We start from the raw sequence: 115,343 nt of genomic DNA on the forward strand, positions 1-115,343 counted from the left end.
TCTTTGATCAGATCTCTTTCCCAGATCTCGGAACCCGAAGAAGAAGTTTTAATGGATGCTATGAGCCATCCGTCTCTCTCCAAATTTCGGTCCTCTCCCAACATCTGTTTTTCGGCGGCGGTTTGGGTCTGGGTGAATGTGATTGGAGGAGCCTTGATCGGGCAATACACCAGCAACGGAAAGATTGCAAAAAGAATAATATAGAATTTTAGAATATTCTTCATAAGTTCTACTGATTGAAAGTTTCGATCTCGTTTTGGGCACGTTTGAGAAAGTTTGCCAGAGGCATTCTTTGTTGGGAAACCTGATTGTTTTCCAATTGGATGATTGTCCCTAAAATGGAACGTTTGAATAGGATCACTGCATATACCAAACCCTTAGATAATTCCAATTCTATCTTATCCACTGCATAACTTCCGTAAATAAAATCGGTGAGTATATTGGAAGGCGCAAAAATATTGATCGCACTTTTTCCAAAATCGTTCCCGATCTGATAGATACTAAAAAACAAGTTCAAGTTCGGGACCGGATCGCCCAGATTCCTTCCCCATAGGTTCAGATCGGCTTTTACCTTTCCATCGTCTATCTTGCCTTTAGTCTTTGCAGGAAGTAATTGTTTTAGATCTATATCCTTGACTCTCAGGGAAACCGAGTATTCCATTTTTTCAGGATCGCCGGAGCCTACGTTAACGAGCATATCCTTTCCCCAAATCTCCCCATCCAAAGTATATACTTTGAGATAATCCATTCGTAAATAATTTTCCGAGTATTCCATGTTGGCGGAAAGTCCGGGAGAATCCGCCTTAGGTCTGCTGTATTCGAATGGAGTACCTTTCAAGGAAGGATGGTTTCCGATGATCTGCTTGATCGTAAAATTGGGGGCAGGAGTCCGTCCATAGTTCATCACGAATTTTCTTTTGTTCCCTTCGATCAGGTTCTTGGTCTCTTTTACGGAAAGGTCGTGGGCAAAAGGAACATCCGCATTCCATCCGTCTATTCTATACAATTTACAATCGTATCCCGGGCAAACCCCGCCTTGCACGAGTATATTAGAATTTTTAGATATTAAATTTCCTTGGATAAGACTTCCATACCAACCGAACTTGATTCCGGCTTCTCCTTGAAAGAATAGCCCCTTGATCAATCCGCTTTCTTTGGGAGATAAAAGTTTTAATTCTCCGTTTAAGCTTGGAATAAATTCTCCCACGGAAGGAGGAGGTCCGCTTTTGGATGCCTTGACTAATTCTCCTCCTAAGCCTAAGCGTAATTTTTGGGAGAAAGCGCTTAACTCTAATTTATCAATTTTGATCTTAGAGCTTGGACTTCCGATTACCTTTAGATCCAAATGGAGTTTTCCATCCCGAAGATTCATCCCGGGCAAATCTACCCCAAGACTTCCTCGGATATTCTGCTCCCGATTTCCGAGCGAATAATAAAAGTCTCCGTCCAATCCGACCTTTTGTCCTACTTGGTTCCGAACCGGGATCAATGTTTCCCGAAGGGATAAAGGAAGAAGTGGGACAAGATGCTCCAAGTCCAGAGCAAGTCCCGCTTTTTTCAGATCTAATACGAAAGGTTCTCCAAGCCCGATCCTTCCACCTGTATCCAATTTTGCGGCTGAGTTCCCTTCAGGAGAGAAGGCGTGTAGGTTTAGATTGGATACTAATATTTCCTCTAATCCCCAGGCTTTTTTAGGAAAATGGAATATAGCCTTTAACCCTCCTTCTAAAAGTATATTTCCGGAATTTCCTCTGCCTAACGGAAATCTAAAACCTTTGGCTCTTAATTTCAAAACAGTATCTAACTCTGAAAAATCTTTTCCAAAAGCGGAAAGTTCCGCGGAGAATTTTCCTGAAAATCCCGTTAGATAATCGCCTAGCCCGAAATTGTCCAATTTCAGGTTTAAATTCGGTCCTTCTGCCTGGGAGTAATTTAGGTTTCCTTGTAATATAATTTCGTTATATATTACTTTCAAATTTTTGAATGTAAAGGACCTCATCCAAGGAAGCGGGATTCTAGGTCCTGGATATTTTTCGCTCTGGGGATCGATCCGGACATCCCAGTCCAAATTGAATACAGGAATAGAATGCCTCTTCTTCCCGATCCTGAAATCCAGCGAGTTTCCACGGACTTCTCCCAAGACTCTTAGATTGTCCCATCCGCCTTCCGCTAAAATAGGCGCAAGGCTCGCTTCTCCGCTCATGGAGAAGGAGTCGAATCCAAGACTATGTAAAAAATCAGATAGTGGCGCGAGTCTTATCCTGGATTTTTGAATGGCAAGGTTTACTTTTCCCGAATCTGCCGAGAAGTCTGAAATTTTTCCGCTTCCTTCTAACCAGGTATCTTCTCCCACTTTCCATTCTAAATTTCTAAGTAGTAGTTCCTTCTTCTCTGGAGAAACATCTACGTCGTATTTTATTGAAAAACCGAAAGGCGCACTGACTCTGTTCGCAATTCTTATCGGTATTCTTTCGGAACCAAGGTCTAGTTTGGAATGGAACCCGGACTTGGAACCTTCTGCTCTTTCCCAAATCAAAGTACATTTAAACGGATGATCCAGTCCTCCGGAAGCGTCTTGGAATTTAAGCCTTATCTGATTCTCCGGATTCAGTTTCACTTGGAACTGATCTATCAGATCCAAAACTTTTAGATCGAATGGAATTCGAGTAAAACGATTCGTATCTAAAAGAAATCCGAGTTCTAATCCTTCCAGTCCCGCAGAGTAAGACTTGGAACCATTTTCCGAATTCACATGTAGATTAATGTCTTTTAGGTCGAGTTCTAAGAATGCGCTGATCGGAATATAAGTACGGATCTCAGTAACCGGTTCTTTGTTTTCGGTAGGAACTTCTTCTTTTTTGCCAGGAGGAAAAGCGGAGGATATATTCCAAAGTTTTCCCCTTTGTTGGAGGTCCAACTCCAATCCATGGATGGAAATTTTTGTAATTTTCAGTCTTCCGAAAATTACAAATGGAAGATTGTAGGAGATCCCCAGTTCTTTAGCGATCAGTACAGGGTTCTGCCCCCAGTCGGTTGTGGGATATAATTTTACGTCAGTGAGCCTAATTCCGTAAAATGGAGAAAAACTCCTGACCTTCGCCTCGAACTTTCCCGCAAAAACGGAAAAGGCAATTTTGTCTACGAGGAGCTGTCCTGTGATTGAGTTGAAAAGGAGATGATAGAAGAGAAAAATCCCCGCAATGATCCCAAGGCGGAGTTTTTTCTTTTTCAAATACTGTAAGAACTCGGAAGCCAACCGAAATGTTTAGGCTAATACTCGAAGGATTCGATAGCCTCTTCCAGCGTTTTGTAGATCTCGAAAATGCTGGCTAACTTTGTAATCTCCATTAAATTTTCGATATCGTTATTCAAATTGGTGAATACCATGCGACCTTTCAAACCGTCGATATGTTTGTAGATGTTAAGGAACATCCCCAAACCGGCTGAGTTGATGAAAGGAACTTTTTTAAGGTCGATGATAAACTTCGGAACGTCACCTTTCGAGATATACTCCTCGATTTTTTGACCAAGTTCGAATTCATTGCCCGCTTTGATCGGGCCTTCGATCTTGATGATGTGAACGTCGTTTTTAGTGGTGACTTTGATTTTCATAACCCTTTCTTGGATTTTTGTGCTTATATAAGATCTGCATTCCAGCCTCCTTGTAAAGCCCTTTTTTGCAGAATTGACCGGCAGAATCCCTTGAAAGCTCCCAAAAATCAAAGAGAAACAAGGTTTTGACTCTGACAGAAATTACAGGAAATATTGTCGACATTTTGGCCGAATACAAACATCGTACCAAGGTCAGCAATGCCCGCAAAGCCCCCTCTTTTATCCCTAGTCATTCCCGTTTATAACGAGGAAAAAACCATCCCCGAACTTGTAAAAAGACTTCGGGGTTTACTTACTATCCTAAAAGAAAAACATCACTTCGGAAAAGAAGATGCAGAAATTCTTTTTGTAAACGACGGTTCGAGAGACGGCACTTTCGATGTATTAAAAAAATTCTGCGAATCAGAGCCAGGTTTTTTTCTTCTGAACTTATCCAGAAATTACGGACACCAATTGGCAATCACTGCTGGCATCGATACTGCTAGAGGCGAAACGGTTGCAGTAATGGATGGAGATCTTCAAGATCCTCCGGAATTCGTAGCGGATCTTTATGCAAAAATGTCGGAAGGTTACGACGTTGTTTATGCAAGAAGAAAGAAAAGAGAAGGTGAGTCTTTTTTCAAACTGATCACAGCACACGTATTTTATAGGATCCTAAAAAAACTTACCAGGTTCGAGATCCCTATCGATACGGGAGATTTCAGGATCATGAGCAGAAGGGTGACTGATGTTCTTGTTTCTATGAAAGAGCAACATCGTTATATCCGAGGACTCATCGCCTGGATCGGTTTTAGACAAACTGGTTTGGAATACGACCGAGACGAACGTTTTGACGGAGAGACCAAATTTTCCGTTAGCAAGATGCTCAAGTTTGCATTGGACGGGATCACATCCTTCTCCTCTGCCCCGCTTAAACTTTCCTCTTACTTAGGATTTGCTTCCGCGTTTTTTGGCGCTTTGTATACGGTTTATATTCTCTACTTAAAACTGTTTACGGATAATACCATCCAAGGTTGGACCTCGGTCATGATCGTAGTATTGGTATTAGGCGGGATCCAACTCATCGCATTAGGTATGATAGGCGAATATCTAAGCAGAGTACACGATCAATCCAAGAATCGCCCTCTGTATGTGATCGAAAAGATCTACTTTGCTAAGCCGAAAAGTAAAAGATGAATCGTACCTGGGATAAAGTTTTAGGAATTGTATTCGGCGCTATTGCCTTATTTGCCGCCGGAGTTATGATCTCCAAAAATTGGCAGGCTTTTTTAGAGATCTGCCCGATCACAGATCTTTTAACCTGGGATGAAAACATCCGCCTAACTGCGGTATACGACCAATTCCAAGATTATAGAGACGGCAAAATTTGGAGAGCTACACTTCCCTTCTTGGAAGCGGCAACCTGGCCACCTTTACGCCCAATACTCTCCCTTTTACTTTTAGCCAGTCCAGGAGAATGGCCGATCACTTGGAAAGATTCTTTCTTAGGTCTGACTTTTTACGCTCTTTGTTTTCCTTCCATCATCTATATCGTTTATAGGATTTCGGGATCTTTTCTTTTCGGAAGTTTAGTTTCCATTTTTGTATTGGCGTTAAGCCTGCATACTTCCGAAACTCCAGCATATAGTCTTTCTTCTATGCTGGAAACCCAAGGGATGTTCATTCTTCTTTGGGTGTATTGGGGATTATATAAACTTTATGATTCCGTAAAAGACCTGAAACCTGGAGAAAGTTTACCTACAGGTTCTAAGGTAGGTGCATTGGTCTCCGCAGTCTTGATACTTCTATTTTTTACGAAGTATCCTTACGGACTTTTACTATTTATCTCGATCTTTCTATTCGAATTGGTCTCCAGATTTCCGGAATGGATTGGATTTGCGCGATTCTCCGTCAAGGTCCATTACAAAGGGATAAGATTACTGTTCTTGATCTTAGTGGTTCTGCTCGTTCTTTCACTTCCGATATTGAGAGTTGTGACCGACTGGAATCTAGATCAAAGATCCTTTAAAAAAGTATTATATTTCCTTACTGTCTTTCTTTTTCTGGACTTTAATTATTTCTTATATAAGAACAGAAAAGACTTGGGAGAAATTTCTCCTCCTTCCATCAAAATACTTTATCTGTATGCGATTCTTCCTTGTTTTATCTGGTTATTCACTAACCTGGACAGGGTTATGAGCTTGGTAAACGCTCAGATGATCGTGAACAAATTCGTTCGCAGTTTTATCTTAAGCTTATTCGAGTCTCCTGAGAACAAGTTTCCTGCGAGCCATGTGTTTAACGAGCCTTGGATCTTTAGAACCTTCTTCTTATTTTCTTTAGGTGCGATCGGTTACTGGCTCTATCTAAACAGAAAAGAAAAAACTTTTTCTCCGGAAACAAAGGTAGAAGGAAGAATAGACTCACTGCTTGCAAAATTGCAAAGTATCGGTTGGCCCAAATTTTTGAAAGATCCGTTATTTGCGATCACGATGATCGTATTTTTGCAATACATAGTTATCGATGCAAGCACCGGAAATAAACAATTAAGACACGTATTCTATCCTTTACCGGCATTACTTACGATACTGAGTTTATGGTCGTTCAGATTAGTTCAAATTTCTGAAAAGAGCATAAAGTTATTCTTTTCGGGAGTGTTCCTATTCTTCTTACTTTGGGCTTCGAGCCTATTTGTGAGAGAAGGTGGACTATTCAGTCATACTTATCTTTCCAAAAACCAATTCTGTTTAAAAGGGTTTGACACTGCTACATTCGAACCTGCCAGAAAGTTTGCAAAAGAAATAGACCCCCAAGGGAAATACGTCGCATTCAATGCGTTCCACGATGAGGAGAACTTTCAGGCGCCGGGAAGAATTCTTGCTTCCGAATTTGATCTTTTGTTCAGACAAAAAACGATCGAAAATGGTAAATATCGCAACGATAGCAAATACAAATGGAAATCCTGGGACGAATTTGACAAAGCAGTGTATATAGGACCTTCCTGCGATCTACCTTCTAAGGTTCTTTCCAGAGCGGAAAGTTTAGGAGTTACTCTGGAACAGATCAAAGAAATTAAGTACCCAACGGGAGATTATTGTTTCAAAGAATATCGTCTTATTAAAAAATAATCGGACTTAACCGAAACCTGTTTTCGGTAAACGGCTGAAGGCATCGTGACTCATCCTTGGTTATTACCCACCATTATCGCGGCTACGCCTTCCGCCTTTTTTCTATTTTTTATTTACCTGTATTTATATAAAAAAGAAGGACAGAAGGCCTTGCTTGTATGGTCCATCTGCTGGCTATTCCATCTTTTGGGTTATTTCGGAAATATTTTACAAGTTGGAGGAGCGGAATCCTATAAATATTTTCCAGCCTTCTCCATAGACTTTATTAGAGCGTTTTTCCAATTCTTAGGATGTTTTTATTTTTTGAATAAATCATTCTCCAGGCCGTTCCAGGTTTTATTCGTGTTGACCGGCATATGGGCATTGTATTTGGATTTTGAGAAGATTAGAGATCCTTATTTAATCTGGCCTATCTATATTCTAATCGGTGGATCTCAAATTTATGCGGGGGTCATTTTTCTCCGAACAAAAAACCTGATCCAGAGTTTAGGTAAAAGTATCGCCGGTTGGATCTTCATTCTTTGGGGAATCCATGTACTTAACTATCCGTTTGTCCGATTTCATCCCGAATTCGGATTTATCGGCTTTTTCCTTGCCGGTCTCTTTAGATTCTCTTCCGCAATCGTAATACTACTCGTATTCTTTGAAGAAACGAAAGCAGCACTTTCCAAAACGGAAGAAAATTACAAAAAGATTGTAGATACTACCTTAGAAGGGATCTGGCTCATAGACAAGGATGCCAAGACTAAATTCGTAAATTCTAAAATGGCCGAATTTTTAGGGATGAGCGAAAAGGATCTTATCGGCAGAAGTTTATTCGATTTTGTAGCAATGGACCAACGGGGTTCAGTGAACCATAGATTGGAAGAAAGAAGGCAAGGACAGGCGGAAGTTCATGATTTCTTTTTCAACCGTCCTGATGGAGAACCTGTCTGGCTTTTGATGTCCACAAATCCTATCTTTGATCCCCAAGGAAATTATGAAGGCGCACTTGCAATGTGCACTGATATTACGTATTATAAAAAAACAGAAACCGCTCTAAAGGAAAGTGAGAGGCAACTTTCTACTTTGATCCGGAATCTTCCGGGTATTGCATATCGTTGTGCTTACGATCCTAATTGGACTATGGAATTTATTAGCGACGGGTGTTTCGAACTTACCGGGTATTCTCCCTCCGATTTCGTTTCTAATCGCACAATTTCTTTCGGAGAGATCATCCATCCTGAAGATGCGGAAAGAGTATTTAACGAAGTTACGGAAGCGGTCAGCAAGAATATTCCATACAGACTAGTCTATCGGATCTACCGGAGAAGTGGAGAAATGCGTTGGGCTTTCGAACAAGGTTCCGCAGTCAGGGGAGAAAGCGGAGAATTGATCGCTCTCGAAGGGTTTATTACGGATTTCACCCAAGTAAAACTTGCGGAAGAAATTATGGCGAATGCTCTCCAGGAAAAAGATATCCTACTAAAAGAAGTCCATCATAGGGTCAAAAATTATCTGCAAGTATTATCCAGCTTACTTTCCATCCAATTGGAACAGGTAGAAGCAAGTAATCCGATCCAGGTATTGACAGAATCCCAAAATAGGATCCTATCAATGGCTTATGTACATGAATCTTTATACGGAAAACATAGGATCAGTGATGAATTCTTTCCGGAATTTGTAAGTAGGCTTGTAGATAGTCTGCTCAAATCATTCGGTCACCAAAAGGAAGAGATCAAGATTTTCTTAAATTGCGAATCTCTTCCGATCAAACAGAATTCCGCAATCCCCATCGGTTTGATCCTGAATGAGTTAGTCACCAACGTATTAAAACATGCATTCTCTTTCAAAAAACATTCGGAAGAGAAGATCATCAAGATCTCGTTTTACAAGGACGGAAACTGGATCCATTTGGATGTTACGGATAACGGGAAGGGAAAATCCTCGAATTCTAAACCGGAAGATTCCATGGGCCTGGAACTTGTCGATCTTCTAACCAAACAATTAAAAGGATCCGTAATGGATCTTTCTTCCGAGCAAGGGACCGTTACTAGGATACGATTCCCCGCATCTTATTAGATATAGTTATCGGGAATCCATTTGTAGGAGTTCCCACACCGGCTGAAGGGCGCCCCCACCCTGAGCTTTGGGTGGGGGGAGTGGCTCGTGGGAGACCCTTTGCGCATATCATGAAATTACAATCTTAGCAATCAAATTTTGTAACTCTTTCATGTTGGAATTCCAACATGAATTTAGATTTAAAAGTCAAATCCCCTGAACCTTTGCCTCTACGAAATCCGAATCCCCCAAGACCTCAGGCTCCCGATGAGTGACTTCCCTGAAAGTATCAAAATAATTTTCGTGATTTGTTCCCATGATCCTATCCCAAATATTAAAATACAAACCGTAGTTACAATTAAAGTATTTATGGTGCATATTATGGTGGGTTGTAGAATTATGAAGTCTTAATATTCTATTCTCTATAAATCCCTTCGGAAAAAGTTCGAATGAAAGGTGACCTAATACATTTAAAAAATTGCTATAAAAGAAAAATACCACAAGTGCAGTGGTATGCACTGGCAAAAATAGGATCACTAATGGTACGATCCCTGCTTCTACCACTGCTTCGTACGGATGAAAAGAAAAAGCAGCCCATGGAGAAGGGTTTGTCGACTTATGATGCACTAAATGCATTCTTTTGAAAAGAAGAGGATGGTGCATCAACCGATGGGTCCAATAAAAATAAGTATCGTGCAGAAATATTAATGCAATAATGCTGAATAGAAGATAGGGAACCCCGTAATCCTCTACTCTATCATAAATAAAAGTCCAGCCTGCTTTTTTCATCAAGACCACTAAGATCCCGGAAGCAGCAAAAATCAAAAGAGTGATCGCTGAATATTTGAGTTCGTGGGTGATTTTATCTTTTTCAGGAAGTTTTTTCTGTATAATCCTGTGCTTGAGCTTATCTTTAAAGATGACCCAAATAAAAACGTAAGCGATCCCTGCCATTAAAATATAGCGGAACCATAACATTCCTAAGGTCAAAAAATAGTAGGCGGTGTAGCCTATCTGATCCACGATCTCGTTCATCTCTTTCTCTCCGTGTGCGCACAGTTTACACGATAAGACCGAGATAAGCCTACCCGAATTTTAAAAACCCCTAGCTGATTTCAAAATCGGCGGTATTTTTTAGGGATTCGTCCCTGCCACGGTTACGGCGAAACTCGGTTGGAGTGACTCCAGTAAGTTCTTTAAATGCACGATTAAAAGGTCCCAAGGATTGGTAACCTAGATCCATAGCGACTCGAATGATGGGAATCTCGTCCTTGCCGGAATCTAAAAGGATCTCACATGCTTCTTGGATCCTATAACGATTTAAGAAGTCGGGAAAATTCCGAAAACCCATGGCCTGGTTGATCAGCCTTCTGAGTTTGTATTCTTGTACTTCTAAATCCTCTGCTAGCTGCCCGATTGTCAGTCCATCTTTTCTATAAAGTTTGGTTTCTTCGAATGCGGAGACTAATTTTTTCTTTAAGGCGGGATCCGCATATACTGCCTTCTCTTCTTTGTCCTCCAACTCTTCCGGTCTCGGGTCTACAAGACCTTCTTTCAATTCGAAGACTAAATACATGAATGCAAGTATAAGTCCCCAAGCTAAGATCACGTTTGCTAAATCTAAAATTTCAGATAAGACCTTACCTCTCAAGATTAGATGAGAAAACATATTAAAAGTGATTACGCTTCCGGTCATCAGTATATGGACTTCACGTAATCTTCTTCTAGTTTCTACAAGATCATCCTTTCTTCCGGAATAGATCCGAATGATTGCGGCCACAACGAAACCCAAGGATAGAAGTGTTGGAATAATGATATGAGCAAGAACCGTTTCCGAAACGATAGGTCCTCTCATATTGATCAGGTCGAGGACTGGATAGACGGACCAAGCGGAGACTCCAACCTTACTCAAAAGTAAAAGCCAATACCAATATTTGATCTCGAAATGATCCTCGAAGATGGCGAGACTTATCATCCAAAAGAAAAAAGGTAAACTGATAAGACCCGCAAATAAAAATATGCGGATAGAATAAGGGATCTTTAGATCAGGATCCAAGGATAAAATGATATAACATACGATCCCGAAAGAAAAACCTCCCGCGATACGTATCCTAAGATCGTAAAAGTATCTCCATCCTAAAAGACCGATGATGAAGATTAAATTCGAAAGACAGAATAAATGTAATATGTCCGTGATCTGCGAGATCAAATGAGTTCTTCCAGTTTTTCCAATTCTCCCCAAAAGTCTTTTGTTTGTAAACCAGGAAGAAATTTCCGGATCAGGCTACTGTCTATAAAACTGTCCTCTCTATCCATTTTTTCTTCGGGAAGAACCTGGATCTTACCGTGATCCTCTAAAAATCGGAATATCTCCAGCCAGGTATGCCATTGCCCATCGGATAAAATTAGCTCGGAAGGCAGATCATTTCCGGGATACGACAAAAGCAAACGTATCGCTTCCGAAATATCGTCGCCATGAATAAGATTTAATTGTCGTTTAGTCTTTTTAACGGAACCCTTTCTTGCCCAGTTTGCCGGATTTCTATCCGGTCCATATATCCCGGAAAGACGAAGGATCTTACCTCCCTTCTGCAAAAATTGTATCTCCGTTTTATAACGATCATGTTCAGGATCTAACGGAGTTTTCTCGGTAATATCAGGCGTGATCCTTTGGTAGATACTAGTAGATCCTAACAGCCAGACCGTTTCCGAAATGGAAAATAAAGAATCAAAAACCTGTTCTTTATTTCCGAGTTTTTGAGCGGGGAATGTGATAAGGCTCGCGTCAAACTTTGAGCCTTCATTTTCTTTGCGGAATTTCTCCAAAGCCGCCGCATCGGAAAGGTCAAGTAAAATAGATCCTTCCGTCTGTGTAGCCCGAGATATACCCACAACAGTATTCTCTTTTTTTAATGTATTTAGAATACGTAGGCCGGTATATCCCAGACCGAAAATCGCGAACTTGGACATTACTCCAGACCGAGTCTTTTATATATCAATCCCACCTTATCTAGATAAGGAGAAATCTGGAAAATAGAATCCAAATCGCCTGGTTTCAGGACCTTTTGTACTTTTGGATCTTCGGCAAGTCTTGTTTTTAGGTTTTGAGAAACATCCGCCCAAACTGCCATCGCATGCCCTTGCACGATCGCATAAGCATCTTCTCTGCTAATCCCACCTTTTTCAATCAAGTGAAGAAGGACTTTTTGCGAGAAGATCAGACCCCTCGTCGTCCCCAAAGTCCTTTCGATCGCATCCGGGTATACATGCAGATTTTTAACTACGAATAACATTTTATCCAAAATATATTCCAAAGCGATTGTGGAATCCGGTACAACTATCCTTTCGGCAGAAGAATGGGAGATATCCCTCTCATGCCATAAGGCTACGTTCTGAAGAGCGGTGGAAACATTAGAACGGATCACTCTAGAAATACCGGAGATCCTTTCGCAGATCACAGGATTTCTTTTATGAGGCATCGCAGAAGATCCCTTTTGCCCCGGAGAAAAAGGTTCTTCAACTTCTCTACCTTCCGTTTTTTGAAGAAGACGAACCTCGGTAGCAAAACGATCCAAACTCGCTGCAGTAACGCCTAACGCGGACATATAAGCTGCATGTCTATCTCTGGAAACAACTTGAGTGGCGATCGGATCAGGCTTGAGCCCTAATTTCTCGCAGACATATTCTTCGATATCCGGTTCTATATTTGAATAAGTTCCGACTGCTCCGGACAATTTCCCAACAGCCACTTCCTCTTTTGCAAGTGCCATGCGGACCCTGTTTCTCTTCATCTCTTCGTAGAATAATGCGAATTTCAGACCTAAAGTCATAGGTTCTGCATGGATCCCATGAGATCTACCTATACAAGGAAGGTCTCTGTATTGGATTGCTTTCTCTTTGATCGCTTCAATTAGCTGATCCGTTTTTTTTAGGATGAGATCCATTGCCTGGACCATCTGCACGCAAAGTGCTGTGTCCCCAATATCGGAAGAAGTGAGGCCATAATGCACATGACGACCTGCAGGCCCGATATAGGAATTCATATTAGTTAAGAATGCGATAACGTCATGGTGGACCTTGGATTCAATCTCTAGAATTTCATCCACATTGAATCTGGCTTTGGAACGAATCTCTTCGAAGTCTTCCTTAGGGACCTCTCCTTTTTTCATCCGGGCTTCGGTAGCCAATATTTCGATTTCTTTCCAAATATCGAATTTGTTCTCCAGTTCCCAAATTTTAGAAATTTCCGGATTCGAATACCGATCAATCATTCCTGTTTCCTCGGGGAAACATCCCCATTGATAGGATTTTTACACTGCTCCGATCCGTAAACGGTTTTTGGGAAGCAGAGACGCAAAGGAAACAAAGATGCACTTAAATCCCACGCAGAGACGCGAAGACGCAGAGGGTTTAAAGGTTTCCACACTCGCCAGCCTGCAGGAGTTCCAACAAACCCAAATCCTCTCTGCGACTCTGTGTCTCTGCGTGCCCATCAACGCTGCGCCTCTTAGCCCAATTCAAAAGAACTCACAAACTCTTTGATCAGATTGATATGATCCACTTCCGGAGATGGGTTTTCCTTGCTAGGTTCGTACAGATGTTCATCGAAAACATGATAGTCAAAAATTTTCAGTTCGAAGTCAGGGATTGTGATGATGATATTTTCGGAATGAATATCGAAGATCAGCTTTTCTTCGGACGCAAGATAACGAGTCACTTCTATTACTCTATGGAAATCCAAAGCGATCTTTTTAAGCTTAGATTTGCTGATGATCCCGAAGCGATGGGTGTCAAAGTTCAATTTCCATTTCGGAAAAAGTGCGTCTTGGATCGGGTTTTGTTTCACCTTCTCATTCAATCTAATGAATTCTTTTAAATGTTTTCCCGGCAGGAGATTTTGGTTATCGCAAGGAGTAAGTGTAACTACCGGAACGCCGAATGGGCTTCTTCTAAAACGTAAACCCATAAAAAACCGAGTAGGTAGCACTAGATCCGGGATCAGGCTTTTTAATTTCCAATAATGCAGCCTTTCCAATCCTAAACGAGCGAACTTAAAACGGATTTCGTCTCTCTTGGATTCTCCCCATGCAGATCTCTGCAAATGATGCATTAGCCCTATTTCTTCCGTTTTCAAATAACGTTCCAGGTTATTCTGCACTTCCTTATACAATGAACCGAAAATTGGATCAGATGGAAGTTTGGATTTTCCTATTTTGACTACTTGATTCCATGGAAGTGTATAAACGAATTTATAGGAGCCTCTCCCAATATAATTCTCCGAGGCAAGAGGCATAAAATTATCCAAAAACTCTCGGCCGTATCTATGCGTTATCCGAAACACATGGGAAACCGGAAAAAGTCTCTCATAAAATTTTCGGGCAAAACCGGACTGCCTAAGACGAAAGTCGATAGGCAGATCCTCTTTTGGGATTTGAGAATCGGCCCTGTCCGGATCGAAAAATAATTCTTTATCTAGACCCTTTTCCAGGATCTCAATAAAGCTAGGGATGCCGGGAGAGTTCCAAAAATTCCGGATCGCCTCTCCGAATTCGCTGAATCTTCCCTTTTTAGCCATTAAAATCCCAAACCTTATTTGGAATGGTAGTACAAATCCCTTTTGTACGCAGGGAGAGCAGTCTTATTTTTTTTAGCAATCTCCAAAGCTTTGTCCTTCTCTTCGTCGATCCACCATAAGGACTTGGCAGCGCCTTCTCCTGAGTATCTGGCAAGAGGGTTTTCCGGAGTTCCGAACCTATTCCAATAAAGGACTCTTGTGGATTTAATTCCCCAAAGTAGAACATATGGAACTTCTTTCGTTAAGATCTTATCTATTTTCTTTAGGATTTCCGTTCTTTTCTTAATATCGAATTCCGTTTTTTGTTGAGCAATGAGTTTGTCCACTTCCGGATTTTTGAAACCGTTGTAGTTATTCTGTCCGTTCTCGTTTGCATATTTGGAATCCCAATGGTGTTCCGGATCCGGGAAAGAACTTCCTGCTCCCCAAGCTGCCCAGGTAACATCAAAATCGTATTTGTCCATTCTTTCGGACCAATTAGCAAGATCGGTGCTCTCGATAGTTACTTGGATGCCGAGCTCCTTCACTCTTTCCATAAATAATGTAAAATATTTTTCTACACTTCTATCTCTTTCTAAAATATGGATCACGAATTGTTGTCCGTCTTTTTCCAGGAATCCTTTTGCATTCGGTTTCCATCCCGCTTCCGCAAAAAGTTTTTTAGCAGCCTCCGGATCGTAATCGATCGGAGGATTGGGTAATTGCCCGCCTTCCCATACCGAATCGTAATAAGAATCGGTAAGTTGGTATTCTCCGAAAGCAAGTTTATCTACCATAAGTTTTCTGTTTACCAAATGAGCGATCGCCTTTCTGATGCGAACATCGTCGAAAGGTTTTCTTCTCATATTGAACGCCCAACCTTGAAAGCCTGACTTTTTATCATTATAGATCTTTTGTTTTATGATATAATTTTTATCAAAAGGCTCACCTGTCGTCTCCTGGACCCAAGTTGCCGCCTTATACACGGGATATAGGTCTATATCACCTTTTTTGAATGCTTGGAAAGCGACTGCATCGTCGTTAAACACCTTAAAGATAAGAGTATTGAAATTATCCGTCCCCTTGTAAAAAGGGTAAGCTCTCATCCAATAATCGTTCCTACGTTTCATTTTTACGTAGATCCCTTTTTTGGCGGACTGTAATTCGTAAGGACCCGAGGTCACCGGGAACTCAAAATTTTCCTTATTAAAATCTTTCCCCGCATAATAATGTTCCGGAAGGATAAAGAAGTCGTACGCGATAAATTCGAAGTTCTTCCAGTGGATCTCTTTTTGAGTGAATTCCACCTCGTATTCGTTCACTAATTTTGGAGCTTCAAAACGAGAAAGATCGATCCTATGAAGTGCGGTATTATTCTTCTTATTCATGATGGTTTCATAAGTGAATAAAACGTCTTTTGCAGTAATAGGCTTGCCGTCGCTCCATCTTGCGTTTTTATCCAAATGGAACGTAAAAGTCTTTTTATCGGAAGAGATCTTCCAATAAGAAGCAAGCTTAGGGAGAGGCTCCAGAGTAATAGGATGTCTTTCCAAAAGTGGTTCGAACATCTGGCCAAAGATCTCGGCAGTTGTGGAAAAATTTTCCAAATACCAATTTAAAGATTTAGGATATTGATGGCTATATATCCTAAAGATCCCTCCTCTTTTTGCGTTAGGAGAAACGGAAGGATTCGGCTTTCTCAATACTTCCGGGATACTATTAGGATCTCCTTCCCAAGGAAGATCTTCAGTTGCGACTGAAATTTGAACTTCTTCCTTATCTTTACATCCGTTCGAAGAGAAGGAGATTACGGATAATAAAAGTATAAAATAGCAAATGTTTAGGAATTTGGAATTTTTTAGAGCAAGGTTCAAAGCACACCTCTTAGGAATGTTCGTGTTCGAAAGCTTCCGGGAAAACCCGATTTCAGGCAAACTTAAATGTAAAATTTTCGATGAAAAGATAGAATGATAAAAGCCTTACAGCTGATCTTTATTTGACCCTATGAGCAAAAACCACATCCGGAATTCGCTTTAAGTTGCCTAAGATCTCCTTTAATTGGTCCAAATGTTCCACTTCTATCATGAAGCGAGCCATCAAAGTATCCTTTTGTACGGTAGAAGCTCCGGCCTCCAGAATATTTGTCTGGGTACCTGAGATACTTTTTACCATCTCCAAGTAAATACCCTGACGATCCTTCGCTTTCACTTCCACTCGAACAGGTACCGGCTCCGTCTGGCCATAGTCCCAATCCACAGTGATCTGCCTGAGTTGTTCTTCTTCTCTTTGTTTTAATGCAACACTACAATTCTTTTTATGAACGGAAACACCACGTCCTCTAGTTACGAAGCCGATGATCTGGTCTCCGGGAAGAGGAGAACAACAACCCGAAAGACGGACCGGAATATCTCGAAGACCTGCTACCAAAATTTTTCCGCCAGCAACTTGGCCTTGGTGTGTGGCTTGTTTGGAAACCTTTTCGTTTGGTTTACGTTTGAGTTCTTCTAATACTTCCGCATTCAGAGTGAGTTCCGCCGCACTCTCTGCTCCTTGTTCCAGATCCTTGCTCGTTTCTTCTCTGAGTTTTCTAAAATAAGCGCGTAACTTTTGTCTGGCAGAAGGAGTTTTAACGATACGAAGCCAGATAGGAGAAGGTTTGGATCTTTTATCCACTACAACTTCTACCTGGTCACCGCTACGCAGTTCAGTACGAAGTGGGATCATTCTACCGTTGATCTTAGCACCTTTGCAATGCAACCCTACGTCAGTATGTATCCTAAATGCGAAATCAAGAACGGTTGCACCTTTAGGAAGTTGTATAATTTCTCCCTTTGGAGTGAAAACGAATACTTCATCCTCATGAAGATCGTATTTTAATTCTTCTAAAAATTCCTTAGGATCTAAAGAAGAATCCTGCCATGTTTGTAGGACTTCCAACCACTTAACCGTTAGATGTCTTTCATTAGCGTGAGTTTTGCCTTCTTTATAAACCCAGTGAGCGGCGATCCCGAACTCGGCAATCGCATTCATCTCAGCGGTTCGGATCTGCACTTCTAAAGGTTTTCCGTCGGGACCGATCACAGTCGTATGAAGTGATTGGTACATATTCGTTTTAGGGGTTGCGATATAATCCTTAAATCTTCCCGGAACGGGAGACCAAAGTGTATGCACAATCCCTAATACTCCGTAACAATCCTTGATCTCGTCGGTAACGATACGGATGGCTCTTAGATCGAAAATTTCGTCGAAGGTCTTTTCCTTCGTTTTCATCTTACGATAGATAGAAAAGAAATGTTTTGCTCTCCCTTCCACATTTGCGTTGATTTGGATCTCTGCAAGTCTCTGCTTTAGGATCAGCTGTAATTTTTCGATATAATCTTCTCTTTCCGATTTCTTAGCACTGATCCTCTTCTTAATGTCCTGGTATTCTTCGGGAAAGATGACTTGGAATGCGAGATCTTCCAGTTCGGATTTGACGGAATAGATACCTAATCTTCCCGCGATCGGTGCGTATAATGAAAGTGTTTCATTTGCGATCCTTCTTTGCTTTTCGGGAGGTTGGAAAGAAAGAGTCCTCATATTATGGGTCTTATCCGCAAGTTTGATCAGGATGACCCTAATATCTTGGATAGTAGCAATAATGATCTTTCGAATATTCTCAGCCGCCTCAGTCTCTTTGGACTGGCTTTTGATCTGAGAAATTTTAGTCACACCTTCCACAAGTTGGGTAATCTCGGTACCGAAATCACGGACCATATCTTCTTTTGTGTATTTTGTGTCCTCGATCACATCATGAAGGATTCCTGCAGAGATTACCTTCTCATCCAGACCCAACTCGTATAAAATAAAACCGACTTGAAGAGGGTGAACTATATAAGGTTCGCCGGAAAGACGGAATTGTCCTTGGTGGGAATCTTCCGAAACCTTATAAGCCTTTTCGATAAGCTCTAAGGCCTCCGGTCCCATGGTTTCGCGGACCCCTTCGAGCAACATTTCTTTGGTGGCAGGAGCCTTAACAAATCCCATACTTTTAGGTCCTTATATCCAAACCAAGATCCAAAAATCTGGTAGTATGAGTTAGGTATCCCATACTCACTCCTACGCCGGGGAATTCGGACAATGCTTCCAGTTTTTCCGGGGTAATCCCGCCGGAACATTCTATTAGGATTTTAGTATTTTTCTCTTTTACCCTTTGGAACGCTTTACGTGTATCAGGTATATTAAAATTATCTAACATTAAAACGTCCGGTTCCGCTTCGAGAGCATCTTCCAGTTGGTCCAGGGAATCTATTTCCAATTCCACCATTCTTCCAGGAAAATTGGATCTGATCTTTCCTACCGGGATTTTCGCAGACCCGAATAAAGCCAGATGATTGTCCTTGATCATCGCCATTTCCGAAAGATCCAATCTATGATTGGAGCCTCCTCCGCAATAAACCGCATACTTGGCAAGTTTTCTATAACCTGGCAGGGTCTTCCTGGTATCCAAGATCATTATACCCTTAGACCCGTATTGATCCACGACCTTTCTAGTCGAAGTAGAAATACCTGAAAGATATTGTAAGAAGTTTAGAAGAATTCTTTCTACACGCAACATGGAGAGAAGACTGCCTTGTATCTCGGCGATCTTGTCTCCTTTGACGAATTTTTCTCCATCTTTAAAGAAGAAGTTAAACTGCAAATCTCCGTCCGAAAGTTTGGAGAGCACTTGAGAGACACCGCTTCCGCAAAGAATGCCCTCTTCCCTAGCGTTTAAGTATGCAATCGCCCTTTGGTCAGGAGAGAATAAGGAAACAGACGTAATATCTTGGTCAGGACAATCCTCGTCCCACGCCATTTTAGCCAGAGGAAAATAATCCGCTGCGCTCGTCTCTGATATAGGCTTAGTATAAGCCCTCTTCACTTGGAATTCACCGCTAAGTAAAACTGTTTCGAATAATAAATGAGGATCAAGCGGAATTCGAAATTTTCAAACTCTACAAAAAAGAAAGGCCCGGAAAAATCCGAGCCTGCTATTTACGTGAGTTGCTAAAATATTAGACTTAAATCAACGAGCTTCTTCGTCGCTTTCCTGTTCACCAGAATCGGAAGGTTGCTCATTTTCTGTAGAAGGTGCTGGAGCCGCAGGCGGCTCCCCCTCCGATTCATTTGTGGATGGAGGAGGAGTTGTCGGATCTTCTTCTTCCGGTTCTTGCTCAGAAGTAGAGGCTGGAGGAGCTGTAGTCTCTTCCTTTTTCTCCGGAGTAGAAGCCTCTACTTTGTCGCTTCCAGTCTGCTTTTTAGGAGCTTTTTTAGGATCAAACTTAGTGGATCCTTTTGCTGGAGGAATTAGTAAGACTTGTTTAGGATAGATCAAGTTTGGATTTTTGATCTTACCACGGTTCGCATCATAGATACGTTTCCAAAGCTTAGAAGTTCCGTAATGTTGTTTGTAAGCGGAAATTCTCCAGAGACAATCTGCAGGAATTTTCTTACGAACTACATATTTTTTCCAGCCTTCCGGAAGTTCTCCGGAGGAAGCAGTAGAAGAATCTTCTCCTTTTTTGGTGGAAGAAGTGGAATCTCCTGCATCACCTTTACGGCCTGCAACGGAAGATCCAGTGCGTAATCTTTCTGCGATATCGTCGGACTGATCTACAACAATGCGGGAAAGTCTGATCGCTTCTTCGGATCTACCAATAGAATCTTCGTATTTTTCGGAGGAGTATAACTCTTCCGCGGAAACCAAAGACTCATCTGCCGCTTTTAAGTTCTCGTCAGCTCTTTGGTAAGAAGTTTGAAGATCTTTGCTGGATTTCAGTTTGGATTGGTCTATCGTAGATAACTTATCTTTAGCTTTTCCGATAGAATCTTTTGCTTCTGCCTTCTTCTTGAGTGCGTAAGCTTGGATATTTTTTGCTACAAGTTCGGCCGATTTTTGGCGGATCGCATCAACTTCGGAATAGCCTTCTTTGATCTTTCCTTCGTCAATTTTTGCCTTAGCAGCATTCAAACGTTCTCTGGTCTGAGCTACTTCAGGATCTTGGCCGCCGGCATATCTGTCCGCATCATCCAGATTTTTTTCGATATCTGCGAGAGAATCGATCAACTGTTGTTTTTGGGAAAGAGCCAAAGATTTGGCATCGCTTGCCGCCTTTTTGGACTCCAGATATTTTTTATTACTTTGTTCGTACTGATCGAAAGCTGCAAGACGGGTCTTAAGTTTTGCCTCGTCTCCGGATTCCTTAGGATAGGATTCCAAAGTGCGATCTGCATTGTCTCTTAAAGTGTCCCCTTCTTTCTTAAGTTCTACTGCATTATTATAGGGTTCTGCAGCAAGTTGGGAAGCATAAGCCTCATCCGCTTCGTTAATAGCGGTATTAGCTCCAGCCTTGGACTCTTCGGTCAATTGAGGATAAGATTTTTCTAATGCATCGTACGCTTTACTTTTTGCGTATTCAGCGCTTTTTTTAGTCTCGCCCAAGTCTTCGTTAGAAGCTTTTTCATGAGCGATCAAAAGACTTTTGCGAGCTTCCTCAAATTCTCCGGAAGAGTATCTTTCTGCGCCTGCATCTTTAGCGCGAGTGATAGCGGTTTTTGCTTCCGCCAATTCTTTTACGGGTAATTCCGAACCACAAGCAACCAGGAATCCTAAAACTCCCAGTACCAATGATGGGAACGATATAGCTCGAAAAGTTTTCATTTGTTTTGCACCAGCCAGAGGATCGTTAAAAAGCGCCTTATACTTATTTGAAGGCGGCAACTGCATCAGCTTCGTTATCAAAGATCTCGAAGAATGAAGTTAATTTAGTTAATTCAAATACCTTTCTTACGGAACCCGCAACGTTGATAATTTTAAGTCCGCCCTGGTATTTTTTTAAGTTAGAGAGGCTGGAAATCAAAGCACCGATTCCGGATGAGTCGATATAAGAGACCTTTTCCAGATTGATAATCGTATAGTATTTCTGCTCTTCAATGAGCTTTGCGATCACATCCTTAATCTCAGGGGCATTGTATAAATCGATCTCCCCATTGATGTCCAGAATTACGATGTTACCGCTTTCCCTTCTGGTGATTTCCATAAAAAATCAGCAACTCCTTTCTTTATCTGTTTGAACCATCCTACAATAGGGGGGGTCATTCTCTATATAGTCAACGAGAAATTTCCGGTCTTTCGTACAAATTTTTCCATTTAACGAAAAACTCGCTGAAATTTCCAACTTCGATGGAATGTCGAAGTTCTTTCATGAACTTTTTCATAAAATACAGATTGTGGTACGTGCTCAAGGAAAATGCACTTAGCTCTTTCACGTGATGTAAGTGTCTAATATACCCAATACTGTATCTTTTACACACTTTGCATTCGCATTCCGGGTCCATCGGCTCGTCTGAGAGCTTCCATTTTTCATTTCTGAGATTCACTTTTCCGCGAGAAGTAAATACTTGGCCGTTTCTAGCATTGCGAGTCGGAAGAACGCAGTCAAACATGTCGACTCCATTGCGAACTCCTTCCAAAATATCCGGAACAGTTCCAACTCCCATCAGATATAATGGTCTAGTTCTGTCGGTGAAAGAGGAAATTCCTTCCATAGTTCGGATAAAATCAGGTCTGGGTTCTCCCACTGAAAGACCTCCGATCGCAATTCCGGAGAATGGAAGTGATCGGATCTTCTCCAAACTCTCCAATCTAAGATCTAAATTAGTTCCACCTTGGAAAATCCCGAAGAGAAATTGATTACGTTTGTCTTTCTCCCAATAATTTACAGCTTCTTCTGCCCAACGATGCGTTCTGTCCAAAGCATCTTTGATCCGAGAAACAGTTCCGTCTCCTGGAGGACAATCATCCAGGACCATCATGATGTCCGAGCCGATCGCTCTTTGGATATCGATCACTTTTTGGGGAGTGAAAAAATGAGGGCTTCCGTCGATATGAGAACGGAACTCCACTCCTTCTTGTTTGAATTTTACGAGAGAATTCAGACTGAAAACTTGAAAACCGCCACTGTCAGTAAGCAGAGCCTTTTTGTAAGAAACGAAGTTTTTGAGTCCGCCGAATTTTTCCAGGACCTCTGTGCCTGGCCGAAGATAAAGATGATAGGTATTTCCTAAGATCAGTTCGTATCCTAATTCATCTATATCGTCTGAGTCCAGGGACTTGACGGCACCTCTTGTGCCTACAGGCATGAATACAGGTGTTGGAATTTCTATTCCGTTAAGAGATAAGGTTCCGGTTCGAGCGAAAGAATGTGGATCTGAAACCCTGGATCTATAGATCATTTTTTGTTCGGACAATTCGGATCCAAACAAGTGCCGTAAATATTCAAGCTATGACCTGTGATCTTGAAACCGTTACTTGCAGCAGCCTGCTCTTGCAACTGTTCGATCCTTTCGTCCATGAATTCTACGATCCTACCGCAATCTCCGCAGATGATATGATCGTGATGAGTATGACCTATAATGTGTTCGTAATACTTATAATCTTGGCCGAAATTATGCTCCTGCAATAATTTCGCTTCCACCATGATGGAGAGGATCCTGTAAATGGTGGCCTTGGAAATTTTATCCCTTTGGTCCTTGAATTCTTCCAAGAGGCTTTCCGCGGTGAAGTGATTGTGCAGGGAGAAAATACGTTCTGCGACTAACATCCTTTGGTTGGTGATCTTTAGTCCCTTTTTCTGTAAGTAATCAGAAAAAGTTTTCATCTCCATCCGGATGGAATCGTCTACGGTTTTCAGAATTTCAGTTTCTCGGTCTTTGTTCATTTTTTAGGAGGAATGAGCTCTCTTACAGAATTTTCCTTTCGAAGCAAGGAATCTGGGTGTTCACATTCTTTTTCCACAATTTAAGATCCAGTGATGAGAATTATCAAGTGGAATTTCATTTTTAGGAAATGAAATACTTACTCTTCCTCGCCTTCGATCTTGCCTGCGATAGAATAGTACCAGGCTCTTTCCATTTCTTCCGCGATACGGACTGCAAGGATTTTGAGTAATCTGGTCTGGGCCTGACCCTCTGTTTCTATAAAACCAACTTGGTCGGAGTAAATGATCCGAGCGGGGATCTCTGTTCTTTCTAGAGGAATTTTTTCTCCACCTGCTTTCTGGAGCTCCACTTTGCAGACTACGAACATCTCTTTACTCAACTGTTGACCGCCCTGATCTAAAAGAGCTCCCACTTGTTGGTAATGACTGATCTCTCCGTAAATACGATATGCGGCTTGGGACTTCTCCCTGGTCTGGATAAATCTTCCCCGATAATTGATCTCTTGTTTTACTAGATCGGAGAGAGTGGTATGCATCGCAATCCCGTAGGAATTGTTCCGAAAATTCTGCACATACACGGTGCGTTTGGAATCAGGAATGGGAATGCCGTCGATTTTAGGAGGATTGCCGGGCTCCCGAGTCATATAGGAGCAAGAACTCAGGCAAAATACCAGAAAAATCGGAACTATGAGCCTCATAACATCAGGCTTTTCTCCAAGTACAAGGCGGCAAGAAAATTTCTCTGATTTCAGGCTTTACAATTTAGAGGAACCGGATCTGAATTCGCTAATGGGAAAAAATTTCCTAAAACTTTTTCCACAAATCCCGCTTAGATCCGGACTCGTAATTCTACTAATGCTCTTACTTGCATGGGTAGAAGGTACAGCAGGGGAAACAGGTTCCAAAGTTTCCGCAGTTTCTCCTAATTTGAAAACAAGTCCTGCAATTCCAAAAAATATCTGGGACGATCTCACACCAGAGGTTTTGGCCGATCTGGGAAATTTAGGTTTTCCGATGGAAATGGAAACTCCGATTTCAGGTTCTTATGCAGAATATAGAGTGCACCATCTTCATATGGGCTGCGATTTTAAGACCTTCCATACAAATGGGATCTCTGCAATTTCTCCTTTCCAAGGATATGTGGAATCGATCGGCCAATCCACAAAAGGATACGGCTCCAATATTATTTTAAGATCTTCCGGTTCCAATTTAAAGGCAAAGTTTGCCCACTTACTCGACTTCAAAGGTTTCAGAAAGGATTTAGATCTGCTTAGGGAAGCATTGGCGTTACTCAGTGGCGGAGAATTTCAGGTAAAACTTTCTCCTGGTTCTTACAATCTCCCCAAAGGGGAAAATATTGCAAGGCTCGGAGAGTCCGGAACAGGGGTCAGCCATTTACATTTTGAATTACATTTACCTAATGGGACCTTAAATCCTCTCCCCTATTTACCTTTACGAGGAAAAGACAGATATTTCCCGGAACTTTTACTCTTATACGTAGATTCCGAAGATGGTGTGCAAGCTAGATTACCGTTGGAAAAAAAGGGAGAAGGCAAATTTTCTCTTCCAGGAAATCAAAAACTCAATCTGGCCGGAGGGGTCCGTTTTAGGTTAGCTGCATACGACCAAATGACCTCCCGGAACAAAAATAATTTATTCTTCGCAGGACTGTACAAAGACGAAACTACCTTATACGAAAGATCTTTTAGAGGAATGAGTTATGAAGAAGCAAGAATCCACCATGATATCTTTGACTCCAATCGTTCTTCTTTAAATCCACCTGCTTATGTTTATAATCTTTTCCCTGCAAAAGGCCCTAGTATAGATCTTAGGAATTTCGAGACAGGAAGCGTCGTAAAATTAACACTCAAAGCCTCCGATCATGCGGGAAATCATTCTATTCTTCCCATAGAAATAGAGGTCGGCACGGTAAATTCGAAAAAACCTTCCATTACAAAAACTGAATTCACTTCTTTGGACGGAGTTTTGAGGATCAAAACTCCGAACAAGACTACTTATGGACAAGGCTCTTTGATCTTTAAAAAATTGGAAAAGCCGGAAGAAGATCTGAAACTTCCGGAAGGATTAAAATCCAAAGGTCCTATTTATGAACTGGAATCTTCCGATCTTTCTTGGGTGGGAGAAGCGGAACTCATATGGAGAGGCGCTAACTTAGGCAAAAAAGATGGGATCTATATCTACGATAAACCTTCTAAAAAATGGTCTGCTTTAAAACAAAAAGGCCAGATTGCATTACTCACCAAACTCGGAGCATTGGCGGTTCTAACTGACGACGCAAAACCAGCAGTCAATTATCCTTATCTGATCACAAGACATAGAAGGATCAAGGGCCAAGAAGAAGAAGGAGTCGAAGAAAGATTATATACTGTTTCCGACACAGGCTCCGGCTATGCAGGCGGCGCAGAAGTTTTACTCGAAGGAGAAATTTACCCTAGTGAATTCGATGCGGATCGTAAGATGCTGATTGTCAAATTTCCCAAAACTTTCTCCGCTTGGAAAAAGTATATGTTACTCCAGATACGAATCAAGGATCGTGCAGGAAATTCTTCCGATTGGTTTACTGACCTGGTTAGATTTTAGTTTTAGAGACGCGGAGTTTAAAAAAGCCGCACAGAAATTCTCACGCAGAGGCACAGAGTCGCGGAGAATTGTTAGAATGTAGGAACTCCTACAAACCATCCCATCCTCTCTGCGTCTTCGCGGCTCTGCGTGAATTTATTATTCTCTACGTCTTAGTCCTGGTTTTGTAGAGAGTATCTACTGATCTGCAGAACCTTGAACTTGGTTTCTGTTCCACCAAGATTTAAAGAAGCGTTATCCCCTACTTTTTTACCTAAAAGAGACTTAGCAAGCGGTGACTGGTAAGAAATAATATTTCTTTCCGTATCCGCGTCCCAAGCCCCCAAGATAGAATAAGTTTGGTCTTCTCCGCTGGACTCATTTTTGAGTTTTACGGTAGTTCCGATATTGATACGGTCCGTTTTTACGTTGGAAAGGTCTAGAACGATGGCAGCTTTCAGTTCAGCTTCTAATTTTTTGATCTGAGCTTGGAGCTGGACTTGTTTTTCCATTGCGGCTTTGTATTCCGCGTTTTCTCTTAAGTCCCCTCTTTCTTGAGCCTCTCCGATATCTCTGGAGTTTTCAGGCATCTCAACGTTCACCAAATGATCGAACTCGGCCTTTTTAGCGTTCAGAGCGCGACGAGTAACAAGGACTGCATTTTCCGGAATTCTTGCCAGAACATCCTCGTCCTCTTCTTCATCATCCTCTTCTTCCCAGATCAGGTCCGGTTTCAAAGATCGGATAAGGGACATCAATTTGTCTTTTTCAGTCTCTTCGATATAAGGAACTTCTCTATATAGAGCGTAAACTTTGCGGATATATTCCGAGTCTCCGTTTTGGATAGCCTCGCTGATCACAGCCGCATCATTCCCGAAAAGGATCTCTTGGCAGGTGTTCTTAAGTTTGGTTCCCTTTTCCTCTATTTTGTTTAGAGGTTTTAATAAACGAAGAACTCTCAGGATTAGATCCTGTCTAGACACGTTCATCCATTCTTCTTCCCAAGTTTTGAGAAGGATAGATTTTGCCACCCAGAGGAATACTTCCGGATTTTCTTTGGCACGGCTGGATGCGGTCTCGATAAATAAGTTGAGTTCGGCAAATTTTCCGTCCGCTTCCAGAACGGAAACAACGTATTTGTTATTTTTAACAGGAACTTCAAACAGAAGTCCGACCAAAATATTGACCCAATCTGAATGGGATTTTTTCACTAAGTCAACGAAAGACTTTTTGATATCCAAGTTGCTGATCTTAGAGGAATATTCCAGTACCTCTTCTCTTTTGAGAGACTTAACGATCTTGGAAACATCTTCCAATTTTTGGTATCTTTGGAAATCGTAAGGACTTCCATCTTCTCCTTCCATGGTAGAAGCGACTTCGTCCAAATACAGATAAGCGACGATCTTACGGAAAGAATCGTGAGTCTGCTCTTCTTCGAAATAATGATGAGCGAAAGTATCGATCGCGGATTCGGCTTCTTCTTTGTTCCGAAGAGCTTCGATCGCTATGTCCAAACGTTTGGCAGGATCAGTGTTCGCGTTGAATTTTTCAGTCAATTCTTCGGCGTAAGTGATCGGTTTTTCACGATACCAAAGTTCGTCTTTTTTCTTAGGGTTAAAACCAAGATTATCTTCTTTTTTGATAACATTCTTAGCTTTGTTCCACCATTTAGACCAATCAACCACAGGGATGAATTTTCCTGCGATCTCCGCCTTCATTTCCGAAACCAACATATGGTTCTCGAAAGAAGTTAATAATTCCTTAAAGAAACCAGGAACATCATTCTCGAATAAAGAAACGACGGAAGCTTTGTCCTCATAGAATCTTACCCAGATATGATCTCCTTTCAGAGGTTTCAAGCTGGTGATCGCCATTTGGATGGAAAGTTTATGATTCTTCTTATCTTTGAAATCTACAAAGATAGAATCTCCGTTAGGCGAAATAGAAACGATCTTACCTACTCCCCAGTTCCTATGAAGAACGTAGTTGCCGGTATCGAATACGATATTTCTTTCGAAGTTGGAAATACAAACCTTAACAGGTTTTCTGTTATTTCCTAACTCGGACATTTTTAAGAAATCTTCCAACAAGCTGTGGTTGGCATATTTCAGTTTATAAACTCTGATCAGTTCGTTTCTTGCTTTGTTGGAAACAGGTTCATGATCCAAGATCTTTTTCAGGAGATAGATCACTCTGTCCCAATCTTCGGTAATCTTGAATGGATCAACTAAAGGATAAAGATAACCTGCTAGACGGGTCTTTTCGCGGTGACCCAAAAGGATACGTTCTATCTTTTCTACGAATTGGATATCGTCGTAGCTATTCGCTACAAAAATCGGCCAGATCTCTTCGAACTGTAAGTAATCTTTAGTCTTAGCAAAAGTCTCGATCGCTTGTTTTAGGTAAGCGACCGCCTTTTCTTTATTTTCATCAAGAATTGCTAATGCGTATTTTTTAGCGATTTCCGGGTTCTTACGATCTTGTTTCGCAAGTTTTTCCAGGATAGGCTTTAGCTCTTTATTCTTTTTTAATTTTTCAAGAGCTTCCGCTTTGAAACGAAGAGCGTAACGATCCTCTCCGAATTTTAAAATATTATCGGTGATATGTTCGATGATGACCCATTTACTGGCTTGTTTGAAAGAATCCAGTAGAGTCTTGAAGTAGGAAGCTGCGTCTATACTTCCTTTTTGTAATCCTAATAATCCAAGCATATATCTTGCGGAAATACTTTCTGGGTGATCCGCAAGATGTTCTTCCAATTTCGTTTTGGCAGAATCTATAAGACCGGATGATTGAAAGGATTCTATAAGATCGTCGTAAATTTTAAATTTAGATGCTGGAATGGAATTTGCGTCCGAGCGTACATAAATCTCCTCGTTAAAAAGAGAAGTCAGCTTGTCCAGTTCGCTGGCAGGCTTAGTTTCCGCGGTTGTCGCAGTTTCGTTAGACATAGGAATTACTCCGCCGACGGGGTCGGCATTCAAAAATAGGTTCGGATGGGCGGTTTTTTTGTCTCTTAAGAGCCCTTTCAGATCAATTATAGCAGCTTAGGCTTATCCGTAAACTAGAATTTGGGGAGCAGAGACTCAGAGAGCCCTTACTTGTCACTTAGGGAAGCATTTTGGCATTTATTTTCGTATAGAGACGCAGAGTTTGAAAGAGTCGCAAAAGCTTATGGCACGCAGAGGCGCAATGACGCGGAGGGAAGTTTTTGGATTTGTAGGAATTCCTTCATTCACACTCCTTCGCGGCTCCGCGTCTCTGCGCGAGAAAACCTTATTATCTCTTTTACCTCTGCGTCTCCAAACAAAAAACGCGGGAGAGTTCCCGCGTTTCATTAGCGTCCGACTGTGCGAGAAAGGCTTACTTGCCGTTTCCACCTTCACATTCTTTCTCCGCTTTCACTTTCAGCATCTTATCCAACTTACGTTTAGAGCGGCAATCATCCGCATCGAAGTCGATAGAAGCTCCGTCGAAGTGAACCTCGAATACGTCGGAAAGAACTCTTAGCTCATCAAAGAAGAGGTATACAGTTTCTCCGCTTGTATCGTTACGAGAGCGAATTTTAAATTGTTTGAATACGAGCGTCTTTACTTGAGGGAAAGAGTTTACGTCCTGAGGAACTCCCGGAGGAATTTCAAAAGTAAGCGGTCTCCAACCGATAAAGTCCAGATCTCCGAATTGGAAGATATGAGAATCACCCTTCCAATCTTCTAACCAACCTTCCAAGTTGTATTCATTACCACGACCGCAAACCCATACAGAAACCGCTTTTACGATCCCTGGGAATTCAACTCCGTAGATCTTGAATTCTTTTCTTTTGTTGTTCGCGTCCAGATAAGCCATTTTACGAGTGATCTCGTATTCTGGAGTACGAGGAGGACGGATACTTACGGTATTATCTCCTGGGAAAGTAAATGCAAACTTTACTCCCAAAACTTTTCCGGTTGCAGCGTCTACGTTTTTGATGTCTCCAGGTTTTCCAGGAAGAAGTTTAACTTCTCTCAATGCCTGTGCGTTAGAAGCAGTAGGCTGATATTGAGCCTGTTGTCCTTGAGGAACTAAGGTGTCCTTATCGGTAGCTACTTCCCAACCATAAGGAGCGGAACCTGGAGGATTGTCCCAGGATTCCACAGTAATAGAGCGTAACTCCATTCCACTTACGTCGATACCGGTAGGAGATTCGATCCCACCTTTTTTCTTTTTGATAAATTGCGCGCTCACGGTCCCGAGAAGAAGGATGGAAGAAATACCTACTACTACTGCCGCGGTGATTTTAGTTTTTTTGCTGAGGTTTTTCATACGTGTCCTACCGGAGAGATATCACCAATTGTCCTTAATTTCAGAACCAGGATACTTCGTATCAGATTTATCGGCACGAACTTCTAAATCATCTAAATAAAAGTAGAAGCTTCCACCTACTTCATGAACATCAGAGGTCACGAAAATGGAGACGAATCTTAGGTTCTTGTCCAATAGTGCGAATCTGGTACTTTGAGGAACGAATCCCGGAACAGTTGCAGTTAACTTTCTCCAACCGAAATAATCCAAGCGACCCATTCTGATATTATGGGTTTTTCCTCTGTAGTCTCTCAGTTTAACGAATAGAGTATGACGGAATTTTCTTCCCAGAGCCCAAATTGAGATCTGGCGAGCTTTTCCTTTTACGATATATTCGTGAGGAGGGAAAACTTCTACACGATCGAATCCTCTATCGTTATAATACGTTTTGATCCCGAGGATATGGTTCTTTTCTAATTGGTCTCCACCATTATCCGGAACGGTATTCTCGTCGAACACGTCACGGATCAGACCTCTTTGAACCATCTTAAGAGTTTTAGTCTCTCCCAGGGGAGATGTAGACTTAGCTCTCCAGTCTTCGGACTCCTCGAAGTTTTCGAGTATAATTTTCTCGAGGGGATCCGGTGCTTGGCCGCCCTGGCCGCCTTGGTTCCCTCCCGCAGGCTGCTGACCGGAAGTTCCGGTAATCGCCAAGAAAAAGAGAACGCTAGCTAATAAGTACGTCTTTTTCCCCATGAGAACATCTCCTAAAGATTTAGTGCAATCCAATCTAATTCTGAGAGGGAGGGATGTCCGTAATATCTCCATCCTGAATCAGGCCTTGGAATTTACGTAATACCTCGATCATCTTTCCGACACCTTCTGCCGGAATGAATATGGAAGATTTTTTGCTATTGGACCATTCGGAAACTTTTAAGTAGTATCCGTTCTCGTTCCGTTTTAGATCTACCAGAAACTTTTTGTTCTGGGTGGCGACCTTCTCCGTTAGGATTTCGGGGTCCAAATAGATTTCTCCTTCCCGTCTCTGTGTATAAATATCGGTAGCCTAAGTTCCAAAATTAGCCAAGTAAAAAGTTTTTTGCAATCCGGAAGAAAAAATCGAAAGAATCCCTCTCGCAAACCGAAAAGTAGGCCACGATCCGCGGCAAACTATGAGACATAATCAGGCCCCTTTTTTCATTTTTTCTCACACAGAGACGCTAAGACACAAAGGGTTTTAGATTACTTTATGAAGAATAAACATATTGTAGGAACTCCTTTACCCCAACCTCCGTGGCTCTGTGCCTCTGTGTGCAAAACTCTATGTCTCTCCTCAAACTCCGTGTCTCTAAACTCCGCGTCTCTTATTCCAGACAAGTATCCCTATGATCCAGATATAGTTCAAAGCGAGAAGCCCCGCAAGTCCCAGGACCCCCATATTGAACAAAACTTCTTCCGGATTGGAGATTGGAAGTAGGATCCTTGGGTTTTTGGGCGGATCGAAACCGAACTTTTTAGAAGCTTCCTGGACTGCTTCCGCATAATACGAGTTCAATCCCGCAATATTGGAATGTGAAAGTGACTGCCCTACCCTAGGGTTCTGCTTCTCCCAATCGCATACTTTTTCGGAGAACTGGGGGCAAACTGCCCAGGTTAGGACCTCATCCCCTTCTTTCCAGTCAGAGGAAACCCAGGGCGCCACATGGAAATACAATGTTTTTTTAATAGAGCCTGGTGTAGTCTTGGTGATCTGGTATTTGTATAAAAACTTGGAATCAGTGAATCTATAGATATGCGAATTGGAAACTCCGCTTTCCTTTTGAAAGATCGTTTGTTCCGGAGATTTTAGACCCAAAAAAAATCCGAATGCATGGCTTAAATATAAAGCGGAAACTGGTGCGGAGATAAATCCCAGGAACAAAGCGAAGAATATACTATTTCCGTAAAACTTGGTCAGTCTTAGGGTCATAAAGAACATAGGGAGAAATAAAAAACCGAGGCAAGCGATTGTAGAGATCAAGGTCCCGAAAAGACCGATCGGTAAGAAGAGAGCGGCCATTCCGTTTACGAAAAGTAGGCCCAAACCCAATAACCTCCAAGGAGGCTCCGGTTTTTTAGGCTTTTGGTTTTCCCAGTTTTTGACTAAGGCAAACATCTCCCCTATTCTACGACGATAGAGGAAGAAAATCCACTCCAGATTTTTGTGCCGAGGGCCTCTAATTTGCTGGGATAAGCTAAAGAGAATAGAATGCCTCTCGTACCTCTTAGGTAAAATTTTTCCAAAACGATTATTTGGCTTTTACGGCCATCTTCTCCCACAAAATCGAAACTTGTTCTATATAAATCCCCTTCTTTTTTACGAAGATAATTCCATTCCCTCATAGTCCTGGAATTGATCCCTCTGAGCGAGTCCCATATAAGATAGTAGTTTTGTGCGTTAAAGATAGAAGGATGGAAATGAAGCGTGGTGCCAATCGTGAATACGATCCGATCCGGCCGGAAGAATAATATACCTTCGTTACTCTTTCTATATTCCTTTTCGAAAGGAGAAGGTCCTCCTTCCACAGGAAAGTTTTGGTAGAATCTATGCACTTGCCAAAGATAATCCGAATCTTCTCCGGAAAATTCTCTGTCCTCATCAGGGAATAAATAAGTTAGATCCGGAGGTAGATCGAATGAATATGCAAAGTCTGCACTTCTGATCTTCAAAACTTCAGGTGTCCAACATCCAAATGGATCCGTAAGTCTTTGCAGCTCCTTTTCTTTATGAGAATACTGGTCTAAAAATTTTCCCAAAAGTTTTGCCGTTTTTTCATAACCTTCCGGTACCAGTTTTCCGTATCGCAAACGATAACAGTACATGGAACCTTTTAATAGGCGGATTGCGGAGTATGGATTTGCATGTTTTTGCAAACTTTCCGCCTCGCTATAATGTAGATCCAATTCTTGTCTGTTCGGAAACACTTCTTTGTAATTCCGATCCAGGATCATTTCCACTTTTCCGTCTTTGTAAAAACGATAATTGCGAGATCTGGAGTCGGTTTTCCAAACGAAATGAGAGCTTAGCCTAAACGCAGTTTGCAGCCTGTTGTATAGCAGTTCTTCTTTTTTTTCTTGGTCAGAAAACCAAGGCTGGCGTAGAAGCGGGTCTATTTCTTGCGCAAACACCGGAGCGACGGGTAAAAAAAAGATAAACAAAAAAATAGAATATAATATTTTTATAATATATAGGATGCGAAAAAAGGGTCTTATATTGGAGACGGATCTCACTTGAAGAGCCCCTCTAACTCTCTTAACGCGCTTATCCCTACGATTTCCATTCCGGGGATTTTTTCAAGTTCTGCCAGATTCCCTTTAGGAAGAAATACTGTTTCGATCCCTACGCCTTTCAGTTCTTTCAAACGAAGAGAGACCTGTCCCACGGACCGGACTTCTCCGGATAATCCTACTTCTCCAATCACAGCAAAACCGGATTGGACCGGTCTTTCCGTATAACTGGAAAGTATAGAAGCACAGATCGCAAGATCGAGTGCCGGTTCATCCACCTGCAATCCTCCTGCCAGGTTCCCGAATATATCACATTCCGATAATGTATGTCCTAAGTATTTTTCGATGACTGCAGCAAGCAGGATAAGTCTACGAGTGTCTGGACCTTCCGCCATTCTTCTTGCTTGAGAATAATTGGTCCGACTCACCAAGGCTTGGACTTCTACACTGAGGGCTCTACTTCCCTCTACAACGGAACTGATGACTGAACCGCTTTTTCCTTCCGTAAGAGAACTGATAAATACTCTTTGTCTGTCTTTTACTTCTTTTAATCCGGATTCCAACATTTCAAAAACGGCAAGGTCTCCAACCGCGCCGAATCTGTTCTTTACGGCACGAAGAAGTCTGAAATAATTCAGTTTGTCCCCTTCGAAGTACAATACCGTATCGACTAAATGTTCCAATACCTTAGGACCTGCGATCGCACCATCCTTGGTGATATGTCCCGTCATTACGATCGGGATTCCGGTTCGCTTCGCTGTTTCCAATAGAACTTGCGTACATTCTCTTAATTGTGTGACTGTACCCGCTTGATTTGGAAGAGCTTCTCTCGTAAGAGTTTGGATAGAATCTACGAATACTAGATCGGGGGCCACATCCTCGACCATTGCGGAAATATTTTCCGCATATGTTTCGGAGGAAAGAAGAAGGTTCTCCGATAGAACATTCATCCTTGCAGCTCTTAGTCCCACTTGAGCCGCAGATTCCTCGCCGGAGATGTATAATATTTTTCTTCCTTGAGAGATCATACTTCGGCTGATCTCTAAGATGAGAGTGGACTTACCTACTCCAGGTTCACCGCCCACTAAGATCAAACTTCCCGGAACAAGTCCTCCGCCTAAAACCAAATCCAATTCGGAAAGACCTGAACTCAGACGTTTTGTATCGTCCGAAGGAATGGAATCTATAGGAACAGGTTCTTTATAGACCGCGGATTTTTTATAACTGGGAGAAGAAGAAAAACGATCCCCTCCCGATTCTTCCACAATCGTGTTCCATTTACCGCAGGATTCACATTTACCTGCCCAACGGGAAAATTCCTGTCCGCAGGATTGGCAAAGAAAGACTTTGGAAATTTTCTTTTTCAATGTTCGAATAAATTCTCCATTTGGAGCCAATCGATCTTATTGAATACGGGAAGGCATTGGAAGGCTTCTTGAGCGAGTTCGTATCTTCCTTCTCGGATGAGTATCTGAGTGAGTTTTTGGGAAAGAGAGATCAGGAACAAAACATCTCCCGACGCATATTCGATCTGTTCTTTAGTTAAACTTTTTGCTCCCCAATCGGAGGACTGGTTTTTTTTGTCCAAGGTCTCGTCGAAAAATTCTCTGATGATATCTTTCAGACCATGTCTGTCGGTATATGTGCGAGCAAGTTTGGATCCGATCTTAGTGCAGAAAACTCCCTTGGTCAAGATCCCAAGTCTATATCTCAAGAATAGAGTATCCATACGAGCAAAATGGAATACTTTTATAATATCGGGATTTTCAAATAATTTTTTGAGTAAAGGGGCCTCTTTTTGGTCCGGCAAAATTTGCACCAGGCTCACCCTATTTTTAGAATCGCAGATCTGAACCACGCAAAGACGATCTCTTCTCGGGTTTAAACCCATCATTTCGCAATCTACTGCCAAATGATCTTCTTCTAAGTATTCTTTGAATCTTTCTTCGGAAAGATCCCCCGGAAATAGATCCGGTCTATTGTTCGCGCGGTTAGATGCCATAAAGCCAAAATAATCGAATAGGATCTCCGGTCCGCAAGAAAAGTCCGACCTCTCCACCGGTTTTTTTCCTTTTCTATCTTTCGAATCAGTAAACCATCGTCCCAGAATGAAAGCAGTTTTGCGAACCCGTATCTATGAAGAAGAACAAAAATCTCAATTCGAGTTTCCGGCTGGAAGAGCGGAGACCAAGAGCGATTGCGGGAATTATAAGTTTTCCTTTAAACTAGTCAAATCCCAGGGCAAATCGACATACGCTCCCGTTTTAGAATGGATAGCGGAAAGAAGACCTCCCGCAGGTCTGGAACTTTTGACCCTGGAATGGGAACTTCCTTCTCATGGAATCAAAGAAGGTAGGATCTTTAGACATGGATACCAGTCCTGGAGCCTTTCCGCTTCCGAAAATTTAGAAGACGCGGATATTTCTCCTAAATTAGGATTTTTACAATTCTCCCAAGAAAATATTTATTCAGAACATGAAGGAGAAGAAGGTAACTGGATCTCGGAAGCCTATGTTATCTTATTACCTAAGAACGAAGATCCCAAATTTTTTGCAGGAGCAGTTTCCAAAGGAGAAGAAGGAGTAAAGTTTAAAATACTGACTTCTACTTCTTCCAAAAAAGCAGGAGAGAATTTTTTCAGCGGAGATATTCGAGTGGTATACGATTTTTATCGCTTCGAAGATTTTAAAGGAAATAAACTACCCCTCACACAGATCCGTATTTCCAAGTTCGCGGGAGACGAAGCGATCTTTATCAAAAATTATTTTTCGGAACTTGCAAAAAATCTAAAAGTAAAACTTCCGGAAACTCAAGTGCCTACGGGTTGGTGTTCTTGGTATCATTACTATACTAAAATTTCGGAAAAGATCATTTTACAAAACTTAAAAGAACTTAGATCCAAAAATTTAGGATTAAAAGTTTTCCAAATAGACGACGGTTACCAAGCGGAGATCGGAGACTGGTTAGAAACAAACGATCGTTTTCCAGGCGGAATGGGTCTACTCGCAGAAGCGATCCGTTCCGAAAAATTACTCCCAGGGATATGGCTTGCCCCGTTCTTAGTTCGTAAAAAATCCAAATTTTTCCAAAAATTCCCCGAAGCGGTTTTAAAAGACAGGGATGGGAATCCGGTCCCTGCACTTTGGAATCCGAATTGGGGAGTGGATTATACTTATTGTTTAGATGTAACGCATCCAGCCTCCAAGGAATTTATAGCCACGGTTTTCAAAACCATCGTAAAAGAATACGGATACAAATACCTAAAATTAGACTTCTTGTATTCGGCATTATTGCCTGGCTGGACTTACGATCGTAACCTATCACCTCATACTCGTTATGCGGAAGCCATAAAATTCATTCGAAAAGTGGTCGGAAAAGATATATTCATTCTGGGTTGTGGAGCACCAATGCTTCCTTCTATCGGACTATTCGATGCGATGAGAATTTCCTGCGATGTGGCGCCTTTCTGGTACAGAGAAAAATCCAGGATCTTAGTAAAGGATCGAAACGGACTCTGCACCGAAAGAGCTCTTATCAACGATATTACCAGAGCTTCTATGCACAGAACGCTTTGGCTGAACGATCCGGATTGTCTTTTGGTCCGCAAAAAGAAAAACAGCATGACCGAAGCACAAACTAAGATTATGGCAAGCATCATGTCCGTCTCCGGAGGAATGTTATTCGTTTCGGACGATCTATCTCTGGTTAACGAAGATCGTTTGGAATTATTACAAAAAAGTTTGGCGCTCCAATCCAAGTGTAGGAGTAAAACTCCTCTTCCTGTGGGACTCGGGACTGAGTTTTTCCCGAACGCTCTCTACAATCCTTCCGGCTATTTAGGGATTTGGAATCCAAGCGACGAGAAAAAAGAGATATCTCTTTCCTTATTCTTCCCTTGGGACAAAAAGAATTCCATAGATTATTGGACCGGAAAAAAACCTGAGTCTTTGGAAATAGATTCCCGTAAAAAAATTCTCAAAATTGAAATGGAACCTTGGTCCACGGTGGTCCTACATTCCGGAAAACAAAGTTGACTCTTACTGAATTCAGGAAGAGAATAGGCGCGAACGTGTCAGAAACTTTCTTCCAAGATTCGGAAGAGCAAAGGCGAGGTACATCGATGAAATTTTTTCACAAAATTCTGGGAGCGGGTTTCCTAACATTCGGGATCCTACTCTCCCAAAATTGTTTTATAGATTCCATTTCAAATTCACTTTCTAAATCTTCGGATTCACTACAAAGTATTTCCAATGCTGTGGTATCCGTAGTTTCTTCCGTTTCCTCCTCTTCCAAGGACGAGGCTGCGGAAAAAAAAGGATATAAAAGAGATGTGGAAAATCTTACCGCTTTCTATCTACAGACCGGATCCACTCGTTCTTCCGAATTCGAATCCGATCTCGCGGAACTCGCTTCTAAAAACGGAGTGATCAACTGGAAAAATTCGGAGAGCACTTATGTTTCCATCGGAAGAGGACTCAAAAAAGCCGGAGTTAGCGAAGAAGGTTTTAAAAACTTTGCTGCTAACGTAAATTTCAAACCGCCAATTGTAAAAGCTTTGGAAAGAGGTTATCTTTCCCTTTAATTTGAGATCGAGTATATATAAGCGGCTCTTTTATAAGAGTCGCTTCTTTCTTCTTTTTTTACTTTTTCCCTTTACCACTCTTCATTCCGAAGATCCATATCTCGATTTCATATATGTGGATGCAAATACTGGACAATCCAGTGGAGGACATTCCGCTCTTAGATTCGATGATACAGTTATTCATTTCCAATACTATCCCGACGAAATATTCAGAGTGGTCCGCGAATCTTACGATAGATTTTCCTATTCCTATAATACCTATTCCAATCGAACGAGCAAGATCGCTCGAGTGGCAATCTCCGAAAGAGATCTGGACAAGATCCGAACTGGTTTTGAAAAATTGGCGCTTATTCAATTCAAGCATATTAAAAATTTGGAATCTATTCGGGCGGACGTACAATTCTTAAAAGAAATCCAAAAACCTGAAAAAAATATCAAGATCAGAACATTCGGTTATTTCAAAAAAGGAGAAGGCCCTAAACCTTCCTCTTTAAAGGAAGAATTAGACTCTATCCTCGGTAAAGGTTGGCTCGGAAAAACTCGGACTCGGATCAAACAGGAATTATACTCGGCAGTCATCGAAGGAAAATTTATATTATTCTCCGAGGCTCCTGCTGTCCAAAACGGGATCTATCCATTTTATAAAGAAGGAGTATCTTCTTGGTTTTTACCGAGATTAGAAAAACTTTCCGTTTTAGAGATCCTGGATGCAGGATACTCTTTAGATCCTGAAACGATATTTCTATCTTCAGGAGTTTCTTTAAGCGAAGAAGAAAAAGCAAAACTTATCTCTCTCAGAGAATCGCTGAAACTTTCCATTATAGAACTAATCCAAGAAGAAAATTCAAACTGGGGTCACGGTATACTCGTCAACCTGGCAAGATTTTTAGTTTTAGAGAAAAGTATCCAAGAACAGAGGCCTTATTTTTTAGTCACTTTCCCTGAATCAGTTTCACAGATCACTCCTACCACATGGTCCAAAGACAAAAAAAGTGTAGAGGCAAGTTCGGATTTATTATTAGAGGCTTCTAAAACGTTTAGAGAAGAAAGGCTAAAATCGGAAAATCTCACCGAGGAAAATTATCTCACCTGGGAAGATCTAGAGAATCGAGACTGGGAATTGAGAACTGGATTAAGCAGAGGAATTTCCATACGAAATACTTTTGATCGACTCTCACCGGATCTTTCCGGAAACTTTGTATTCTCATTTCCGACCCCGGGACCCGAGATTATCTCGGAAAACTTACGACTTTCGAAAAAAGAAGAGTCCATATATTATGAGAACCTAAAACGTTTTTATACTTTCAAACTGATCACTAAAAACTGCACTTCTGAGATTTTCGACTCTTTGGAATTTATTCTAAATGAACAAGAATACCAAAACGTTCTGGGAAATAGAATAGATCCTCATTCTTCTCTCACTTTTATCCCATTTATCGCGTACGATTCGATTAAGGAAAAATGGAAGGTCAAAGAGGAAACCTTGGAACTTTCTCATAGAAAGGCATCTTTGGAAAAAATCTACGGATCGGCCCCCAAGTGGAAGTCTTATCTAAAGGAATCCAATGTTTTCAGTTCCAGCATATATAGGCCCAACCCTGATGATTCCAGTTTCATATTTTTTACGGATGATATAGTTCTACTTAGGCCGATCTATGGGATTGTAAATTTGGGCTGGGGGATCGGAAATTTTGCTGCAGGGATTTTTACCAGTCCGTTCGACAAGGGCAAAAGAGTAACGAACGGACTTCAGTCAGCATTCTTCTCCTTGCCTGAATTATTCTTTTTTAATATTCGAAAAGGCACCTTTCCGGGAGCGAAACCGAATCGATCAGAAAAGAAATTAGAGCCTCAGAAGTAGATAGCTGGAATCATCCCTAAATTCTCTAGTAGGCAAACTTACTTTGCTAAAAGTGCGGATTGCTTCTTGGTAATCTTCTATGCTTAGACCTTTTTTGCGGATATCCTCCAGCTCTTTGAATAGAGGGCTGGAAAGACTGTTTAACAAACCGTCGCTGTATAAGAATAAAACGTCTCCTGATTCGTAAGGAATTTCGTGCGACTCGAATTCAAGAGCGTCCATAATCCCAAGTAGCTGTCCTGACTTTTCATTCAGAAGTTTTTGTCCGGCGGCCTGATACAAAACAGGAAAAGGATGACCTCCCCTGGCATAACAGATCGTCTTTTTTCCAAGATCGATCACTGCAACTGCAGCAGTAAGACTATGAGTCCCGATTTCTTGGGCAAGTTCTAAATTCATTCTTTTTAGAACATGAGAAGGATCCTGGTTCTCCTTATACGCTTCTCTAGCGATACTAGTCATAAGGAGTCCGATGAGTCCAGAAGTCACTCCGTGATCCTCGATATCTCCAAGCAGGACCATTACCTTGTTATCAATTTTAGAAAGAACATAAAAGTCTCCGCTCACAAAGGACGCAGGAGTATTGTCCACCGCCACTTCCAGTGGAGAAATTACCGGAACAGAAAGGATCTTTTTTTGGATTTTAGAGGCAAGCCTCAGATCTCGAAGGATATTTTCGTCCCTTGCTTCCTTCTCCTTTAGCAAAGTATAATAATCCAATGCTCTTTGGACTGCGATACGGACAGTCTGGAGCGAGAACGGTTTTAAAAGAAAATCGGAAGCCTTATGAGTAAGGGAGGTTACTACATTATTTATATCCCTTTCTCCGGTCATCATGATCACTTGGGTGCCAGGATTCAAATTTTTGAAATAAGGTAGGACGTCCAACCCGCTGGTCTTCGGCATATGGATGTCTAAGAATACGATCGGATTGGTCTCTTTTTCGAAATATTCCTTACCCTTCTCCACAGAATCGAAAAAAGTAGAATTGTAACCTAATTTCGAGAGAAGAATTTCCAGAGCTTCTCCTACGTCCCGATCGTCGTCTATGATCAGAATTTCGGGCTTAATCGTAATTGATGTCATCTAATCGATCCTAGAAAATTCCCTGGTCTCGGAAATTCTGGCAACCATAGAATCATACTGTTCGTCAAACAAGGATTTTTCGAGATACGGATTAGTCGCGGACACCATTTCTCCGTAACTCCAAGAGTATACTGCAGAGGTCTGACGATCTAAAATTTTTCCGGAATGGATAGCTCCGGAGAGAGATCTCAGATTTTCTTTTTTAAAACATCTGAGTAGTGCCCTAAATTCCCCCTCTTTTTCCGGAGACAAGTATCTGAAATTTTTATGAAATAGAACTGCGTCGTGAAAATATTCCGGAATATTAAAAGCACCCGCTGCTCCGATTTTTCCCGAAAGTAAGCGGATAAAAGAAGTGATCTCGTTCATTATATTCAGGCCCGGATACTCCTGACCTTCGAATAATTTTTTCTTTTCTCCCAATTTTCCGAGCCTTACGTTTTGACTTAATAGCCAATCTATATATATCATGGGAAAAGATTCGTTTATTTTTTTGAAAAGAAAATCGGAGAACTTCAAACGCATATGCACCAAAGTTTCGTTCTCTTCCGTTTTAATGTAGATACGATTATCCACTTCCGAGATCCCATGGATTTCTAATTTAGTTTCTTGGAATCCCCGGAACTTCAACATTTCGAACATCCCGGATTGTTCCAAAAGTTCCTGCACTTCCTTAGCGGAGAATCTATTGAATAAAGTATCTTCTATCCCTAAATGTGTTTTGAATTCCCTGTTTACGTCGATGAGACCTAATGCCTCCGGATCGATATAACTCTGACCCGATGTGGATTTATCTGAACCGGAAAATATACTCATGTAATTAAATTAAAGAAGCGAAAACCCTGATCGTATTAAAATGGATACGTACAGTGTCATGGAAATTTCTTGCGTAACCGCCTGCAGGCATAACTACCACAGGAATATCCAAAGAATCCGCAAAAGTTTTCACCATCTTATCTCTTGCCTTCAACCCATCAAAAGTAAGCTTAAGATCCCCAAGAGAATCATCCTCGAAAGGATCCGCACCAGCGAAATAATAGATCAGATCCGGTTTGAATTCCTTTCGGATCTTCTCTAGTCCTTGTTCCAAACTTGAAAGATAAGTTTTATCATTAGCCCCTTTATCCAAAGGTACATCCAGATTGGACTTCTCTTTTTTAGGATATAAATCTTCTTGGTGCATGGAAAAAGTCCAAACGGAAGGGTCTCCGTGAAAAATTTTAGCGTTCCCATTCCCTTGGTGAAGATCTAGATCGATAAATAAAACCTTTCGTTCCGGATGTTTTTGCAGATATAGTTTCGCAGCGATTGCGGCGTCGTTCAAATAACAAAAACCTTCCGCACGATCCGGCATACTATGGTGAAAACCGCCGCCGATATGGTACACATATTTATAATTTTCGGTCATCTCTGTCGCAAGAATGGTCCCTCCCACTCCTAAACAAAAACTCCTGACCATGGTTTGGTTGAGGGGAAGTTCCGAATACATGGTCCGGTCCGTATATCGCAAATTCATAAAATCGGAAATGAATTCCGGAGTATGGACTAGGCTTAATTCTTCCTCTCCAACCGGGGCCGGCTGAAGGGCAGGCAAAGAAGAAAGTTTAGGATCTTCCTTGACTTGATTGTATATCATTGCGTATTTACGTGCGGGGAATACGTGGGGACCAAGGTCCATATTGTATTCCGGATGATAAACTAGAGCGAGCCGTTCTAACAGTTGGCGCAATTGGGCGTGCCTTTTTTTTCCCAAGCTTACCCTTCCGTTTCGCCCCGTAAAGAACGAAATAGCATTCTTAAATACGTCCAAATTTTCGGAGGTTCCCATTCATGTTTAGCCCGGAAAAAAAAACCAAAATGGTCTGCACCATCGGCCCTTCTTCCTCAGATGAAAATATTATCACTTCACTTCTCCGAGCCGGAATGGACATCGCGAGAATGAATTTCTCTCACGGCACTCACGAAGTTCACAAAAAAGTTTTCGAAACTTTGCGAAAATGTGAATCCGATTCCGGCGTTCCTTTAGGCATCATGGCGGATCTGCAAGGGCCAAAAATCAGGACCGGAAAACTCCGGGTTCCCCAAATCGAATTGGAAAAGGGAAACAAGATCAGACTTTTACCCGACGCGGAATACTTAGGGGACTCCGAGGCGATCGGCACTACCTACCCTGCCATGATAGAAGATCTTCGTTCGGGAGACAAACTATTAGTAGATGACGGTAAACTCGTACTAGAAGTCGAATCCAAATCAAGCAAAGAAGCTCTTTTAAAAGTTATAATCGGGGGAATTCTAAAAAGCAACAAAGGAATTAATTTACCGGGAACTCCTATCTCTGCGCCCGCACTTTCCGAAAAAGATCTGCAAGATCTTAAGTTTGCGTTAAATTTAGGAGTGGATTACGTCGCATTAAGTTTCGTAAGACGAGCTTCCGACCTAGAACTTGCTAGAGAAATGATGAGAGGGACCCAAACCGGGCTCATCGCCAAAATAGAAAGACCGGAAGCGATCCGCAATATTGACGAAATTTTAGAAGCAGCTGACGGGATCATGATCGCAAGAGGAGATTTAGGAGTAGAAGTGGAAACAGAAAGAGTTCCGGTTTTACAAAAAGAACTCATCTATAAGGCGAACAGAGCAGGCAAACCGGTAATCACCGCCACCCAAATGTTGGAATCCATGGTGGATAATCCAAGACCTACTAGAGCGGAAGCAAGCGATGTCGCAAACGCAGTCATGGATGGAACGGACGCCGTCATGTTATCCGGAGAATCCGCGAGCGGAAAATATCCTGTGGAATCCGCAGAAATGATGGCGAAGATCCTAAGAGAAACGGAAAACTTAGATCGGATTTACGAGATCCATTGGAATTTAAAAAAATCCGAATTAGAAATAGAAAGAGCGGCGCTTGGTTCTGCCGCTAGAGAGATCGCTCATAGTATCAACGCGAAAGCGATCGTGAATTTTACGAGAAGCGGATATTCGGCTCTTATTACTTCAGAGATGAGACCTAAGGTCCCTATTCTTTCCTTTACTCCTTATTTGGCGACTGCAAGAAAAATGAAATTATACCGAGGAGTACAACCTTATGTAATGCCGTTTATGGAAACTTTTTTCGACATGATCCGCTATATGGAGACTAAACTTCCGGAAGATGGAATGCTGACCGCGGGAGATATAGTTGTTATTCTTTCCGGTGCGCCGGGCGGAGAAGCTAAGTCCGTGGACTTTTTACAAATTTATAAAATACGATAAAGTCCAAAAACGGACATATATCAATCCGTGAATCACGATTTTTACTTTTTATTCCGGAAGAAGAGGATAAAGAATCGTTCATGAACAAATATATACTGAGTTGGTTCCTACTTCTTTTTGCCGCGCTGTTGAACGCAGCCATCCGAGAATTGGCTTATAAGGATTTTTTCGAAGAACATCTATCTCACCAGATCTCGGTTTTTACGGGACTTTTGCTTATCTCCATACCGATATTGTATATTTCCAAAAAGTGGCCGTTCAAAGACAAGGTCCAAGCCTTTCAAGTGGGACTTATCTGGTGTTTTATGACGGATCTTTTTGAATTTTTAATGTTCCTTCGGGTTTCCGAAAATCCATATAAGGATTTCCTAAAGGTCCATAATATTTTTGCCGGGGAATTTTGGATACTGATCCTGATCTGGCTAATAATCTGCCCTGTATTGTTTTACAGATCTAATTCCAAGTCGATCAAGATCGATTAAAGAATACGGATCCCAGCTTCGGCAAATTCTTTCAGGACTTCTCTGGAGATCCTTGCCTTTTGGTTTCTTTTTTCCTTAATATGGGTCAGATATCGAAGGGAGAATAATACTCCTCCTTCTTCCAAACCGATATAAACGATAGGCGTCGTTTTACCTAAGCGAACCAGGTAATTCTTAGAGAGTTCTCTCACAGAATAATCGATCTTATGTTGGTCTATCACCGATCCGTTCTTCAGGATACCGTTCAAAATTTTTTCCGCTGCTTCCCAATCGGAACCGTGAGGGATTTTAATCCTAAACTCGTCCCAAACAAATCCTAATTTTTCCTTAACTACATATACTTTATGAAGAATGATCGTATGATTCGGAAGATGTACTAAACGATTCGTGGATTGTTCCGATTTAGGATCCTGGCTTAATTCCATGAGAGTGAATCGATTGATACCTATATTAACCACATCCCCTTTCACACCCTCTATCTCGATCCGATCTCCTACTTCAAAACCGTTACTGCCGTGTATCAACAACCAGCCCACATAATTTAAAGTGATATCCTTTAAGGAGATTACGATACCCGCTCCCGCAAGCCCCATCACAGTAGGAAGATAAGATAGTCCGGAAAAAATTACGGGAAGAAGGGACACTGCTCCCACAACCACGAATAAGATCCTAGTCACTCTTCTGCGATTGTATCTGACAGAATTATCCGCTGGAGGACTGATTCTGTCGAAACTCAAAACGAAAGTTTTATAAACGATCACTAAGGTAAGGATAAAATATACGACAAGAACGAACTCTTCCGTGATGGTTCTTTCCTTCGTATCCAGAAGGGAAATCGGATTTAAGAGTCGTAATATTTCTTCCATGATGAGAGGACCGTTTTTCAATCCATTTTCTTCTGTTTTCTAAACGCAGAAGCAATCTCTTCTAACTCTACAGGAATATCCCAAATCGGATTTCCCGGAGACTGAAGAAGAACGAATCGGACCGAATTCCCCACATTCTTCTTATCATGAAGAGTATGTTTTGCAACTTGAGCGGATTTACTCATATCATGATATGGGAGATCGTATGCTTTCAGTATTTTTTTCAAACCTTCCACCCAAGAGGTATCAAGCCCCTGTTTTTCTGTGGAAAGTATAATCGCGGTCAATAAACCGATGGAAACGGCTTCTCCATGCGAATATCTTCTGTAATTGGTAAGAGATTCGATTGCGTGAGCGGTAGTATGCCCCAGGTTCAAGACTTTTCTTAGACCAGTTTCTCTTTCGTCTTGTGAAACTATATTAGCTTTATACAAAATAGATCCTACGATCAATTCTAAAAGTTCGGGAGAAGTATGATCGTAGACGGATTTATCGTTCGAACTGATCTTCTCCAGATATTCTCCTCCTGATAAAAGACCGTGCTTTACGATCTCCGCCATTCCACATCTCCATTCTCTTTTAGGCAAAGTAGACAAAGCGATCAGAGGTAAATACACAAACTCAGGTTGATAGAAGGAGCCGATCATGTTCTTTCCAAGATCTGCGTTTACCGCTACCTTTCCGCCCACGGAAGAATCTACGGAAGCAAGCAAAGTTGTGGGGATTTGAGCAAAACGTATCCCTCTTTGGAATGTGGAAGCGATAAATCCCGCAAAGTCTCCGACAACTCCGCCACCCAATGCGAGGATCAAACTTTTACGGTCGGTACCCAATTCTATTAGTTTGTTATAAACTTCAGCAGTGCGGAGAATATGTTTATTTTTCTCTCCGCCTTTGATATAAATTTCGTGATATGGAATTCCAAGATCGGAAAGTTCCGATTCATAAAACTTGGAAAATAGTCCTGCAAGTTTTCTTTCCGTAAGTATAACAATGGAAGAAACAGGATAAAATTTTTTGATCGTTTCTCCTAAACCTCTAAAGTCAGGATGGATCTGGACCTTGTATTCTTTTGAGAATGCTCTAATCTGTACTTCCCGAATAGGATTCATTTATCATATACCCATTGGCTTCGTATAAAGGGAGCCGGTTTATATTTTCCGGAAGAAAGAAAATCCTTAATATCCGGTCTTATATCCATTTCTAAAACCGCGCCCAAAGGAAAATAGCCGAATCCTGTGATCGCCTTCTCTTTCAGATTCACTTCCGGGTCTTGTTTTTTGACTGTGGCCAAGAATACTAACTGAAGAAGGTGACGATTCCCCTTAGGATCGATGGATTCGTTTAAAAACAGAAAATTTGCACTGGTAATATCCAAAGAAAGTTCTTCTTTTAATTCTCTTCTCAGAGCGTCTTCCGCACTTTCTCCGAACTCAATTCCTCCGCCGGGCAGCAACCAATAATAGGCATCCTTCTTTTTTTGCTGTAGGAGTAATATATCTCCCTTACGATTTCGGATCAAAGCGGCCACTCTGACCCTCAAACCTTTCTTTTTAAAAAAGAATTCCATATTAGATTTCGTTAAACCTTGATCTTTAAGGACTTTAATAATTGTTTCGCAGCATCTTGTTCCGCGAACTTTTTGTTCTTTCCTTTACCTTCTGCGGAGAATTTGTCCCGGATCGATACGCTAACATAAAAGGTCTTTTCGTGATCGGGCCCCACCTCTTTTAGTAATCTATAAGAAGGTAGAAGTTTGAATTTTTTTTGGCAAATTTCCTGGAGGACGGATTTATAATCCGTAGCCTCTCTTACCTTATCGGAATTTTTAATGTAATCTATAAGATGTTCGAGTATAAACTTCTCGGCAGCTTCCATTCCTTGGTCTAAATAAATCGCCCCCACCAAGGATTCGAATAGATTCGCACCCAGTTTTTTTTGGGCGCCTCCCTGACCTTCTCCTTTTCCCAATAAAACATAGGAAGTCAGTCCCAATTTTTCACTGAGTCCGTTTAACATTGCGGTGGAAACCAAGGTTGCCTTCTTTCTGGAAAGCTCACCTTCATTTGCAGAAGGATTTGTTCTGTATAAATATTTCGCGACTACGAGTCCGAGAACAGAGTCTCCTAAAAACTCCAATCTTTCGTTGTCTTCTTTGTAACTTGGATTTTCGTTCCTGAAAGAACTATGTACGAATGCGATCTCTAAGTAGGAAGGTTTATTGAATTTTAAACCGAGCTCGGACGCAAGTAGAGAAGGATCCTTTCTAATTTTAGGATCTTTCTTATTTTGATTCTGAATGTATTTTTTTTTTATCAAAGGATTTTGATAAAATGGGAAGGAAAGAAAGACTTCCGAGTTCCCGTAAGAACCCGGAGGTCTAGTCAATTAGGACTTTAGAGTGTCGATGAACTTAATTACGTCTCCGACGGTTTGGATCTTTTCAGCATCCTCATCGGAAATTTCAACGCCAAACTCTTCTTCAAGAGCCATAACGAGTTCAACTGTGTCAAGAGAGTCTGCACCGAGGTCATCAATGAAGTGTGCTTCAGGAGTCACTTCGGACTCATCCACTCCAAGTTGCTCAACGATAATAGACTTAATCTTTTCGAAATCTGCCATTTGTTTCCTCCGTACCACCGAAGTGGTATGTAAGTTTTAGTTAGGTTTAGAATCGGGGATGAATTCATCCACCGATTTTTAAACATTTTTTTCTCAAATGTTTTGGCAAGCGATAACGGATTGGAGACGGGAAAAAAACAGAATATTATCCAAGTTTCTTTTTTATATTTTTCAAAGAAGATGTTCTACAACTTGCGACGGACCGACTCGATGCATCGATAAATCCAGGCAGGTCCTCATATTCAAATAATCGAAAAGTCACATTCCGAATATTAGATCTTGAGACTGTTCTCGATCATTCGTTCGAACGCCGTTCGGATTTATAATTTTTTAGAACATTACAATAATCTTTCCGAGAAAGGTTTAATTAGTTCTGCAAAAAAACAAAAGCCCGGAAAATTCCGGGCTTTCTGCTGATCTATTTCGGATAAGATCCGAATAATTAGGCTTGGACTCCGGGAAGGAATCCCCCGCCGTTCACTTCGATCAATTGTCCCGTAATGAAAGAGGAAAGATCGGAAGCCAAGAACGCAATTGTATTCGCGATATCATCCGGTTGTCCTGCTCTCTTTAAAGGGATCGCTGCCACCATTGCGGTACGGATCTTTTCAGGGATCGCATCCGTCATTTCAGTAGCGATAAATCCCGGAGCGATCGCGTTACAACGGATCTTACGGCCTGCCATTTCCAAAGCGACTGCTTTAGTCAGACCGATCACCCCTGCTTTAGAAGCGGAGTAGTTGGTTTGTCCGATATTTCCGTTCACTCCTGCTATGGAGGAAAGGTTTATAATGGATCCACCGTTCGGATTTTTAGCCATAAATTTTATAGCGGATTGGATACAGTTGAAAGTTCCAGTCAAGTTTACTGCAATTACAGCATCCCACTGTTCCTGTTTCATTCTGAGCATAAGAGTGTCTTTAGTGATACCGGCGTTGTTCACTAGAATGTCAATTGAACCGAAATTATCCACAACAGCTTGGATACCTGCTTGCGCGGATTCTGCATTTGCTACGTTTACAGCGACTCCGATCGCTTTTACACCTGTAGCTTTTGCGATCTCATCCGCAGTAGCTTTACTTGCCTCTTCGTTTAAGTCGGCTATGACAACGTTTGCGCCTGCTTGCGCGAGTTTAAGAGCGGTTGCTTTACCGATTCCGCGGGCAGCCCCGGTTATAATGGCGTTTTTGCCTTTCAAATCGATCATTGGTTTTTTCCTTACCAGATTCTGCGGTTAGCGTATTTTTCGGGCCTGGGGGGTCAAGTGGATTAGAACTTTGCCTTTTCTATATCTTCTTTGATGCGTTGGTTCACGTCCCTTTCGGCACATTCCACCACCACTCGAATCGCGTTTCGGACTGCGTGTGCATTGGAAGAACCATGACCGATCAAACAGGTCCCGTCTACGCCAAGAAGAAGCGCTCCGCCATATTCCGCGTAATCCAATCTTTTCTTGATCGCGGTGAATGTAGGTTTAAGAAGAAGCGCCCCTGTTTGTGCAAGACTAGACTGAGCGATACTTTCTCTGAGAACACTGAATATGGATTTGGAAAGACCTTCGGTTGCTTTCAGGACTATATTTCCTACGAAGCCGTCGCAGACCACAACATCCACGTCCCTTCCTCCACCGTAAAGGTCTCGTCCTTCTACGTTTCCTACAAAATCGATCGGAAGTTTTTTAATATATTCGAAAGCTTTAATTGTGACCGAGTTTCCTTTCTTATCCTCTTCTCCGTTGGATAAGATCCCAACCTTCGGCTTATGGATATTGAAGATGAGCCTGGAATAAATTTCTCCCATGATCGCAAACTGCGCCAAATACTCAGGCTTACAATCCACGTTTGCACCCGCATCTAAAAGAAGTGTAGGAGCTCCCTTCTCTCTCGGGATCGGAGCAGCAATAGGAGGCCTAAGAACGCCTGGAATTCTTCCAAGATACAATAATGCTGAAGCCATAGTGGCGCCAGTATTTCCGGGAGAGAACATTCCAACACAGGTTTTATCAGCGACTAGCTGGGCTGCTTGCACAACGGAAGAATCCTCCATAGCGCGCACTGCAATGGAAGGAGAATCGTTCATGCCGATGATCTCACTGGCGTGAACAATCCTGATCTTGTTTGTATCGTATTCGTATTTGAGGAGAGTCTCGCTGATATCTTCTTCTTTACCAACGAGTATGACGTTTCTGCCGTCTTGATTTACCGCGTTAACGGCACCTTCTACGATCCTGTCAGGACCGTAGTCGCCGCTCATTGCATCGACGGCGACCCACATATTGATTAGTTCTCTTCGCTAGTCTTCCTGACTTTCGGTTCCACCACTACACGGTCTTTATAAAAACCGCAAACAGGGCAGATTCTATGAGGAGGTCTGAAGGAATTACAGTTCGGGCAAGGGACTAGATTCGGTTTGCCGATCGCATGATGGGCCCGTTTCATTCTCACTTTTGATTTAGATTTTCGTCTCTTAGGAACTGCCATTGTTTTTCTCTATAGATAATGTCGATTTACGACTATGTTTTTTTTAAAGCCGGAATTCACAACTGTTTTTCATTTGCGACTAAAAGCAAAGTTTTATAGCTTCGTCGCCTCTACTGGTATTGATCCCAATTCCGGTGTCCGTTCAAAATTTAACTTCGCTTAGCTCAGTTACCCTATCGGGCTTTTTCGCTCCCAACGGGTCGCTCAAAGGATTCCAGGAACTCCCCAACTTCAGCCCGTTTTGTGTATAAGGCGGAGCGATTAAATACCAATCTCGCTGTGGATTCCATAATAACTTCGATCTCTTCCAGATTATTGGCTCTGAGAGTGCCACCTGTGGAGACCAAATCCACGATACAGTCAGACAAACCCACCAAAGGAGCCAGCTCAATACTTCCGTAAAGTTTGATCACCTCGCAGTTGATCCCTTTTTTCAGGAAGAAGTCCTTGGCAATATTCGGATATTTTGTCGCAACACGGACCTTTCTTTCACCGGAACTAAGACTCCAACCTTTCGGCCCCGCCACTGAAAGTCTGCATTTTCCTATGGCCAAATCCAAGGGAAGAAGAAGGTCATATCCTCCTTCCAATAATACGTCCCATCCCACGATACCGGCATCCGCGGAATTCTGTTCCACGTAAGTTGCCACATCCTGGGAACGGACCAATAAAATCCGGATCTTTCCTTTTGGGTCTTTATAGATAAGTTCTTTGGAATCAGGATCGGGACGGCCGGAAAGCCATCCCCTTTCGAGCATGAGTTCTATGCTCTCTTCGGCAAGCCGTCCTTTCGGAAGGGCCAAAGTTAGCATTTAGTTTCCCTGGCTGCTTTTTAGTAGAAGATAAGTGGCTAGTTCTCTAACCGCTTTAAATTCTTCGGAAGGAGAAGCGATGTCTTGGTCTAAAACTTTTTTAAGTAGATCGACTGCTTCTTCTTTTTTGCCGTTTTGAAGTTTCAAACGACCCGCTTGGTATAGGCTCCAAGCATAAAATCCCGAAACATTTTTACGGCTGCTTAAAAGAGAAACGGAAACTCCGTAATCGGATTCAGCTTCCGCGAGTTGGTTTGCACTTTCTCTATAGTTTCCTGCGATATAAAAATAGTAGGCCTTCACTTCCGGAAGTTCGTCTATTTTTTTACCTGCAAATTCCAACTTCTCTGCCGCTTTTTGATATTCTCCGTTTTTAGCATATAGATCTCCCAAAGTTTTGGAAAGTCTGATATCTAAAGAAGGAGAGCTATACATAGAAGCAATAGCTTCATATTTTTTGATCTTATCGGTAATCTCAGTCATCGGAGAAAGAGCCAATTCCTTCTCCAATTTTTCGATGGCGAGAGTTCCTTTTCGGAATTGTTCCGCTCTATACTCGTTCCAGCTAACAACAGTTAGCACAGTTACGAATAAAACACCGACCCCGAATAATACCTGCTTTTTATTTTCTCCAATCTTGGAGAATAAAATCGCAAAAAATCTTTCTGCCCCGGTAAGACCTGGATATGGATCGATATCCGTAATAGATGCGCCGGCTTTAGGTTCGAATCGTTTCATCCAAAACTCCGAGAATCGTCCTTATTTTAAGGAAGAATTGATAAAGCTGCCTAAACTTTCTCTGGAAGGAGTGTCGGAAGTTTTCAAATACTTCGCCATCTCTTCTCTTTCTAAGGCTTTGTCGAAATCCTTGATAGACAGAGAGATCTTCTTGTTTTTGGAATCGATCTTAACTACTGCACATTTTACGATATCGCCAGGTTTGTAAGACTCAGCCAAATTGGTGTCTTTTCCGCCAGGGATCTCGGAGATATGAACCAATCCTTCGAAACCAGGTTCGATCTCTACGAACATACCGAAGTCAACGATACTCTTGATCTTTCCTTGAACGACGGAACCGATAGGATAACGATTTCTTAATGCTTCGTAAGGATGTTCTTGCAGTTGTTTTAATCCGCAGGAAATTCTTTGAGCGTCAAAGTTGATGTCTAGGATAATGTATTTAACCTCTTCTCCTTTTTTCAATAGAGAAGTTGGGTTCTTTTGTTTTTCATCCCAAGTGATATCGCTGATGTGGATCAGACCTTCGATTCCGTTTTCCACTTCTACGAATGCGCCGTATTTAGTGATACCAGTTACTTTTCCGGTAAGAACATTTCCGACTCTAACTTCAGGACCTAAGGCATCCCAAGGATTCGGTTGAAGTTGTTTTAGACCTAAAGAAAGTCTTCTGCTTTCGAAGTCTATGTCTAGGATAAGAGCTTCTACTTCTTGTCCTTTTTTCAAAAGTTCTTTTGGATGAGGAGGTTTTTTAGCCCAAGTTAATTCGGAAGTATGAATTAAACCTTCTAAACCTTCTTTCAATTCTACGAATGCACCGAAGTTCGTAAGAGAAGTAACGGTTCCACGGATGACCATGTCTTTTTCCAAGGAACGTTTTGCCCAAACCCAAGGATCTTCATACAGTTGTTTGAGTCCTAACGCGAGTTTGTTGTTCTCCTTCTCCATTTCAAGAACTTGAAGTTCAATCTCTTGGCCGATGGTGAAGTATTGTTTGAATGGTGCGAATTTTTTATAAGAGATATCTCTTTGTCTGAGAAGTCCTACAACTCCTTCCAGATCACAGAAAACTCCGAAGCTTGCAATTTTGGAAACGGTCGCTTTAACCTTGTCACCAACCTTGACTTTTTCGGCGAGCGCGTCCCATTTCTCGTTATTCACTTCGTCTAGAAGTTTTTTTCTGGAAACGACTCCGGAGCGGGTGCGTTCGTTGATCTCGATTACTTTGAAATCGAGTTCTACACCTTTGTAATTTTCTCCATCGGAGAATTTATAACTAAGTTGAGAAGCAGGAAGGAAAAGTTCGGAACCTTCTACGTTAACGATGTAACCTTTTCCTTTGATCTCATTTACCAAACGTCCGCTAACTTGGTAATTATTCTTAAATGCGTCCTTAACAACTTCCCAACCTTTTCTTTGGTCGGCTTCTTTTTTGGAAAGGATACATCCCGAGTCAGTAGACTCTTTTCTTTTTACGAGTGCGGTTACTAAAGATCCGAGTTCCGGTTTTTCGTCGAACTCGGAGCGAGGAATTCTACCCTCTTGCTTCAATCCTTCGATTGCCACATAGACGTTATCGTTGTCTACGGATACGACTTTACCTTCGACCACTTGGTCTTTGCGAATTTCGGCTTCGTCGTTTTTCTTTTCTTCCCACTGTTTGAAAACTTCTGCAAAAGTGGACTTGTCTTGTTGGCTACTCATACGGATTGAAATACTCGGTGTTGATTGGGATTAGTGCGAATCGTTATAAATGCCTGGCTCTAGGCACCCAAGGATCTTACTAATTACACTATTTTTTGGCAGGTTATCTGTGTCAATGAGGATTGCGTCCTCCGCTTTCCGGAGAGGGGCGATTTCCCTTTCCGTATCGGATTTGTCACGGACCACGATCTCCTTTTCGATCTCTTCTAAATCGGAACGAATTCCTTGTTCTAATAATTGATTATATCTTCTTTCGGCCCTGACTCTGGAAGAAGCGGTCAAAAAGAATTTGTAACGAGCGTCCGGAAACACATGGGTGCCTATGTCTCTACCGTCCATTACCAAACGATGGGTTTCGGAAAGTTTTCTCAATTGGGAATTTACGAATTCTCTGAATACGGCTTTGTCTGCGATGTATTTGATCTCTCTTGTGATCTCCGGAGTTCTGATCTCTACGGAAACATCTTCTCCGTTTAAGAAAATATGATTCTCCCCTGTTTCTGAAAATTCACAGAAAATTTTTACACCATCGGTTAATGGAAGGAACTCCTTGCCGGACAACCAATCCGAAAAGGAAATGGAGGAATTTTTGGACTTATAGATCTTATAAATATGAAGAGTTAATGCACGGTAGAAAGCTCCTGAATCCAAATATTCGAATCCAAGTTTTTTAGAAAGTTCACGAGCCACTGTGCTCTTGCCTGTTCCGGCCGGGCCATCTAACGCGATCACATTTTCCGTCATTGTACAAAACCTTCCAATAATGATTCGAAGCCTGGGAAAGAGGTCTCGATCCATGAAGTTTCATCCGGATGGATTTCCAAACCGCTCACCGCTTTTAAGATCATAAAACTCATCGCGATCCTATGATCCATCTTGGTGAAAATATTCACAGAGTTTCCGGAGAGCCAGGAAGAAAGTTCGGAAGAATTTACACCGGATCCAATTTCAGGGACCTCATACCCGTCCTGATATTCATGTACCGTAATCCCAAGATTCCGTAAATTTTCAACCATCGCAGAAATTCGATCCGATTCTTTTGCGCGAAGTTCTTCGGCATGACGGATCACAAATCCACCTTTTGCAAAAAGACCAGCGATCGTAAGTATCGGGATCTCATCTATGAGAGAAGGGATCCATTCTTCTTTAATTTCAGAAAAACGTAAATTAGAAGAGACCGCTTCCAGATCTCCGACAGGTTCCCCACATTCTATTCGTTTATTGTGAACAAGAATTTTTGCACCCATTGCTTCGAGCGCATGAAGGATACCTATGCGAGAAGGATTTAGTCCCACATTTTTCACAAGGACAGAACCTTCTTTTAATAGAACTCCGAGTACTAAAAAAAATGCGGCGGAGGAAATATCTCCAGGCACCTTGAACTCTTTTGCTTCGAAAGTATAAGGGGGTTCCATTTTGAAATGAGTTGGAGAAAGATAAGTCAGCTTATTTCCTAAAAACCGAAACATATTCTCGGTATGGTCCCTGGAAAGAATATCCTCTTCGTATTCTAAAGAAGTCTCAGAAGCCATTGCGGCTAACATCAAACAGGATTTTACCTGAGCGGAAGCGATCGGGCTTTTATAATGGAAGTCGGATAACTTTTTCCCAACGATCTCAAGAGGAGCCTTATCGTCCTTCCCAGAGATGGATGCACCCATGGAATTTAAAGGTTTTATAATACGGGACATTGGCCTTTTTTGGAGAGAATGATCTCCGGTTAATGTGGCCTTGATTCCTTGGAGCCCGCAAAGTAATCCTGCAGATAATCTGATCCCAGTTCCAGCATTCCCAAAATCCAAAACTTCCTTAGGGGAATGGAGAGAGTTTTTGCCGGGACTTGTAAAAATGTATTCTCCCTTAGAGATCTTCTCCACCTTCAACCCGAGCCCAGTGAAAGCTTTCATTGTGTTCAAAGGATCTTCCGCTTCCAAAAATCCGGAAACATGGGAAGCTCCTTTGGATAATACGGAGAATAATACGCTTCTGTGAGAAAGAGATTTGTCTCCCGGAACTGTGATCTCTCTGCCGGAAGATTTAAGGATTCTTGGAATCATTTTGTTTCTTTAAAATTGCGTCCCTATCTATACGAGATTTTTCCATGAAGGACTCCCAATGTTTTAGGTCGAGCGGCTTTTCCGGTTTCAACTCCGAAAGAAGTTTATCCAGTCTATCCTTATAGTCCAAAAGCGCTTTATAGATCTCCTCTTGGTTGGAAGAAAAGATCGGTGACCACATTTTGGGATTAGAACCTGCAATCCGGGTCATATCTCTGAATCCCCCGCCTGTCAAAGGTAAAGGAGAATTTTGAGTGAATTCCCTTACGCACTCGTTTTCCCAAACCCAATTTGTCATGAGAGAGGAGATCAAATGAGGTACATGAGAAACATAGGACAGGATCTTATCATGATCATGTGCAGGAATTTCGGTCGTGGACATTCCTAAAAATTTCCAAAAACTTTCTATTTCAGAATATGCTTCGTCGGTCGCACCTTTCGGTCTAGTCAAAATACAAAGTCTGTTTTCGTATAGATCCGCATTTGCGAATTCCAAACCTGATTCTTCGGAGCCGCACATTGGGTGAGAAGAAATATATCTATGTTCTACTTTTAGGACCGACTCCACAGCGTGTACGATCTCTTGTTTGGTCGAACCCATATCCGTCAAAAGACCTTTAAATCCGGAAGGAAGTTTGGAGATCACTTCCACAGTTGTATTGACCGGAACTCCGAAAACGATCAAGTCGTAGGATTCCCAATCAGGAGATTTAGAAAATTCGTCCGAAGTAAAGATCTGATCCGCTGATTTAAGCCGGATTCCCTTCTCCTTACTGGAAGGTGATCCTACCACTCCCACAATCTTTGCAGAAGAGTTCTTTTTTCGTAAGGCTAAGGAAAGGGAGGCGCCCATCATTCCCAGGCCGTAAATCAGGATTCTAGAAAAATCGGTCTTCACGGGTTAGGTGGAGAGATCGGATAAGATCCCAAAATCCTGAGATAGATTGTGTTTTCTTTTAATACGTTCAGGACCTCTTCTATCTGAGGATCCTTTTTATGACCCAAAAAATCTATGAAGAAGTTATACTCCCAAGAAGTCCTGCGAGTAGGTCTGGATTCCACCTTGGTCATATTGATACCTTTATCAAAGATAGGCTTTAAAACTTTATAAAGTGATCCCGGTTTATCCGGAATTGAGAATACGACGGAAGTTTTATCATTCCCAGTAGGAGGACATTGGTTCTTACCGATGATCAAAAATCTGGTAGTATTGTCCGACATATCCTCGATGGATTCTCGAACAAGATCCAGTCCGTAAATTTCAGCAGCTATCGAAGAAGCTACTGCCGCACATGCTTCCTTCTTCTCTGCAACAATACTTGCCGCTCTGGAAGTGGAAGGAGTTTCCGAAACTTCTACATGAGGAAGATTTGCAGCGATCCAATTTCTGCACTGAGAGTTTGCAATTTTAATCCCGTACAAAGTTTTGATCTTAGAAAGATCATGCTCGAATCCTAAAAGATTCAGATGTATCTTAAGGTAAATTTCGGAATAAATATTTAGATCGGAAACTAAGAACTGATCCAAAGTGGAGTTCACGAGTCCTTCGGAGGAATTTTCCACAGGAACAACTCCGTAATCCGCCTTGTCAGTTTCCACCGCACGGAACACTTCCGGAATAGAAGGAAATTCATTTGCCTCTACGGAAGTTCCAAATCTTGCACGGACCGCTTGGTGAGAAAAAGATCCTTCCGGCCCGAGATAACCGATCTTTAAACCCTTTTCCACGGAGAAGGAGCCTGACATGATCTCTCTATAAATTGCAATGAGCACCTTGTCAGGGAGTGGGCCCGCATTCAGTCCAAGGATTTTTTCGTAAACGTCCTTTTCTCTGTCAGGGCGATAGATCGGTTCGTTGTTTTCTCTTTTGATCTCTCCGATCTCGGATGCGATCTCCGCTCTGGCCTGGATAGCCTTTACGATTTCTTTGTCCAGGGAATCGATCTTGTCCCGGAACTCTTTCAGTTTGTCGTTATTCTTGGCCATTCTCTATCAAATCATCCAGGTTTTCGAATTTTAATTCCTTCACTTCCACAGGGGCAGGTAAATCGGTCAGTTTATTTAATCCGAAATGTATCAAAAAGTCCTTAGTGGTCCCGTATAAGGCAGGTCTTCCCGGAACTTCTTTATTACCGACCGGTTTAACCAGTTTTTTGGAAATGAGAGAAGTTACCATAGCGCGAGAAGAAACCCCGCGAATATCGTCAATTTCAGATAAAGTGATCGGCTGTTTATAAGCGATGATCGCTAAAGTATCCAAACTGGAACGGGAAAGTTGTTCTCTCTTCTTCTCTTTGAAGAGCCTTGCTAAAATTTCGGAATATTTTTCGTTCGTAGAAAATTGATAGGCGCCTGCTATCTCTCTAAGAACGAAACCTCCATCCTTCTCTTGGTAATCCAAGATCAACTCGTCCAATATATCACGAGCTTCCTGTTTTTCGCAGTCTATGGATTTTGCGATACTGGCTAGTTTAAGCGGTTCTCCGGAAAGGAAAAGCAGCGCTTCTATCAGTCCTTTTAAGCCGGCTTTGTCGCGTTCCACGGTTCTCCTACCAAGAATATACGAATTTCGCCGAATGTACGATGCTGGCGGATGGATACGATTCTCTGTTTGCAGAGCTCCAACATTGCCAGAAAGACGGCTACTATCTCGGCTTTCTCGGGCTTGACCGTAGAAAACAATTCTTCAAAGGAGATATCCGAACGTTCGACGAGCAGTTCGGAAATGGTACCCATCTTTTCCTCGACAGAATACCGGTGGGGCGCGGTAAGTAAAGCGGGAATCTCGCCTTCGTCTTCCCGTTTTTCCAAGATCTCGTTAAATGCGGAAATCAGATCTAAAAGGCTTAGATCCAGCCAGGATTCTGACTCGTCTATGACCTGATTGGTCTCTCTGGAGAATACTCCTGCTTGGACCTTATCCACATCCCCCATTCTTTGGGCGGTTAATTGGAATTTTTTATGTTCTAAAAGTTTTTCGACCAGTTCGGGTGGAAGAGGAGGATCATAATCTTCTTCTTCGAAACCGGGATCGGGTAATAATGCTTTAGATTTGAGATAAACTAAATTAGCGGCCATAAGAGCGTATTCCGCTCCCATGTCTATATGAATACTTGCAGAAATCTTAATGAAGTTTAGAAAGTCTTGGGTGATTTGAGAAAGGGATACTTCAAATATATCCACCTTATAACTTTCGATAAGAGACCAGAGAAGACTCAAAGGTCCCTCCGTAATACCACCTTCGGAATTGTTCCACTGAACTACGAAGGATTGTGTGGTGTTTTCTCTCTCCATCTCTTTTAGGAATTCAGTGCTTTTTCCGCCGCCTGTTGCAATCTTTCAGGCGAGAAAGGTTTTACTACGAAATCCTTCACTCCCATCTTGATCGCTTTCGCAAGAAGTTCTTCCTGACCAAGAGCAGTTACCATGATGATACGTGCTTTCGGATCTAATTTAAAAATTTCCTGGGCTGCTTCGATCCCGTCTTTTTCTCTCATGGTAATATCCATGGTGACTAGGTCCGGCTTGATCGCTTTGTACTGATCAACAGCGATATTTCCGTTTTCGGCCTCGCCGACGATCTCATGCCCTCCGGCGACGAGTGCGTCCTTCACCATGGTCCTCATGAATTTTGCATCGTCTACTACGAGAATTCTGGCCATAATTTTAGTTTCCCCTTTCTTTAAGAATGGAAAGTATCCTTGATGTTATTGCGCTTACTGGTTCTACGAACTGAACTCCACCCATTTCAATGGCTTGGCGATTCATTCCGAAGATCACGGAGCTGTCCTCGTCTTGGGCAATAGTAGAAGCTCCAGTCTCTCTCATTCTGAGAGTCGCTGCCGCTCCATCCTTACCCATGCCGGTCATAATTACACCGACTAAGGCGCTCCCGTATTCCCGGATTGCGCTGTCGAATAAAACTTCGACTGAGGGCCTGTGTCCATTTACCAGTGCTTCCCTACCTAAGGCAATCCATTTACGTCCTGCCTTAGATTCGATCTTCAAATGTGCATCACCCGGCGCTACGTAACCTGTTCCGGGACGAACTTCTTCTCCGTCCTCGGCTTCCTTTACTGTAATTTTAGAGTGATCGTTTAAACGAGAAGCGAAAGCTTTCGTAAAACCCACAGGCATATGTTGTACGACGAAAATTGGTAGATGAAAATTCTCCGGAAAATCAGAAAAAACTGTCTGTAACGCTTTCGGACCGCCGGTAGACGTTCCGATACAAACTGCTTCCACGGCTTTTTTTTCATCTTTGAAAATTTTACTTTTGACCGTATCTACGATTTTTTTGGGATCAAGCCCCACATGACTTGGTCTTAAGCTATCGAAATAAGCGAGTATTCTATTTTTAAGAACTGTTCCAATTTCTTCCGGATTGAATTGATTACTGGAAGAAGGTTTCGGAACGAAATCAATGGCTCCGTATTCCAATGCTTTGAAAGTTGCATCCGCTCCGTGTTGTGTCAAAACGGAAAGCATCATTACCGGAATACCCAATTTTCGTTTCTGAAGTTCTTGTAGCGCGGAAAGGCCATCCATCACTGGCATCTCCACATCTAAAATGACAATATCAGGCCTAAGTTTTGTAGCGAGTTCAATACAATCCACTCCGGTTTTACCGGTAGCTATAACTTGGATCCTAGTTTCCTTTTGGATTTGGTCCGAAATAATATTTCTCACCAAAAGAGAGTCGTCTATGATCACGACCCGAATCGACCCGTTCGCGGGAGTTCCTACCACGACAAAATCCTAGTGTCTAAAATTTCGGAAGTAAATCCATGAGTTCATCGAAATCCGGAAGGAATAAAAGTACTCCTAACAGGTTGTTTCCCTCATGATTAAATTCAGTGAGCATACTTAAGAACTTAGTTCTTTCCGGCTTAACTACATCCAAAACTTCCAGGAAGGTTCCTTCCACAAGTTCCGGAACATCCGGCATTACACCCACTTTTGCTTTATTGGAAATAGAGTTTAAAACGGAGGCACAAACTATGTTTGCGATCTCTGATAAAACACTCTTAGTATCGTCGTCCAGAGTATCACCGCTTGGATTAGAATCCAAAAGTTCTCTGGCCAAATTTTTGGCATTCTCCCTAGAGAACATCATTAACATGTTCCCATTCAGATCTCCGGTCATTCTGACCTTCATTCCGTAGAATTTATCGTCGGAGAAACGAATCTCGGAAGCTAAACCTTCCTTATCATTCATGATAATTTCAGGAATAAACAGATCCACATTCCGATTCAAGATCTGAGAAAGTACCATACCGGCATTCATCATACCGGTGTTAACTACAGATTCGATCTTCTTGATCTGTTCTTTGCTAAGGTTTCCGGTAAATTCCTTGGAGTGAGAAACAGCCATCATTCTCTGTTTTTTCTGTTCCAAGAAACCTTCGATGATATGGTCCGCTCTTTTTCTTTCTTCGTCGGAAACCGGAGAATCGGAGATCAATTCGTTGATATGAGATCTGTATGCTTCTTCCATTCCCTCTTTTTTAGCCGCTGGCCTTTCCAAAACCGCAGTGTTGGAAGAAAGTTCGGAAGGACTTTCCGTAGAGGTAATCAATTTATCCTCGGAAGAACGGATCTCCATTGTCGTCTTGATCGGAGCGGAAGAAATTTCTCTTTCCAATTCTTCTTTCGCTACGATTACCTTTTTAGATTCTTCCGATTTTTTACGTTCGCTCTTCTTGCGACGTTCTCTTTCCCTAGTAGTGATCTCATGTAGTTTGTGATTATAAACGTTAGTAGGGTTGGAAGTTTTTTGGATATACATCTCTTCTTCCGTTTCGATGGTACGAATCGTGCTGATACGTTTCATCGTTTCCAAATGATAGTTTACGTATCTTGCATTCTCTTCCAACTCTGCGGCAAATTCCACAAGTCCGGCAATATCTAAAACCATGATAATGGTTCCGTCCCCCATGATGGAGGCTCCGGTTAGTCCCTTGATATTTTTGAAATTTTTCTCCAAGGATTTGATGACTGTTTCGTGTTTTCCTACGAGTTCGTCGACCATGAAGCCTAACTTACGGCCCTTGTATTGAACGATAACGACTGGGAATTCCTCTCTATCGGTTTTATCCTGAAGTCCCAAAATACGATTCAATCTGTAGATCGGAAGAACCTCTCCTCTCAAATTGATGATCTCGTTCCCTTCTAGAGTAGTGATCTGTTCGTTGTTTACCTTTATAGTCTCGTTCACTTCCGAAAGTGGGAAAGCGTAAACTTCTTCTTCCATTACGATCAAGATAGAAGGAATAATAGCTAGTGCTTGAGGGAATGATAAAACGAAGGAAGTTCCCGATCCTTTCTGAGACTGGATCAGGATTTTACCTTTGAATTCCTGGATGAGGCTGTTCACCACACTCATCCCCACCCCGCGACCGGATATATCGGTGATTTTGTCAGCAGTGGAAAAGCCGGGTGCGAAAATGAACTGATAAATATCACTTTCTTCTAAAGCAAGAGCGTCCGTTTCGGTAACGAGTCCTTTCTCTATCGCTTTTTTACGTATCTTCTCCAAATCCAATCCGCGACCATCGTCACGGATCTCCACCATAATATTACTACCACCTTGGTAAGCATTCAGTTCTACGATCCCTGTTTCAGGTTTGCCGAACCTTTTTCTTTCTTCAGGAGATTCGATACCGTGATCCACTGAATTTCGTATCAAGTGGAGAAGCGGTTCTCCTAACGCATCGATCACTTTTTTGTCCAACTCGGTGGACTCTCCATTCAATACCAGATCCACAGTTTTTCCGGTTTCCAAAGAAAGGTCTCGGACCAAACGAGAGAATCGGCGGAAGACGGTAGAAATAGGGACCATCCGGATATTCATGATACCGGACTGGAGTTCCTTAGAGATACGATTGATAAGATCGATACGACCTTTAAGTTCGTTGAATAACTGATCGTCTCCGAATGTACGGAGAAGGTCGTCGTAAATTTTCTGGAAGCCTGAGTTAGTAATCACAAGCTCGCCCACGTTGTTCATGAGCTGATCCAATTTGTCGGAGGAAACTTTAATACTTTTTAAAGTAACTTTCGCCTCGCTACCTCTCTCTTCCTCGTCTAGTTGATAGGAAGAAGAAACTCCGGATTCTAAATATCCGCTAAGTTTATATTCTTGGATCATGAGGTTTTCTACCATATCTACGTTAGCAGCTTTGGTAAGTTCCTCTTGAGATTCAGAGCTTACGATCAGTATGGAAAGATACGGAGCTTCTGTTCCGTTCTCCAATTCTTCCGCGCTTGGCTGAGTACGGAAAACCTGTCCTAAGTTTTTCAGATTTTGAACAATCAGAGTATAACGTAGGCCTTTCATCGGAGAATCTTTTTTGAGTCCTACTTTTAGGAGCCAAGATTTTCCGGAACCGTTACGAAGGATCTCTTCTAATTCTTTTTGGTCATCCGCATCCAGATCGACTCCGTTGCCGGGAAGTTCTTCTTGTTTAACAACCTGCGCAGAGGATTGTGAAATGGATTTACCTCCGGCGTTTGGAGCAGGAGCTACATCCGGATTTTTTTCGTATGCTTCCAGTCTTTGGATCATATCCGTATAAGGGGTATCCACTTTTTTTCCGGCAGCAACGTTCACGATCACGTTTTTGATCAGATCGAAACATTGGAATAGTAAATTTACAAGGGATAGATTAACTGCAAGTTTTCCATCTCGGATACTTTGGAGAAGGTTCTCCATCTTATGAGCAAGATCGGAAAGATTGTACAAACCGACGAAAGCGGCGGAACTTTTTAAAGAGTGAGCCGCACGAAAAATATCATTGATAGTTTGAGGATTAGATTGGTCCTTTTCCAGTTTTAGAAGGTTCGCATTTAGCTCTTCTATCTGGTCCTCGGACTCTTCCAAAAAGAGTTCTGTGTATTCGCCAAGTACTCCTGCCATTTACGCTTCCTCCCCGGCGTAATCCATCACCTTGGTAAGATTCAAGTTCAGGATCAGAGAGTCTTCGAATTGGCTGACTGATTCTATTAGTTCGCTATAATTTACGCTCAGGTCTTCGTCCGCTTGGCTGACCTTGTCTTTGCGGATCTTGACCACTTGTTTTACTGAGTCAACTAAGACCCCTGCCCTTTTTTCTCCGTTAACAACAACGATAATCCGAGTGGAAGGAAGAATATCACAAAAACCTAAACCGAATAGTTCCTTCAGATCCATGATAGGAATGATCTCGCCTCTCAAGTTGATTACCCCTAATATAAAACCTTCTACATTAGGGATTCTTGTGATAGGCACCGGCTTAAGTATCTCGTGGATGTATAGAATATCGATCCCGAAAATTTCCTTATCTACTTCGAACGTGAGAAATTCCTGGATAGATTCTAGATCTTTCTCTTCTTGGTTTAGTTCCGCGTGGTTGTTTTTATCGATGGTTTTCACCGGTTCTCCGCCACTTACTCTTTCAGAACGGAAACTTTGGGCATAAGTTTCCGGCTTAGTACATTGTCGACACGGAGCCCCCCGAAAAAGAAACTCCCTATCGAATTATCCGACTGATTTTTCTCCCTTTTTCCCGGGAAAGCAATGGTTTTTTTTCTCAGTAATCACCGTACCTGCTTTCAGATCATGGGGTTCTGCGGAAAAATCGCAAGGGTATAGGTTCTCAAAAGAAAGGCCAATCATTTTTTCGGAAACTATATCCTTTAGAGAACGATCATAAAAACCTTTTCCTCTTCCGAGCCTTGCCCCTTCCTCATTCCAGCCCAGGGCGGGAATTAATATCCAATCCGCATCTTCCGGTTGGACGAGTCTTTGTCCTGTCGGTTCTAAAATCCCGAACGCTCCAGGGGAAAACCCGGAGCCCAACCTAAATTCCAATCCTGAGTCTGTTACTTTTGGAAAAAATATGTCCAAAATGAAATTTCCTATCTGTAAAGAGGAGCCTAACGGTAGAAAAGGAGAAATTTCAAAATCATCAGCAACATAGGAGATGATTTTTAATTGGGTAGAAGATGAGCTATGTCTCAGAAACTCCAGAAGATTAGAGCGGATCTGTTCTTCTTTTTCTTTCCTGGAAGGAACTCCCAAGATAAGAGATTTACTATTCTTTCTGGCTTCCGATTTAGAAACCAAATCAAAGATCTCCTATCAAACCTTCTTCCAAGAGAGTGATCAACTTTTTGGTCTTTTCTTCCGCCTCGGGAGAAGAAGGTCCGGATTCTCCGGTTTGGTTTTTGGATTGCTCCAACTCGTCTGCGAAGTTTAAAGCAGCAAGCACCGCAAGTTTCAATTTTGGTGCGTTAGGCATTCCCAATTGTAACTCACGTATTTTTCGGTCCACCAATTCGGCGAGCCTATGGATATACTCCGGATCGGTATCGCCTACTATGGTATAGTCGTCGCCCAGTATACGAGCTTTGACTCTTTCACTCATAAAATTACTTAGGATCGTCTTCGATGACTAAGAAGTCGTCGTCTTCGTCCGCATCGAATACGCTAATCGCATCATCATCGTCTTCGATAATAATGTCATCATCGTCGGCAGAAACAGGACTGAAGTCGTCGATAGGTTCGTCTGTAATGATGATCTCGTCGTCTCCGCCGGAAGAATCGGAAGATTCAGTTAGAACGGAAATATCATCGTCTTCGTCGTCTAGAAGAATGATCTCATCATCTTCGTTAAAGTCTTCTTCGGAAGAGTCTCTAACTACGGACGGAGCAGCAGAAGCTGCCGCCGCTCCAGCAACTGCACCCGCAGCAGCGCCAGTAGCAAAAGAAGAACTTGAACTAGGCTTAGGTGAAGAAGAAGCGGAGGAGGATCCGCTGCCGGAAGCAGGAAGGCCATCCAAACGTCCCAGAAGTTGATTGATCTTACCTTCGAGAGCTCTTTCTCTTTCCTTAATATCTTCTAACTCCTTGTTCGCTTTTTGGAGTTGCTCACGTAAAGAAGAAAGTTCTTTTTCTTTCTCTTCCATCGCCAGTTTCATCTGGTCGTTTTCAGCACGAAGAGATTCGTTTTCTGTTTCCAGGCGACCGTTTTCCGCCCGAAGGTCGCCAATGAGTTCGAGCGCTTTTAGGACTTTACTCTCGAGCTCCTCAATTGTCTCCATAGTTAACATAGTGCGAACCTCGTTCTCCTTAATAGGAGTGGTTTTTTTATAAAATTACACTTAGGGCGAAATTCCGCCTAAATATTTGAGACCTGCCTATTCGGCAAAATCCATCCCATTTTTCATCATTCTCAAAAAGAGAAAAACCTTTTTTTCTAAAAACAAAGAAAGCCCGTAGAATTACGGGCTTTTTCAGGCAGAAAGATCCGAAAAACCGGAGCTTCCTAAGGGCGAATATTGATTACGCCGCTACCTTGATTTTTTCAACTAAGGCGTTGAAAGTTTCTTTGTCGCTAAATGCGAGTTCTGCCAGGGCTTTTCTATCCAAAGAAATATTGGCTTTTTTCAATCCGTACATGAATTGAGAATAAGAAAGTCCAGCTTCGCGAGCTGCAGCATTGATACGGATGATCCACAGTTTGCGGAAATCACGTTTTTTTGCTCTTCTGTCTCTGTAAGCCCATTGGCCAGCTTTCATTACCGCGGATTTCGCTGTTCTGTAAAGCTTGGATCTCGCTCCTCTAAAACCTTTTGCGGTTTTTAGGATTTTTTTACGACGATTCTTGTGTATGGTTCCGTTTGTTGCGCGTGGCATTATCGAACTCCGTAAGGCATGAGTCTAACGATTGCTTTCCAATCCGCATCCACTACCAAGGTCATTCCTCTGAGACGACGACGTCTTTTAGGTCCTTTTTTGGTAAGAATGTGACGGGTGTTCATACTCTTCCGTTTTATTTTATTATTTTTGGAAAACTTGAACCGTTTTGCTGCGGCTCTATTTGTTTTAAGCTTAGGCATTTCCCCTACCTCGATAATTCCTGGATCTTTATACTCTATTGCTTTGCAGCAAGAGGTGTGATAACTACAACGATTTGGCGGCCGTCTAACACTGGTTCTCTTTCCGGAGTACCGACCGATTTCAAATCTTCTACCATTCGATTGACTACGTTCATTCCGAGTTCGGAGTGCATCATTTCACGACCGCGAAAGCGAAGGCTGACTTTAACTTTGTCCCCTTTTTGAAGAAACTCCACTGCGTGGCGCTTTTTAATTTCGTAATCATGTTGTTCGATCCTTGGACGGATCTTTACTTCTTTTACGTTGATTACGTGTTGTTTCTTCTTAGCTTCCTTACTCTTTTTAAGTAGTTCGAACTTATATTTACCGTAATCGATGATCTTGCAGACATGAATTTCTTGGTCGCCGGATACTTCTACCAGGTCCAAGTTTTCTTCTTTAGCGCGCCGTAAAGCCTCGTCAAAAGAAACGATCATTACTCCGTCATCCGACACCAATCTTACCTGGGATACCCCTGTAATTTTCTCATTAATTCTATGAGTAAATAGTTTATCGGTGGGTTTCGGTTGAGGCCTCTTCTGCATTCAATCTCCGGTTTTTTCCAATTTTTTGGCTAGTAGGCTAGCTTTCAAGCGATTTTCTCTACAGATAGCCTAATACATCAAGTAGAATTTAGTCCGGGAGACACAGAATGGGAAAGACGCAGTGTTTTTTTCTCACGCAGAGACGCGGAGCCGCAGAGGGGTTAAATGTATGAAATTAAACCCAAAAACTCTCTGCGTCTTGGCGGCTCTGCGTGCAAATAAACCTCTGTGGCTTTTTACGCTCTGCGTTTTACAAACCCTCTGCGACTTCTTTTTCGAGGAGGGCCTTAAACTCGGAATAAGACATAGAAATTGTTTCTTCCGAGCCTCGTTTTCGGACCGCAACTGTGCCTGAATCCTTCTCCTTTTGGCCCAAAACCAGAAGGTAATTTGCCTTTTTTAAGATGGAGTCTCGGATTTTAGCGCCGATCTTCTCATTTCGAAAATCACCTTCTGCTCTAAAACCGGATTCAATCAGATTTTTTAGGATCTCGGATCCATAATCCTGCACATTTTCAGTTACAGTCAGAACGCGTATTTGGTTAGGAGAAATCCAAAGCGGGAACTTTCCTTCGAAATGTTCTATTAATATCCCTATAAATCTTTCCAAAGATCCATAGATTGCCCTATGGATCATGACAGGTCTTTTTTTCGCTCCGTCTGAATCGGTATAATCCAATTCGAAACGATCCGGCATGGAGAAGTCTATCTGGACAGTTCCACATTGCCACATCCTTCCGATAGAATCCTTGATATTAAATTCTATTTTAGGTCCGTAGAATGCGCCTTCTCCTTCTTTAATGGAGAATGGAATATTTCTTTTTTCCAAGGCTTGCTTGAGAGCGTTGGTTGCAAATTCCCAATCCTCGTCCTTACCTTGGGACTTTTCTGGACGAGTAGCGATATAAGTTTTAAATTCTTGGAATCCGAACTTCTTATACACATTAAAAGTGAAGTCTATGATATCCAATACTTCTGCTTCCAGATATTCCAAAGGTGCATAGATATGAGCGTCATCCTGAGTGAATGCTCTTACTCTGAAAAGTCCATGAAGAACTCCATGCAACTCATGACGATGTACACTTCCTAATTCTGCGAATCGAAGAGGAAGTTCTCTGTAAGAATGAAGATGGTGTTTGTAAATCAAACTACAACCCGGACAGTTCATCGGTTTGATCGCGAATTCTTCTTCGTCGATATCAACAAAATACATGTTTTCGTTGAAGTTGTCCCAGTGACCGCTTCTTCTCCACAACTCAGAAGAAAGTACGGCAGGAGTTTTAATTTCTTGGTATCCACGTTTAGCACATTCTTTACGAATATAATCTGCTAACGCATTCCAAAGAGTAGTTCCCTTAGGATGCCAGAAAGGAAAACCAGGTGCTTCCGGTTGGAAAGAGAATAGATCCATTTCTTTTCCGATCTTTCTATGATCTCTTTTCTTAGCTTCTTCCATTTGGAAGATATACTCATCCAATTCCTTCTTACTAGGAAATGCGATCCCGTAAATTCGAGTGAGCATACGATTGTTTTTGTCCGCTTTCCAGTAAGCTCCAGAAAGTGCGGTCAATTTGAACGCTTTCAAAAATCCGGAACGAGGGATATGAGGTCCTCTACAAAGATCGAACCATTCTCCCATCCCGTAGATAGAAACTTTTTCGTCTGGAATTTGGCCAACGATCTCTATCTTGTAGTTCTCTCCCATTTTTTCAAAAACGGAGATCGCTTCTTTTTTGTCCCAGACCTTGCGAAAAACTTCGTGATCCGCATCTACGATCTTCTTCATTTCCGCTTCTATCTTAGGAAAATCTTCCGGAGTGATCACAGTCTCTGTGAAATCTATATCATAATAGAAGAAGCCGGGGCCATTTTCGATCACAGGACCAACGGTTAGTTTTGCATCTTTATATAAATTCTGGACCGCCATTCCGAGTAAGTGAGCTGCGGAATGTTGGAAGGTTTCCCAACCCTCTTTGTCTTGGAAGGTCAAAACTTCTAACTTAGGCGTGGTGTTCGGGGTGGTTGTGGAATCGATGGTCCGGCTTAAATCCAAAACGTTTGTGCCATCCAAGCGGACTGCTAACGCCTTGTTCTTTAAGAACGGAAGTTGAGACTCTATAAAATCCTTATAGGAAGAACCGGCGGACACCTCTTTAGAGCTTCCATCCGGTAAGATAAATTTGACTGACTGATTTTGAACTGCCACAGCTACCCCTGCTTCCATTCCGTCGATACACGGTTTTTTTCGCAAGCCTGTTGGGAAAAAGGTGCAGAGTTTATGAGAGGCTCAAGAGGGCTTTGTCACGCAGAGACGCAAAGACTCAGAAGGAAAAAATTAACATTTCAAAATTCCTCCGCGGCTTTGCGCCTCTGCGTGCGAAGAAACCGCGGCAGCGATGCGTAGATCTTTAGTCCGGGCTTTGCCCGGATGAGCGCGAATGCGCGAAATCGAAGCAGCGCGACCCGAGCGACAGCGAGTGGAGCCGCCCAAATCCTTTGTTGGAGTTCCTACAAAATTCTGGGTGTTTCCACTTGACCCTTACCTTCGGTGCGAAAGCCTGTCCTTAATGAAAGCGTTCTTGGTTTTAGAAAACGGGGACGTATACGAAGGTGAATCCTTCGGCTACGAAGCCCAATCCGTCGGGGAAATCGTCTTTAATACTTCCATGGCGGGTTACCAGGAAATCCTGACTGACCCATCCTACGCCAACCAAATCGTAACTCTCACCTACCCGATGATTGGGAACTATGGGATCCATCCAGACAACATGGAATCCGGAAAGATCCAAGCGGCGGGAATGATCGTGAAAGAATATGTGGATCGCCCTTCCAACTTCAAAGCCCAAAAGACATTATCTCAATTTTTAAAAGATTATAAAATTCCAGGAATCCAAGGGATCGATACCCGAAAGTTAACTCGCTTCATTCGCACGAATGGGGCTCCTAACGGCGGGATCTTCGTTGCGAACGAATACTCGGATTCCTTTTTAGCGGAAGTGAAAAAATTTCCGGGGATCGCAGATGCTGACCTCGCGAAAGTTGTCACCACAGATAAAAAATACGAGTTCGGGTCTGCCGCCGGAAAAAAATATAAACTCGCTGTTTACGATTACGGAGTGAAGACTAATATCCTTAGGCTTCTGGACGCTGCCGGTTTTGCGGTCTCCGTTTATCCGGCCCAAACTCCTGCTTCGGAAATTATGAAAGATGGAGTGGATGCATTCTTTCTTTCGAATGGTCCTGGCGATCCAGCTGCTTGCACTTACGCGATCGATTCCACAAAAGCTATATTAGAAAAAAATTATCCTCTTTTCGGGATCTGTTTGGGTCATCAGATCATCGGCCTGACCTTGGGCAAAAAAACAGAAAAAATGAAATTCGGGCATAGAGGCGGGAACCAACCCGTAAAAAGCCTGGAAACCGGCAAGGTGGAGATTACCTCCCAGAATCATGGCTTTGCTGTGGTTGCAGAATCCTCCGAAAAGGAGCCGATCTCTTTTATCAACCTGAACGATGATACTGTAGAAGGTATTCTAAAATCAGGTTATCCTCTTCTCTCCGTTCAATACCATCCGGAAAGTTCTCCTGGTCCGAATGACAGTAGATATTTGTTCCAGAAATTTTATGATTTAGTGGATTCTTCTAAGAAGAAGTAGTTTGGTGTGCGAGTCCATGTTGGAATTCCGACATGGATTTGCAGGTGTGGATGCGGTTGACGAAATGAGGGATTTGTGGTAGGCGTGTAAGCGCTCTCCCACGAGCCACTCCCCCCTCCCGAATCTGGGTGGGGGCGGTCTTAATCCCATTGTAGGAGTTCCTACAATTTAACTCTTAGCTCCGATTTACTTTTTCGACTTCAGCAAAGTCTCCAGTTTATCGAAAGAACTATTCCAACCCACTGTCATGATCTGCCTCATTCCCAAGAAAGTTTGACGTTCCGTCTCAGTGGCTTCACCAAAAACTTCCCATTTAACTGTTACTTTCGTTTTTTTCTTTCCATCTTCTTCGAAAGTCACTGTGGTTAAAAGCATATCAGGATAAGTAGAAGAGAAAGGAGGTTTAGATAAATTTCCTTCTTTATCGCAAAAGTTCTGCGTATAGATCAGTAAGCTAGGAGGACCTATCTTTTTATAATTCAATTTCCCATATTTAGTAACTCCATCAGAAGTTGTCATGGCCCATTGAGAAGTTCCGCCTTCTTTCAGACCGACATTGATGAAGGTCATAGAAGCGCCAGCCGGTCCCAACCATTTCGCAAATCGATCAGGCTTAATCCACATTTCAAACATCGTTTTGATATCCGCATCGAACGAATGACTAATAAGAAATGTATCTTTCCCAGATGTTTCATCGTCGGGAGAAGTTTTAGTAACGTTCAAGGTTGCGCAGCCAAATAGAAGTGCGAAACTGATCACGATTACAAAGTGCGAAATCATTTTTGGTTTCATCATAAGATTTTTCTCTGAACTAAACATCGTTGCCCGATTATTTCAATTTTTCCAAATACTTAGCAAGGTTGCCGATATGCTGCTTAGCACCTTCGATGGCTCCATATTTTTCATTCACTCTTTCAAGTTCCTCTTTGTTCGGGAAGACCTGCTCCATTGTTAGGTTCGTTCCTTCTCCAGCCTCTTCGAATATGATCTTAGATTCAAAATGCACGTCCTGATGGCCTTCCCCATCACCAAGATGCTTGTAGAGAATGTGATGAGGCTTTTTGATATCAGTGAATTGGATCTTGTTTTTATAATCATGTCCGTCGGGTCCATGCATAGTAAAATCCCAAATCCCTCCATTGGTAAAATCCATATGCTTTGTAGTTAATGTAAATCCATCCGGTCCCCACCATTCTGATAGATGTTCAGGCGTTGACCATACTTCGAAGATAAGTTCTGCCGGAACGTCAAAGTATCTTTTGTAAATGACTTTGTTACCTTCGATAATTGTTTCTACGTTATTTTTTATCACGAGCTCTCTCCTTTTTGATCTTTAAAACATACCGATCCAGTTTATCTAAACGTTTATTCCATAAATCGATTATATCGAGTAACCAATCTTCCATTTCATTAATGCTAGATCCGTTAAGGCTATAGATACGCTTTTGCGCTTCCTTTTTCATATTAAGGACTTTAGCGCTCTTTAATACCTTTAAGTGATGTGAAATGGCAGGCGGACTTATTTTAAAATTTTGTCCGATCTCAGTTGAAGTGAGTTCGCCATTTTTGGCCACCAGTCTCACGATTTCCCTTCTTGTATCGTCAGCAAGCGCGGCAAATGCATTCATAATCCATTATTTAAATATATATTTAAATAAGTCAATATTTAATTAAATATATATTTAAATAATGAAGCCGGCTAAAGAATGGAAGATTTAAGAATCTCTTTTGGGAGCAAGGGTCGGAATTTCAAAAAGGTTTCAGCTTTATGATTTCGAGGAAGTTTTTGAGAAATAAGCGATGTTGGAATTCCAACATCAGATGGAATAGAAGTATGTTATTGACGAAGTAAGGGATTTATGGTAGGCGAGAACGAGCTCTCCCACGGGCCACTCCCCCCCACCCAATGCAGGGTGGGGGCAATCTTAAACTCATGTAGGAACTCCTACAATGACATCTCGCAAATAAAATCAGGATTCTTCTATGAGTTCCAACATTCTTTCTTTCTCTCTGGTATCCGCAGGATAACAAAGAGTTTGGTTGGCTGTAGAAGTCTGAAAATCTTTGTTCTTTCTGTCCAATTCTACAATTCTATTTCGTATCTTACGAACTACGATCTGGGTTTCTTCCCTATCTTTTCCGTCCAGAACGACTACATATTTCCCTTGGCCGACTCTATAACAATAGTCCGTTTCTCCTAAATTTTCCTGGATAGACGTCCTTAGCTCCTCACAATAATGAGCGAAAAATCCCGCACCCTTAATGCGGACCATTCTGGTTGCATTTTGAACTTTGAAAACTGTAAGACTGAAAGGTGTTCCTATCTTGGAAGCTCTCGAGATCGCTTCGTCTATTCTTGATTCAACAGGACTGAAAGGATCTCTGAATACTGCGTCTCTTTCTTCCAACATTAATAAGTTGGAGAGCACTGGAGAGGCAATTTCGGAAATCCCAACCGCGGTCTCTCGATCCGTATCCGTCCAAGGTCTTTCCGTTTCGTGAATGAATAACATTCCCACAAGCCAGTTTAAGTTTAAAAAGGGAAGAATGTCGAAATCATGCATGAGCCCGATCTCATCGTTTGATAACTGCGATAATAGTTCCGGATTTTTTCTAAAATTAGCGATTCGGAATACTCCTGGAACGTTAGCGACTATCCCGACTAAGTTAGAATCCAGTCCCAGTCTGAATTTTCCGGAAGTATCCGGAGTGAGTAAATTTGTTCCGAAAACTTTGTATTCTTTTCTGGTGCTTCTATCTAAGAGTAAGAAACTCCAACGCCTAAGCCCGAGTTCTTTTTTCAATACTTCCACCAAATAGTCATATGCCTCGTCCATATCTCGGACTCCGGCAAGGTCTCTTGCAGTAGAAAGTATTCTTTCGTTACTTTTGACTACTTGGTTCAGGCGATCGTTCTCTTGGTGAAGCGCTTCCAGATCCATGATCCTTCTTAAGACGGAACCGGCCATTTCCCCTACGATCTTTAAGAACTCGAGATCCTCGATCGTATAATCTTCGCCCTCTATAGTTTTACTTAATATAATAATTCCATAAAATTCGTCGTAGCTACGAATAGGAATTAGCATCTCTGCTTCCGTTTTTTCGAGGATCTCTTTCTCCTTTTTAGGTGGAGAATGTTTTAAGATCTCTTTTGCATACACTACCGACGGAGTTTTTAAAGCTGCTTGATAACTTTCATCCCCAACTTCTAAGACCCAATCAGGATCGGCGCCTATTCCTTGAGCTTCCACGACTCTAAGGACATCATATTCTCCATTTGTAGAAGAGAATATTACTATGGATTCTGCCCCGATCTGCCCCTGGATGGAAAAACTTAAGTTCTCGAAAAAATTGGTAAAATCTTTAGATGCGGAAATCTCTTTAGAAATTTCGAAAGCAGATAAATAGTTCTCTAATTTTTTACGGGACGCTATCTGTAGGTCGATAGGCATCGTAGAATAATCGGAATCATCGTCGAATAAGAACTGCGCATTCTCAGTATCGTTTTGTTCTTTGCTGAAAGGGCGACCTGCTTCTTGGCTTGCCTGGTTTTCAGCATCCTTGACCCAATCGTCAAACGGATCTTTAATTGTATCCGGCTTGGAGAGTCCAGACGGAATTTCTTCCTCTTCTTTTACTTCTTCCGCTTTTGACAATAAACCTTTCGCTGGAGTTTCTTCCGAAAGATCTCCGAAATCTGCACCTAGATCCGAATCCCCTAATCCCAATCCAAGATCAGGATCTACTTCAAAATCAGATTCTTCTTCTGCAGCAGAACCGAAGTCCGTGGAAGACAGATCGAAATCAGTGTTTACGTTTTCTCCAAAACTTTCCGAACCGAAATCGATATCTCCGAAATCCGCAGATGGGGAATCGAAACTAAAATCTTCTTCGGAGGAAGTAGAAGCAGTTGCCGGCTCAAAGTTAGTAGGATCTTCATAAACGGAAGGCGCTTTCTCCTTTCGCCCGCCGAAGTCCATAGCCTTTTCCAAAAGTCCTTTGGCACGTACTGCCATGGATTTTTTTAAAAGAGAAGGTTTTTCTACTCCGGAAACCGCAACCGAAGATGTTTTAGCTCCGGATTCCAAATTCCCGGAACGAATAAGACGAGTGACCTTGTCTAACAAACCCATCGTCAAACGCCGATTTGTTTCATTAATTTCTTATAAAGTTCGAAATAGTCGGAACGTGAGAAGTCACGGATCATTTCATCAGGAAGATTACCGAGTAGCTCATCCAGATAGAGAAGAATTCGTTTCATCTCATCTTGAGTCGGAATTGCCTCGCTCGTTTCGGGTTCTTCCGTTGCAGCACCTGCTTGGCGAATCTCTTCTAAAGGAGAAAGTTCATCCTCGTCCGCATACTCGTCCAAAATAAAGTTCAGTTCCGGTTCCGGAGCCAATCTTTCTATAGTTGGAACAATCTTCTCTCCACCTATATTCTCTTCTAAATCCAAACCTGAAATCTGGATATCGTCTTCTAAAGAGCCTAACGCGTTTAAGTCGTTTGCTTCGGGTGGAGAAGATAATAATGCGTCTAAATCTTCGGAATCCACTCCTTCTGGAGCTTCGTCTGAGAGTAAGTTCCCTAATTCGTCATTGGATAATGTAATCGGTTCATCCGCGTCGTCTCCCAGATCCCAGTCAGAAGGAGCTGATACTGCATTCTCCTCCCCTGCTCCAAGATCGTTCAGATTCGCAACAGGTCCGTCCCAATCTATATCATAATCCGATGATACATCAGGCGTTCCAATGTCCTCCAACTCGTTGATAGGAAGAGAGATCGGTTCGTCCGAATCTTCCATCAGATCGGAGGAGGCGGTTTCCACTTCCGGCTCTTCTTCCAATAAATGCCCTAACTCATCTTCAGAGAGTGCAATAGGTTCATCTGCGTCAGTATCTAAGCTGAAATCTCCGAATTCTACCGGTGCGGCATCATCATGTTCTATAGGTGGAGCGTCCGCAAATATGTCCGCATCAGAATCTTCTTCTCCGGAAGATAGTAAGTCACCTAATTCGTCGTCAGAGAGTGCGATCGGCTCGTCCGCCTCTTCCGAATCGAAAGTGGATACGGATCCGTCTTCTCCTGCGAGTAAATTCCCAAGTTCATCATCGGAAAGTGCAATCGGCTCGTCATCTTCCAAGTCTGCGGAAAGATCTAAGGAAGTTCCGGCATGTTCTTCTTCCTCTTCCGTTCCGGAGGATAATAAATTTCCAAGCTCGTCGTCTGAAAGTGCGATAGGTTCATCTGGATCAGAAGGTTCAGAGAAAAAATCTTGCTCAGAAGTTTCTACAGGCGAGAAGTCTATATCCGCAGAACTTCCCAAAATATCTTCGTCGCTTGCAGAAGTGAAGTCTCCCAAGGATTCTTCGAACGCTTTCTCTTCCGACCTGGCATTATCTTCGAAATCTCCCAGATCTAATCCCGTATCTAAAGGATTTTCTTCTTCGTTCATTCCGAAGCTGTCAAAATCGGAAACAGGAAGAGAGATGGACTCTTCTTCTCCGCCGAATTCGTCTTTTGCTCCTTCAGGCTCCGAATCAAAATTAAAATCGCTTAGGTCTAATTCGGAAGAAGAGTCGTCCCCTTCTTCCATTCCAAACTCAGACTCTGCTGTAGGAGCTCCTACAGAATCAAGATCATCCATTTGGATGTTTCCGATCTCGTCCTCATCACCGGAGGATAATAAATTGCCCAACTCGTCGTCTGAAAGTGCGATAGGCTCGTTTGCCTCTTCTTCCATATCCAAGTCGGAAGAAGTATGTTCTTCGGATACGGAACCAAGATCCAGATCGCCGAAATCTCCCAATTCATCGAAAGAAGTTTTGCTCTCGGAAGAATCGCCATCTCCTCCTAACAAATGATCCAGTTCGTCTGTGGAAAGTGCGATATCCTTCTCTTCTTCCCCTTCGAAGTTAATATCCTCTGTTAATTCGGAAGAAGGTGTGGAAATATCTTCTCCGCCCAGATCTCCGAATCCTTCTTCTTCCATATTAGGACTAAAGTCCTCAGCCATTATATCGTCTAACTCATGTTCGGAGAGAGAGATCGGGCCTTCGTCGTCCGAAATTATTTCGTCTTCGAATGTTTTGGAACCGGATTCTTCCGGAGCGGAAACTTCTTCCTCGTCCATAGAGAAGTCCGCAAGATTGGAACCTATATCAATATTATGTAATTCGTCATCTGAAAGTGAAATCGGAGTTTCGTCGTCCAGATCCGTGTCGGAGAGTCCTACTACTTCGTCTTGGTCGGAAGAATCCCCTCCCCAATCGAATGGTTGATCGTCTGAATGGAATGCGGAAGAAGGGACTTCTCCTGGTTGAGAGAAATCTCCCAAGTCCAAAGAACCCAAATCTCCGAACGCTTCCTCTTGATTTTCAGAAGAAGAAGGAGAAGATTCTTTCCACGAAGGAGCGGAGGAAGAAGATGTTGGAGGAGAATTCAGATCGTCGTCAATATCTAGGAGCCTATCGATCTCCGCGTCGATCATTGGATCTGTCAGTTCGAAATCAAAGTCCTCGTCCAGATGGACAGATTCGTCCAGTTGGCTTAAGTCTGAACCGAAATCAGTTTCTTCCGGTTCGAAACTAGGAAGATCCTCCGGATAATCATCTCCAGAGGAAGCGAGTAATTCTTCAAAACCTTCGCTATCTAGAGAATCTCCCGGAACGGAATCGAAATTAAAATCGGAGGAATCGCTGTCACTAGCTAAGAGAGAATCTATTTCATCCAAGCTCATTTCACTCGGATCAAAATCCTCTCCACTTCCAGCCGGAAACCCCTCTCCCTCGTCTATCGTAAAATCGTCCGCCATGCTTCCTACAGTATGCTAAAAATCCGTCTGTCTAATTCGGAGGATCTCCTAAGTTGCAGGAAATACAATCCGAAAAAATTTCGAGAGGTCCCCTTATATTAGAGGGCCTCATCTTTTATATTGGGAAACTTCTTCGGACTTAACCGATAGAAGGTTCCCTTAATAATTTTCGGAATTTGGAACCCCTAAATATTAGCGGGAAGCCGCTAAAATTCGGGTTTTTGCTTTTAGGACGAGAGTATTTTTCTCGTTGGAGGCAGGAAGAGCTTCCGCTTCTTCTAGGGCTTTTTGAGCGGCGGCCAGGTCGATATCTTCTTTCAGGCTACCGTGATCCGTCAAAATCGTAACTTTATTGTCTCTTACTTCGAAAAACCCGCCTTCGATCGCGGCGATTTTGGTTTTATTTCCTTGTCGGACTTCCAATACGCCGATTCCAAGCAAGGAAACGAGAGAAGTATGGCCCGGATACACTCCGAAAAACCCTTCGCTTCCTGGCACGACGATGCTGTCCGCATCGCCATGGAAGAGTAGTTTTTCTGGAGAGATTACCGATACGTCTAGCTTGGCTGCCATCGATTATGCTCTCAGGTTTTTGGACTTCTCGATCGCGTCTTCTATGGTTCCTACCATGTAGAAGGCTTGCTCTGGAAGGTGGTCACAATTTCCGGCAATTAACTCTTTGAACGAGCGAACTGTATCGGAAAGTTTTACGTATTTTCCAGGAGATCCAGTGAATACTTCAGCTACGTGGAAAGGCTGAGAGAGGAACTTCTCGATCTTTCTTGCACGCGCCACCAGGACTTTATCGTCCTCAGAAAGTTCGTCCATACCAAGGATCGCGATAATATCCTGAAGATCTTTATAACGCTGAAGTATCCTTTGAACTTCACGAGCAACACCGTAGTGTTCCGCACCCAGAACTTCTGCGTTCATCACGCGGGAAGTAGAATCGAGCGGGTCAACCGCTGGATAAATCCCTTTGTCGGAGATCGCACGAGAAAGAACCGTAGTCGCATCCAAGTGAGCAAACGCGTTTGCAGGAGCAGGGTCAGTCAAGTCGTCCGCAGGAACGTAAATCGCCTGAACGGAAGTGATGGATCCCTTACGAGTGGAAGTAATACGCTCTTGAAGAGCACCCATCTCTGTGGAAAGAGTAGGTTGGTATCCAACCGCAGAAGGCATACGTCCGAGTAGAGCGGATACTTCAGATCCTGCTTGGGAGAAACGGAAGATATTATCTACGAAGAGTAATACGTCTGTTCCGATGGAATCGCGGAAATGTTCCGCCATAGTAAGTGCGGAAAGTGCTACACGGAGACGAGCACCAGGCGGTTCATTCATCTGACCATAACAAAGTACGGTCTTGTTGATAACTCCGGATTCTTTCATCTCTCTCCAGAGGTCGTTTCCTTCTCTGGTTCTTTCGCCAACACCAGCGAATACTGAGAATCCACCGTGTTGTTTCGCGATATTGTTGATCAACTCTTGGATAAGAACTGTCTTACCTACTCCGGCTCCTCCGAAGAGTCCTGTCTTTCCACCTTTGATATAAGGAGCGAGAAGGTCGATAACCTTGATCCCTGTTTCGAATACTTCCGTTTTAGGAGAAAGATCTTCGTAACTAGGAGCGGCTCTATGAATAGGCTTACGCTCTTTCACTTGGATAGGAGCGCCTTCGTCGACTGGTTCTCCCAGAACGTTAAAGATCCTTCCGAGGGTTGCGTCCCCAACCGGAACAGAAATAGGAGCTCCGGTATCGGAAACTTCCTGTCCTCTTACAAGTCCGTCAGTGGAAGAAAGAGCGATCGCTCTTACTGCGCTACCACCGATATGCTGCTGCACTTCGGCGATAATTTTTTCCTTTTTGCCTTCTACGACCGCGTCGATTTCAAGCGCGTTAAAAATTTCGGGCAGATGTCCGGACTCGAATTCGATATCCAAAACGGATCCGATGATTTGTTTTACTTTACCTTTGCTCATCCAAGTACTCCAATACCAGAACTAGTTTAGCGAGTCCGCACCCGCTACGATCTCCGAGATCTCCTGAGTGATTTTTGCCTGACGTATACGGTTGTAACCGCGGGTCAGGAGTTTGATCATCTCGGAGGCCGCGTCCGTTGCGGATTTCATGGCCACGCGCTTTGCGATCTGCTCGGAACAATTCGCTTCCAAGATCGCTTTTAAAAATGCAGTTTTTACGACTAAAGGAAGAAGCGATTCCAAAATATCAGCCGGGCTCGGCTCATATAGGACGTTAGAACCAACGTTAGCTTCTCCTTGTGCTTCGAACGGAAGAACCTTAGTAACCTCAGGCTCTTGGTTTGCGGAAGAATGATAAACTGTGGAGATAATTTCCACGGAATCCACTTCTTCACTTGCAAACAAACCTAAGAAGAAGTCCGCGAACTCTTCCGCTTCCTTGTAACCGGACTTGTCGTCGATATGTGTGTAGGATTTTTCTATTTTCTCTTTTGCGAATTGGAAATAGGAAATTCCCTTTTTACCTACGACAAAAAGTCGAACATTCACGCCCTGATCTTTCAATTCTTGGATGCGAGTTCTCGCTAAACGGATGGTCTTGGAGTTGTATCCTCCGCAAAGACCTCTGTTAGCAGTGATCACAAGAAGAGCGATCGAACGGATCGTATTCGGTTTTCTTAAATAAGGACTCTTTACTACGGAAGCAAGGGATGCAAGCGCTCCCACCAACTCTTTAATTTTGTTAGAGAATGGATGGGACGCGTTCACCCGATCACTCAACTTTTTGGATTTAGCCGTAGCGACCATTTCCATAGTTCGAGTGATCTTCCGAGTGTTTTTAACGGAACTGATCCGTTTCTTTATTTCCCTGGGTGTAGCCAAGATTTTTCTCCGCTTACTTCAGGTTCCTAACAAAGTCGGCTGCGATAGAGGCAATTACCTCTCCCAGTTTTCCTTCGTCCGAAATTTTCTTTTCGGTGCGAATTGCGTTCAATACCTCAGGTTGTTGAGTGCGAAGAACGTTTAGTAAATGTGCTCCGAACTCTCTTACCTTAGGAACTGGGACCTTGTCCATATGCCCTCTGGTTACCGCAAAAATTTCGACCACTTGCTCTTCTACAGGATAAGGGCTGGAAACAGGCTGCTTCAACATCTCAACGATACGATATCCTCTGTCCAACTGCGCTTGAGTTACCGGGTCTAAGTCGGTTCCGAGCTGAGCAAACGCTTCCAACTCCCTGAACTGAGCTAATTCCAGTTTCATCTTTCCTGCGACTTGTTTCATCGCTTTGATCTGAGCGGCGGAACCAACACGAGATACGGAGATACCCACATCCACTGCAGGACGAACTCCGGATGCGAACAAGTTGGATTGCAGATAGATCTGACCATCGGTGATCGAAATCACGTTAGTCGGGATATAAGCGGAAACCTCGCCCTCTTGGGTCTCGATGATAGGAAGCGCGGTCAAAGAACCTGCTCCGTATTTTTCGTCCAATTTAGCGGCTCTCTCTAATAAGCGAGAGTGAAGATAGAATACGTCTCCAGGATAAGCTTCGCGGCCCGGAGGTCTACGAAGTAGAAGACACATTTGGCGATAAGCAACCGCTTGTTTCGATAAGTCATCGTAAACAACCAGGGTAGCTTTTTTCTCATTATACATGAAGTATTCTGCGAAAGAACAGCCCGAATACGGTGCAATGTATTGCAAAGGAGCAGGATCTGCAGCAGTTGCGGAAACGACGATGGTGTAATCCAGTGCTCCGACCGCTTTTAGTTTTTCCACGATAGTCGCCACAGTGGAAGCTTTTTGTCCGATCGCTACGTAAACGCAGATAACTCCGGAACCTTTTTGGTTGATGATCGTATCCAGAGCGATGGAAGTTTTACCAGTTCCACGGTCTCCGATGATCAACTCCCTTTGGCCACGGCCTATCGGGATCATTGCGTCGATACTTTTGATACCGGTTTGAAGAGGTTCTTCTACCGGCTGTCTTTTAGAAATACCAGGAGCAGGACTTTCTACCGCACGAGTATGTTTGGTATTGATCGGCCCTTTTCCATCCAGAGGCTCACCGAGTGGGTTTACCACACGTCCGAGCATTTCAGGTCCTACCGGAACCTCTAGGATCTTTCCGAGTCTTTTTACGGAGAATCCTTCACGGATATTTTTGTATTCTCCGTAAATGATCACACCCACGGAATTGTCTTCCAAGTTGAATGCCTGACCGCGAACCCCGTTTTGGAATTCCACAAGTTCTCCGGCCATCACGTTTCTGAGACCGAAAACTCGAGCGATACCGTCCCCTACTTCCAGAACAGTTCCGACTTCTTCGACACCCAGATCTTTTTTATAATTTAAAATTTCCTGTTTGAGGACCGACGTAATTTCGTCTGTTTTAATTTTCATACACCACTCCGACCGGTAATTTGCTTTCCAGCAAGGTTTGCCTTACTTTCTTAAGTTGGCTTTTCATGGAAGAGTCGATCGCCAAGTCTTGGAATCTGACCACGAAACCTCCGAGAAGGCTCGGATCTTCACTTGCTTCCAAGATGAATTCCGATTTGAATCTTTCTTTTAATACGTCCCGAAGTTTGGAGAGAGAAGCCTCGTCCATAGCGGGATAACTTTTAACTTTCGCGCGAACTCTTCCTGCTTTACGATCCAATTCTTCTTTTAAAGCTTCGTGAATTTCGGAAAGAAATGAGAATCTTCCCCTGCGAAGAAGCACCTGTAAAAAATTCAGAGTGATTTCCGAAATTTTCCCCTGAAAGGTCTTTAATAGGACCGCTTCTTTATCTTCCCTTTTAACGGAAGGGGTATCGAAAAAATCGCGAAACTGAGGTTCTATTTTGAAAATACTTACAATAGAATCCAGTTCCTGTTCGGCTTCTTCCGGAGAAGAACTAGCGTCCGCAAATGCGGCCGCGTATGTTTTTGGGATCGCAGAATAGCTCATGTTACGCGCTCAGTTTCTTGATCTTGCCTAACTCGTTCTCGATAAAGGACTTATAATCGTCTGCTTTTAACTGTTTTTCCAGAACCAGGGCCGCGACTTGAACGGTCATGTCCACGATCTGTCCTTGGAGTTCTGCCAATGCTTTGGATTTTGCGAGTTCGATATCTTTCAGTGCGGTATCTTTGAGAGCCTTCACTTCTTTCGCAGCATCATCCAACATTTTGTTTTTCAGGTTAGTAGCGTCCGATTTAGCTTCCGCTACGATTCCGTTAGCTTGGTCTTTTGCTTGAGCGATTCTTGTTTCATAATCTTTCAGCAGAGATTCCGCCTCGGAACGTACGTCAGCAGCCTTACGAATATCGTTTTGGATGGTCTCAGCTCTTTCATCCAGAGCTTTGAGGATCACATCCCAAGCGAAAACTTTAAGGATAATAACGACTATCGTGAAGGTAATCAGGGTCCAAATGATCAGACCCGGATTAACGTCTAATAGTGCGCCTAATCCCCTGTCAGCTGCCAAGAGAAACAAGATTATTTACCTTCAGCCGGTGCGGAAACTTCAGTTTTAGCAGCAGATGCTTTGCTAACTGCTGTATTCAGAGTTCCACCTGCGAGGAACGCAATAACGATTGCGAACAGAGCCGCACCTTCGATAAGGGCTGCAGAGATAATCATTGCAGTTTGGATTTTTCCAGCTGCATCAGGTTGACGGCTGATTCCTTCAGCAGCAGAGCCACCGATTCTTCCGATTCCGAGTCCTGCGCCTAAAATAGCGAGTCCAGCTGCGATTCCTACTCCAATGTAACCTAGTCCGAATTCCATTTTATTACTTTCTCCTATTTGAAATCAAAACGCTTATAATTAAAATTAGTGCCTATGCATGCTCGAGCCCACGAAGAGCGAGGTTAGAAGTGCGAAAACGTAAGCCTGAAGGAAGGCTACGAACAATTCCAAGAAGTAGATCGCGGTAGCTCCGAAAACGGAGATTGGTGCCACTCCCCAAGATTGGAATTGGAAGATAAAGCCGAGTAATGCTAAAATAATTACGTGTCCAGCGGTCATATTCGCCAAAAGACGCACTGTGAGCGCGAACGCTTTCGCGAGCGGAGAAATAATAAACTCCAATGGCCACATCAGGATATACAGAGGAGCAGGAACTCCGTTAGGCACGGAATGAAGAATGAACTTCGGTCCTTGGTAAACGAATCCTGTTCCGTAGATCAGAAGTAATGTGATAAGTGCAAGAGTTACGGTAACAGAAACATCTCCCGTTACTGTAATACCATTCCAAACTTTTGCGATCCAGATAGGTTCGTGATGGCCAGATGCGGCATGTGCTGCTGCTGAAACTTCTTCTCCTGCATTAACAGATTCTATCCCGAGTTGGATCACTTCTCCCACCGGAGGAATGAGCCCCATCAAGTTACAGAATAGAATGAAGAAGAATAACGTGAAAATATAATGATAATAAGAATGTCCGTGACCGTCTGTATTTGCGTCCACTACATCCTTTTTTAAGAAACTGATGAAAGCCTCGACCGCGTTAGCAAATCTGCTTTGTATCTTTAATGGATTTTTTGCGATCAGACGAGCCGCAGGAATAAACACAATGAGAAGAAGGAAGGAAACGATCCACATCATCGTAACACGACGAGTGATGTGAAGATCGATGCCGCCTACAAAATGAAATCTATGACCTGTGGAATGATCTACGAAGATGTTTTCTGCATGAGGATCAAAACCTTCATGACCTTCGAATACTTTTTTTCCGCCCACGTTAAAAGGAAACTCTGCATGGTCCATCAAGTGGTGAACCAAAACCTCGTTCAGGTCGAAAGGTTTAGAAGCTTCTCCCTCGGAAGCGAACAATGGAAGTGAGAACAATAATAATGCGGTTGCGAAGATTTGTTTCAACATACTTGTAAAGGATCCTCTCGTAAACGACAGGAAGAAAGAGTTTTGGGAGCACCACCCAGGGTTCTATTTCCCGCAAAGTACCTTTAAAACGTTGTTTAAGGCGTTTTAAGGGGTCACCTTGCGAATACCAATATTAAAAGGTTGGCGAAATGGGCAATAAAAAAACCGATCACAAAACCTTCTCGTTCGCCTCTCCAGATAAACAGTACTAAAACGGCTAAATGAATAAAGAAAGACAGAACAGTCGTTCCAAATTGGAATAAAAAACCTTCTTTGGAATGCTTCCAAAGTAGATAAAACCTAAAATTATAAATGAAAATAGATACTATAAGAGATATTACAATTCCCTTCCAGAATCCCTGGACTGCCACTTCATAAAACCGGAAGCAGAACCCAAGGATAAGAAGAAGTACAGCAAAGCCTAAATAGTACTTTTTAGGTTGTAACACACCGTCTGAGTCTTTCATTCCCAGAACGGAACTATTCCTTTTTGTCGAACTGGGAAACTCTGGTGAGAAGATAATAAATCCCATAACCGAATCCGAAAATCGCCCCGAACAGGATCCCAAAAGGAGACCAACCGAAACGTCCGTCCAGATACCTTCCTATAAAAACGGAAGCTATGATGATAAAAGCAAACTCTGTCCCCACGCTTGCAAGCTGCCATGGGGAAGCGTCCTTTTTTTCGGGAGGTTTTTGGTCAGGTTCTTCCATTCTATTATTCAAGTACGGTTCCGATACGATACCAACGGACCTGCATCCTAGGAATTCTGTAGAATATAGTGCTCTTGAACCAATTCATATTAGAGCCTACATCTCCACATTTCGATCTAAATTCTTCCGGATCGTACTTTTGGGCAGAGTCCCCGTTTTGGCCTAGGTCTTCCGCACTTTTGTAAGCACATACATGGTCTTTCCAGTTGATGGAAAAGTAGATCAATGCTGCCTTCCCGAGTATATTGTCCCTAGGAACAAATCCCCAAAATCTGGAATCGGAAGAATTTGTGCGATTGTCTCCCATCATCATATAATGATCCTCGGGAATCACACAACCTGTGACTTGGAAACATTCCGCGTCTTTAAATTCGTGGGTATAAGGACGAGTGTTCCCCTCGATCACATAATGTTCGAAGCCTGGTTTCTTTTCCTTAAAAAGATAATATTGGACCGCTGCGTCATCGTCCAGGTCGTCGAATAAATTTCCTTTTTCTTCGTCCTTAAATTCGTAAGCGGAGAAGTCGGTCTTTCCTTTTTCCATATATTCTATTTTGCCATAGACTGTAGGAAATCCGTCTCTTTCATGTAATACCTTTACGATCCGAATCCTATCTCCAGGAAGACCGATCACTCTTTTTACGAATCTTTTTGGGAACCAACCCTCTTTCTCTTCGGGGGAAACCGCTCCATCGGGAGGAATGAATGTTACGATATCTCCTCTCTTAGGGTCATCGTATCTTTTGAGTTCTATATCCGTAAAAGGTAGCCGAAGAGAATATCTCATCTTATTTACGAATAGAAAATCCCCTATCTTAAGAGTGGGGAGCATGGACCCCGATGGAATATTGTTCGCATCCAAGACTGAGGATTTAAAAGCTAAAACTAATAAAACGATAAAAAAGAAAGAGAGAGTTGAATCTACGGATTCTTCTCCAAAGATTTCCTGGATCCATGTAGGAAGTTTTTTCAAAAAGGTACTGCCCTTCGGCTGGTTCATAGGTCTATTGATACCGGATCGGTATTTTCCGTCAATACGGAAGATTAAAGCCGACTTTCGTCTCTTCGGGTTCACATAGAGAAGACAGAGTCCACGGAGAATGGATTTACATGCCGCCTGTTTCAGTGACTATATAAGTTTCGACTAGATTATCGAAACAGAATTTCTCGACCCCACCTCCGCCTGCGTCAAAATACCTAGGATTGTCTCTTACTATAAAACAATCTGCTCCGTCTGCATCGATGCACGATTGAGTTTGAGCTACACAAAAAGAATAGCTAACAACTGGATTGGATTTTTCCTTCTTTTTTCCTTTTAGCTCGTCTATGTCCTCCCCAGAACATTGGAAAAAGAGAAATAAACTAAGGATCGGTATAGGAAGTTTTTTGAGCATTGAGATTCCGGTTCAAATGTATCTGCGTAAACCTATCAGATCGATGTGGCCGGAAATAAGTTCCATCTTCTTCTCCACTTTGCGGATTGGTGTGAAATTTGGTCTTATTTTTTGCTCTCGCAAAGGCGCTAAGACACGAAGGGTTTACGTACGCAACCCCGCGAGTGATCGAACCGGGGTCAAAAAATCGTTTTTGCGATTTTTTGACCGAAGGTGAGAGCGCGGTCCGAAGGACGCGGCCCGACCTTTTTTCCTAAAAATCCTTACTGTTTTTTCGAAAAGGACGATATTAGAAACGTGAAAGAGCAGATAGACCGCAAAATTATCGAACTTCGCCGCCACCTGATTTCTTTGAAACAGAGCTATCCTATCGTAGGATTAAAAGGAGGCACGGAAACGGAAGATATGGATTCGGACGAGATCCGAGCGCTCCATATCGTGGCTAAAGATTTGGTTCCGGTCACTGTTAAGATCGGCGGGCCTGAAGCAAGGACCGATATCCGTATGCTGGTGAAAGAGGAGATCGAAGGCATTTCCGCGCCTATGATCGAATCTTCTTACGCTCTCAAAAATTTTATTTCTACTCTTAAAAGTATGCTTAGTCCTGTGACTTTTTCCAAGGTCACTAAGGCGATTAACCTGGAGACTATCACAGGTTATAAAAATATGTTGGAGATAGCGGACTCTAGTGCATTCGAAGATCTGGATCAAGTGACTGCCGCCAGATCCGATCTTTCCGCTTCTATGGGAATGATCCCAGATGATAAGGAAGTGATGAAAGTCACTCGCACTATCATTGCGATCTCGAAAGACAGGGGCAAAAAAACCTCCGTTGGTGGAACGATCACTAAGCAGAATTTCAGAAAGATCGCGGAAGAGATCCGTCCTGATAAGATCAACTCCAGACATGTTTGCGTGGACGCTATGAAATCTTTGGAAAAATTTCCGGAGGAAGTAGCGGAAGTTATGCTCCAATTCGAGATCGAATTGTATGATCTGTTCTCTTTATTAAAACCTGAGAAGGCCTACGGTTATAAGAATAGAATGGAGACCAATCGTGAAAGGATCGGATCCAGAAAGGTTCTCTATTCTATTCGGTAAACAATGGCCAAAGATACAAGAGACCTAATCTTAAGAACTTCCCTCAAACTATTTTCTGAACAAGGGTATCACGGCTCTACCATGAGACAAATCGCTCAAAGAGCCGGTCTGTCTTTGGGTCTCGCTTATCGTTATTTCGAGTCCAAGGAATCCATTTTAGAAGGGATCATCGAATCGCATGATACGATCCTAAAAAAATATCTCCCTGAAAAATTGAACTCTATGGAGAATAGAGCGGAACTTATCCAATTTTTGGGCGGACAGATCATCAAGTTAGTGAAGGAGAACGAAGAATATCTCCGTCTGTATTGGAGTCTTATGCTCCAACCTAAGATCCATAGATTAAAAAAACGCAATATTCATTTGGTAAATCTGATCTTTTACGAAAACTCCAAAAAGATCATCTTGGCTTTAAAGCCGAACTATACGGAATTCGAGGTAAAAAATCTCACCTCTGCAATCATAGGTTATATGATCAATCATTTGACCAACAAGAGGGAATTTACTCTGGAAGACTTCCGAGCGTATATAGTTTACGCGCTGGAGAACACCTAAACTCTGCGGGTTCTCGGAAATGATTCGTATTAGGACAATTTGATGATACGTTTTCTTTCCTTCCCCACCCCCAAAATAAAAAACTCAGTTTCTAAAGCGGTGACTCGGAAAACGGATCTCGCGTTCTTGAAAAACTTTTCACTGAAGAGAACTTTGAACAAAGAAAAGGTTTGGATCGATGTAGAAAATCCGACCTCGGAAGATCTTATCTTTTTATCCAAAAACTGCGGATTTCATGATCTTGCGATAGAAGATTGTGTGAATAGGAACCAAAGGCCAAAGTTCGAAGACTATGAGGATCACGCATTTATGGTCCTTCACAGTTTCAGATCGGAAGGAGAACAGTCCTTTTCCACTACTGAAACGCATGTGTTTTTCAATCGTAAATTTATCGTATCCGTGCATGAACATAAGGAACCTCTGATCGATTCTCTTTGGAATCGGACTCTTACGGAACAGAATTTTTCTTCCAAGGGGACTGATCATGTTCTCTATCTTTTATTTGACCTTTTGGTGGATTCCAATTTTCCGATCTTAGATCAAATCTCCGAACAGATCACGGATCTGGAAAATCAGATACTGATCAGCGAAATACAGCCCGACTTCATTACGAATATTTTATATGTAAAAAGAAATCTAGTCCGAATGAGAAGGGTCCTCTCTCCGCAAAGAGAAGTGTTAAATCTGATCATGAGACACGAGGATAAATTTCTCTCAGAGAGGGTACGCTTCTATTTTAGGGACGTATACGATCATTTGAGCAGGCTTGTCGAAACCATCGATATGGATAGGGACCTAATCGGAAACTCTATGGATGCTTATTTTTCTTTTCTTTCCCAAAAGACAAACGATATAATCAAGCGTCTGACCCTGGTTTCTATGATATTTATGCCTCTTACTTTCTTAACCGGGTTTTTCGGGATGAACTTCACGGAACTTCCTTACGGGAGTAGACTGATTCTAACCACTTCTCTCGGGACAATGCTCACAATCCCTGGGATCATGATCTTATATTTTAAATATAAAAATTGGTTCAAAGATTAGTCCAAGTCTTATGGACAAAAAAATTGCAATCGTAACCGGCGCGAGCCGTGGCATAGGCGAAGAAGTTTCTAAACAACTTTCCAGATCAGGGATCCATATCATCTGCGCTTCCCGCAAAAAGGAAGACTCCGAAAAAACTGCATCTTCCATCAGAGAAGATGGAGGCTCCGCGGAAAGTTTTTCAATTGATGTTTCCGATCCTAATTCCATCCGAACTTTTCTGGTGGAAGTTCTCTCCAAATATCCTAAGATCGACATTCTTGTAAATAACGCGGGAGTATATCTGGATAGCGGCTCCATCGAAAATACTACTTTAGAAATGTTGCAAGGAACCTTGGATACAAATTTGATCGGCCCTTTTCTTCTTTCTCAAAAAATCCTAAGCGTAATGAAAAAAAACGGTTATGGTAGGATCGTAAATGTAAGCTCAGGAATGGGACAACTCTACGATATGAGTTCAGGCTATTCAGCATATCGTATTTCCAAAACTGCGCTGAACGCTCTAACACGCATTCTTCATTCCGAATCTTCAGGAAAAGATATCAAAGTGAATTCAGTTTGTCCTGGTTGGGTAAGAACGGACATGGGAGGCAAGTCTGCGACTCGTTCGGTTGAACATGGCGCCGAGACGATTGTTTGGGCGGCTCAATTAGATAAGAATGGGCCGAGCGGGATTTTTCTGAGAGATAAGAAAGAAATTCCTTGGTGAGAAGAGAAGGTACGTTTCCCGGTATGTAGGAACTCCCACAATGCCTTTTTTTTCCTTGCGGCAGGGATACGCAGGGGAAGTCCGATCGCAGCCCCATTTGCTTATGCAAAAGTTTTTCTCGCTTCTTGATGGGCGCTGCGAAAGGACCGAAGCCCGAAGTAGCCCGGCCTGAGCGAAGCGAAGGGCCGCCCCCTCATTTCCCGAAGAGACTCTTCACTCCTTCCACAAATTCTCTTCCGACAGGAAGGTTGGTCTCGTCTTCGTCTTTCAGATAAATTGTATATGCACCACCCGCTTGGGATTTTGCTGCGGAGACAAGGCTCCGATTCACCATATGTTTTCTATGTATCCTTAAAAAATCAGTCTTAGGTAGTTCTTTTTCCAGATCGCCCAGCAGTTTTGCCGTTTCATAATCTCCGTCCTTGGTATGAAGAACGGAACGTTTGCCGTTGGCGGTGAGATAATATAGATCCGCATACAAAACCCTATGGATCAACCCTCCATCACGAAAAACGAATACTGGATCCGGCTCTCCACTTGCCCTGGAATTGGAAATCGTTTTTAACTGTAAATGATGAAGCGCTCTTTCCATACATGCGGAAAATCTTTCCTTCGTATACGGTTTCAAAAGATAATCGCAAGCCCCTACCTCGAATGCTTTGAGAGTATGCTCTCGATAAGCTGTAGTGAATACCAGTATCGGAAGATTCTCTCCTATTTCCTCTAAGACCTGTAGCCCCGTTTTTTCGGGAAGATTGATATCCAAAAACACCAGATCGAATTTTTCTTTTTTCAAAAGATCGATTGCCTGGGAGCCTGTTCTTGCTATCCCACCCACTTCGAACTGAGGCCAACTTTCTAAAAATTTACGAAGAAGGTCCCGAGCAGGCACCTCATCCTCTATGACTAAAACCTTATATAGCACGCTATTCATCTTGATGCGAATTCCAATCTTAATGTGGTGATTCCAAATTTATCTTTTTCTAATTTAAGTTCCGCTTCTCCGAAATTATACTCTAACCTGGATTTTATATTGTTTAAGGTGCGAGAAAATTCGGATTTTTTATACTCTGGTAACAAATGATGTTCTTGTTTTTCGTTCCCGTTATTTTTGATCTCTATTTTTATTCTTCCAAAACTTTCGGTGGCGCTAATTTCCAATATCCCCGCTTCGGAACGATTCTCCAATCCGTGTTTAAAACTATTTTCGACTAATGGCTGCAATGTGAGTGGGGGTATCCTAAGCCTGGAAAAGTCTCCCACTTTTTTAATATTGATCGTTAAAGAATCCGAAAATCGGATCCTTTGCAGTTCCAGATAGTTTACCGTAAAGTCCCACTCTTCCGAGAAAGGAATAGTTTTTTCGAAAATCCGATCCGATAAAAATCTGTATGTTTCCGAAAGTAAAATGAGTGCGTTATCCGCTTTTTGCGGATCAGTAACTAACAGGGAATGTATGGTGTTCAAAGTATTGAACAGATAATGAGGGTCCATCCGATTCTGAAAGGTCCTGTATTGGATATCCTTCAGTTCGCTTTCCATCTTTTTCCTTCTTTCAATTAGGATCTGCATGGATTTTTCCAGAAAGGAAATGAATAATGCCAGTATTAGGCTGCTTAAAAGAATATTATATGATCCTCCGTGAGGCCTTTCGACTCCTTCTCCAGCCAATAATAGTACATGAATGATCCCGCCTGACGCGACTCCTAGGACGGATGCGATCGCAGAAGCGACGACTAAAAAAGCTCCCGTAAAGAAAGCTCCTCTGTTCATTCGATTCAGGAATTCCACCGAAAACTCCACTATCGAACATACACAATGTGTGGTTACCTGTGTGGCCAAGAACACTTTCCAAAAAGGTGCCTTAGAATTGTGAGCGACTAACAACGAATTCATCGTGCCGATCACCGTATTTATGGTTAACCAAAACAGTATTTTAAAAGTACGCATAGAAAGAATGGTCGAAAAATTTTTTCCGTTTCCGACTCCACTGATCCCGTATTCTTTTAACCCGTCGATCCCCTTTTTACAATCTTATTCCAGGGAAAGTATCGTTTATTCCAATCGAATAGAAACTACAGAAATCGGATCGACCCGTTTATTAATTAGAAAGTCTGGTAGACAGGAGAGTAAGGATAGGTTTATCTAAACGAAATTTTTTCTTTACGACTTTTGTCGGCAAGTAATCGAGGGGGACCTCTTTGAAAAAGACATCTATTCGAAAACTGATCACCGCTGCATGTTTTATTATGGGATCCGTACATTTATCCGCTGAGGAAATAGTTACCACTAAGAAAGACGAACCGGACGGCTTTTACGGTTTGAAGATTGGCGGTATCCTCTCCCCTTCTTATAACCAGAGAATGAGAGACGGAGGTTCCGGTCTTACTAACGCATATCCGAACGAGGAACCCGGCTTCTCCACTCCTTGGACACTTTTGACCATCAATAAAGAATTTAAAGAAACAGGGGTCAGCTTGGAACTATGGGGAGAATTATTACGTTCTGCCCAAGTAAGCGCAGATACTAGAATGGATGGGGGAGTAAAATCTAATCCTTATATTTTAGGGATCAGAAGGGCTCTTATCCGCAAAACCTGGGAAACAGGGTTAGGAGAATACTCGCTAACGTTCGGTATGCAGGAACTCCCACATACTTATACCCAATGGAAAAATTATTGGAGATGGAGATATGTGGATAAAGGACCTCTTGAAAGTCTGGGATTCGCTCCTGCTCCCGCCGATATCGGGTTAGGTGGGACCGGAAAATGGGATAATAATATTTCCGCTCAAGTAATTCTTTCCAACGGAGAAGGTTACAGGCAGACCCAGAATACCGACTCCACAGGTTTCGATCTTTCTTCCAGACTCTCCTACGAGCCTAAGATAGGCGATGAGAACAGGATCGGTCTTCATTTCTTTTATAGATCAGCTAACTTAACAGGTGCTGCTTCTTCCGATTGTAAAGAAGGAACGGCATGTCTTGCGTCGGATAATAATCCTTCCACTTCCCTCAGAAAGGATGTTCGTTCCCTAGAAAGTGACTCTTATGCGGTGGAGGCTAATTTTGATCGTAAAAAAATTCTTAACTTCGGACTTGGATACGTGTTCAGAAAACAAAAAGGCGGAGAAGTCAGAGACGTTTCCAAACCGTTCGGTGCGGTAACCCCTGGATTAGATTCCACCGGAACTGCTGCTTACGCCTGGTTGTCTTTAGGATGGGGAGATTTTAGGATCGTGGGTAGATTAGAAGGCGGAAGTGGAAGAGACGGAGTTCTCGCCGCGAACCGAACTCAAATCAATCAGGTCATGCCGGGAAGTCCCGAATCGGATTATTGGAATATTCAAACCAATACCGTAGGGCCTTTGGTAAATTCCTCCGGTTATTCTGTTCATTCTTCGTTCAGAAGAGGTTCCGTATTCGCAGAATGGAATATTACGGATTCTTTACGTGTTTCCATTGGATACACTGAATCCAGGAACAGAGATAAGGACGGAGACAGAGAACAATCCTATGTGGACGGGTCCGGAAACGAAAGGACCAAAGCGGAGTATTTACAACAATTCCAAGGCGGTGCAAATAATGGGATCGTATCCTACGGCCGCCTGACCAAAGAGTTAACACTTTGGACCACCATCGAATTTTAAGGAGAAATTTATGAAACTAAGAGTGTGGATGATCTTAAGCTTAATGCTTTCCATCGGTTCCTTGGTTTTAGTGAGCCAAGAAAACAAAGAGAAGGACGCCAGGGTTTCCTTTCTGATCGGAAAAGTTCAGTTACAAAAAGGCGGCAAGGGAAGTTGGAACATTTTAAAACAAGGGGATTTGGTTTCCGAAGGAGATATTGTTTCCACCGGTAACGCTTCTAAAACCACCCTACTTTATAAAGGTTCCGAGTTTAAAGTATTGCCGAATACTAAACTGAAGATTTCAAGTCTGTACAACGAATCCAAAGACGGTAAATTAGAAGTGCAAAGCGGATTTGCCTGGTTCCAACTCGTGAACCTAAAAGGTAAAAAATTCGAGGTCAGCACCCCTACTACCACTGCGGGTGTGAGAGGAACTGCTTTCTCCGCATTCCATGATCATAAGTCCAAGGATTCTTCCTTCTGCACCTGTGAAGGTAAGGTCTTAATGAACGGGACCGGCGATCCAAAAGACGGAACCATGCAGGAAAAAGGAAATGGCGGTTATTATCCGGGAAGCGGAGAAGAACCTAAAAGAAGTTCTTACGAAGGGATTATCGTAAAATTTAAATCTCTTCCTCCTTTCAAGGACCTTATGAAAAAGAATATTTCCTTAAAGAACTGTTTATCTTGCCATACTCCTCAAGGCTGGACTCCGGAAGACTCCGTTCCGAGCGATGAGACTTACGGCGGAGGAAAAATGTAAATCTTTTATAAAGATTTTGGAATGTATGAGAGGCTCGGGATCCCGAGCCTCTTTTTTTGTCCTAAGGGCAGACAACCGTAGAGGCAGGATTAGAAGCCGCTGCTCCTTGAAATTGTAATGCACCGAATAGATATGGATAAGGCTCGGAGCCTGGAGTTACGTTATAAGTTTTCAACATAAGATTATCAGTATCCGCCTTTATATTACATGTAGTATTATTCGTAGGATGGTATAAAGAACTGATCGTCAACGTCCTAGGCAAAGGTACCTGTCTTAAAACGTTATTTACCAAAGGTACAATCAAAGAGCGGATCAATGGATCCACCACTTGGAAAATCCCTTTCGGATCTAAACCGAATGGATTGAAAGTATTCCCTTCCAAAATATCCAACGTGTAAGACATCTTACCAACGTCTTTGTTCAGTACTAGTTTTAATGCATTGAGTTTATCGTAAGTAGTGTTCCCGGTAGGATTCACAAATGGAACAAAATCAAAAACTCCATCCGCCTTGATACTTACCCTGGCCTTATTTAAAAGATATCTGCAACTATTAGCGGCCGTGTCCGCCGCCGCACTACTACAAATTACAGGAGAAACATCCGTCCCGATATTGGTTCCATTCGGTCTTCTTCCAAAAATCCTTAATTCCAGATCCGTAAAGTTAACCACCAATGTAGGTTTCTGAGCCGCAGTTCCCACCCATTTGAATTCGCCGTTCGGCGCATGGATCGCATACACATCAATGTCCACATCATCCGTAGAATTCACGCTACGAATAAGCTTAGTAGGATCGGTCGGATTCAATCCGTTGAGCGGGCGCCCGGGAGATAATACGTTCATCAAAGTTCCAACTTTTACCAACTCTTGGGTCAATTGAAAAAGAGGATCGTCTCCCGCATAAGCAACAATCGTATCTATAAACTGGCGATTGATCCTTAAGTTCAATGCGCCATTCTGCCAGAGACTAAAAGCAGCTTGTGTAACCGTGTCTGCCGTTAGGGTTAGAAGTAAGCCAGGGTTTGCGGCGCTATTATTAAACGCATATTCTCCGGTTAGAGCCTGGGTCGTAGGCACAGGCCGAGTACTCACAAAACCCACTGCACCGCCTTGGCCGTGATAGTTTGGATTTGTATTAAGAAGCCTACTTGCAGCAGGAGTAACCAAACCTAGATCCGCAGAAGCAACTACGGCTTTATTCGATCCACTCATTCTAACAACCGCATCCGGCTCCACTTGTAATTGAAGGCTTAATGGGAAGTTTGCCAAAGGAGCAGGTAAATAATTCGGAAGAGTAATATCCAAACCAGGAGTTTTTAAAGATTGAACTACTGAGTTCAATGCCTTAGGAGCTACTCCTTGGATCACGTCGCCTAACATGGCTTGGGTGATCTTAGGAGCAAGAGCTGCCACCATGCTATTAGCCAGATCGGTTCCGATGGAAGTGATCAGGTTTGCCAGCCAAGAACCGGAACTTCTTTGTACGATATCGTGAGTAGTAAGATTTACCGCCCACTCCGAAACATAAAAATTTCCCGTATCCGGATCTGTTGGAGAGAATGGAGTTTTGATTTGGATCACGAAATTTCCATTACTATCCACGCTGGAGGTGGTGCGTGCTTTTGCGGTACGCACCGGTTTCACAGTCACATTATAGTTCAGATCGGAAGTCATACTAAAGGAGAATAAGGTCCCTGCACAAGAACCGGCAAGCCCGCAGAGAAACCCGCCGATATCTCCTTGGTTCCTAGCGACCACTATAAGTCCGATGGTTGCAGCCTTTCCTCTCAAGGTGACTCCCAAATCCCCGTTTCCGTTAACTTTCAAACATGCTTTTATGTTCTCAGTTGCATTCGTAATATCTAAATTATTACAATCCTTTGTAGTACTCGCGCCAACAGTAGTAGGGATATTCACGCTTGTGATATATACATCCACGTCGAAGTTCATACAATCGCTTAAAGGAGGACAGCCGTATCCTGTAAACGCTCCTTGGTTACTTCCCGTTCCGTTCGGCCCACAATACCCGTCCTGAAAAGTAGCGGAAGTATAATCACTCGCATCTCCGTAACTTCTGATGAAGTTGAAAGAGTCGTAGTTCATACAATAACCGGATCGTTTTGAACTCGCTGTAGGTGAGTTCGAGAAGTTTGCGAAAGTTTTAATCCCGTTATCGGCCGGATCTTTTATCCTAAAATCCCCTCTAGCAAAACGTTCCAAGACTCCGCCAAACAATCTTAAAGTCTGAGCCTCGTCCAAAACCGCCGCGGCTCCTTTGGTTAGAATATTATAAGGATTAGAATTTACTTTTCCGTAATTAAAGCCGAAACTTCTTTGGAATAACTTACCCGCAGAGTTAGTGATCTCGAATACGTAGGAATTCCCGCCTTGAAAAGGTTTTAGTCCGTCCGGCAGACCGTTCAGATTTAAAGAAGAAGCAAGTGCATTCGTCATATCGCAAGGAACACTAGGAGCGTTACATATATCGTAAGTAACCGAAGAACCCATATGTTTCATCTTAATAGATTTAATATAATTCGTGCCGGCAACCGGGTTTGTAAAACCTGCAGTCAAGTTCATCGCTAAGGTGCCGGGAAGTGCATCCGCAAATGTAAGATCGTTTACAGTATTACCAGGTCCGACGGATTTTCCGTTCAAACTCATAGTGATATAATAATCGGGCTCGGTAGTGAACTCTACTGTATAAGCGGTTAACGTTCCTCCTTCGATCCCTTTGGCATCGGAGGTTAAAGATAATTGGTAAGTGGTATTCGATTTAAGTTCCCTATATGGATCAAAGATCAGCCTTCCTCCGGACTTCCAATAAAAGACTCCTCCCTTACTTTCTGCAACGGGAGAACTAGGACCAGGTAGGGCAGCAAAACTGGAAGGGCCTGTTTTTTCTCTTAAGGAAAAACTGGTGAATACGGTGTTCCGATCCATAGGCTCGGAAAAAACGATCTCTAAACTTTTATAACGATCCACCTGATCAAATGAGGCAAGATTTAGCGCTGCCTGAGGACCAGTAGTGCCGAAATCCACCGGCAAAGTTGCCGGAGTATCAGTCTCGGTATAGTTGATATTATTGACGGTTTTAGGAACGGAACCGCCTCCATCTACCGGGATCCCGATAGAACTAAAGAATGAATCTAGAACTCCTCCTCCCTTTTCGGATTCCTTACAACCCGAAAGTATAGGAAGGACCGCCAGACAAGTTATAACAACCGTCCGTTTAATATAAATTCTATCTCTTTCACCAAATCCGGTAACCATCTTTTATTTCTCCAGTCTTCAATCGCATGATATCGTTCGAATTCGGCCGGAATCGGCACTCGTCAGTGCCTATCCAACCTCGGGTCGGACTTTTTTCTTCAGAAAAACGCCCCACCCTTAAGAGTTTATTTTCAATTTTGGAGAAAACTCTTGGTTCAGGATTTATTCTATTTTTATAATATTATATTTTTATACTTATCCTCTTCTGCTCTTATTCATATAATTCCTTAAGGACATTGCACCACCGTGCCAGGATTCGTAGCCGCCGCTCCTTGGAACTGAAGGCCTCCGAATAGATACGGATAAGGTTCCGTATTCGGGATCGGGATAGTGATCAACTTCAACTTATCCGTCGTGGACTGAAGATTACATACCGCGCCGGAAGAATAATTAGTGATCGCCGAAACATTCAAAGATTTAGGCAGAGGAACTTGACGTAATACGTTATTCACCAATGGGATGATCAAGGAACGGATCAAAGGATCCACAACTTGGAAAATTCCCTTAGGGTCCAATCCGAATGGGTTCACGGAATTTCCTTCGAGAATATCCAGAGTATAAGCCATGCTAGTCTCGTCTTTTTTGATCACAAGACTCATAGCGTTCAAATTATTATACTGAGGCTTTCCGATCGGGTCCGGGTTATCGAAAGGAATAAAATTGAAGGAGCCGTCTCCTTTGATACTAACACGCACAGTATTCAAAAGATAACGACAACTATTGGCCGCTCCGTCCGCTGCTGCAGAAGAACAGGTAATCGAACTTAATGTAGGATATCCGATCTGAGTTCCATTCGGCCTTCTTCCGTAAATCCTCAATTCCAAATCCGTGAAGTTCACAACAAGGGAAGGAATGGAACTTGCTCCTCCAAATTTAAATTCACCGTTAGGTGCATGGATCGCATACACGTCGATATCCACATCATCAGATGATTTTACGTTTTGGATCAGTTTAGTAGAATCACTCGGATTCAAACCTACCAGAGTAGATCTACCCGGAGCCAAAATGTTCAGAAGAGTTCCTACCTTAACCAATTCTTGAGTTAACTGGAAGAGAGGATCTGAACCAGCATACGCAGTAATGGAATCGATAAAAGGTTTATTGATCCTTAAATTTAAGGCGCCGTTTTGCCAGAGACTATAAGCGGCCTGAGTAACGGTGTCTGCAGTTAGGGTCAAAAGAAGTCCAGGGTTTGTGGAACTTTTGGAGAACGGAAAAGTTTTGGTCAGAGCATCCGCTGCAGGAATAGGACGAGTGCTCACAAAACCGGAAGCCAATTGGTGTCCGTGATAATTCGGGTCCGTATTTAGAAGCGGATTTTTAGCCACCAAAGCCACGGAAGCAGAACCGACCAATCCCTTGTTTGCACCCGAAACGGTAGCAGCCACATCCGTTTGGAATTTCAGCTTTAAGGAAAGAGGGAAACTCTGAAGAGGAGCAGGAAGATAGTCCGGCAATACGACATCCAAACCTGGATTCGCTAAAGAGGTCACAACCGCGTTTAACGCATTAGGCGCAACCTTCTGCACCACGTCCTTTAGCATGGATTGAGTGATTGCAGGCTTTAAAGCTGGGACCATATCGTTCGCAATGGACGCAGTTACCGAAGAAAGAAGGTCCGCTGCCCAAGAAGTAGAATCCACATAGTCCACAGAATCCAAAGTTCCGGCATTATTCTTAACTCTTAAATGATCGGACCATTCTTTCGTATAAAAATTGTCGGATGTGGTATTTGCGGGAAGAGCCGCTATAGTCAAAGGAGTTTTAATCGCAATATTAAATTCTCCATTCGTATCAACAACAGTATTCGTATTCGCAATTGCAGCGCGAGGGTTAGTAGTTTCGTTTAAGTTCACTTCTGCAATCGTAGTGAAATAGAATTTACTACCGGAACCTACCAGTCCTAAACCGATTGAACTACGATTCCTCGCGATAATGGCAAGATTAATGATCGCTTTACGACCGTTAATATTTACCTTCAAGTTATTATTCGCCGGAACGCTCAAGCTTGCAGTGATCGTAGGGTCGGCTCCAGTCATAGCAGGGATATTAACTCCCGTGATATAAACGTCCATATCGAAGTCGGAACAACCTAAGAAACATCCGCTACCTACGAACGCTCCTGGATTCGCCCCTGCCCCACCACAATATCCGTCCCCGTTATCCGGGTCTGTAGAATCCCCGAAACTACGGATAAAATTGATCTCAGAGTGATAATCTATACAATAGCTAGTTCTCTTAGATGTACTTTTCGGAGTATTCGAAAAATCTGAAAAAGATTTACCAGTGATCTTATAGTCGTTCTTGGTAAATCTTTCTAAAATTTGACCGAATAATTTTAAAGCTTGGGTCTCGTCTACGATCACAGCCGCACCATTTGTGATCATAGCATACGGAGTAGTATTGACTTTTCCATAATTGAATCCGAAAGATCTACGGAATACCTTGCCGCTTGTAGTAGTGATCTCAAAGATATAAGCGTTTCCGCCTTGGAAGGGCTTAAGTCCTGTTTTTGCTCCCGAAAAACTATTCAGATTCAAAGAAGAAGCAAGAGAGGCAGTCATATCGCAAGGAGGAGCAGCACAGATCACATGTTCCGCGGTAGAACTCAAATGTTTCAGTTTAATGGACTGGATAGAATTCGCTCCGCTAATCGGAGAAGTAAAACTTGCGTTCAAATTCATTGCGATCGTTCCAGGCGAAGCATCAGTATAAGTCAAATCCTTGGAAGAATTCGCCGGACCTACCGATGTTCCGTTTAACGTAGCACTGATCAAATAATCAGGTTCCGTGGTAAATTCCACAGTATAAGGCTGAAGATTCCCTCCTTCTAAACCTTTAGAAGCGCCGGTAAGAATAAGTTGGTAAGTAGTATTCGGTTTTAGTTCTTTGTAAGGGTCAAAGATCAATCTCCCGCCGGATTTCCAATAAAAAGATCCACCCTTTTCAGCGGCAGGACCAGGTAATAATGTTCCGGTTTTTTCCTTTAGAATGAAATCGCCGTTCACTGTAGACTGGGTCATAGGTTCGGAGAAAACGATCTCCAAACTTTTATAACGATCCACTTGGTCTGTAGAAGAAAGATTTAATAATGCCTGGGGTCCCGCAGTCCCGAAATCCACAGGAAGAGTAGCCGGCTCATCAGTATCCTTATAAGGGGTTAAAGCCGCACTAGGAGGAAGACTTCCTCCCGAATCGGAAGCAATCCCGAGACTTGCAAAAATAGAATCGGATAGGCTCCCCTGTTTTTCTCCTCCGCATCCGATGGATACGAAGAATAAAGTGAAACCGATAAGTAAAAATCCCTTGAATGTTTGCATCTTCATTTGTGTCGGTAGTCCCGTTATATATCTATTTTTCATCTTAGTGAGAATATCGCATTCAGATCGTCCCAGTACGTCGACGTGGGCTGTCCATCATTCCAATTGTCGTAAAAGAACGCGTCGGAACCGGAGAAACGACGGCCTCTTTCATAAATATCTCCGAATAAACCGATCAAAGTCCCCGCAGAATATAGGAATGCCCTATTATCCATGAGAGAAGTTTGGATCATATCGGACCTCAGAAGTACTTTAGTATTTTCGAATAGTTCCTCTACAGTGTATTGAGAAGACATGTTCGCATTCTTTTCCAAGAAACTGAAGAAACTACCAGGTTTACCCAATTGGTAACCTGTCGCATATAAATTCCGTCCATAAGGAGCCATAGAATCCAAAACAGGAGGAAGACTAGTCGTCAAAATATCGGAAAGCGTATAAGTTCTCGTATCCAAAGCGGAATTATTCGGATCAGTCACATCTCCTACATAAAAGAGAGAAGAAATTAGATCCAAAGTATTCGTAATTTCAGCCGCTGTGAGTTGGATATCCAACAAGAGATCCAGTAAAAAATCCAAAGATTTCACTAAAGACCAACCGGAAGATCTGGAAACGTAGTCGCGAATTCTTCTTACAAGATCGTCCACTTTTACCCAGGAAGGATCGTATAGGTCATTACGAGGACGATCGTCATATTTGTCCGCGACACGGAAGACCAACCAATCGATACCTTCGTCAATAGCGAATTGGTTCGGACAGTTCGTTTGGAAGTTCGCTACTCCGCCACAATCGGACCAGAGTTTCGTTTGTCCCAAAATCCCGGAAAGACCATCCATTATTTTATCTCTTGCATCCGCCTTTGCAGGATCGCCCAAATTTGTGGTAAACTTAATCAGTCCGGAAAGAATATCAGTTTTACTTAATAGATCGAGAGGACCGTCCGTCATACGATTACGATCTGTGCTTGTAGGCGTAGATGTACCTTCGATCAAAACGCTCAGGAGACTTCTGTAGTTTTTAGAAGGTTTATATTCAACGGTAGTTGCTTTAGGATTTCGTAAGCCGGAACTAATTCCTACAGTTCTAATTTGAACAAAAGAAGGTCCTGGAGAAGGTACTCCGGTTCCCTGGATCGGACTTACGTTGGAATCATATACTCCGTTAGGTCCATATGTTTGGTCAGGGCCATAATAAACGTAAGGACGAGAGAAAATCTCCGCCAAACCTGTAAATAGTTTATATGGATTTTTTCCTGCAGTTCTATTGGCAGGAATTTTAGCATCGTCTCCGAGAGCTTTTGCCAATGATACTATAAATGGAGTTAGGCGGTTTCTTTTATTCCAATTTGTATTTACTTGAGAAGGAGGAGTATCAGTAGTTCCCAAGAAGCCGAGTTGTTTGATCACACCGGCATTTTGGGAAATAACAGGTGGGATCATTCCATAGACGGTAGTTGGGTCAGGAATTAAAAGTGGGAATAATGCGGAATATACTGCGGTAACTTGGAAACCTTCGTTACCTGCTAAACCGTATCCCCAACCTTCTACAAAGAATACAGAATCTGCAGGTTCATTCGATAAATCCTGCAGATTAGTATCAGGGACAACCCAAGGCCCCGCTTGGGTGCTCGAATCGAAAGACTTAAGTGGAGTCCCTTTTTTCTGCCAAAACCCGTTGAAATTTGTGCAATCATCCTTTAGAGGACCACAATTCGGACTAAGGTTCATCATCCCCATGATCCCATTTCCGATCGCAGTAATAAATAAAGCCTCTTGGTAGGTTACTGTTGCAGCTAACTTGGCTCGTACGGGAAGGACCGCTACGAATCTTTTTTCGTATAATAGCCACTGCAAATTTTTATAAAATGCTTCTTCCGCACTAGCAACTTGGATCGGTGCAGGAACAGTTTCAGTTATTGAATAGAATCCTTTATTTGTTAAAACGGCAGAAGCGGCGGTTTGATCCACTCCACCAAGATAAATTCTCCTTTCTCCGCCTGTTCCAGGATCGATCTGCACGTAATACTTGGAAGTATCCCAACTAGGCTGGTACTGTAAAAGATTCCCGTTAGGAGCGATCGGTTGCCCACCACCGTTAGTCTGGCTATAGTAAGGGCCATAACCCTCCAGAGTAACCTTAACGATCCAGTCCAACATCCAAGGAACAGTTTTATTGAATAACTTGTCAAAAGTCGCTTCGGATGCAGGATCTGTGACTTGCTGAGCTTCCCCACGAGAAACAGCTTCTAAAATAGAAAGAACTCTGGTATTGAAACCGATTTTATAGATCGAACCGTCCCTAAAAACCTTGGAACTTGTACGGCTTAATTCGGTAATATTCTTAAAATTGAATGAATCACCCGACCCGATCACGGATCCCATACTGAACATCGCATCCCCTAACGTTAACTCTCCTCCAGTAGTGAAAGGTCCAGTATCAGTTAAAGCGTTATGAGTCGTCTGAGCAGGATTCCATCTATAACCGTAATTATCAGCAAGCGTCAGAATAATAAATAAAGTCTCGAGAGAAGAAAGAGGACGGCTTTCCACATCCGTCTGGCGATTACGTCCATCTCCATCAAGTTGTAAAAGATCTTTAAAGGTCTGACTAGAGCCGGAAGAATTTCGCATAAAATCCAGTAAGTATGCATTCTTAGCGGTCTCTTTCAGAACATTTACAGTTACATCCCCTTGGGCAAAAATTAACCCTTTAATCGTTACAAATAGATCCTGCAACATCGTCCTTAACTCTGCAGGTTTTAAAGTACCGCCTGGAGAATTATAAGCCGCATTGGTGGAATATTCGTTAGCGCTCGGTTCCGCGGGAGAAGTAGTATTTACAGTGAAAAAGTTCTCAGCGTTTATTATAAAATTCTTAAATGAAGTTTGAGGAGTCATTTGATCCTCGAACCCGGCGGCTTTGTACATCATCTCGCCGAAATCATAAACAAGAGAAATAAAACCTTCTTTTAGAGTCCGATCCGTAAGAAGAGAAGGAGCAAAAAATCCTCCTAACAGATTCTCCACTCCGGTGCGGAACGTAGTATTCTTGCGTAATCCTTTATAGAGAAAATCTTCTATATCGTGAAGAGTATCCACAGTATCCGGATCTACTAAAAGATCGGCAGTGTCGTGAATAGAAGTAGCAACTTGATTCGCAGTCTTAGTATTGTATTCGATCAAAAGTTGGTTCGCGCCAATAGGCATTAGATTACGAACCACAGGTTTTTTATAATGACGTATCTTTTCGAAAACAGGCTGGATAGAAGAATACGCAGCGGGATTCGAAGTTTGCATCTTTTCGATCATGTCTGCAAGGCCCAATGAAAGGGTCTGAACGCTAGTTCTACTCTGCAACATAGCGGATTCTAAAGCTCGAATTGTGCCTAAATTATCCGTTCTAGGCGCTTGGGAAAGTGCATCACCCAAGGCTTCATTGAAGCCAACTGGGTCTAGATTGGTAAAAAAGCTTTTCACCACCGGATAAGGATTCAGAAAACTGAATAAAGAAACACCTTTGTAGTCGTCCGTATTATCTGAAAATTGGGAGACCCCACTAGTGTCAGTACCGGCGTGAGAACAAGCCCCGGATAATGATAATATAAGAGAAATGAAAATTATATTTTTCTTAAAATCCAGGAGTCGAAAGTTCCCCCCTGTAGTCTCCCCTATTGGCAGCATCTTCATCCCTTAAACCTCTCTGGGTCCATGTTCGCTTTTTTGAACAATTGTTATTTTTTGGAACCAGAACGGCTTCTATTTATACCGTGGTTCTAAAAAACCTTCAATCTTTTTTTATATCAATTGTTCGGATCGTGTATCGATCGCTATACTGGTACATACTATAACGGTATAGACAAGGATTTTTTTCACTATATTTGATGATTTTTAGGATAACGTACGTTATTTTTAACTGTCTTATACGTCCCTTATTTCCCCAGAATTCCACTTAAAATCATGTTCTAAAGCATGATTTAATCTAGGTTTAAGAAGGTTATTTTGGAAATTTTTTATTAACAAACGGAGGTTTGAGAACCTTCCAAAAATAAAAAGGCCGAGAAAGACCCGGCCTTTTTACTAACTACATTTTGTATAAGTAGCTACGCCGTCGCGGCCCTCTTCTTATAGATAGCATAGCCGATTGCGGCAAGTCCTAATATCAACCAAATATACCAGAACTTCACGAGAAGAATGGTAACTGCAGTAATCAAGAATGCCACAACAGCGAACACTAAAGAAAGCGCTGTTTTCCCCAATTCTCCCACCAGAGGAACAAAACTTAAAAGAGAAAGTAATGGTCCCGCGAGAAGATTAAAACTCACCCACATGGCAATAAAACAACCGAGCCTCATCAGCCATTTTGTTGTATTATCGTCACTTTGGATATCTTTCATTGTCGTCTGGATATCACCCACCGAGGCGTTCAAAAATTTATTACCTTCTTCACTCGTGAATTCGCCGATCGAACTTCCGTTTACCGATCCCACGAAAGTCATACTTTCTTCAGGAATAGGGACAAGAGATACACTGACCCTTTCACAACCTTCGGTCTGGTCGCTCGCGCATTTTTGAGATAAGTAGATATAATCTCCTTCGGCGATTCCTTTAGACAAGTCTGCCGATCCTGGACTCACTGAAGGAACAGCGGAAGTCAGATCCACTTTACCCAAGTTCACACTGTATGTTTTACCTTCGTCGGTTTTCACTTTCGCATCGGAAGCAACGGAACTTTTCTCATCCACGGTTGCTTTGTAGAAAGGTTTAGACTTACAAGCCGGATCCTTGAAATTTTTAGGATTTTTAGGGGAAGATATCCAATCCAATTCACAATCATAGACTGTTTTTTTGGTTTTAGAATCTTCTTTGCTGGTTTCATTCCAAGCATATACTTCGGAAGATTGAGAATAGGAAATATATTTTCCAGGTTTTACGAATTCGCCGCTTAATGTATCAGCGCTCAATTTACCCGTAACGTATGACGCAATCCCGGGTTTTGCCTGGGAAGCAGGTAATGCACCTTTGAGAGCAGCACTTGCTTGTTCGCAAGTTTCCACTTTAAATATCAAAAATAAGGAAAGTGGGAATAGCACTACCCCTGTGAGCATTCCTTTGAAAGAATTACCTATCGATCCGAATATACTCGAACTTTCCCCTGATTCTTCAAACGCCATGTAAAAACCTCCCGATTGGCCTTAAAAAAGACGAAAAGGCATTTTACATTCCACACAATTCGATAGGCAATATCTTTTTTCCAAATGAAAAAGAGAGAAGTTCTTCTCCAAACGTACGTTTTAAGAAAATTAGGGCGGTAAAATCACGCAGAGGCGCAAAGACGCGGAGGGAATATTGTGATATTGGAAATTGCTACAAAAATTCTCTGCGGCTTCGCGACTCTGCGTGCAAAACTTGCAGCCCGCGGCAAGGATACGAAGGGCGCTAGTCCGGCTTGCCGGATGAGCGCGTATGCGCGAACCCGCAGTAGCCTGGTCTGAGCAAAGCGAAGAGCCGCCCAAACCTTTTAGGTATATTCTAATTTTTGAATATTCTAAAAGTTTTTGTGAAAACCCAAACTCAGAAAAGTTCCAGCCAAGCTTTGCGGATATCCGCCTTTTCCATGAAGTAGGTCCCTATAAGTGCAGCGTCCACATGCGAGCGGAACTCATCTAAGTCTGACTTACTTTTGACCCCGGACTCTCCCACCTTCACTATATTGGGAGAAAGTTTAGAGGCAACCTTAGGGACCAAATCTTGGTGAATGGAAAAATCGTCCAGATCGCGAGTGTTAATCCCGACTATGTTGGCGCCGGCCTTGGTCGCAATAACCGCTTCTTCTTCCGTATGGATCTCAGTGAGAACGTCCATATTATACTTTTTGGCTTCTTTGATAAGTTCGGTGAGTTTTTCAGGTGTTAGAATACGAACGATGAGCAGAATTGCAGCCGCTCCGAATTCTCGAGCTTCCGACACTTGCTTTGCATCCAGTATAAAATCTTTTCTTAATATAGGTATGTTGACCTGAGAAGAAACGTTTTTGAGGTCTTGTAGGGAACCGCCGAAGAATTTTTTATCTGTGAGAACAGAGATCGCAGTTGCACCGCATTCCGAGTAAGTTTTTGCGATGGAGACCGCATCGTATTCTTGCCGGATAATCCCGGAAGAAGGACTCATTTTTTTACATTCTGAGATGATCGAAAATTTGCGGGAACGAAGAGATTGCCACAAACCTACTCCGGAATAGGGAGCAGGTTTATATTCGGGAATGGTTTCGATTTCCCTCTTTTTTTCTTCTACGATTTCTTGGAGAACCCGATGTAATGCCATCATCGGTTAAGCACGAAAAGTTCGGAGCGCCTCGTCTTCCGTTTCTCTGATATCAAAGAGAGAGGTTAGTTCGATCACGTCGAAAATTCTTTTGACCGCTGGTTTGATCCCGCAGATCTTGAGGCCGCCTTCTTTTGCGTTCAATTTTCTGAGTGTGGAAATACAAGCTCTGAATCCGGATGAAGACATGTAGTCCACGTCCTGCATGTTCAGAATAACCCTGGTATGTCCTTGGTTATCGATTAGATCGTTCAGATTTTCTTCCACCTCGTTTGCGATAGAAACGTCCAAACGTCCCTTGAGGTAAACTATGAGAACTCCGTCCTGTACCTTGTGATCGAGCAAAGGAACCTACCCTTAGCGATAATTTAGAGACAATTCTCGATGCAAAAAATAGCCTGTCAACCAAGTTCCCCAAGATGAAGAATTTTCCTACCTCCTTATTAGGCCAAAGAGTCCTGGTTCTCGGCGGGGGAGTTTCCGGCATGGCGGCTCTCCGACTCTTGAAAGAGAGACAGGCAAATGCTGTTCTCTGTAATTCGCAACCCTTACCAGATTCGAATGTAACTTTCGTTGGCGAAGATGTAATTCTAACGGACCTTCTTCCAATCGCACTCATCGTAAAAAGTCCGGGTATTTCTCCTTCCCATCAGGTAATTTCCCAGGCTCACTCTCTTGCGGTCCCGGTAGTTTCCGAAGTAGAATTAGCGAGAGCGTTCTATTCCGGAAAATTGATCGGAGTCACAGGCACGGACGGAAAATCCACCACCACTTCTCTCACCGCTCATTTGGTTTCCACCGATTTTCCGGGAACTACCGCGGGAGGAAATATCGGTTTGGCATTCAGCGATTTTTGTCTAAAACCGGTTCCAGTTTCCGTGTTGGAACTTTCCAGCTATCAGTTGGAAGATTCAGGCCCTTTAGAACTTAACGTATCTGTAATATTAAATCTTGCCTCGGATCATTTAGAAAGGCATAAAAATTTGGAAAATTATTTTGCCGCCAAGGCTCGCATCGTGGATCATTCTAATCCTCGCCATACTCTTGTGACCAGCTCCAAACTTTTTAAGGAAAGGATCCAAGGACTCGGGTGGTCCTGCAAAATATTAGTCTTCGGTAGAGAAGAAGGAACCGACGCAGTCATTTCCGAAGAAGAAAGAACAATCAAAACCGGCAAAGAGATTTATGATGCTAAAAACTTCCCTCTTCCCGGAGGTCATAACTTGGATAACCTGGCGGCTTCCATTTTAGCTGCGGAAGCGATCGGTGCAAAACCGGAACATATCCAAAATTTGATCGGGACTTTTAAAGGACTTCCTCATCGATTCCAGTATGTCGGCAAAGCTGCGGGCATTTCTTTTATCAATGATTCCAAATCCACAAATCTTCATAGTATGCTTGCGGGTTTAAACACTTGGAAGGACAAAAAAGGAACTTTCCTGATCTTGGGAGGAAGACCAAAAGTGGAACCTTTGGAACCTTTAAAGGAGTTTTTGTCCTCCGGTATCGGTTGGGTTTTATTGATTGGGGAAGCAAGGGAAACCTGGGCTCCTGTGATCTCTCCCATTTTAGGCACTCATTTGATCTTAGCGGGAGATTTAGAAGAAGGTTTTTCCCAGATTAAAACCGCAGTGCGTTCCGGGAGAGCAAGAGTCACGTCGGTAGTATTTTCGCCTGCTTGCGCAAGTTTCGATCTATATAAGAACTTCGAGGAAAGAGGAGAACATTTTATGAAGTTGGTCTCCGATTGGACCAAAGAAGAGCCTTAGATTTATTTAATATGCCCTTGGTGGTTTAATTTTTCCCAGACCTTGGACTCTACGAATACTTTTAATAGATCTCCGTCCAAATGATTTTCTTTGGCTTCCATTTCTAAAATATCCAAGGCTCTGTCTACCGGGACCGCTTTCTTATAAGGTCTATCCTGATCCGTTAATGCGTCGAATATGTCGGAGATTGTCATGATCCTAGACTGGATCGGGATATCTTCTCCCGAAAGTCCTCTTGGATAACCCGTTCCATTTAATTTCTCATGGTGTGCATGTGCGATGGTCGGCACCATTTTGAGATCGTTGGTCCAAGGGATCTTACTCAAAAATTGGAATGTATGCTCCACATGGGATTCTATCTCTTTTCTTTCGTCAAAATCCAAAGAGCCCTTTTTGATGGTCAGAAATCCGAACTCATAAGGAGAGATGAGTTCTAAATTTTCTCCCTCGGTCGTGATGTATTGCATCTTGGCGATCTCTTCCAAGAACTGGGAATTTGCCTCTTCTAATATAGAAGGTTCGTTACTCTGACTGATGATCTGGAACATGGAGCTGAGTCTTTTACATTCTTCATTAAATTCGAATTCAATCGCCTTTTCGTAATCGGAATATCCGGTATGTCCGTGTTTTTTTAAATATTCTACTTTTCTTAAGTTCAATTTGGATTCGAAATCTTTCTTTAGATATCGGAATCTCCAATCGATGAGACTGATCTCCAGATCTTCCAGTTTTTTGGCTTTTACCAAAACTTTTTCTCTCACTCCTACTTTTCCAAAATCGTGAAGTAGAGAAGCATATCTGATTTCTTTAAGTTGTTCCTTAGAAAATTTTGTGTCCTTGTATTTTCCGAAGCTCACTCGATCTAAGGTCTCAGCAAGTCCGACGGTTAATACAGCAACACGGAATGAATGACCGCTTGTAGTCGGATCCCTGGCTTCGATCGCATTTACTGACGCGGTAACAAATCCTTCGAATAATGTTTCGATCTCTCTCAGAAGATAATTATTCTGAATGGCTACCGCCGCTTGGCCTGCAACTCCAAGCACCAATTGAGTGGAATAGTCGTCGAAAGGTTGGATTTCATCTCCTTTCATCTGTTCCACGGTCAGTTTCTGGCTAAAGTTCCTTTTGCGGTTGATAAGTTGAAGAACTCCTACCACATCTCCCCTATGCCCCTTCATAGGAACGACCAGCATGGATTTTGTATGATAATTCGATAATATATCGAAATTGCTATTGAAGGAGAATTTAGCATCCTCAGGTAGATCGTACACGTCTTGGATGTTCAAAACTTTGCCCGTTTCCGCGACGTAGCCTGCAATGCTGGATTTATTGATTGGAAGAATAAACTCTTCCGTATCTATACTGAGTGCGGAAATTTTAAAACGCAAGTTTCGGATGAATCCGATATCATCCTGTTCTACCAGATATAAGGAACCGGAGTCTGCATTACTGATCTCTCTTGCACTGTATAAGATCTCTCTTAAAAGTTTATCGAAGTCTTTTTCGTTCGCGAGGCTAATACCGATCCTCGTAAGTCGGTTGATCTCGTACTTTGCAGTATTGATCTTATGTAATAGATCAAACTGGTCCGTGATCATATGCAGGTGTAAAAATGCGTTTGCGAATGTTTTAGAAAGATGAAGGTCGGAAGTGATCTCCGGCAATATTCCGAAGATCAGATCGTCTTCGATCTCGGTATTTTTATAACCTTCGTAACCAAGATCGGCATTCAAAATGAACCTTGCCAAGATCAGAGGATTATTTTTGAGCTGCTCTCTAATCTTAGTATGTTCGGATTCTAATGTTTTGTCGGAGATATAAAATAAAATATCTACGAATTGAGGGGTATCTCTGATCTCCGCGGATTCGAAAAAGTCCTTTAGATCGATCAGCTCTGCATGGATCTTAGTACGGAGTATAGAAATCCTTCCGGCAAGAGTAGCGGAATCCGTTACGATGTATTGCTTAAACTTGGATTCCATCCCGATTAACCCATCCTAAGCACCTTTTAAAATCATGGAAAGGAGTTTTTTTCAAGTTTTGACCTTGGATATTACTTCGAAAAACGCCGATAGATCGGTTTAGTTTTTCTTCCTTTCCGAATATACTTTATCTTTAATGATCCTTCCCCAATCCTTTACGAATTTTTGAGAATGTTCGTAACCTATCTCGTACAATCTTTTGTATTCGTCCCAATCGAACGTGGAAAAATCCCTTACGGGTAATTCCACGAAAATATCCGAAGTTTCTTTCGTTTTAAGAAGATTGTTCCGGCTGGATAATAACATGGATCTCATAAATAGCTCGCCGATATGAGGGAAAGAATATCTATCTTCCTTTTTCATAAATTGATTTCCCAAAAGTTTTAAGGCGGAAGGTCCTTCTCCCGGAAATCTGGACTCCACTAATAGTCCGTAGGTTTGGTCCTTATTCGGTTGAGACCCTGCTCCCAAGTCTACGGAGATCAATACATCAGCGCCCTTTCTTCTCACTAAAGAACCCGGAAGATTGTCCCAAAGTCCGCCATCCACATACAATGCGCCGTCGCTATAGAAAGGAGGAAATATCCCGGGGATAGAAGTGCTCGCCCGAATCGCCTTCCATACTTCTCCTTGTTCGAATACTTTCGGCTTAGAGTTCGTAAGGTCGCATGCCACCGCTAAAAAAGGGATCCATAATGTTTCTATTTTTCTATTTCCGAAAAATTCTTTGATCGCTTTGGAATATTTCGTACCTTTCAAAATGGAAACGAAAGGAAGAGTATAATCTCTAGTAAGTTTCGCTTCTATCCAGACTTCCTTTATGAGTCGAAGAGATTCGTCGAATCCGTAACCCATAGCAAATAATCCAGCCATAATGGAACCTGCACTCGTTCCTCCGATCAGATCTATCGGAATACCTGCTTCACTCAAGGATCTAAGCAATCCCAAATGCGCAAAACCTTTAGCGCCTCCGCCGGAAAGTGCGATCCCTACAGATCTACTTTCCAATCTTCTTGCAATACGATCGAATTCACCTTCTCGATTCTTTCGCAAGATAAGTTTTTGGCCGGGCAATTCATGAAGAACATTCTCTAATTCTTCCCAACGAGTATAAGAATCCTCCAAATAGATCACGGATTCTTTCATGGTTTCGCCGAGACTCCCTCCTTGGATCAAGTTCCAAGAATAAGAATTTTCTAATATTGGGCGTCCTGTCTCGGCAAGAAGAAGGACTCGATCCGCCTGCCTAAGACTTGTCTCCGCCCAAATAGGATCTCCCGTCGGCTCCACTTCGAACACTACGTTGTCGTATTCTTTTTCCAGCCCTCCAAACCAGGACAAAAGATCGGGTATCCCGAACCGTATTCCGTTTTTATGATATATTTTCTTCTCTTTTAGAAATTTGGAAAGTTTCCCCTCGTTTACGGACAAAGTAGAACCGAAGGACTTTAAGGATTTAGAAAGTTCTATCGAAAAATCCTTTAGGGGAAAACCTTCCGTTACCGGGACTAATGCTATCGTATGTACTTTCCGTCCGAATCGCGAGGATTCCTTATTTTTTTCCCCCAACCTTCTGGCGATGGTTTCGGTCACATGGAATAATGCCTCGGGCGACTCGGAGATAAATTTTCTGAAACCATTTCTGGAAATTTGGATCACTTGAGAAGATCGGACCGCATACACCGAAGCGGAACGGGGCTCCCCGGTTAATAAGGACATTTCTCCTATGATATCACCTTTCGCGAATTCTCCTTCGCCGGTGATATTCCCATGATCATCCGAAACGGTATATCTGAACCTACCCGATAATATTATAAAAAGCGAATTTCCAGGCTCTCCTTGGAGCATCAATCTTTCGCCGCCTGGAACATACAACCATCTCAAGTATGGAGTCAATTCCCCGATCTTTTTGCGATCTATATGAAAGAGTAATTCTAGATTTGAAATGAATCCTAAAAGCTCCTTTTGACTGGGTTCATAGGAAGCCATTCTAAAAAATCTTTTAGTCTCTAATCTTTCCTTCCAACGTACGGAAGTTTCAGGATGTTCAGTCTCCCATTTATGCCAATTTTTAGAACTGATCCTTAGGAGTTTACAGTCCGTTTCCGTCCTGACTCCGAACTTTCCCTCTTTCCATCGATAGAATCCTGCCTCTCCAAAATGAGAACCCACCCCTAAGCTGCGGATCAGTAGCTCCTCGCCGGAAGAGGCTTTTGTGAATTCCTCGCATTTTCCTTCTAATAGAAAATAAAACCATTCGGAAGATTTTTCCGGAGATATCAGAACAGTGCCTGAATTTACGGATCTATATTCGAAAAGTTTGGTAAATGACTCGGTTTCTTCCTGGCTCCAATCTCTGAACATCTCTCGATTGGACAAAAGTATAAACCCGAACCATCCGTCTCTTTCTTGGGCAGCGTTTTTAGTTCCGGTCTTTTTCTTTTTTTCTCTCACAACTTTAGTCTCTGGTATAGCGTTATAGATCAGACTCGAAAAAAGTATAAGTATTACAATCCGAAATATTGTCGTTTTAATTATCGGGCGGTCCTCCCGCAAGCGGGAGTCGCGCTGCTCCGGGTTCGCTCGCGCTCATCCGGGCAAAGCCCGGACTAAAGCCCTTCACATCGCTACCGCGGGACTTCTCACGTAAAAAAAGAAAAACGCCCGAAGGATTTCCCACGGGCGCAAACAAAATGAATAGGAGATCTAAATTAGCGATTAACGTTTCAGACCCAGGACTTCCTGTAACATTTGGTCCGTGGTGGTGATCGTTCTTGAGTTCGCTTGGAAACCTCTTTGAGTTACGATCATATCGGTGAACTGATCGGAAAGATCCACATTCGACATTTCTAATAGACCTGCGTTAATCTTTCCTCTACCAGCGATACCTGCTTCTCCGATCATAGGTTCGCCCGAGTTATTGGAAAATGCGAACATAGTATCTCCCGCCTTATCCAAACCTGCCGGGTTATTGAAAACTGCGGTCGCAATTCTTGCCAATGGTTGTTTGATCCCGTTGGAATAAACTCCGGTAACTGTTCCTGAATTATCAATGGAGAATGACTCCAGATATCCCATAGTATATCCGTCTTGTTTTACTGCTTTAGTTGTAAAATCGGAAGAGAACTGAGTGATCCCGTCCACCATTCCAGCCTCGCCCAAGGCAAGATCGAAACTTTGGACTTGAGGATTACCTGGAAGTTTGAAGGAAACCTTTGCACTTAGTTTTCCGGTGTTCATAACGTCGGTCCCATCGGAAACATAAACGATCTTTCCGTCAGGAGTGAATCCGAACTCAAGTTCGGTAAGTCCTGGCATTTGAGTGTTTTGCCCGCCGGTTGCCGCAACATCCACGGAAAGTTGAGTAGAATCAGTCAAAGACGTTCTTGCTTTCCAAGTATTTTCGCGGACTTTGTAGAATTCCATTTTGAATTCTCTCTCTGCACCTTGGTCGTCAAAAACTTTAATAGTAGTTACATGTCCTCTTCTTGCCTTAGGATCCGGATCGTTGATCATAGCGGTGATCTCTTCCTGAGTTGCGTCAGGTGGAACTGCTTGCACGGAAGAATTCAAGTTGGATCTGAAATCCACTTTGGAAGTAGCTCTCGCAGGTTCCTTTGAATATACCGGAATGATAATATCTTCGATAGAAGCCGAAGAGTTGATATATTTGTTCCCTTTTTCATCTAAGCGGGAATTCCAACCTTGCACTTTCAATCCATTTGCAGGGTTTACATAATAACCGTTCTTATCTAAGTTAAACGCACCCGCTCTGGTGTAGAATTGTTTGTCTCCATCCTTAACGATGAAAAAACCTTCTCCGGAGATCGCAACGTCAGTGTTCTTACCAGTGGTCTGTAAAGCACCTTGGGTCATGATCTTATCGATCGCAGCGATCAACGCCCCCAAACCTACTTGTTGAGGGTTCACCCCTCCAATGTTTTCCTTAGGCTCGGAAGCTCCTCTTAACTCTTGGGATATCATATCTTGGAAAGTGACACGTTCCGTTTTAAAACCGTGGGTGTTCACGTTGGAAATATTGTTACCGATTACGTCCATCCTCACTTGGTGGTTTTTTAAACCGGAAACTCCTGAATAAAGGGATCTCATCATGGCGCTTATACCTCGAAATTTTCTATTTAATTAATAATTGCTATCGTTCGGTTTTCCCGGAAAACTCCAGCCTGGAGCTCCGGAACTTGTTTCTTCAAAACCGGATTCTTGGGACGCGCCCATATTCTGGTTTTGTAATG

Annotated in this window: 99 protein-coding genes and 2 pseudogenes (2 of these 101 cut by a window edge); 17 read left to right on the forward strand and 84 right to left on the reverse strand. The window is 42.5% G+C overall.

Translation table 11 applies throughout. The annotated features are described in order from the left end of the window. The 3 genes in view from LEP1GSC185_RS13210 to LEP1GSC185_RS13220 are tightly spaced (at most 14 nt apart) and all read right to left on the reverse strand, a layout consistent with a single transcriptional unit that may run on beyond the window. Positions 1-224, reverse strand: partial view of a hypothetical protein gene (locus LEP1GSC185_RS13210; protein ID WP_008595191.1) — the 5' end (the start) only. Its footprint begins 400 nt before the window's first position; only the first 224 of its 624 coding nucleotides appear in the window; the start codon lies at positions 222-224; the stop codon falls past the left edge of the window. A gap of 5 nt (positions 225-229) precedes the next feature. Continuing rightward, positions 230-3,256: an LIC_11026 family protein gene (locus LEP1GSC185_RS13215; protein ID WP_008594662.1), complete on the reverse strand. Its 3,027-nt coding sequence runs from the start codon at positions 3,254-3,256 to the stop codon at positions 230-232. 14 nt (positions 3,257-3,270) lie between these two features. Beyond that, complete coding sequence (locus LEP1GSC185_RS13220; RefSeq protein WP_008594836.1) at positions 3,271-3,612, reverse strand: STAS domain-containing protein; 342 nt, start codon at positions 3,610-3,612, stop codon at positions 3,271-3,273. A 198-nt stretch (positions 3,613-3,810) separates the two neighbouring features. Between LEP1GSC185_RS13220 and LEP1GSC185_RS13225 the strand changes: the two genes are divergently transcribed. Genes LEP1GSC185_RS13225 through LEP1GSC185_RS13235 form a run of 3 tightly spaced genes read left to right on the forward strand, consistent with a single transcriptional unit; the run spans position 3,811 to position 8,780 of the window. Then, entirely contained in the window at positions 3,811-4,788 is a 978-nt protein-coding gene (locus LEP1GSC185_RS13225) for a glycosyltransferase family 2 protein (protein ID WP_008594441.1), read from the forward strand. Beyond that, the gene (locus tag LEP1GSC185_RS13230) at positions 4,785-6,719 is read left to right on the forward strand and encodes a hypothetical protein (protein ID WP_008595803.1); all 1,935 of its coding nucleotides are present in this window, start codon (positions 4,785-4,787) and stop codon (positions 6,717-6,719) included. Before LEP1GSC185_RS13225 ends, LEP1GSC185_RS13230 begins: the two co-directional genes overlap by 4 nt. 45 nt (positions 6,720-6,764) lie before the next feature. After that, positions 6,765-8,780, forward strand: coding sequence for a PAS domain S-box protein (locus tag LEP1GSC185_RS13235; protein WP_008595218.1), 2,016 nt, complete (start codon positions 6,765-6,767; stop codon positions 8,778-8,780). Positions 8,781-8,966: 186 nt separating this feature from the next. On the opposite strand, the gene LEP1GSC185_RS13240 is transcribed toward LEP1GSC185_RS13235, so the two are convergent. The 13 genes from LEP1GSC185_RS13240 to lptE form a co-directional block, all read right to left on the reverse strand. Further along, positions 8,967-9,794: a sterol desaturase family protein gene (locus LEP1GSC185_RS13240; RefSeq protein WP_008595365.1), complete on the reverse strand. Its 828-nt coding sequence runs from the start codon at positions 9,792-9,794 to the stop codon at positions 8,967-8,969. Between the two features lie 70 nt (positions 9,795-9,864). Next, complete coding sequence (locus tag LEP1GSC185_RS13245; protein ID WP_008594528.1) at positions 9,865-10,968, reverse strand: AraC family transcriptional regulator; 1,104 nt, start codon at positions 10,966-10,968, stop codon at positions 9,865-9,867. Further along, positions 10,965-11,729 (reverse strand): Rossmann-fold NAD(P)-binding domain-containing protein, encoded by a 765-nt coding sequence (locus tag LEP1GSC185_RS13250; RefSeq protein ID WP_008595877.1) that lies wholly within the window; start codon positions 11,727-11,729, stop codon positions 10,965-10,967. The genes LEP1GSC185_RS13245 and LEP1GSC185_RS13250 overlap by 4 nt, the downstream gene beginning before the upstream one ends. Beyond that, positions 11,729-13,030, reverse strand: coding sequence for an adenylosuccinate lyase (gene purB / locus LEP1GSC185_RS13255; RefSeq protein ID WP_008594300.1), 1,302 nt, complete (start codon positions 13,028-13,030; stop codon positions 11,729-11,731). The genes LEP1GSC185_RS13250 and purB overlap by 1 nt, the downstream gene beginning before the upstream one ends. A gap of 236 nt (positions 13,031-13,266) precedes the next feature. After that, positions 13,267-14,334, reverse strand: coding sequence for a hypothetical protein (locus LEP1GSC185_RS13260; protein WP_008595603.1), 1,068 nt, complete (start codon positions 14,332-14,334; stop codon positions 13,267-13,269). Between the two features lie 14 nt (positions 14,335-14,348). Then, the gene (locus LEP1GSC185_RS13265) at positions 14,349-16,151 is read right to left on the reverse strand and encodes an extracellular solute-binding protein (RefSeq protein ID WP_232298518.1); all 1,803 of its coding nucleotides are present in this window, start codon (positions 16,149-16,151) and stop codon (positions 14,349-14,351) included. A gap of 154 nt (positions 16,152-16,305) precedes the next feature. After that, positions 16,306-18,339: a RelA/SpoT family protein gene (locus LEP1GSC185_RS13270; protein ID WP_008593770.1), complete on the reverse strand. Its 2,034-nt coding sequence runs from the start codon at positions 18,337-18,339 to the stop codon at positions 16,306-16,308. 4 nt (positions 18,340-18,343) lie between these two features. Beyond that, entirely contained in the window at positions 18,344-19,216 is an 873-nt protein-coding gene (nadC, locus tag LEP1GSC185_RS13275; protein WP_008594969.1) for a carboxylating nicotinate-nucleotide diphosphorylase, read from the reverse strand. Between the two features lie 144 nt (positions 19,217-19,360). After that, entirely contained in the window at positions 19,361-20,995 is a 1,635-nt protein-coding gene (locus LEP1GSC185_RS13280; RefSeq protein WP_024864031.1) for a lipoprotein LipL71, read from the reverse strand. Between the two features lie 43 nt (positions 20,996-21,038). After that, a complete protein-coding gene (locus tag LEP1GSC185_RS13285) occupies positions 21,039-21,374 on the reverse strand; it encodes an STAS domain-containing protein (protein ID WP_008595243.1) in 336 nt (111 codons plus the stop codon). 70 nt (positions 21,375-21,444) lie between these two features. After that, the gene (tgt, locus tag LEP1GSC185_RS13290) at positions 21,445-22,569 is read right to left on the reverse strand and encodes a tRNA guanosine(34) transglycosylase Tgt (RefSeq protein WP_010514347.1); all 1,125 of its coding nucleotides are present in this window, start codon (positions 22,567-22,569) and stop codon (positions 21,445-21,447) included. Beyond that, positions 22,566-23,054, reverse strand: a complete 489-nt coding sequence (locus LEP1GSC185_RS13295; protein ID WP_008595524.1) for a Fur family transcriptional regulator — start codon at positions 23,052-23,054, stop codon at positions 22,566-22,568. The genes tgt and LEP1GSC185_RS13295 overlap by 4 nt, the downstream gene beginning before the upstream one ends. Before the next feature lie 137 nt (positions 23,055-23,191). Then, positions 23,192-23,752, reverse strand: a complete 561-nt coding sequence (gene lptE, locus LEP1GSC185_RS13300) for an LPS assembly lipoprotein LptE (RefSeq protein ID WP_008595061.1) — start codon at positions 23,750-23,752, stop codon at positions 23,192-23,194. 91 nt (positions 23,753-23,843) lie between these two features. Between lptE and LEP1GSC185_RS13305 the strand changes: the two genes are divergently transcribed. Then, positions 23,844-25,655: a M23 family metallopeptidase gene (locus tag LEP1GSC185_RS13305; RefSeq protein ID WP_008594026.1), complete on the forward strand. Its 1,812-nt coding sequence runs from the start codon at positions 23,844-23,846 to the stop codon at positions 25,653-25,655. 152 nt (positions 25,656-25,807) lie between these two features. Here the strand turns inward: LEP1GSC185_RS13305 and greA are convergent, their stop codons facing one another. The 8 genes from greA to LEP1GSC185_RS13345 form a co-directional block, all read right to left on the reverse strand. Continuing rightward, positions 25,808-28,585 carry a transcription elongation factor GreA gene (gene greA, locus LEP1GSC185_RS13310; RefSeq protein WP_008594945.1) on the reverse strand — a complete coding sequence of 926 codons (2,778 nt, stop codon included), beginning with the start codon at positions 28,583-28,585 and terminating at the stop codon, positions 25,808-25,810. A gap of 412 nt (positions 28,586-28,997) precedes the next feature. Beyond that, positions 28,998-29,936, reverse strand: a complete 939-nt coding sequence (gene flaA1 / locus LEP1GSC185_RS13315) for a flagellar filament outer layer protein FlaA1 (protein WP_008594492.1) — start codon at positions 29,934-29,936, stop codon at positions 28,998-29,000. Between the two features lie 21 nt (positions 29,937-29,957). Next, a complete protein-coding gene (locus tag LEP1GSC185_RS13320; protein WP_008595892.1) occupies positions 29,958-30,671 on the reverse strand; it encodes a flagellar filament outer layer protein FlaA in 714 nt (237 codons plus the stop codon). Positions 30,672-30,705: 34 nt separating this feature from the next. Beyond that, entirely contained in the window at positions 30,706-30,939 is a 234-nt protein-coding gene (locus LEP1GSC185_RS13325) for a DNA-binding protein (RefSeq protein WP_008594569.1), read from the reverse strand. 324 nt (positions 30,940-31,263) lie between these two features. Next, complete coding sequence (locus tag LEP1GSC185_RS13330) at positions 31,264-32,070, reverse strand: hypothetical protein (protein ID WP_008595624.1); 807 nt, start codon at positions 32,068-32,070, stop codon at positions 31,264-31,266. Positions 32,071-32,075: 5 nt separating this feature from the next. Further along, on the reverse strand, positions 32,076-33,185 hold the full coding sequence (locus LEP1GSC185_RS13335; protein ID WP_008595135.1) for an LIC10775 family protein: 1,110 nt from the start codon (positions 33,183-33,185) through the stop codon (positions 32,076-32,078). Next, entirely contained in the window at positions 33,182-34,549 is a 1,368-nt protein-coding gene (radA, locus tag LEP1GSC185_RS13340) for a DNA repair protein RadA (protein ID WP_008595580.1), read from the reverse strand. Before radA ends, LEP1GSC185_RS13335 begins: the two co-directional genes overlap by 4 nt. Next, positions 34,546-35,184 (reverse strand): ribonuclease D, encoded by a 639-nt coding sequence (locus tag LEP1GSC185_RS13345; protein ID WP_024864029.1) that lies wholly within the window; start codon positions 35,182-35,184, stop codon positions 34,546-34,548. The genes radA and LEP1GSC185_RS13345 overlap by 4 nt, the downstream gene beginning before the upstream one ends. Positions 35,185-35,290: 106 nt before the next feature. Here LEP1GSC185_RS13345 and LEP1GSC185_RS13350 point away from each other — a divergent pair, with 106 nt between their 5' ends. The 3 genes from LEP1GSC185_RS13350 (at position 35,291) to LEP1GSC185_RS13360 (ending at position 39,625) form a co-directional block, all read left to right on the forward strand. Next, the gene (locus LEP1GSC185_RS13350; protein ID WP_008595682.1) at positions 35,291-37,216 is read left to right on the forward strand and encodes a glycoside hydrolase family 36 protein; all 1,926 of its coding nucleotides are present in this window, start codon (positions 35,291-35,293) and stop codon (positions 37,214-37,216) included. Between the two features lie 86 nt (positions 37,217-37,302). Further along, entirely contained in the window at positions 37,303-37,764 is a 462-nt protein-coding gene (locus LEP1GSC185_RS13355) for a putative lipoprotein (RefSeq protein ID WP_008594565.1), read from the forward strand. Between the two features lie 115 nt (positions 37,765-37,879). Continuing rightward, positions 37,880-39,625 carry a hypothetical protein gene (locus LEP1GSC185_RS13360; RefSeq protein ID WP_232298510.1) on the forward strand — a complete coding sequence of 582 codons (1,746 nt, stop codon included), beginning with the start codon at positions 37,880-37,882 and terminating at the stop codon, positions 39,623-39,625. On the opposite strand, the gene LEP1GSC185_RS13365 is transcribed toward LEP1GSC185_RS13360, so the two are convergent. From LEP1GSC185_RS13365 to LEP1GSC185_RS13375, 3 genes are read right to left on the reverse strand one after another with little or no spacing between them, the layout of a single operon-like run. Then, positions 39,608-40,711 carry a SpoIIE family protein phosphatase gene (locus LEP1GSC185_RS13365; RefSeq protein ID WP_008595620.1) on the reverse strand — a complete coding sequence of 368 codons (1,104 nt, stop codon included), beginning with the start codon at positions 40,709-40,711 and terminating at the stop codon, positions 39,608-39,610. The genes LEP1GSC185_RS13360 and LEP1GSC185_RS13365 overlap by 18 nt on opposite strands. Continuing rightward, on the reverse strand, positions 40,712-41,527 hold the full coding sequence (locus LEP1GSC185_RS13370; protein WP_008594084.1) for a hypothetical protein: 816 nt from the start codon (positions 41,525-41,527) through the stop codon (positions 40,712-40,714). Between the two features lie 4 nt (positions 41,528-41,531). Continuing rightward, a complete protein-coding gene (locus LEP1GSC185_RS13375; protein WP_415857743.1) occupies positions 41,532-42,389 on the reverse strand; it encodes a histone deacetylase family protein in 858 nt (285 codons plus the stop codon). 152 nt (positions 42,390-42,541) lie between these two features. On the opposite strand from LEP1GSC185_RS13375, the gene pyk reads away from it, so the two are divergent. Together pyk and LEP1GSC185_RS13385 are read left to right on the forward strand one after the other, a co-directional pair. Next, positions 42,542-43,966: a pyruvate kinase gene (gene pyk, locus LEP1GSC185_RS13380; protein ID WP_008593523.1), complete on the forward strand. Its 1,425-nt coding sequence runs from the start codon at positions 42,542-42,544 to the stop codon at positions 43,964-43,966. Positions 43,967-44,046: 80 nt separating this feature from the next. Next, entirely contained in the window at positions 44,047-44,448 is a 402-nt protein-coding gene (locus LEP1GSC185_RS13385; RefSeq protein ID WP_008594097.1) for a hypothetical protein, read from the forward strand. On the opposite strand, the gene LEP1GSC185_RS13390 is transcribed toward LEP1GSC185_RS13385, so the two are convergent. From LEP1GSC185_RS13390 to thrS, 29 genes and pseudogenes are all read right to left on the reverse strand, one after another. Beyond that, positions 44,445-45,314 carry a mechanosensitive ion channel family protein gene (locus tag LEP1GSC185_RS13390; protein ID WP_024864027.1) on the reverse strand — a complete coding sequence of 290 codons (870 nt, stop codon included), beginning with the start codon at positions 45,312-45,314 and terminating at the stop codon, positions 44,445-44,447. The genes LEP1GSC185_RS13385 and LEP1GSC185_RS13390 overlap by 4 nt on opposite strands. Positions 45,315-45,331: 17 nt before the next feature. Continuing rightward, positions 45,332-46,426 carry a 3-dehydroquinate synthase gene (gene aroB / locus LEP1GSC185_RS13395; RefSeq protein WP_008595530.1) on the reverse strand — a complete coding sequence of 365 codons (1,095 nt, stop codon included), beginning with the start codon at positions 46,424-46,426 and terminating at the stop codon, positions 45,332-45,334. Beyond that, entirely contained in the window at positions 46,423-46,884 is a 462-nt protein-coding gene (locus LEP1GSC185_RS13400; RefSeq protein ID WP_008594445.1) for an NUDIX domain-containing protein, read from the reverse strand. Before LEP1GSC185_RS13400 ends, aroB begins: the two co-directional genes overlap by 4 nt. 11 nt (positions 46,885-46,895) lie before the next feature. Further along, complete coding sequence (rnc, locus tag LEP1GSC185_RS13405) at positions 46,896-47,633, reverse strand: ribonuclease III (RefSeq protein WP_024864026.1); 738 nt, start codon at positions 47,631-47,633, stop codon at positions 46,896-46,898. A 69-nt stretch (positions 47,634-47,702) separates the two neighbouring features. Continuing rightward, entirely contained in the window at positions 47,703-47,936 is a 234-nt protein-coding gene (acpP, locus tag LEP1GSC185_RS13410; RefSeq protein WP_008594933.1) for an acyl carrier protein, read from the reverse strand. 442 nt (positions 47,937-48,378) lie between these two features. Further along, positions 48,379-49,143 carry a 3-oxoacyl-ACP reductase FabG gene (gene fabG, locus LEP1GSC185_RS13415; protein WP_008595204.1) on the reverse strand — a complete coding sequence of 255 codons (765 nt, stop codon included), beginning with the start codon at positions 49,141-49,143 and terminating at the stop codon, positions 48,379-48,381. A gap of 62 nt (positions 49,144-49,205) precedes the next feature. Continuing rightward, positions 49,206-50,210 (reverse strand): phosphate acyltransferase PlsX, encoded by a 1,005-nt coding sequence (gene plsX / locus LEP1GSC185_RS13420; RefSeq protein WP_008593502.1) that lies wholly within the window; start codon positions 50,208-50,210, stop codon positions 49,206-49,208. A gap of 5 nt (positions 50,211-50,215) precedes the next feature. After that, positions 50,216-50,416 (reverse strand): 50S ribosomal protein L32, encoded by a 201-nt coding sequence (gene rpmF, locus LEP1GSC185_RS13425; RefSeq protein ID WP_008593555.1) that lies wholly within the window; start codon positions 50,414-50,416, stop codon positions 50,216-50,218. Positions 50,417-50,589: 173 nt separating this feature from the next. Beyond that, positions 50,590-51,228, reverse strand: a complete 639-nt coding sequence (gene hisG / locus LEP1GSC185_RS13430; protein ID WP_008595095.1) for an ATP phosphoribosyltransferase — start codon at positions 51,226-51,228, stop codon at positions 50,590-50,592. Then, positions 51,229-51,966, reverse strand: coding sequence for a tetratricopeptide repeat protein (locus LEP1GSC185_RS13435; RefSeq protein WP_008595366.1), 738 nt, complete (start codon positions 51,964-51,966; stop codon positions 51,229-51,231). Positions 51,967-51,987: 21 nt separating this feature from the next. Further along, positions 51,988-53,670, reverse strand: coding sequence for a 30S ribosomal protein S1 (locus tag LEP1GSC185_RS13440; protein ID WP_008594536.1), 1,683 nt, complete (start codon positions 53,668-53,670; stop codon positions 51,988-51,990). A gap of 30 nt (positions 53,671-53,700) precedes the next feature. Next, complete coding sequence (gene cmk / locus LEP1GSC185_RS13445; protein ID WP_008595406.1) at positions 53,701-54,414, reverse strand: (d)CMP kinase; 714 nt, start codon at positions 54,412-54,414, stop codon at positions 53,701-53,703. Continuing rightward, a complete protein-coding gene (gene aroA, locus LEP1GSC185_RS13450; protein ID WP_008594260.1) occupies positions 54,411-55,727 on the reverse strand; it encodes a 3-phosphoshikimate 1-carboxyvinyltransferase in 1,317 nt (438 codons plus the stop codon). The genes cmk and aroA overlap by 4 nt, the downstream gene beginning before the upstream one ends. Then, complete coding sequence (locus LEP1GSC185_RS13455; RefSeq protein ID WP_008597016.1) at positions 55,708-56,625, reverse strand: prephenate dehydrogenase; 918 nt, start codon at positions 56,623-56,625, stop codon at positions 55,708-55,710. Before LEP1GSC185_RS13455 ends, aroA begins: the two co-directional genes overlap by 20 nt. Further along, positions 56,622-57,713: a prephenate dehydratase gene (gene pheA / locus LEP1GSC185_RS13460; protein ID WP_008594080.1), complete on the reverse strand. Its 1,092-nt coding sequence runs from the start codon at positions 57,711-57,713 to the stop codon at positions 56,622-56,624. Before pheA ends, LEP1GSC185_RS13455 begins: the two co-directional genes overlap by 4 nt. Continuing rightward, on the reverse strand, positions 57,700-58,239 hold the full coding sequence (gene scpB, locus LEP1GSC185_RS13465) for an SMC-Scp complex subunit ScpB (RefSeq protein WP_411550350.1): 540 nt from the start codon (positions 58,237-58,239) through the stop codon (positions 57,700-57,702). Before scpB ends, pheA begins: the two co-directional genes overlap by 14 nt. A 5-nt stretch (positions 58,240-58,244) precedes the next feature. After that, positions 58,245-59,021, reverse strand: coding sequence for a segregation and condensation protein A (locus LEP1GSC185_RS13470; RefSeq protein ID WP_008593475.1), 777 nt, complete (start codon positions 59,019-59,021; stop codon positions 58,245-58,247). 5 nt (positions 59,022-59,026) lie between these two features. Continuing rightward, positions 59,027-59,389, reverse strand: a complete 363-nt coding sequence (locus tag LEP1GSC185_RS13475; RefSeq protein WP_008594408.1) for a response regulator — start codon at positions 59,387-59,389, stop codon at positions 59,027-59,029. A gap of 4 nt (positions 59,390-59,393) precedes the next feature. Next, the gene (locus LEP1GSC185_RS13480; protein WP_008595650.1) at positions 59,394-60,476 is read right to left on the reverse strand and encodes a protein-glutamate methylesterase/protein-glutamine glutaminase; all 1,083 of its coding nucleotides are present in this window, start codon (positions 60,474-60,476) and stop codon (positions 59,394-59,396) included. A 16-nt stretch (positions 60,477-60,492) separates the two neighbouring features. Further along, a pseudogene (locus LEP1GSC185_RS13485) lies at positions 60,493-63,147 on the reverse strand (chemotaxis protein CheW); the annotation flags it as partial. A 110-nt stretch (positions 63,148-63,257) separates the two neighbouring features. Continuing rightward, positions 63,258-63,645: pseudogene (locus LEP1GSC185_RS20340) on the reverse strand (Hpt domain-containing protein); the annotation flags it as partial. Next, on the reverse strand, positions 63,646-64,140 hold the full coding sequence (locus tag LEP1GSC185_RS13490) for a chemotaxis protein CheW (protein ID WP_008595208.1): 495 nt from the start codon (positions 64,138-64,140) through the stop codon (positions 63,646-63,648). Between the two features lie 105 nt (positions 64,141-64,245). Further along, the gene (locus LEP1GSC185_RS13495; protein WP_008593525.1) at positions 64,246-64,833 is read right to left on the reverse strand and encodes a 5-formyltetrahydrofolate cyclo-ligase; all 588 of its coding nucleotides are present in this window, start codon (positions 64,831-64,833) and stop codon (positions 64,246-64,248) included. Position 64,834: 1 nt separating this feature from the next. Continuing rightward, on the reverse strand, positions 64,835-65,134 hold the full coding sequence (locus LEP1GSC185_RS13500; RefSeq protein WP_008594925.1) for a cell division protein ZapA: 300 nt from the start codon (positions 65,132-65,134) through the stop codon (positions 64,835-64,837). Between the two features lie 4 nt (positions 65,135-65,138). After that, positions 65,139-65,819 carry a hypothetical protein gene (locus LEP1GSC185_RS13505; protein WP_008596992.1) on the reverse strand — a complete coding sequence of 227 codons (681 nt, stop codon included), beginning with the start codon at positions 65,817-65,819 and terminating at the stop codon, positions 65,139-65,141. A 232-nt stretch (positions 65,820-66,051) separates the two neighbouring features. After that, a complete protein-coding gene (gene rplT, locus LEP1GSC185_RS13510; protein WP_008595819.1) occupies positions 66,052-66,405 on the reverse strand; it encodes a 50S ribosomal protein L20 in 354 nt (117 codons plus the stop codon). Further along, positions 66,405-66,608: a 50S ribosomal protein L35 gene (gene rpmI / locus LEP1GSC185_RS13515; RefSeq protein ID WP_010514334.1), complete on the reverse strand. Its 204-nt coding sequence runs from the start codon at positions 66,606-66,608 to the stop codon at positions 66,405-66,407. Before rpmI ends, rplT begins: the two co-directional genes overlap by 1 nt. Positions 66,609-66,643: 35 nt before the next feature. Further along, entirely contained in the window at positions 66,644-67,192 is a 549-nt protein-coding gene (gene infC / locus LEP1GSC185_RS13520) for a translation initiation factor IF-3 (protein ID WP_008596924.1), read from the reverse strand. A 250-nt stretch (positions 67,193-67,442) separates the two neighbouring features. Beyond that, positions 67,443-69,416, reverse strand: coding sequence for a threonine--tRNA ligase (gene thrS, locus LEP1GSC185_RS13525; RefSeq protein ID WP_008595834.1), 1,974 nt, complete (start codon positions 69,414-69,416; stop codon positions 67,443-67,445). 343 nt (positions 69,417-69,759) lie between these two features. Between thrS and carA the strand changes: the two genes are divergently transcribed. Then, positions 69,760-70,848: a glutamine-hydrolyzing carbamoyl-phosphate synthase small subunit gene (gene carA / locus LEP1GSC185_RS13530; RefSeq protein ID WP_008593577.1), complete on the forward strand. Its 1,089-nt coding sequence runs from the start codon at positions 69,760-69,762 to the stop codon at positions 70,846-70,848. 186 nt (positions 70,849-71,034) lie between these two features. Here the strand turns inward: carA and LEP1GSC185_RS13535 are convergent, their stop codons facing one another. The 16 genes from LEP1GSC185_RS13535 to LEP1GSC185_RS13615 all read right to left on the reverse strand — a co-directional run bounded on the left by LEP1GSC185_RS13535 (position 71,035) and on the right by LEP1GSC185_RS13615 (position 86,627). Beyond that, on the reverse strand, positions 71,035-71,643 hold the full coding sequence (locus LEP1GSC185_RS13535) for an SRPBCC family protein (RefSeq protein ID WP_008595856.1): 609 nt from the start codon (positions 71,641-71,643) through the stop codon (positions 71,035-71,037). 34 nt (positions 71,644-71,677) lie between these two features. Then, positions 71,678-72,160, reverse strand: a complete 483-nt coding sequence (locus tag LEP1GSC185_RS13540; protein WP_008595463.1) for an SRPBCC family protein — start codon at positions 72,158-72,160, stop codon at positions 71,678-71,680. Continuing rightward, the gene (locus LEP1GSC185_RS13545) at positions 72,147-72,476 is read right to left on the reverse strand and encodes a metalloregulator ArsR/SmtB family transcription factor (RefSeq protein WP_008596988.1); all 330 of its coding nucleotides are present in this window, start codon (positions 72,474-72,476) and stop codon (positions 72,147-72,149) included. Before LEP1GSC185_RS13545 ends, LEP1GSC185_RS13540 begins: the two co-directional genes overlap by 14 nt. Positions 72,477-72,818: 342 nt before the next feature. Then, positions 72,819-74,981 (reverse strand): GAF domain-containing protein, encoded by a 2,163-nt coding sequence (locus tag LEP1GSC185_RS13550; RefSeq protein ID WP_008593790.1) that lies wholly within the window; start codon positions 74,979-74,981, stop codon positions 72,819-72,821. A 2-nt stretch (positions 74,982-74,983) separates the two neighbouring features. Then, positions 74,984-77,662 (reverse strand): hypothetical protein, encoded by a 2,679-nt coding sequence (locus LEP1GSC185_RS13555; RefSeq protein ID WP_008595253.1) that lies wholly within the window; start codon positions 77,660-77,662, stop codon positions 74,984-74,986. Between the two features lie 192 nt (positions 77,663-77,854). Then, positions 77,855-78,235 carry an ATP synthase F1 subunit epsilon gene (gene atpC / locus LEP1GSC185_RS13560; RefSeq protein WP_008596893.1) on the reverse strand — a complete coding sequence of 127 codons (381 nt, stop codon included), beginning with the start codon at positions 78,233-78,235 and terminating at the stop codon, positions 77,855-77,857. A 3-nt stretch (positions 78,236-78,238) separates the two neighbouring features. Beyond that, positions 78,239-79,642, reverse strand: a complete 1,404-nt coding sequence (gene atpD, locus LEP1GSC185_RS13565; RefSeq protein ID WP_008593782.1) for a F0F1 ATP synthase subunit beta — start codon at positions 79,640-79,642, stop codon at positions 78,239-78,241. Between the two features lie 21 nt (positions 79,643-79,663). Further along, on the reverse strand, positions 79,664-80,524 hold the full coding sequence (atpG, locus tag LEP1GSC185_RS13570; RefSeq protein ID WP_008595754.1) for an ATP synthase F1 subunit gamma: 861 nt from the start codon (positions 80,522-80,524) through the stop codon (positions 79,664-79,666). Between the two features lie 13 nt (positions 80,525-80,537). Continuing rightward, a complete protein-coding gene (gene atpA / locus LEP1GSC185_RS13575) occupies positions 80,538-82,052 on the reverse strand; it encodes a F0F1 ATP synthase subunit alpha (protein WP_008594437.1) in 1,515 nt (504 codons plus the stop codon). Continuing rightward, positions 82,042-82,602 carry an ATP synthase F1 subunit delta gene (gene atpH / locus LEP1GSC185_RS13580; RefSeq protein ID WP_008595023.1) on the reverse strand — a complete coding sequence of 187 codons (561 nt, stop codon included), beginning with the start codon at positions 82,600-82,602 and terminating at the stop codon, positions 82,042-82,044. Before atpH ends, atpA begins: the two co-directional genes overlap by 11 nt. A gap of 1 nt (position 82,603) precedes the next feature. Then, entirely contained in the window at positions 82,604-83,131 is a 528-nt protein-coding gene (locus LEP1GSC185_RS13585; RefSeq protein WP_008593936.1) for a F0F1 ATP synthase subunit B, read from the reverse strand. Positions 83,132-83,133: 2 nt separating this feature from the next. After that, the gene (gene atpE / locus LEP1GSC185_RS13590; RefSeq protein ID WP_008595212.1) at positions 83,134-83,424 is read right to left on the reverse strand and encodes an ATP synthase F0 subunit C; all 291 of its coding nucleotides are present in this window, start codon (positions 83,422-83,424) and stop codon (positions 83,134-83,136) included. 45 nt (positions 83,425-83,469) lie between these two features. Further along, positions 83,470-84,519, reverse strand: a complete 1,050-nt coding sequence (gene atpB, locus LEP1GSC185_RS13595) for a F0F1 ATP synthase subunit A (RefSeq protein WP_008593812.1) — start codon at positions 84,517-84,519, stop codon at positions 83,470-83,472. A gap of 480 nt (positions 84,520-84,999) precedes the next feature. Next, a complete protein-coding gene (locus tag LEP1GSC185_RS13605) occupies positions 85,000-85,245 on the reverse strand; it encodes an AtpZ/AtpI family protein (RefSeq protein WP_008595471.1) in 246 nt (81 codons plus the stop codon). Further along, positions 85,238-86,233, reverse strand: a complete 996-nt coding sequence (lepB, locus tag LEP1GSC185_RS13610; protein WP_008597024.1) for a signal peptidase I — start codon at positions 86,231-86,233, stop codon at positions 85,238-85,240. Before lepB ends, LEP1GSC185_RS13605 begins: the two co-directional genes overlap by 8 nt. Before the next feature lie 106 nt (positions 86,234-86,339). Beyond that, positions 86,340-86,627, reverse strand: a complete 288-nt coding sequence (locus LEP1GSC185_RS13615; RefSeq protein WP_008595633.1) for a hypothetical protein — start codon at positions 86,625-86,627, stop codon at positions 86,340-86,342. A 297-nt stretch (positions 86,628-86,924) separates the two neighbouring features. Between LEP1GSC185_RS13615 and LEP1GSC185_RS13620 the strand changes: the two genes are divergently transcribed. The 4 genes from LEP1GSC185_RS13620 to LEP1GSC185_RS13635 are packed head-to-tail and all read left to right on the forward strand — an operon-like array spanning position 86,925 to position 90,036. After that, complete coding sequence (locus tag LEP1GSC185_RS13620; protein WP_008594733.1) at positions 86,925-87,728, forward strand: aldolase/citrate lyase family protein; 804 nt, start codon at positions 86,925-86,927, stop codon at positions 87,726-87,728. Between the two features lie 3 nt (positions 87,729-87,731). Then, on the forward strand, positions 87,732-88,283 hold the full coding sequence (locus LEP1GSC185_RS13625; RefSeq protein ID WP_008595703.1) for a TetR/AcrR family transcriptional regulator: 552 nt from the start codon (positions 87,732-87,734) through the stop codon (positions 88,281-88,283). Positions 88,284-88,325: 42 nt separating this feature from the next. Continuing rightward, positions 88,326-89,327, forward strand: a complete 1,002-nt coding sequence (gene corA, locus LEP1GSC185_RS13630) for a magnesium/cobalt transporter CorA (protein WP_008596918.1) — start codon at positions 88,326-88,328, stop codon at positions 89,325-89,327. A 10-nt stretch (positions 89,328-89,337) separates the two neighbouring features. Then, positions 89,338-90,036 carry an SDR family oxidoreductase gene (locus LEP1GSC185_RS13635; RefSeq protein ID WP_008595107.1) on the forward strand — a complete coding sequence of 233 codons (699 nt, stop codon included), beginning with the start codon at positions 89,338-89,340 and terminating at the stop codon, positions 90,034-90,036. Between the two features lie 193 nt (positions 90,037-90,229). Here LEP1GSC185_RS13635 and LEP1GSC185_RS13640 read toward each other — a convergent pair whose 3' ends face one another. Together LEP1GSC185_RS13640 and LEP1GSC185_RS13645 are read right to left on the reverse strand one after the other, a co-directional pair. Further along, positions 90,230-90,970 carry a LytR/AlgR family response regulator transcription factor gene (locus LEP1GSC185_RS13640; protein ID WP_008595098.1) on the reverse strand — a complete coding sequence of 247 codons (741 nt, stop codon included), beginning with the start codon at positions 90,968-90,970 and terminating at the stop codon, positions 90,230-90,232. After that, a complete protein-coding gene (locus LEP1GSC185_RS13645) occupies positions 90,967-91,932 on the reverse strand; it encodes a sensor histidine kinase (protein ID WP_008596961.1) in 966 nt (321 codons plus the stop codon). The genes LEP1GSC185_RS13640 and LEP1GSC185_RS13645 overlap by 4 nt, the downstream gene beginning before the upstream one ends. Positions 91,933-92,237: 305 nt before the next feature. Here LEP1GSC185_RS13645 and LEP1GSC185_RS13655 point away from each other — a divergent pair, with 305 nt between their 5' ends. Together LEP1GSC185_RS13655 and LEP1GSC185_RS13660 are read left to right on the forward strand one after the other, a co-directional pair. Beyond that, positions 92,238-93,683: a hypothetical protein gene (locus tag LEP1GSC185_RS13655; RefSeq protein ID WP_008594292.1), complete on the forward strand. Its 1,446-nt coding sequence runs from the start codon at positions 92,238-92,240 to the stop codon at positions 93,681-93,683. 10 nt (positions 93,684-93,693) lie between these two features. Beyond that, entirely contained in the window at positions 93,694-94,428 is a 735-nt protein-coding gene (locus LEP1GSC185_RS13660; protein WP_008594510.1) for a FecR family protein, read from the forward strand. 61 nt (positions 94,429-94,489) lie between these two features. On the opposite strand, the gene LEP1GSC185_RS13665 is transcribed toward LEP1GSC185_RS13660, so the two are convergent. From LEP1GSC185_RS13665 to LEP1GSC185_RS13690, 6 genes are all read right to left on the reverse strand, one after another. Continuing rightward, positions 94,490-97,699, reverse strand: a complete 3,210-nt coding sequence (locus LEP1GSC185_RS13665; protein WP_008593583.1) for an Ig-like domain-containing domain — start codon at positions 97,697-97,699, stop codon at positions 94,490-94,492. Positions 97,700-97,926: 227 nt separating this feature from the next. Further along, positions 97,927-101,025: an Ig-like domain-containing domain gene (locus tag LEP1GSC185_RS13670; protein WP_008595057.1), complete on the reverse strand. Its 3,099-nt coding sequence runs from the start codon at positions 101,023-101,025 to the stop codon at positions 97,927-97,929. A 32-nt stretch (positions 101,026-101,057) separates the two neighbouring features. After that, a complete protein-coding gene (locus tag LEP1GSC185_RS13675; RefSeq protein WP_008595585.1) occupies positions 101,058-104,696 on the reverse strand; it encodes a hypothetical protein in 3,639 nt (1,212 codons plus the stop codon). 419 nt (positions 104,697-105,115) lie between these two features. After that, positions 105,116-106,186 (reverse strand): TMEM43 family protein, encoded by a 1,071-nt coding sequence (locus LEP1GSC185_RS13680; RefSeq protein ID WP_008594129.1) that lies wholly within the window; start codon positions 106,184-106,186, stop codon positions 105,116-105,118. A gap of 400 nt (positions 106,187-106,586) precedes the next feature. Further along, positions 106,587-107,339, reverse strand: a complete 753-nt coding sequence (locus LEP1GSC185_RS13685; RefSeq protein WP_008595872.1) for a beta/alpha barrel domain-containing protein — start codon at positions 107,337-107,339, stop codon at positions 106,587-106,589. Positions 107,340-107,342: 3 nt separating this feature from the next. Then, entirely contained in the window at positions 107,343-107,681 is a 339-nt protein-coding gene (locus LEP1GSC185_RS13690) for an STAS domain-containing protein (protein ID WP_008596972.1), read from the reverse strand. A 74-nt stretch (positions 107,682-107,755) separates the two neighbouring features. On the opposite strand from LEP1GSC185_RS13690, the gene murD reads away from it, so the two are divergent. After that, the gene (gene murD / locus LEP1GSC185_RS13695) at positions 107,756-109,105 is read left to right on the forward strand and encodes a UDP-N-acetylmuramoyl-L-alanine--D-glutamate ligase (protein ID WP_008593763.1); all 1,350 of its coding nucleotides are present in this window, start codon (positions 107,756-107,758) and stop codon (positions 109,103-109,105) included. 2 nt (positions 109,106-109,107) lie between these two features. Here murD and LEP1GSC185_RS13700 read toward each other — a convergent pair whose 3' ends face one another. The 4 genes from LEP1GSC185_RS13700 to LEP1GSC185_RS13715 form a co-directional block, all read right to left on the reverse strand. Beyond that, on the reverse strand, positions 109,108-111,090 hold the full coding sequence (locus LEP1GSC185_RS13700; RefSeq protein ID WP_008594833.1) for an HD family phosphohydrolase: 1,983 nt from the start codon (positions 111,088-111,090) through the stop codon (positions 109,108-109,110). 99 nt (positions 111,091-111,189) lie between these two features. Further along, complete coding sequence (locus LEP1GSC185_RS13705) at positions 111,190-113,544, reverse strand: patatin-like phospholipase family protein (protein WP_008595374.1); 2,355 nt, start codon at positions 113,542-113,544, stop codon at positions 111,190-111,192. Between the two features lie 264 nt (positions 113,545-113,808). Next, positions 113,809-115,203, reverse strand: a complete 1,395-nt coding sequence (flgE, locus tag LEP1GSC185_RS13710) for a flagellar hook protein FlgE (protein ID WP_008595159.1) — start codon at positions 115,201-115,203, stop codon at positions 113,809-113,811. 30 nt (positions 115,204-115,233) lie between these two features. Beyond that, on the reverse strand, positions 115,234-115,343 hold the end of the coding sequence (locus tag LEP1GSC185_RS13715; RefSeq protein ID WP_008595566.1) for a flagellar hook capping FlgD N-terminal domain-containing protein. The gene runs 637 nt beyond the window's last position; the window shows 110 of its 747 coding nt (coding positions 638-747); its start codon lies beyond the right edge, outside the window; the stop codon is at positions 115,234-115,236.

The sequence above is a fragment of the Leptospira licerasiae serovar Varillal str. VAR 010 genome (assembly GCF_000244755.1).
GTDB classification, from domain to species: Bacteria; Spirochaetota; Leptospiria; order Leptospirales; family Leptospiraceae; genus Leptospira_B; species Leptospira_B licerasiae.

What these genes read in the sequence shown, in the direction of transcription:
- LEP1GSC185_RS13220 (WP_008594836.1), bottom strand. Translation starts at nt 3,612, where the DNA reads ATGAAAATCAAAGTCACCACTAAAAACGACGTTCACATCATCAAGATC.
- LEP1GSC185_RS13225 (WP_008594441.1), top strand. Translation starts at nt 3,811, where the DNA reads ATGCCCGCAAAGCCCCCTCTTTTATCCCTAGTCATTCCCGTTTATAAC.
- LEP1GSC185_RS13230 (WP_008595803.1), top strand. Translation starts at nt 4,785, where the DNA reads ATGAATCGTACCTGGGATAAAGTTTTAGGAATTGTATTCGGCGCTATT.
- LEP1GSC185_RS13240 (WP_008595365.1), bottom strand. Translation starts at nt 9,794, where the DNA reads ATGAACGAGATCGTGGATCAGATAGGCTACACCGCCTACTATTTTTTG.
- LEP1GSC185_RS13250 (WP_008595877.1), bottom strand. Translation starts at nt 11,729, where the DNA reads ATGTCCAAGTTCGCGATTTTCGGTCTGGGATATACCGGCCTACGTATT.
- purB (WP_008594300.1), bottom strand. Translation starts at nt 13,030, where the DNA reads ATGATTGATCGGTATTCGAATCCGGAAATTTCTAAAATTTGGGAACTG.
- LEP1GSC185_RS13260 (WP_008595603.1), bottom strand. Translation starts at nt 14,334, where the DNA reads ATGGCTAAAAAGGGAAGATTCAGCGAATTCGGAGAGGCGATCCGGAAT.
- LEP1GSC185_RS13270 (WP_008593770.1), bottom strand. Translation starts at nt 18,339, where the DNA reads ATGGGATTTGTTAAGGCTCCTGCCACCAAAGAAATGTTGCTCGAAGGG.
- LEP1GSC185_RS13280 (WP_024864031.1), bottom strand. Translation starts at nt 20,995, where the DNA reads ATGAAAACTTTTCGAGCTATATCGTTCCCATCATTGGTACTGGGAGTT.
- LEP1GSC185_RS13285 (WP_008595243.1), bottom strand. Translation starts at nt 21,374, where the DNA reads ATGGAAATCACCAGAAGGGAAAGCGGTAACATCGTAATTCTGGACATC.
- tgt (WP_010514347.1), bottom strand. Translation starts at nt 22,569, where the DNA reads ATGATCTATAGATCCAGGGTTTCAGATCCACATTCTTTCGCTCGAACC.
- LEP1GSC185_RS13295 (WP_008595524.1), bottom strand. Translation starts at nt 23,054, where the DNA reads ATGAACAAAGACCGAGAAACTGAAATTCTGAAAACCGTAGACGATTCC.
- lptE (WP_008595061.1), bottom strand. Translation starts at nt 23,752, where the DNA reads ATGAGGCTCATAGTTCCGATTTTTCTGGTATTTTGCCTGAGTTCTTGC.
- LEP1GSC185_RS13305 (WP_008594026.1), top strand. Translation starts at nt 23,844, where the DNA reads ATGGGAAAAAATTTCCTAAAACTTTTTCCACAAATCCCGCTTAGATCC.
- greA (WP_008594945.1), bottom strand. Translation starts at nt 28,585, where the DNA reads ATGTCTAACGAAACTGCGACAACCGCGGAAACTAAGCCTGCCAGCGAA.
- flaA1 (WP_008594492.1), bottom strand. Translation starts at nt 29,936, where the DNA reads ATGAAAAACCTCAGCAAAAAAACTAAAATCACCGCGGCAGTAGTAGTA.
- LEP1GSC185_RS13320 (WP_008595892.1), bottom strand. Translation starts at nt 30,671, where the DNA reads ATGGGGAAAAAGACGTACTTATTAGCTAGCGTTCTCTTTTTCTTGGCG.
- LEP1GSC185_RS13330 (WP_008595624.1), bottom strand. Translation starts at nt 32,070, where the DNA reads ATGTTTGCCTTAGTCAAAAACTGGGAAAACCAAAAGCCTAAAAAACCG.
- LEP1GSC185_RS13345 (WP_024864029.1), bottom strand. Translation starts at nt 35,184, where the DNA reads ATGGCATCTAACCGCGCGAACAATAGACCGGATCTATTTCCGGGGGAT.
- LEP1GSC185_RS13350 (WP_008595682.1), top strand. Translation starts at nt 35,291, where the DNA reads ATGAAAGCAGTTTTGCGAACCCGTATCTATGAAGAAGAACAAAAATCT.
- LEP1GSC185_RS13355 (WP_008594565.1), top strand. Translation starts at nt 37,303, where the DNA reads ATGAAATTTTTTCACAAAATTCTGGGAGCGGGTTTCCTAACATTCGGG.
- LEP1GSC185_RS13365 (WP_008595620.1), bottom strand. Translation starts at nt 40,711, where the DNA reads ATGACATCAATTACGATTAAGCCCGAAATTCTGATCATAGACGACGAT.
- LEP1GSC185_RS13370 (WP_008594084.1), bottom strand. Translation starts at nt 41,527, where the DNA reads ATGAGTATATTTTCCGGTTCAGATAAATCCACATCGGGTCAGAGTTAT.
- LEP1GSC185_RS13375 (WP_415857743.1), bottom strand. Translation starts at nt 42,389, where the DNA reads ATGGACCTTGGTCCCCACGTATTCCCCGCACGTAAATACGCAATGATA.
- pyk (WP_008593523.1), top strand. Translation starts at nt 42,542, where the DNA reads ATGTTTAGCCCGGAAAAAAAAACCAAAATGGTCTGCACCATCGGCCCT.
- LEP1GSC185_RS13385 (WP_008594097.1), top strand. Translation starts at nt 44,047, where the DNA reads ATGAACAAATATATACTGAGTTGGTTCCTACTTCTTTTTGCCGCGCTG.
- LEP1GSC185_RS13390 (WP_024864027.1), bottom strand. Translation starts at nt 45,314, where the DNA reads ATGGAAGAAATATTACGACTCTTAAATCCGATTTCCCTTCTGGATACG.
- aroB (WP_008595530.1), bottom strand. Translation starts at nt 46,426, where the DNA reads ATGAATCCTATTCGGGAAGTACAGATTAGAGCATTCTCAAAAGAATAC.
- LEP1GSC185_RS13400 (WP_008594445.1), bottom strand. Translation starts at nt 46,884, where the DNA reads ATGGAATTCTTTTTTAAAAAGAAAGGTTTGAGGGTCAGAGTGGCCGCT.
- acpP (WP_008594933.1), bottom strand. Translation starts at nt 47,936, where the DNA reads ATGGCAGATTTCGAAAAGATTAAGTCTATTATCGTTGAGCAACTTGGA.
- fabG (WP_008595204.1), bottom strand. Translation starts at nt 49,143, where the DNA reads ATGATCGATTTGAAAGGCAAAAACGCCATTATAACCGGGGCTGCCCGC.
- plsX (WP_008593502.1), bottom strand. Translation starts at nt 50,210, where the DNA reads ATGTGGGTCGCCGTCGATGCAATGAGCGGCGACTACGGTCCTGACAGG.
- rpmF (WP_008593555.1), bottom strand. Translation starts at nt 50,416, where the DNA reads ATGGCAGTTCCTAAGAGACGAAAATCTAAATCAAAAGTGAGAATGAAA.
- hisG (WP_008595095.1), bottom strand. Translation starts at nt 51,228, where the DNA reads ATGCTAACTTTGGCCCTTCCGAAAGGACGGCTTGCCGAAGAGAGCATA.
- LEP1GSC185_RS13435 (WP_008595366.1), bottom strand. Translation starts at nt 51,966, where the DNA reads ATGAAACGATTCGAACCTAAAGCCGGCGCATCTATTACGGATATCGAT.
- LEP1GSC185_RS13440 (WP_008594536.1), bottom strand. Translation starts at nt 53,670, where the DNA reads ATGAGTAGCCAACAAGACAAGTCCACTTTTGCAGAAGTTTTCAAACAG.
- cmk (WP_008595406.1), bottom strand. Translation starts at nt 54,414, where the DNA reads ATGACGGAAAATGTGATCGCGTTAGATGGCCCGGCCGGAACAGGCAAG.
- aroA (WP_008594260.1), bottom strand. Translation starts at nt 55,727, where the DNA reads ATGATTCCAAGAATCCTTAAATCTTCCGGCAGAGAGATCACAGTTCCG.
- pheA (WP_008594080.1), bottom strand. Translation starts at nt 57,713, where the DNA reads ATGGCCAAGAATAACGACAAACTGAAAGAGTTCCGGGACAAGATCGAT.
- LEP1GSC185_RS13470 (WP_008593475.1), bottom strand. Translation starts at nt 59,021, where the DNA reads ATGGAGAGAGAAAACACCACACAATCCTTCGTAGTTCAGTGGAACAAT.
- LEP1GSC185_RS13475 (WP_008594408.1), bottom strand. Translation starts at nt 59,389, where the DNA reads ATGGCCAGAATTCTCGTAGTAGACGATGCAAAATTCATGAGGACCATG.
- LEP1GSC185_RS13500 (WP_008594925.1), bottom strand. Translation starts at nt 65,134, where the DNA reads ATGAGTGAAAGAGTCAAAGCTCGTATACTGGGCGACGACTATACCATA.
- LEP1GSC185_RS13505 (WP_008596992.1), bottom strand. Translation starts at nt 65,819, where the DNA reads ATGTTAACTATGGAGACAATTGAGGAGCTCGAGAGTAAAGTCCTAAAA.
- rplT (WP_008595819.1), bottom strand. Translation starts at nt 66,405, where the DNA reads ATGCCACGCGCAACAAACGGAACCATACACAAGAATCGTCGTAAAAAA.
- rpmI (WP_010514334.1), bottom strand. Translation starts at nt 66,608, where the DNA reads ATGCCTAAGCTTAAAACAAATAGAGCCGCAGCAAAACGGTTCAAGTTT.
- infC (WP_008596924.1), bottom strand. Translation starts at nt 67,192, where the DNA reads ATGCAGAAGAGGCCTCAACCGAAACCCACCGATAAACTATTTACTCAT.
- thrS (WP_008595834.1), bottom strand. Translation starts at nt 69,416, where the DNA reads ATGGAAGCAGGGGTAGCTGTGGCAGTTCAAAATCAGTCAGTCAAATTT.
- carA (WP_008593577.1), top strand. Translation starts at nt 69,760, where the DNA reads ATGAAAGCGTTCTTGGTTTTAGAAAACGGGGACGTATACGAAGGTGAA.
- LEP1GSC185_RS13535 (WP_008595856.1), bottom strand. Translation starts at nt 71,643, where the DNA reads ATGATGAAACCAAAAATGATTTCGCACTTTGTAATCGTGATCAGTTTC.
- LEP1GSC185_RS13545 (WP_008596988.1), bottom strand. Translation starts at nt 72,476, where the DNA reads ATGAATGCATTTGCCGCGCTTGCTGACGATACAAGAAGGGAAATCGTG.
- LEP1GSC185_RS13550 (WP_008593790.1), bottom strand. Translation starts at nt 74,981, where the DNA reads ATGGGTTTGTTAGACAAGGTCACTCGTCTTATTCGTTCCGGGAATTTG.
- LEP1GSC185_RS13555 (WP_008595253.1), bottom strand. Translation starts at nt 77,662, where the DNA reads ATGGCGGACGATTTTACGATAGACGAGGGAGAGGGGTTTCCGGCTGGA.
- atpC (WP_008596893.1), bottom strand. Translation starts at nt 78,235, where the DNA reads ATGGCAGCCAAGCTAGACGTATCGGTAATCTCTCCAGAAAAACTACTC.
- atpD (WP_008593782.1), bottom strand. Translation starts at nt 79,642, where the DNA reads ATGAGCAAAGGTAAAGTAAAACAAATCATCGGATCCGTTTTGGATATC.
- atpA (WP_008594437.1), bottom strand. Translation starts at nt 82,052, where the DNA reads ATGAAAATTAAAACAGACGAAATTACGTCGGTCCTCAAACAGGAAATT.
- atpH (WP_008595023.1), bottom strand. Translation starts at nt 82,602, where the DNA reads ATGAGCTATTCTGCGATCCCAAAAACATACGCGGCCGCATTTGCGGAC.
- atpE (WP_008595212.1), bottom strand. Translation starts at nt 83,424, where the DNA reads ATGGAATTCGGACTAGGTTACATTGGAGTAGGAATCGCAGCTGGACTC.
- atpB (WP_008593812.1), bottom strand. Translation starts at nt 84,519, where the DNA reads ATGTTGAAACAAATCTTCGCAACCGCATTATTATTGTTCTCACTTCCA.
- lepB (WP_008597024.1), bottom strand. Translation starts at nt 86,233, where the DNA reads ATGAACCAGCCGAAGGGCAGTACCTTTTTGAAAAAACTTCCTACATGG.
- LEP1GSC185_RS13615 (WP_008595633.1), bottom strand. Translation starts at nt 86,627, where the DNA reads ATGCTCAAAAAACTTCCTATACCGATCCTTAGTTTATTTCTCTTTTTC.
- LEP1GSC185_RS13625 (WP_008595703.1), top strand. Translation starts at nt 87,732, where the DNA reads ATGGCCAAAGATACAAGAGACCTAATCTTAAGAACTTCCCTCAAACTA.
- corA (WP_008596918.1), top strand. Translation starts at nt 88,326, where the DNA reads ATGATACGTTTTCTTTCCTTCCCCACCCCCAAAATAAAAAACTCAGTT.
- LEP1GSC185_RS13635 (WP_008595107.1), top strand. Translation starts at nt 89,338, where the DNA reads ATGGACAAAAAAATTGCAATCGTAACCGGCGCGAGCCGTGGCATAGGC.
- LEP1GSC185_RS13640 (WP_008595098.1), bottom strand. Translation starts at nt 90,970, where the DNA reads ATGAATAGCGTGCTATATAAGGTTTTAGTCATAGAGGATGAGGTGCCT.
- LEP1GSC185_RS13645 (WP_008596961.1), bottom strand. Translation starts at nt 91,932, where the DNA reads ATGAATTCGTTGTTAGTCGCTCACAATTCTAAGGCACCTTTTTGGAAA.
- LEP1GSC185_RS13660 (WP_008594510.1), top strand. Translation starts at nt 93,694, where the DNA reads ATGAAACTAAGAGTGTGGATGATCTTAAGCTTAATGCTTTCCATCGGT.
- LEP1GSC185_RS13665 (WP_008593583.1), bottom strand. Translation starts at nt 97,699, where the DNA reads ATGGTTACCGGATTTGGTGAAAGAGATAGAATTTATATTAAACGGACG.
- LEP1GSC185_RS13670 (WP_008595057.1), bottom strand. Translation starts at nt 101,025, where the DNA reads ATGAAGATGCAAACATTCAAGGGATTTTTACTTATCGGTTTCACTTTA.
- LEP1GSC185_RS13675 (WP_008595585.1), bottom strand. Translation starts at nt 104,696, where the DNA reads ATGCTGCCAATAGGGGAGACTACAGGGGGGAACTTTCGACTCCTGGAT.
- LEP1GSC185_RS13680 (WP_008594129.1), bottom strand. Translation starts at nt 106,186, where the DNA reads ATGGCGTTTGAAGAATCAGGGGAAAGTTCGAGTATATTCGGATCGATA.
- LEP1GSC185_RS13685 (WP_008595872.1), bottom strand. Translation starts at nt 107,339, where the DNA reads ATGATGGCATTACATCGGGTTCTCCAAGAAATCGTAGAAGAAAAAAAG.
- murD (WP_008593763.1), top strand. Translation starts at nt 107,756, where the DNA reads ATGAAGAATTTTCCTACCTCCTTATTAGGCCAAAGAGTCCTGGTTCTC.
- LEP1GSC185_RS13700 (WP_008594833.1), bottom strand. Translation starts at nt 111,090, where the DNA reads ATGGAATCCAAGTTTAAGCAATACATCGTAACGGATTCCGCTACTCTT.
- flgE (WP_008595159.1), bottom strand. Translation starts at nt 115,203, where the DNA reads ATGATGAGATCCCTTTATTCAGGAGTTTCCGGTTTAAAAAACCACCAA.